Annotated in this window: 106 protein-coding genes, 1 other RNA gene and 1 pseudogene (1 of these 108 only partly in view); 60 read left to right on the forward strand and 48 right to left on the reverse strand. The window is 74.3% G+C overall.

What is annotated here, in order from left to right:
* The 3 genes from ACLQ22_RS12955 to ACLQ22_RS12965 all read left to right on the forward strand — a co-directional run.
* Positions 1-1,406 (forward strand): ferredoxin reductase family protein (locus ACLQ22_RS12955; protein ID WP_425692483.1); only part of this gene is annotated, 1,406 nt, incomplete at its 5' end.
* Between the two features lie 10 nt (positions 1,407-1,416).
* Positions 1,417-2,007, forward strand: coding sequence for an FMN-binding protein (locus tag ACLQ22_RS12960; RefSeq protein WP_121400374.1), 591 nt, complete (start codon positions 1,417-1,419; stop codon positions 2,005-2,007).
* Between the two features lie 85 nt (positions 2,008-2,092).
* Positions 2,093-2,815: an FAD:protein FMN transferase gene (locus ACLQ22_RS12965; RefSeq protein WP_425692484.1), complete on the forward strand. Its 723-nt coding sequence runs from the start codon at positions 2,093-2,095 to the stop codon at positions 2,813-2,815.
* A 246-nt stretch (positions 2,816-3,061) separates the two neighbouring features.
* On the opposite strand, the gene ACLQ22_RS12970 is transcribed toward ACLQ22_RS12965, so the two are convergent.
* A complete protein-coding gene (locus ACLQ22_RS12970) occupies positions 3,062-3,733 on the reverse strand; it encodes a bifunctional DNA primase/polymerase (RefSeq protein WP_425692485.1) in 672 nt (223 codons plus the stop codon).
* A gap of 251 nt (positions 3,734-3,984) precedes the next feature.
* Between ACLQ22_RS12970 and ACLQ22_RS12975 the strand changes: the two genes are divergently transcribed.
* From ACLQ22_RS12975 to ACLQ22_RS13010, 8 genes are all read left to right on the forward strand, one after another.
* Entirely contained in the window at positions 3,985-5,214 is a 1,230-nt protein-coding gene (locus ACLQ22_RS12975) for a helix-turn-helix domain-containing protein (protein WP_425692486.1), read from the forward strand.
* Positions 5,215-5,230: 16 nt separating this feature from the next.
* A complete protein-coding gene (locus ACLQ22_RS12980; protein WP_425692487.1) occupies positions 5,231-5,803 on the forward strand; it encodes a flavoprotein in 573 nt (190 codons plus the stop codon).
* Positions 5,804-5,975: 172 nt separating this feature from the next.
* Positions 5,976-6,806: a Nif3-like dinuclear metal center hexameric protein gene (locus tag ACLQ22_RS12985; RefSeq protein ID WP_425692766.1), complete on the forward strand. Its 831-nt coding sequence runs from the start codon at positions 5,976-5,978 to the stop codon at positions 6,804-6,806.
* Positions 6,803-7,540, forward strand: a complete 738-nt coding sequence (locus ACLQ22_RS12990; protein ID WP_425692488.1) for a zinc ribbon domain-containing protein — start codon at positions 6,803-6,805, stop codon at positions 7,538-7,540. Before ACLQ22_RS12985 ends, ACLQ22_RS12990 begins: the two co-directional genes overlap by 4 nt.
* 3 nt (positions 7,541-7,543) lie before the next feature.
* On the forward strand, positions 7,544-8,776 hold the full coding sequence (locus tag ACLQ22_RS12995; protein WP_425692489.1) for a bifunctional RNase H/acid phosphatase: 1,233 nt from the start codon (positions 7,544-7,546) through the stop codon (positions 8,774-8,776).
* Positions 8,777-8,936: 160 nt separating this feature from the next.
* On the forward strand, positions 8,937-9,218 hold the full coding sequence (locus ACLQ22_RS13000) for a DUF3311 domain-containing protein (RefSeq protein WP_425692490.1): 282 nt from the start codon (positions 8,937-8,939) through the stop codon (positions 9,216-9,218).
* Positions 9,218-10,873 (forward strand): monocarboxylate uptake permease MctP, encoded by a 1,656-nt coding sequence (mctP, locus tag ACLQ22_RS13005; protein ID WP_121400382.1) that lies wholly within the window; start codon positions 9,218-9,220, stop codon positions 10,871-10,873. The genes ACLQ22_RS13000 and mctP overlap by 1 nt, the downstream gene beginning before the upstream one ends.
* A gap of 84 nt (positions 10,874-10,957) precedes the next feature.
* A complete protein-coding gene (locus ACLQ22_RS13010; protein WP_425692491.1) occupies positions 10,958-11,506 on the forward strand; it encodes a hypothetical protein in 549 nt (182 codons plus the stop codon).
* A 19-nt stretch (positions 11,507-11,525) separates the two neighbouring features.
* On the opposite strand, the gene ACLQ22_RS13015 is transcribed toward ACLQ22_RS13010, so the two are convergent.
* Complete coding sequence (locus tag ACLQ22_RS13015) at positions 11,526-12,020, reverse strand: GyrI-like domain-containing protein (RefSeq protein WP_425692492.1); 495 nt, start codon at positions 12,018-12,020, stop codon at positions 11,526-11,528.
* A gap of 154 nt (positions 12,021-12,174) precedes the next feature.
* On the opposite strand from ACLQ22_RS13015, the gene ACLQ22_RS13020 reads away from it, so the two are divergent.
* From ACLQ22_RS13020 to ACLQ22_RS13030, 3 genes and pseudogenes are all read left to right on the forward strand, one after another.
* Positions 12,175-12,984: a phytanoyl-CoA dioxygenase family protein gene (locus tag ACLQ22_RS13020; protein ID WP_425692493.1), complete on the forward strand. Its 810-nt coding sequence runs from the start codon at positions 12,175-12,177 to the stop codon at positions 12,982-12,984.
* A gap of 2 nt (positions 12,985-12,986) precedes the next feature.
* Complete coding sequence (locus ACLQ22_RS13025) at positions 12,987-13,805, forward strand: TrmH family RNA methyltransferase (RefSeq protein ID WP_425692494.1); 819 nt, start codon at positions 12,987-12,989, stop codon at positions 13,803-13,805.
* Positions 13,806-13,949: 144 nt separating this feature from the next.
* Positions 13,950-14,137 (forward strand): annotated as a pseudogene (locus ACLQ22_RS13030) (IS5 family transposase); the annotation flags it as partial.
* Between the two features lie 81 nt (positions 14,138-14,218).
* Here ACLQ22_RS13030 and ACLQ22_RS13035 read toward each other — a convergent pair.
* A complete protein-coding gene (locus ACLQ22_RS13035; protein ID WP_425692495.1) occupies positions 14,219-14,980 on the reverse strand; it encodes a sulfite exporter TauE/SafE family protein in 762 nt (253 codons plus the stop codon).
* Between the two features lie 102 nt (positions 14,981-15,082).
* On the opposite strand from ACLQ22_RS13035, the gene rnpB reads away from it, so the two are divergent.
* An RNA gene (gene rnpB, locus ACLQ22_RS13040) (RNase P RNA component class A) lies at positions 15,083-15,500 on the forward strand.
* Positions 15,501-16,350: 850 nt separating this feature from the next.
* Positions 16,351-17,136, forward strand: coding sequence for a maleylpyruvate isomerase family mycothiol-dependent enzyme (locus ACLQ22_RS13045; protein ID WP_425692496.1), 786 nt, complete (start codon positions 16,351-16,353; stop codon positions 17,134-17,136).
* Positions 17,137-17,364: 228 nt separating this feature from the next.
* Here ACLQ22_RS13045 and ACLQ22_RS13050 read toward each other — a convergent pair whose 3' ends face one another.
* Complete coding sequence (locus ACLQ22_RS13050) at positions 17,365-17,544, reverse strand: hypothetical protein (protein ID WP_425692497.1); 180 nt, start codon at positions 17,542-17,544, stop codon at positions 17,365-17,367.
* Positions 17,545-18,031: 487 nt separating this feature from the next.
* Between ACLQ22_RS13050 and ACLQ22_RS13055 the strand changes: the two genes are divergently transcribed.
* From ACLQ22_RS13055 to ACLQ22_RS13085, 7 genes are all read left to right on the forward strand, one after another.
* On the forward strand, positions 18,032-18,502 hold the full coding sequence (locus tag ACLQ22_RS13055) for a hypothetical protein (RefSeq protein WP_425692498.1): 471 nt from the start codon (positions 18,032-18,034) through the stop codon (positions 18,500-18,502).
* 65 nt (positions 18,503-18,567) lie between these two features.
* Positions 18,568-18,783 carry a hypothetical protein gene (locus tag ACLQ22_RS13060; RefSeq protein WP_425692499.1) on the forward strand — a complete coding sequence of 72 codons (216 nt, stop codon included), beginning with the start codon at positions 18,568-18,570 and terminating at the stop codon, positions 18,781-18,783.
* 67 nt (positions 18,784-18,850) lie between these two features.
* Complete coding sequence (locus ACLQ22_RS13065; RefSeq protein ID WP_425692500.1) at positions 18,851-19,432, forward strand: phosphotransferase; 582 nt, start codon at positions 18,851-18,853, stop codon at positions 19,430-19,432.
* A gap of 48 nt (positions 19,433-19,480) precedes the next feature.
* The gene (locus tag ACLQ22_RS13070; protein WP_425692501.1) at positions 19,481-19,942 is read left to right on the forward strand and encodes a hypothetical protein; all 462 of its coding nucleotides are present in this window, start codon (positions 19,481-19,483) and stop codon (positions 19,940-19,942) included.
* Positions 19,943-20,185: 243 nt separating this feature from the next.
* Positions 20,186-20,548, forward strand: a complete 363-nt coding sequence (locus ACLQ22_RS13075; RefSeq protein WP_425692502.1) for an SCP2 sterol-binding domain-containing protein — start codon at positions 20,186-20,188, stop codon at positions 20,546-20,548.
* Between the two features lie 13 nt (positions 20,549-20,561).
* On the forward strand, positions 20,562-22,640 hold the full coding sequence (locus ACLQ22_RS13080; RefSeq protein WP_425692767.1) for a glycogen debranching N-terminal domain-containing protein: 2,079 nt from the start codon (positions 20,562-20,564) through the stop codon (positions 22,638-22,640).
* 109 nt (positions 22,641-22,749) lie between these two features.
* Entirely contained in the window at positions 22,750-23,616 is an 867-nt protein-coding gene (locus tag ACLQ22_RS13085; RefSeq protein ID WP_425692503.1) for an AraC family transcriptional regulator, read from the forward strand.
* Here the strand turns inward: ACLQ22_RS13085 and ACLQ22_RS13090 are convergent.
* From ACLQ22_RS13090 to ACLQ22_RS13100, 3 genes are all read right to left on the reverse strand, one after another.
* Positions 23,606-24,433, reverse strand: coding sequence for a nucleotidyltransferase domain-containing protein (locus ACLQ22_RS13090; protein WP_425692504.1), 828 nt, complete (start codon positions 24,431-24,433; stop codon positions 23,606-23,608). The genes ACLQ22_RS13085 and ACLQ22_RS13090 overlap by 11 nt on opposite strands.
* The gene (locus tag ACLQ22_RS13095) at positions 24,426-24,923 is read right to left on the reverse strand and encodes an NUDIX hydrolase (protein ID WP_425692505.1); all 498 of its coding nucleotides are present in this window, start codon (positions 24,921-24,923) and stop codon (positions 24,426-24,428) included. Before ACLQ22_RS13095 ends, ACLQ22_RS13090 begins: the two co-directional genes overlap by 8 nt.
* Positions 24,924-25,115: 192 nt before the next feature.
* Positions 25,116-25,559: a hypothetical protein gene (locus ACLQ22_RS13100; RefSeq protein ID WP_425692506.1), complete on the reverse strand. Its 444-nt coding sequence runs from the start codon at positions 25,557-25,559 to the stop codon at positions 25,116-25,118.
* 192 nt (positions 25,560-25,751) lie between these two features.
* On the opposite strand from ACLQ22_RS13100, the gene ACLQ22_RS13105 reads away from it, so the two are divergent.
* The 4 genes from ACLQ22_RS13105 (at position 25,752) to npdG (ending at position 29,268) form a co-directional block, all read left to right on the forward strand.
* On the forward strand, positions 25,752-25,955 hold the full coding sequence (locus tag ACLQ22_RS13105) for a hypothetical protein (RefSeq protein ID WP_121400897.1): 204 nt from the start codon (positions 25,752-25,754) through the stop codon (positions 25,953-25,955).
* Between the two features lie 76 nt (positions 25,956-26,031).
* The gene (locus tag ACLQ22_RS13110; protein WP_425692507.1) at positions 26,032-26,928 is read left to right on the forward strand and encodes a histone; all 897 of its coding nucleotides are present in this window, start codon (positions 26,032-26,034) and stop codon (positions 26,926-26,928) included.
* Positions 26,929-26,993: 65 nt separating this feature from the next.
* Positions 26,994-28,427 (forward strand): RNB domain-containing ribonuclease, encoded by a 1,434-nt coding sequence (locus tag ACLQ22_RS13115; protein WP_425692508.1) that lies wholly within the window; start codon positions 26,994-26,996, stop codon positions 28,425-28,427.
* A 142-nt stretch (positions 28,428-28,569) separates the two neighbouring features.
* Positions 28,570-29,268 (forward strand): NADPH-dependent F420 reductase, encoded by a 699-nt coding sequence (gene npdG, locus ACLQ22_RS13120; protein ID WP_425692509.1) that lies wholly within the window; start codon positions 28,570-28,572, stop codon positions 29,266-29,268.
* 21 nt (positions 29,269-29,289) lie between these two features.
* On the opposite strand, the gene ACLQ22_RS13125 is transcribed toward npdG, so the two are convergent.
* The 3 genes from ACLQ22_RS13125 to ACLQ22_RS13135 form a co-directional block, all read right to left on the reverse strand.
* Complete coding sequence (locus ACLQ22_RS13125) at positions 29,290-29,946, reverse strand: hypothetical protein (RefSeq protein ID WP_425692510.1); 657 nt, start codon at positions 29,944-29,946, stop codon at positions 29,290-29,292.
* A gap of 119 nt (positions 29,947-30,065) precedes the next feature.
* Positions 30,066-30,911, reverse strand: coding sequence for a 3-methyl-2-oxobutanoate hydroxymethyltransferase (gene panB, locus ACLQ22_RS13130; RefSeq protein ID WP_366641929.1), 846 nt, complete (start codon positions 30,909-30,911; stop codon positions 30,066-30,068).
* A 131-nt stretch (positions 30,912-31,042) separates the two neighbouring features.
* Positions 31,043-32,803 (reverse strand): NAD+ synthase, encoded by a 1,761-nt coding sequence (locus ACLQ22_RS13135; protein WP_425692511.1) that lies wholly within the window; start codon positions 32,801-32,803, stop codon positions 31,043-31,045.
* A 188-nt stretch (positions 32,804-32,991) separates the two neighbouring features.
* On the opposite strand from ACLQ22_RS13135, the gene glnA (ACLQ22_RS13140) reads away from it, so the two are divergent.
* From glnA (ACLQ22_RS13140) to ACLQ22_RS13160, 5 genes are all read left to right on the forward strand, one after another.
* Positions 32,992-34,341 carry a type I glutamate--ammonia ligase gene (glnA, locus tag ACLQ22_RS13140; protein ID WP_121400411.1) on the forward strand — a complete coding sequence of 450 codons (1,350 nt, stop codon included), beginning with the start codon at positions 32,992-32,994 and terminating at the stop codon, positions 34,339-34,341.
* 108 nt (positions 34,342-34,449) lie between these two features.
* Positions 34,450-34,875, forward strand: a complete 426-nt coding sequence (locus ACLQ22_RS13145; RefSeq protein WP_132237322.1) for a DUF350 domain-containing protein — start codon at positions 34,450-34,452, stop codon at positions 34,873-34,875.
* A gap of 35 nt (positions 34,876-34,910) precedes the next feature.
* Positions 34,911-35,606, forward strand: coding sequence for a helix-turn-helix transcriptional regulator (locus ACLQ22_RS13150; RefSeq protein ID WP_425692512.1), 696 nt, complete (start codon positions 34,911-34,913; stop codon positions 35,604-35,606).
* Between the two features lie 69 nt (positions 35,607-35,675).
* Positions 35,676-39,005: an NACHT domain-containing protein gene (locus ACLQ22_RS13155; protein WP_425692513.1), complete on the forward strand. Its 3,330-nt coding sequence runs from the start codon at positions 35,676-35,678 to the stop codon at positions 39,003-39,005.
* Positions 39,006-39,111: 106 nt separating this feature from the next.
* Entirely contained in the window at positions 39,112-39,489 is a 378-nt protein-coding gene (locus ACLQ22_RS13160; protein ID WP_425692514.1) for a VOC family protein, read from the forward strand.
* 230 nt (positions 39,490-39,719) lie between these two features.
* On the opposite strand, the gene ACLQ22_RS13165 is transcribed toward ACLQ22_RS13160, so the two are convergent.
* Positions 39,720-40,196 carry a hypothetical protein gene (locus tag ACLQ22_RS13165; RefSeq protein ID WP_425692515.1) on the reverse strand — a complete coding sequence of 159 codons (477 nt, stop codon included), beginning with the start codon at positions 40,194-40,196 and terminating at the stop codon, positions 39,720-39,722.
* Between the two features lie 208 nt (positions 40,197-40,404).
* Here ACLQ22_RS13165 and ACLQ22_RS13170 point away from each other — a divergent pair, with 208 nt between their 5' ends.
* Complete coding sequence (locus tag ACLQ22_RS13170; RefSeq protein WP_425692516.1) at positions 40,405-41,295, forward strand: virginiamycin B lyase family protein; 891 nt, start codon at positions 40,405-40,407, stop codon at positions 41,293-41,295.
* A gap of 162 nt (positions 41,296-41,457) precedes the next feature.
* On the opposite strand, the gene ACLQ22_RS13175 is transcribed toward ACLQ22_RS13170, so the two are convergent.
* Positions 41,458-42,333, reverse strand: a complete 876-nt coding sequence (locus ACLQ22_RS13175; RefSeq protein ID WP_121400899.1) for a S66 peptidase family protein — start codon at positions 42,331-42,333, stop codon at positions 41,458-41,460.
* A gap of 188 nt (positions 42,334-42,521) precedes the next feature.
* On the opposite strand from ACLQ22_RS13175, the gene ACLQ22_RS13180 reads away from it, so the two are divergent.
* Positions 42,522-43,289 carry a type 1 glutamine amidotransferase gene (locus ACLQ22_RS13180; protein WP_425692517.1) on the forward strand — a complete coding sequence of 256 codons (768 nt, stop codon included), beginning with the start codon at positions 42,522-42,524 and terminating at the stop codon, positions 43,287-43,289.
* Positions 43,289-46,396 carry a bifunctional [glutamine synthetase] adenylyltransferase/[glutamine synthetase]-adenylyl-L-tyrosine phosphorylase gene (locus ACLQ22_RS13185; RefSeq protein ID WP_425692518.1) on the forward strand — a complete coding sequence of 1,036 codons (3,108 nt, stop codon included), beginning with the start codon at positions 43,289-43,291 and terminating at the stop codon, positions 46,394-46,396. The genes ACLQ22_RS13180 and ACLQ22_RS13185 overlap by 1 nt, the downstream gene beginning before the upstream one ends.
* A gap of 99 nt (positions 46,397-46,495) precedes the next feature.
* Here the strand turns inward: ACLQ22_RS13185 and ACLQ22_RS13190 are convergent, their stop codons facing one another.
* Both ACLQ22_RS13190 and ACLQ22_RS13195 read right to left on the reverse strand, forming a co-directional pair.
* Positions 46,496-47,200 carry an SAM-dependent methyltransferase gene (locus tag ACLQ22_RS13190; RefSeq protein WP_425692519.1) on the reverse strand — a complete coding sequence of 235 codons (705 nt, stop codon included), beginning with the start codon at positions 47,198-47,200 and terminating at the stop codon, positions 46,496-46,498.
* A 133-nt stretch (positions 47,201-47,333) separates the two neighbouring features.
* Complete coding sequence (locus ACLQ22_RS13195) at positions 47,334-49,043, reverse strand: hypothetical protein (protein ID WP_425692520.1); 1,710 nt, start codon at positions 49,041-49,043, stop codon at positions 47,334-47,336.
* 44 nt (positions 49,044-49,087) lie between these two features.
* Between ACLQ22_RS13195 and mptB (ACLQ22_RS13200) the strand changes: the two genes are divergently transcribed.
* The 3 genes from mptB (ACLQ22_RS13200) to ACLQ22_RS13210 all read left to right on the forward strand — a co-directional run bounded on the left by mptB (ACLQ22_RS13200) (position 49,088) and on the right by ACLQ22_RS13210 (position 53,040).
* Complete coding sequence (mptB, locus tag ACLQ22_RS13200) at positions 49,088-50,488, forward strand: polyprenol phosphomannose-dependent alpha 1,6 mannosyltransferase MptB (protein WP_425692521.1); 1,401 nt, start codon at positions 49,088-49,090, stop codon at positions 50,486-50,488.
* A 149-nt stretch (positions 50,489-50,637) separates the two neighbouring features.
* Complete coding sequence (gene mptB, locus ACLQ22_RS13205) at positions 50,638-52,074, forward strand: polyprenol phosphomannose-dependent alpha 1,6 mannosyltransferase MptB (protein ID WP_425692768.1); 1,437 nt, start codon at positions 50,638-50,640, stop codon at positions 52,072-52,074.
* Positions 52,075-52,290: 216 nt separating this feature from the next.
* Entirely contained in the window at positions 52,291-53,040 is a 750-nt protein-coding gene (locus tag ACLQ22_RS13210) for a phosphotransferase (RefSeq protein ID WP_425692522.1), read from the forward strand.
* Positions 53,041-53,142: 102 nt separating this feature from the next.
* Here the strand turns inward: ACLQ22_RS13210 and ACLQ22_RS13215 are convergent, their stop codons facing one another.
* The 3 genes from ACLQ22_RS13215 to glnA (ACLQ22_RS13225) all read right to left on the reverse strand — a co-directional run bounded on the left by ACLQ22_RS13215 (position 53,143) and on the right by glnA (ACLQ22_RS13225) (position 56,124).
* Positions 53,143-54,165: a hypothetical protein gene (locus ACLQ22_RS13215; RefSeq protein ID WP_425692523.1), complete on the reverse strand. Its 1,023-nt coding sequence runs from the start codon at positions 54,163-54,165 to the stop codon at positions 53,143-53,145.
* Positions 54,162-54,521: a PadR family transcriptional regulator gene (locus ACLQ22_RS13220; RefSeq protein ID WP_425692524.1), complete on the reverse strand. Its 360-nt coding sequence runs from the start codon at positions 54,519-54,521 to the stop codon at positions 54,162-54,164. Before ACLQ22_RS13220 ends, ACLQ22_RS13215 begins: the two co-directional genes overlap by 4 nt.
* Before the next feature lie 178 nt (positions 54,522-54,699).
* Complete coding sequence (glnA, locus tag ACLQ22_RS13225) at positions 54,700-56,124, reverse strand: type I glutamate--ammonia ligase (protein WP_121400424.1); 1,425 nt, start codon at positions 56,122-56,124, stop codon at positions 54,700-54,702.
* 263 nt (positions 56,125-56,387) lie between these two features.
* On the opposite strand from glnA (ACLQ22_RS13225), the gene ACLQ22_RS13230 reads away from it, so the two are divergent.
* Complete coding sequence (locus ACLQ22_RS13230; RefSeq protein WP_425692525.1) at positions 56,388-56,789, forward strand: RDD family protein; 402 nt, start codon at positions 56,388-56,390, stop codon at positions 56,787-56,789.
* Positions 56,790-56,847: 58 nt separating this feature from the next.
* On the opposite strand, the gene ACLQ22_RS13235 is transcribed toward ACLQ22_RS13230, so the two are convergent.
* Positions 56,848-57,537, reverse strand: a complete 690-nt coding sequence (locus ACLQ22_RS13235; RefSeq protein ID WP_425692526.1) for a DUF4191 domain-containing protein — start codon at positions 57,535-57,537, stop codon at positions 56,848-56,850.
* Between the two features lie 196 nt (positions 57,538-57,733).
* On the opposite strand from ACLQ22_RS13235, the gene ACLQ22_RS13240 reads away from it, so the two are divergent.
* Both ACLQ22_RS13240 and ACLQ22_RS13245 read left to right on the forward strand, forming a co-directional pair.
* A complete protein-coding gene (locus ACLQ22_RS13240) occupies positions 57,734-57,904 on the forward strand; it encodes a hypothetical protein (protein ID WP_199729562.1) in 171 nt (56 codons plus the stop codon).
* A 266-nt stretch (positions 57,905-58,170) separates the two neighbouring features.
* Positions 58,171-61,068: a helix-turn-helix transcriptional regulator gene (locus ACLQ22_RS13245; protein ID WP_425692527.1), complete on the forward strand. Its 2,898-nt coding sequence runs from the start codon at positions 58,171-58,173 to the stop codon at positions 61,066-61,068.
* A gap of 84 nt (positions 61,069-61,152) precedes the next feature.
* On the opposite strand, the gene ACLQ22_RS13250 is transcribed toward ACLQ22_RS13245, so the two are convergent.
* Both ACLQ22_RS13250 and lipA read right to left on the reverse strand, forming a co-directional pair.
* Positions 61,153-63,063: a hypothetical protein gene (locus tag ACLQ22_RS13250; RefSeq protein WP_425692528.1), complete on the reverse strand. Its 1,911-nt coding sequence runs from the start codon at positions 63,061-63,063 to the stop codon at positions 61,153-61,155.
* Between the two features lie 65 nt (positions 63,064-63,128).
* Positions 63,129-64,178 carry a lipoyl synthase gene (gene lipA, locus ACLQ22_RS13255; protein ID WP_121400428.1) on the reverse strand — a complete coding sequence of 350 codons (1,050 nt, stop codon included), beginning with the start codon at positions 64,176-64,178 and terminating at the stop codon, positions 63,129-63,131.
* A 389-nt stretch (positions 64,179-64,567) separates the two neighbouring features.
* Here lipA and aspS point away from each other — a divergent pair, with 389 nt between their 5' ends.
* On the forward strand, positions 64,568-65,854 hold the full coding sequence (gene aspS, locus ACLQ22_RS13260; protein WP_425692529.1) for an aspartate--tRNA(Asn) ligase: 1,287 nt from the start codon (positions 64,568-64,570) through the stop codon (positions 65,852-65,854).
* Positions 65,855-65,992: 138 nt separating this feature from the next.
* On the opposite strand, the gene ACLQ22_RS13265 is transcribed toward aspS, so the two are convergent.
* From ACLQ22_RS13265 to ACLQ22_RS13275, 3 genes are all read right to left on the reverse strand, one after another.
* Positions 65,993-66,385, reverse strand: coding sequence for a VOC family protein (locus tag ACLQ22_RS13265; protein WP_425692530.1), 393 nt, complete (start codon positions 66,383-66,385; stop codon positions 65,993-65,995).
* 3 nt (positions 66,386-66,388) lie between these two features.
* A complete protein-coding gene (gene lipB, locus ACLQ22_RS13270) occupies positions 66,389-67,030 on the reverse strand; it encodes a lipoyl(octanoyl) transferase LipB (RefSeq protein ID WP_121400431.1) in 642 nt (213 codons plus the stop codon).
* 91 nt (positions 67,031-67,121) lie between these two features.
* Positions 67,122-68,942, reverse strand: coding sequence for a DUF3488 domain-containing protein (locus ACLQ22_RS13275; RefSeq protein ID WP_425692531.1), 1,821 nt, complete (start codon positions 68,940-68,942; stop codon positions 67,122-67,124).
* A gap of 161 nt (positions 68,943-69,103) precedes the next feature.
* Here ACLQ22_RS13275 and ACLQ22_RS13280 point away from each other — a divergent pair, with 161 nt between their 5' ends.
* A complete protein-coding gene (locus tag ACLQ22_RS13280) occupies positions 69,104-70,339 on the forward strand; it encodes an extracellular catalytic domain type 1 short-chain-length polyhydroxyalkanoate depolymerase (protein WP_425692532.1) in 1,236 nt (411 codons plus the stop codon).
* 18 nt (positions 70,340-70,357) lie between these two features.
* Here ACLQ22_RS13280 and ACLQ22_RS13285 read toward each other — a convergent pair whose 3' ends face one another.
* Positions 70,358-71,257, reverse strand: coding sequence for a TIGR01777 family oxidoreductase (locus ACLQ22_RS13285; protein ID WP_425692533.1), 900 nt, complete (start codon positions 71,255-71,257; stop codon positions 70,358-70,360).
* Between the two features lie 45 nt (positions 71,258-71,302).
* Positions 71,303-72,310, reverse strand: coding sequence for an aldo/keto reductase (locus ACLQ22_RS13290; RefSeq protein ID WP_425692534.1), 1,008 nt, complete (start codon positions 72,308-72,310; stop codon positions 71,303-71,305).
* 51 nt (positions 72,311-72,361) lie between these two features.
* On the opposite strand from ACLQ22_RS13290, the gene ACLQ22_RS13295 reads away from it, so the two are divergent.
* Positions 72,362-72,730 carry a MerR family transcriptional regulator gene (locus ACLQ22_RS13295; protein WP_425692535.1) on the forward strand — a complete coding sequence of 123 codons (369 nt, stop codon included), beginning with the start codon at positions 72,362-72,364 and terminating at the stop codon, positions 72,728-72,730.
* Here ACLQ22_RS13295 and ACLQ22_RS13300 read toward each other — a convergent pair.
* The 7 genes from ACLQ22_RS13300 to lpdA form a co-directional block, all read right to left on the reverse strand.
* On the reverse strand, positions 72,727-73,650 hold the full coding sequence (locus ACLQ22_RS13300) for an LLM class flavin-dependent oxidoreductase (protein ID WP_425692536.1): 924 nt from the start codon (positions 73,648-73,650) through the stop codon (positions 72,727-72,729). The genes ACLQ22_RS13295 and ACLQ22_RS13300 overlap by 4 nt on opposite strands.
* 67 nt (positions 73,651-73,717) lie before the next feature.
* A complete protein-coding gene (locus ACLQ22_RS13305; RefSeq protein WP_425692537.1) occupies positions 73,718-74,200 on the reverse strand; it encodes a hemerythrin domain-containing protein in 483 nt (160 codons plus the stop codon).
* A 108-nt stretch (positions 74,201-74,308) separates the two neighbouring features.
* Positions 74,309-74,725: a type II toxin-antitoxin system VapC family toxin gene (locus ACLQ22_RS13310; protein WP_425692538.1), complete on the reverse strand. Its 417-nt coding sequence runs from the start codon at positions 74,723-74,725 to the stop codon at positions 74,309-74,311.
* Entirely contained in the window at positions 74,715-74,984 is a 270-nt protein-coding gene (locus ACLQ22_RS13315; protein WP_425692539.1) for a type II toxin-antitoxin system Phd/YefM family antitoxin, read from the reverse strand. The genes ACLQ22_RS13310 and ACLQ22_RS13315 overlap by 11 nt, the downstream gene beginning before the upstream one ends.
* 82 nt (positions 74,985-75,066) lie before the next feature.
* The gene (locus ACLQ22_RS13320; protein WP_425692540.1) at positions 75,067-76,398 is read right to left on the reverse strand and encodes a low temperature requirement protein A; all 1,332 of its coding nucleotides are present in this window, start codon (positions 76,396-76,398) and stop codon (positions 75,067-75,069) included.
* Positions 76,399-76,606: 208 nt separating this feature from the next.
* Positions 76,607-78,439, reverse strand: coding sequence for a 2-oxoglutarate dehydrogenase, E2 component, dihydrolipoamide succinyltransferase (gene sucB / locus ACLQ22_RS13325; RefSeq protein ID WP_425692541.1), 1,833 nt, complete (start codon positions 78,437-78,439; stop codon positions 76,607-76,609).
* Between the two features lie 66 nt (positions 78,440-78,505).
* The gene (gene lpdA / locus ACLQ22_RS13330; protein ID WP_357880187.1) at positions 78,506-79,897 is read right to left on the reverse strand and encodes a dihydrolipoyl dehydrogenase; all 1,392 of its coding nucleotides are present in this window, start codon (positions 79,895-79,897) and stop codon (positions 78,506-78,508) included.
* Between the two features lie 179 nt (positions 79,898-80,076).
* Here lpdA and ACLQ22_RS13335 point away from each other — a divergent pair, with 179 nt between their 5' ends.
* Entirely contained in the window at positions 80,077-80,406 is a 330-nt protein-coding gene (locus ACLQ22_RS13335; RefSeq protein ID WP_358092132.1) for a hypothetical protein, read from the forward strand.
* Positions 80,407-80,475: 69 nt separating this feature from the next.
* Here ACLQ22_RS13335 and ACLQ22_RS13340 read toward each other — a convergent pair whose 3' ends face one another.
* On the reverse strand, positions 80,476-82,047 hold the full coding sequence (locus ACLQ22_RS13340) for a leucyl aminopeptidase (RefSeq protein ID WP_425692542.1): 1,572 nt from the start codon (positions 82,045-82,047) through the stop codon (positions 80,476-80,478).
* A 161-nt stretch (positions 82,048-82,208) separates the two neighbouring features.
* On the opposite strand from ACLQ22_RS13340, the gene gcvT reads away from it, so the two are divergent.
* Positions 82,209-83,333, forward strand: coding sequence for a glycine cleavage system aminomethyltransferase GcvT (gene gcvT / locus ACLQ22_RS13345; RefSeq protein ID WP_425692543.1), 1,125 nt, complete (start codon positions 82,209-82,211; stop codon positions 83,331-83,333).
* Between the two features lie 20 nt (positions 83,334-83,353).
* On the opposite strand, the gene ACLQ22_RS13350 is transcribed toward gcvT, so the two are convergent.
* The 4 genes from ACLQ22_RS13350 to ACLQ22_RS13365 all read right to left on the reverse strand — a co-directional run bounded on the left by ACLQ22_RS13350 (position 83,354) and on the right by ACLQ22_RS13365 (position 87,839).
* Entirely contained in the window at positions 83,354-84,649 is a 1,296-nt protein-coding gene (locus ACLQ22_RS13350; protein WP_425692544.1) for a DUF2314 domain-containing protein, read from the reverse strand.
* A 66-nt stretch (positions 84,650-84,715) separates the two neighbouring features.
* Positions 84,716-85,489: an adenosylcobinamide-GDP ribazoletransferase gene (gene cobS / locus ACLQ22_RS13355; protein WP_121400904.1), complete on the reverse strand. Its 774-nt coding sequence runs from the start codon at positions 85,487-85,489 to the stop codon at positions 84,716-84,718.
* Complete coding sequence (locus ACLQ22_RS13360; RefSeq protein WP_425692545.1) at positions 85,479-87,458, reverse strand: bifunctional adenosylcobinamide kinase/adenosylcobinamide-phosphate guanylyltransferase; 1,980 nt, start codon at positions 87,456-87,458, stop codon at positions 85,479-85,481. The genes cobS and ACLQ22_RS13360 overlap by 11 nt, the downstream gene beginning before the upstream one ends.
* 180 nt (positions 87,459-87,638) lie before the next feature.
* Positions 87,639-87,839, reverse strand: coding sequence for a hypothetical protein (locus ACLQ22_RS13365; protein ID WP_121400450.1), 201 nt, complete (start codon positions 87,837-87,839; stop codon positions 87,639-87,641).
* A 212-nt stretch (positions 87,840-88,051) separates the two neighbouring features.
* Here ACLQ22_RS13365 and ACLQ22_RS13370 point away from each other — a divergent pair, with 212 nt between their 5' ends.
* Both ACLQ22_RS13370 and ACLQ22_RS13375 read left to right on the forward strand, forming a co-directional pair.
* Positions 88,052-88,252, forward strand: a complete 201-nt coding sequence (locus tag ACLQ22_RS13370) for a hypothetical protein (protein ID WP_121400451.1) — start codon at positions 88,052-88,054, stop codon at positions 88,250-88,252.
* Positions 88,252-89,049, forward strand: coding sequence for a site-2 protease family protein (locus ACLQ22_RS13375; RefSeq protein WP_366641969.1), 798 nt, complete (start codon positions 88,252-88,254; stop codon positions 89,047-89,049). Before ACLQ22_RS13370 ends, ACLQ22_RS13375 begins: the two co-directional genes overlap by 1 nt.
* A gap of 125 nt (positions 89,050-89,174) precedes the next feature.
* Here ACLQ22_RS13375 and ACLQ22_RS13380 read toward each other — a convergent pair whose 3' ends face one another.
* Both ACLQ22_RS13380 and ACLQ22_RS13385 read right to left on the reverse strand, forming a co-directional pair.
* Positions 89,175-90,173, reverse strand: a complete 999-nt coding sequence (locus tag ACLQ22_RS13380; protein WP_425692546.1) for an aldo/keto reductase family protein — start codon at positions 90,171-90,173, stop codon at positions 89,175-89,177.
* A 57-nt stretch (positions 90,174-90,230) separates the two neighbouring features.
* Positions 90,231-91,568: a WG repeat-containing protein gene (locus ACLQ22_RS13385; protein ID WP_425692547.1), complete on the reverse strand. Its 1,338-nt coding sequence runs from the start codon at positions 91,566-91,568 to the stop codon at positions 90,231-90,233.
* A 139-nt stretch (positions 91,569-91,707) separates the two neighbouring features.
* Between ACLQ22_RS13385 and ACLQ22_RS13390 the strand changes: the two genes are divergently transcribed.
* The 5 genes from ACLQ22_RS13390 (at position 91,708) to ACLQ22_RS13410 (ending at position 99,710) form a co-directional block, all read left to right on the forward strand.
* A complete protein-coding gene (locus tag ACLQ22_RS13390) occupies positions 91,708-91,890 on the forward strand; it encodes a hypothetical protein (RefSeq protein ID WP_425692548.1) in 183 nt (60 codons plus the stop codon).
* Between the two features lie 2,019 nt (positions 91,891-93,909).
* On the forward strand, positions 93,910-94,209 hold the full coding sequence (locus ACLQ22_RS13395; protein ID WP_425692549.1) for a hypothetical protein: 300 nt from the start codon (positions 93,910-93,912) through the stop codon (positions 94,207-94,209).
* Between the two features lie 2,882 nt (positions 94,210-97,091).
* Positions 97,092-97,943 (forward strand): ABC transporter permease, encoded by an 852-nt coding sequence (locus ACLQ22_RS13400; RefSeq protein WP_425692550.1) that lies wholly within the window; start codon positions 97,092-97,094, stop codon positions 97,941-97,943.
* The gene (locus ACLQ22_RS13405) at positions 97,936-98,751 is read left to right on the forward strand and encodes an ABC transporter permease (protein WP_425692551.1); all 816 of its coding nucleotides are present in this window, start codon (positions 97,936-97,938) and stop codon (positions 98,749-98,751) included. The genes ACLQ22_RS13400 and ACLQ22_RS13405 overlap by 8 nt, the downstream gene beginning before the upstream one ends.
* Positions 98,748-99,710 carry an ABC transporter ATP-binding protein gene (locus tag ACLQ22_RS13410; RefSeq protein ID WP_425692552.1) on the forward strand — a complete coding sequence of 321 codons (963 nt, stop codon included), beginning with the start codon at positions 98,748-98,750 and terminating at the stop codon, positions 99,708-99,710. Before ACLQ22_RS13405 ends, ACLQ22_RS13410 begins: the two co-directional genes overlap by 4 nt.
* A 58-nt stretch (positions 99,711-99,768) precedes the next feature.
* Here the strand turns inward: ACLQ22_RS13410 and ACLQ22_RS13415 are convergent, their stop codons facing one another.
* From ACLQ22_RS13415 to nadA, 3 genes are all read right to left on the reverse strand, one after another.
* Positions 99,769-100,377, reverse strand: coding sequence for a DUF3043 domain-containing protein (locus tag ACLQ22_RS13415; RefSeq protein WP_425692553.1), 609 nt, complete (start codon positions 100,375-100,377; stop codon positions 99,769-99,771).
* Between the two features lie 73 nt (positions 100,378-100,450).
* Positions 100,451-101,806, reverse strand: a complete 1,356-nt coding sequence (gene murA, locus ACLQ22_RS13420; protein WP_121400460.1) for a UDP-N-acetylglucosamine 1-carboxyvinyltransferase — start codon at positions 101,804-101,806, stop codon at positions 100,451-100,453.
* A 212-nt stretch (positions 101,807-102,018) separates the two neighbouring features.
* The gene (gene nadA, locus ACLQ22_RS13425) at positions 102,019-103,218 is read right to left on the reverse strand and encodes a quinolinate synthase NadA (protein ID WP_425692554.1); all 1,200 of its coding nucleotides are present in this window, start codon (positions 103,216-103,218) and stop codon (positions 102,019-102,021) included.
* A 68-nt stretch (positions 103,219-103,286) separates the two neighbouring features.
* Between nadA and ACLQ22_RS13430 the strand changes: the two genes are divergently transcribed.
* From ACLQ22_RS13430 to ACLQ22_RS13440, 3 genes are all read left to right on the forward strand, one after another.
* Positions 103,287-104,426 (forward strand): glycerate kinase, encoded by a 1,140-nt coding sequence (locus ACLQ22_RS13430; protein WP_425692769.1) that lies wholly within the window; start codon positions 103,287-103,289, stop codon positions 104,424-104,426.
* A gap of 163 nt (positions 104,427-104,589) precedes the next feature.
* Positions 104,590-104,958, forward strand: a complete 369-nt coding sequence (gene erpA / locus ACLQ22_RS13435; RefSeq protein WP_007072244.1) for an iron-sulfur cluster insertion protein ErpA — start codon at positions 104,590-104,592, stop codon at positions 104,956-104,958.
* 169 nt (positions 104,959-105,127) lie between these two features.
* Positions 105,128-106,105: a carbohydrate kinase family protein gene (locus ACLQ22_RS13440; protein WP_425692555.1), complete on the forward strand. Its 978-nt coding sequence runs from the start codon at positions 105,128-105,130 to the stop codon at positions 106,103-106,105.
* Positions 106,106-106,215: 110 nt separating this feature from the next.
* On the opposite strand, the gene ACLQ22_RS13445 is transcribed toward ACLQ22_RS13440, so the two are convergent.
* Together ACLQ22_RS13445 and ACLQ22_RS13450 are read right to left on the reverse strand one after the other, a co-directional pair.
* The gene (locus tag ACLQ22_RS13445) at positions 106,216-106,449 is read right to left on the reverse strand and encodes a sulfurtransferase TusA family protein (protein WP_425692556.1); all 234 of its coding nucleotides are present in this window, start codon (positions 106,447-106,449) and stop codon (positions 106,216-106,218) included.
* Positions 106,446-107,597 carry a cysteine desulfurase family protein gene (locus tag ACLQ22_RS13450; RefSeq protein ID WP_425692557.1) on the reverse strand — a complete coding sequence of 384 codons (1,152 nt, stop codon included), beginning with the start codon at positions 107,595-107,597 and terminating at the stop codon, positions 106,446-106,448. The genes ACLQ22_RS13445 and ACLQ22_RS13450 overlap by 4 nt, the downstream gene beginning before the upstream one ends.
* Positions 107,598-107,786: 189 nt before the next feature.
* Here ACLQ22_RS13450 and coxB point away from each other — a divergent pair, with 189 nt between their 5' ends.
* Together coxB and ACLQ22_RS13460 are read left to right on the forward strand one after the other, a co-directional pair.
* Positions 107,787-108,758: an aa3-type cytochrome oxidase subunit II gene (gene coxB, locus ACLQ22_RS13455; protein ID WP_121400465.1), complete on the forward strand. Its 972-nt coding sequence runs from the start codon at positions 107,787-107,789 to the stop codon at positions 108,756-108,758.
* A 10-nt stretch (positions 108,759-108,768) separates the two neighbouring features.
* On the forward strand, positions 108,769-109,197 hold the full coding sequence (locus ACLQ22_RS13460) for a cytochrome c oxidase subunit 4 (protein WP_425692558.1): 429 nt from the start codon (positions 108,769-108,771) through the stop codon (positions 109,195-109,197).
* Between the two features lie 227 nt (positions 109,198-109,424).
* Here ACLQ22_RS13460 and ACLQ22_RS13465 read toward each other — a convergent pair whose 3' ends face one another.
* The 4 genes from ACLQ22_RS13465 to ACLQ22_RS13480 all read right to left on the reverse strand — a co-directional run bounded on the left by ACLQ22_RS13465 (position 109,425) and on the right by ACLQ22_RS13480 (position 112,439).
* Complete coding sequence (locus tag ACLQ22_RS13465; protein WP_425692559.1) at positions 109,425-109,628, reverse strand: hypothetical protein; 204 nt, start codon at positions 109,626-109,628, stop codon at positions 109,425-109,427.
* Between the two features lie 153 nt (positions 109,629-109,781).
* Positions 109,782-110,828 carry an anthranilate phosphoribosyltransferase gene (trpD, locus tag ACLQ22_RS13470; protein WP_425692560.1) on the reverse strand — a complete coding sequence of 349 codons (1,047 nt, stop codon included), beginning with the start codon at positions 110,826-110,828 and terminating at the stop codon, positions 109,782-109,784.
* Between the two features lie 86 nt (positions 110,829-110,914).
* Positions 110,915-111,310, reverse strand: a complete 396-nt coding sequence (locus tag ACLQ22_RS13475; RefSeq protein ID WP_121400469.1) for a hypothetical protein — start codon at positions 111,308-111,310, stop codon at positions 110,915-110,917.
* Positions 111,311-111,494: 184 nt separating this feature from the next.
* Positions 111,495-112,439, reverse strand: a complete 945-nt coding sequence (locus tag ACLQ22_RS13480; protein WP_425692561.1) for a cytochrome c oxidase assembly protein — start codon at positions 112,437-112,439, stop codon at positions 111,495-111,497.
* 108 nt (positions 112,440-112,547) lie between these two features.
* On the opposite strand from ACLQ22_RS13480, the gene ACLQ22_RS13485 reads away from it, so the two are divergent.
* The gene (locus ACLQ22_RS13485) at positions 112,548-113,147 is read left to right on the forward strand and encodes an aa3-type cytochrome oxidase subunit III (protein WP_357873110.1); all 600 of its coding nucleotides are present in this window, start codon (positions 112,548-112,550) and stop codon (positions 113,145-113,147) included.
* Positions 113,148-113,219: 72 nt separating this feature from the next.
* A protein-coding gene (locus ACLQ22_RS13490) for a cytochrome c (protein ID WP_425692562.1) crosses the window boundary here: on the forward strand, positions 113,220-113,499 show its 5' end (the start). It continues 554 nt past the right edge of the window; only the first 280 of its 834 coding nucleotides appear in the window; it begins with the start codon at positions 113,220-113,222; its stop codon lies beyond the right edge, outside the window.

Raw genomic sequence — 113,499 nt, forward strand, 5'->3', positions numbered from 1 at the left:
CCGCCGGGGGGGGCCGGGGGGCGCGGCGCCCCGGGCGGCGGCGCGGCGGCCGGCCGGCTGCGGACGTACGTCCCCTGGTGCCGCCGCGACGCGGACCCGGCGGCCGGCGGCTGCTGGCCGCGCTGCTCGTCGTCGGCCTGCTCGCCAGCGTGCTGCCCTGGTGGCTGGACACCCCGGCCGGATCGCTGCGGTCGACGGCCGCCACGCTCACCGCCGCCGGCCGGATCACCGGGCTGGTCGCCGGCTACCTGCTGCTCGTGCAGGTGCTGATGATGAGCCGCCTGCCGATCCTGGAGCGGTGGGCCGGCGGCGAGCGGATCGCCCGCTGGCACCGCGACGTCGGGGCCACCCTGCTGGTCGCCGTGCTCGCGCACGCGTCGCTGATCCTGGTCGGCTACGCCGACCTGGAGGACAACCCGGTGCTCACCGAGGCCGGCGTGCTGCTGCGCGACTACGAGGACATGGTCTCCGCGTTCGCCGCCGCCGGCATCCTGGTGCTGGTCGGCCTCACCAGCATCCGGGCGATCCGCACCGCGCTGCCCTACGAGCTGTGGCACGCCCTGCACCTGTCGAGCTACGCGGTGCTGCTGCTCGGCTTCGCCCACCAGTTCAGCAACGGCGCGCAGCTGTTCCGGCCCGGCCCGGTGCGCACCGGTTGGATCGCGATGTACGCGTTGGTGCTCGCCGCCCTGCTCTGGGGCCGGGTGGTCGCGCCGCTGGCGTTCAACCTGCGGCACCGGCTGCGGGTCGCCGACGTGGTGGCGGAGAGTCCGGACACGATCTCGATCTACCTGACCGGGGAGCGGCTGGAGCGGCTGGAACTGCTGGGCGGGCAGTTCTTCCGCTGGCGCTTCCTCGCCCGGGGCTGCTGGTGGCAGGCGCACCCGTTCTCGGTCTCCGCCGCCGCCAACGGCCGCTGGCTGCGGCTCACCGTCAAGGTGGTCGGCGCGCACACCGCCGACCTGCGCGACCTCGAACCGGGCACCAAAGTCTGGGCGGAGGGGCCGTCGGGCACCTTCACCGCCGCCCACCGGACCCGCGAACGGGCCCTGCTGATCGCCGGCGGCAGCGGGATCACCCCGATCCGGGCGATGCTGGAGGAACTGCCGCCCGGCGCCGCGCTGATCTACCGCGCCCGCACCCCGGGCGACGTGCTGCTGCACCGCGAGCTGGACTGGCTCGCCGAGGCCCGGGACACCGCGATCTGGTACGTCGTCGGCTCCCGCCACGATCCCGGCCCGCGCCAGGTGATGAGCCCGGACGGGCTGCGCCGGCTGGTGCCCGACCTCGCCCGGCGCGACGTCTATCTCTGCGGGCCGCCCGGCCTGGTCGAGCAGTCGCTGCGGGTGCTCCGCGAGGCCGGCGTGCCCCGCCGGCAGATCCACCTGGCCACGTTCGAGCTGTAGGAAGGCTTCCATGCGTCGCGCCCTGCTCGCGATCACCGGCCTGGCGGCCGGCACCACCGCGATGGTGGTGCTGAAGGGCTCGCCGGGCACCAGCCCGGTCGCCCAGGACCTGCCGGCGGCGCCCCCGCCGGTGGTGCCCGCGCCGGCCGGCCCGACCCCGGGCGGCGGGAAGGTCTCCGCCCCGCCGTCGCCGGCCCGCACCAGCGCGTCCCCCCGGCCCGGTCGCACCGCCACCCGGGCGCCGGCGAGCCGGCCCAGCGCCACCACCCGGGCGCCGTCCGCGCCGCGCACCACCACCAAGCCGCCGCCCGCGCCGACCACCCGCACCGTCACGGGGCCGGTGGTGGAGAACGAGTACGGCAACGTGCAGGTGCAGATCACCCTCTCCGGGACGCGGATCGTCGACGTGGTGGCCCTGGAGCTGCCCGAGGAGACCGCCCAGTCCGACCAGCGCAGCGAGCAGGTCGACGGCCGCTACAGCGGCAGTTCCGGGCTGGTGGTGCAGCGGCAGAGCGCCGACGTGGACACCGTCTCCGGGGCGACCGCCACCAGCACCTCGTACAAGAGGTCGTTGCAGGCCGCGATCGACCGGGCGAACTGACGTGCCGGTGTTGGCGGCGGGGCGGCGCGGGCCGGCCGGGGGCCCGCCGGCGAGCAGGCCGGGGCTGCGCCGCGTGGAGCAGGTCATGGGCACCGCGATCAGCCTCGACCTCGCCGACGACCTGCCCGCCGCCGAGCTGGACGCGCTGGCCGGGGAGGTGTTCGCCTGGCTGCGCGAGGTGGACGCCCGGTTCAGCACGTACCGGCCCGACAGCGAGGTGTGCCGCGTCGACCGGGGCGAGCTGCCGCTCTCCGGGGCCGGCGCCGACCTGCGGGCCGTGCTGGCGTGCTGCGCCGACCTGTGGAAGGCCACCGACGGCTTCTTCGACGCGTACGCCACCGGGCGGCTCGACCCGTCCGGCTACGTCAAGGGCTGGGCGGTGCAGGTCGCCTCGGACCGGCTGCTCGCGGCCGGGGCGGCGAACCACTGCCTGAACGCCGGCGGCGACGTGCGGGTACGCGGCCACTCCCCGACCGGGCAACCGTGGCGGATCGGCGTCCGCCACCCGTGGGACGCGATGTCCACCTGCCTCGTGCTCACCGGCACCGACCTGGCCGTGGCCACGTCCGGCGTCTACGAGCGCGGCCACCACGTGCTCGATCCGCGCCGGGGCGTGCCGGCCCGGGGGCTGCGCTCGGTCACCGTGGTCGGGCCGGACCTGGGGCTGGCCGACGCGTACGCCACCGCGGCCGTCGCGATGGGCCCGGCCGGCGTCGGCTGGCTGGACGGCCTGCCCGGGCACCAGCACGCGGTCGTCACCGACGACGCCCGCCTCCTGCACTCCACCGCCCTGCCCCTGGCCGGCTGAGCGTCAGCGGAACGGGCGGGTGGTGGCGGGGCGGGAGCCGAGGGGGCGGGGGCGGCCCGGGCGGGAGCCGACGGGACGGGTGACCGGCCAGCGGCGGCGCGGCCGGTGGCGCCGTGGTGGCGGCTCCGTGCCGTCCGGCTGGCGCGCGGTGTCGTCGCTGGACATGTAACCCCCCGCTCCCGGCGCGGGTGCGCCGTCGCCGTGCTCAACGAGCGCCGGCCCTCCGGCGTCGCTGTCGAGCCGGCGTCACATGCCCCGGCGCGGCAGCGGCAGGTGACCGGGGAGCAGGTCGGAGGTGACCGTGACCCCGGTGGCCCGCAGGGCCTCGATCAGCGCGTTCTGCACCAGATAGGAGTCGGGCAGTTGCCAGCGGGCCTGCTCGGGCGCGACCGCCCACCGGACGGTGCCCTCCGGCAGCCGGGTCGGCGGGGCCGGGATCCAGGAGCCGGGGCCGTGCCGGACCACGTGGAAGCAGTGGTCCAGCTCGGGGCGGAGCGGGTCGCCGGGGCGGACCAGGAACATCCAGCGGCCGGTCGGGGTCACCAGCACCGGCCCGCGTACGCCGACGCCGGCCGGGTGCGTCCGCACCGCGTCCAGCACGTGCCGGCCGAGGTGCGTGGGGACCTCCAGCACGTCGAACGCCCGCCCGGTGGGCAGCAGCACCCCGTGCGGCCGGGTGCGCCACCAGGTCGCGACCCGGGCCGGGTCGGCGCTCGCCGCGTGCTCCCAGTTCTCCAGCGCGGGGTGGCAGCCGACCGTCGGGCAGCCGGCCCGCCCGCAGACGAAGCGGCTGCGGGCGAGGCAGGCGCCGGGGGTGACGTCCCAGCCGTGCACGGCGTACCGCACGGCCACCCGGCGCAGCCGCACCCGTTCCAACGGGGACAGTTGAACGACGCGCGGCGCGACATTCCCCCACATGTGCCATCTCCCCTCGCCGGACCCCGGCCGGTGCCCAGGTCGCATGTCGAGCACCGTCACTGCCGTAACCCGCGATCGTTGAGCTGACGAACGGCTGATGCAACTTGCACGAAAACTACGAGAACTGGCTGTACGGCTGACGCACACGCTGTGCGACCAGCGAAAACCTGAAGACGTACGGATCGATCGCCGTATCCGGCAGGACCGGCCGGCACGCCCGCTCGAGCAGGCACAGGGGAAGGAACGGGTGGATGGACGAGTTACCCATCGGGCGGCGGGTGGCCTACTGGCGGGGGCGGCGCAAGATGTCGCAGCAGGTCTTCGCGGACCGGCTGGGCAAGTCGAAGAGCTGGGTCGACAAGGTCGAGCGCGGAGTGCGCCGGCTGGACAAGTTCTCCGTCCTCTACGAGATCGCCGACATCCTCCAGGTCGACGTGCAGCTGCTGCTCGGCAAGGACCCGGAGCGGCGTACGGACGCGTTGAACTGCATCGACCAGGTGGAGGTGCAGGAGATCCGGGCGGCCCTGGAGCGGTACGACTCGATGAGCGCGTACTTCGACGCCGCGCCGTGCCCGCCGCCCCTGACCGACATGCGCAAGGCCGTCAACCACGCCTGGCTCACCTACCAGTACGGCCGCTACGGGATGCTCACCCGGGCGCTGCCGAAGCTGCTGCGCGACGCCCAGGCCGCCGACGCCGGCCACGGCGGCGACCAGGCGGTCGAGGCGGCCCACCTGCTCGGGCAGGTCTACCAGATCGCCTCGTCGGTGCTGCGCAAACTGGGCGAGTGCGACCTGGCCTGGCTGGCCGCCGACCGCTCGATGGCGGTGGCCCAGCGCGCCAACGACCCGCTGCTGGCCGGCATCGCCACCACCCGGGTCTGCAACGCGCTGGTGGCGATGGGCCGGCCCCGGCCCGCGCTCGAACTCAACGTCACCATCGCCAACCGGCTCGCCCCCGGCTGCGGCAACGCCGCCGATCCGGCCCTGCTGTCGGTCTACGGGATGCTGCTGCTCCAGGGGGCGATGGCCGCCTCCCGGATCGGCGACTCCGCCACGGTCGGCGACCTGATCAACGGCGCGCAGGAGGCGGCGAACCTGCTCGGCGGCGACCACAACCACTACTGGACCTCGTTCGGGCCGACCAACGTGGAGCTGCACCGGGCGGCGGCGGCGGTCGAGCTGGGCGACGGGGGCCGGGCGGTCGAGGTGCACCAGCAGCGCATCCAGGAGCCGGCCTTCGGCGCCCTGCTGCCGGAACGCCGGGCCCACCACCTGCTCGACATCGCCCGGGGCTTCGCCCAGATCGGCGACGTGGCCAACGCCGGCGAGATGCTGCTGCGCGGCGACCGCCTCGCCCCGTCGGAGATCCGCTGCCGGCCGATCGCCCACGAGGTGATGTCGGATATCCTGCGTCGCACACGTGGTGCGCCGCCTTCTCCGATTGCGGAGTTGGCTGAGCACATGGGAGTTGGGGTATGAGCGCGGAGTCGGCCTGATGACCGGCCCGCGCCCGAGCAGCGAGCGCCGCGAGGTGCTCTACGTCATCGCCTGCGGTTCACCGCTGGCCCGCCACGTCGGCCGGCTCGTCGAGCTGGCCCAGCAGGACGGCTGGGACGTCTGCGTGGTCACCACGCCGGACGGCGCCAAGTTCGTCGACCGGGCCGCGCTGGCCCGGCAGACCGGCCATCCGGTCCGCACCCACTACAAGAATCCGGGCGACCTCGACGTGCTGCCGCAGGCCGACGCGATGATCGTCTGTCCGGCGACGGTCAACACCGTCAACAAGTGGGCGGCCGGGATCACCGACACACTGGCCCTCGGGCTGCTGGTGGAGGCGCAGGGGCTGGGGGTGCCGGTGGTGGCGGTGCCGTACACGAACGCGGCGATGGCGGCCCACCCGGCCTTCCGGGCCGGCATCGCCCGGCTCGCGGAGTGGGGGGTCACGGTGCTCTTCGGCGACCACGTCTTCCCGTTGCACCCGCCCGGTACCGGCGAGCGGCACGTGCACGCCTTCCCGTGGGCCCTGGGCCTGGACGCCGTACGGGACCGGCTCTGCCCCGTCGCCTGACGCGCGCCGGAGGGTCCCCGGCCGACGTACGACGTCAGCCCGGGACCCTCCGGCGCACCGGGACCACGGCGGGACACGCCGTCGTCCCGGTGGGCGACACCCCCGGCCACGGCCCGCGCCGGTAAGCTGGCCCGCCGTGAGCACCAACGCAGTCCCGCCGACCGTCGCCGACGTGGTCGCCGAGCTGGAGCGGCGCTATCCGCCGGCCTGGGCCGAGGACTGGGACCGCGTCGGGCTGGTGCTCGGCGAGCCGTGCGCCCCGGTGCGCCGGGTCCTCTGCGTGGTCGACGTGGTGCCGGAGACGGTGGCCGAGGCGCTCGACGCCGGCGTCGACATGATCGTCGCCCACCATCCGCTGCTGCTGCGCGGCGTCTCCTCGGTGGCCCCCACGACCTTCAAGGGCCGGATCGTGCACCGACTCATCAGATCCGACGTGGCGCTGTACGTCGCGCACACCAACGCCGACGTGGCCGCCCCGGGGGTCTCCGACGCCCTCGCCGCCCGATTCGGGCTGACCGGGCTGCGCCCGCTGCACCGGCCCGCACCCGGAACGCCCGCGCACGGCGACGGCCGGGGGATCGGCCGGATCGGCGAGCTGCCGGAGCCGATGACGCTGGCGGAGCTGACCCGGCACGCCGCCGCCGTGCTGCCCCCCACCGCCTGGGGAGTTCGCGCCGCCGGGGATCCCGGGCGTATGGTTCGTACCCTCGCGGTCAGCGGCGGCGCGGGGGACGGCTTCCTCGCCGACGCGACCGCGGCCGGGGTGGACGCGTTCCTCACCGCCGACCTGCGCCACCACCCGGCCGGCGAGCACCTGGCCGCCGACGGTCCGGCACTGCTCGACGCCGCCCACTGGGCGACGGAACGACCGTGGCTGGACGACCTGGCCGTCCTCCTGCGGGAGGCGACGGGTGTCGAGACGCTGGTGTCCGACCTGGCCACCGACCCGTGGACCGTACACGCCGCCCCACCCGCGGTGGACGACAAGGAGCCCCGACTGTGAAGGCTGACCCCCAGGTCCAGCGCCGCCTGCTCGATCTCCAGGCGATCGACACCACCCTCGCCCAGCTCGCCCACCGGCGCCGTTCGCTGCCCGAGCGGGCCGAGCTGGACGCGCTGGCCCGGGAGCTGTCCGCGCTGGAGGACGAGCGGGTCCGCGCCCAGGTGGCGGTCGACGACCTGGACCGGGACATCGCCCGCATGGAGAAGGACGTCGACCAGGTGCGGGCCCGCAAGTCCAAGAACGAGGCCCGGCTCGCCGCCGGCACCGGCCCGGCCCGGGAGCTGGAGGCCCTCCAGCACGAGCTGGTCTCGCTCAACCGCCGCCAGGGCGACCTGGAGGACGCCGAGTTGGAGCTGATGGAGCAGCGGGAGACGGCCCAGGGCGTGCTGGACGGAGTCGAGAAGCGGCTCGCGGAGGTGCGGGAGAAGCGCGACGCCGCCGAGCGGCGCCGCGATGAGAGCCTGGCCGAGATCGCCAAGGAGGAGGAGTTCAAGCGCGGCGCCCGCCAGCCGCTGGCGGGCGACCTCCCGGCCGACCTGGTGCAGCTGTACGACAAGATCCGCGAGGACACCGGGCTCGGCGCGGCGCTGCTGACCGCCGGCCGGTGCGGCGGTTGCCGCCTGGAGCTCTCCGGCGCCGACGTGGCCCGCATCCGCAAGGCGGCCCCGGACGAGGTCGTCCGCTGCGAGGACTGCCGGCGGATCATGGTCCGCACCAACGAGTCCGGGCTGTAGCCCGTGGCGCCGCGCGTGGTCGTCGTCGAGGCCGACGGCGGATCCCGGGGCAACCCCGGCCCGGCCGGCTTCGGCGCGGTGGTCCGCGACGCGGACACCGGCGAGGTGCTGTCCGAGCGGAGCGAGTCGATCGGCGTCGCCACCAACAACGTCGCCGAGTACCGGGGGCTGATCGCCGGGCTGGAGGCCGCCGCCGAGCTGGGCGCCGCCGAGGTCGAGGCCAGGATGGACTCGAAGCTCGTGGTCGAGCAGATGTGCGGCCGCTGGCAGATCAAGCACCCAGGGCTGCGCCCGCTCGCCGCGCAGGCCGCCGGGCTGGTGAACCGCTTCGCAGCCGTACGGTTCCACTGGATTCCCCGGGAACGCAACCGGCACGCCGACGCCCTCGCCAACGCCGCCATGGACGCCGCCGCCGGCAAGGCGCCGGCCCGGGCCGCCGTCGCGCCGCCGCGCGTCGTGGAGCCGCCGCGCGAGGTCGCCGGCCCCGACTCGCCGGCCCGCGCGAGGGCCCGCGAGGTGGCCGCCCGCGCCGCGTCGGCGACCACCACCGGCACCGACCCGGCCACCGCCCCCGCCTCCTGGGAACCGCGGCCGAGCTTCACCGCCACCCGGCTCATCCTGGTCCGGCACGGCGAGACGGCCTTCACCGAGCAGCGCCGCTACTCCGGCCGCGGCGACGTGCCGCTGTCCGAGCGCGGCCGGGCCCAGGTCCGGGCCACGGCCGCCCGGGTGGCCGGGCTGGCCCCGACGGTCGCGGCCGTGGTCAGCTCGCCCCTGTCCCGGTGTACGGCGACCGCCGAGGCGATCGCCGAGGCGATCGCCGGGGCGCTCGGCGGCGTGCCGGTGCGCCGCGAGGACGACCTGATCGAGTGCGACTTCGGGGCCTGGGAGGGGCGCACCTTCGCCGAGGTACGCCAGGAGTGGCCGGGCGAGATGGACGCGTGGCTCGCCTCGACCCGGGTGGCTCCGCCGGGCGGCGAGTCGTTCGTCGACGTCGCCGAGCGCTGCCGCCGCGCGGTCGACGGGCTGTGCCGGGCGTATCCGGGGGAGACCGTGGTGGTGGTCTCGCACGTCTCGCCGATCAAGCTGGTGCTGCGCGACGCCCTCGCGGCCAATGACGGCTTCCTGCACCGGCTGTTCCTGGACGCGGCCGGCATCTCGGTGCTCGACACGTGGCCCGACGGTGGCGTCGCCGTCCGTACGGTCAACGACACCGCGCACCTCGCCGCGATCTGAGCCGGGCGGCCGGCCGTCCGGCCGCCCGGGGTCGCCGTTCGGCGCACGCCGTCCGCCGTTCGGCGCAGCAACTTCCTCCCGTCGAACGTGACCCGGCTCACAGGGTCGTAGCCTCCGGCCGTCATCAGTGCCGATCTACGACACGCGGAGGTTTGTCGCAATGGCCGCACCCGAACCGGAGGCGCCGACAGCGGCGCGCTCCAGGGCGAAGGACCACAGCCCCTGGAACTGGTTGCTCTTCATCCCCATCGTGGTGCCCCTGATCCCGGTCTTCTTCAACGCCGACTCGCCCCGGTTCCTCGGCTTCCCGCGCTTCTACTGGCTCCAGCTCGTCTACATCCTGCTCGGCGTGGCCACCACCACGCTGGTGTACCAGATGACGAAGAAGCGGGCCGGCACGCCGTCGGGCGGGCCGGGCGACACGGCGGCGGGTGATCGCTGATGTGGCGCGACCACCTCACCGAGATCATCGTCTTCTCGGCGCTCTTCCTGCTGGTCAGCGGGATGGGATTCGTGGCGGCCCGGTGGCGGGCCCCGAAGGACATGGCCCACCTCGACGAGTGGGGGCTGGGCGGGCGCAACTTCGGCGGCTGGATCACCTGGTTCCTGGTCGGCGGTGACCTGTACACCGCGTACACCTTCGTGGCGGTGCCGGCGCTGATGTTCGGTGCCGGCGCGGCCGGCTTCTTCGCCGTCCCGTACACCATCGTCATCTATCCGCTGGTGTTCCTGGTGCTGTGCCGGCTCTGGTCGGTCTCGCACCGGCACGGCTTCGTCACCCCCGCGGACTTCGTCCGCAAGCGGTTCGACTCGCCGGTGCTGGCGCTGCTGATCGCGATCACCGGCATCGTGGCGACGATGCCGTACATCGCGCTGCAACTGGTCGGAATCGAGGCGGTGCTGAAGACCATGGGGGTCACCGGCGAGAGCACGCTGGCCCGGCACCTGCCGATCATCGTCGCCTTCGCCATCCTGGCCGCGTACACGTACCAGTCGGGGCTGCGCGCGCCGGCGCTGATCGCGTTCGTCAAGGACACGCTGATCTACATCGTGATCCTGGTGGCGGTGCTGTACCTGCCGTACAAGCTCGGTGGCTGGGGCGAGATCTTCGACGCCGCGGACGCGAAGTTCGACGCGTCGCCGAACCCCAACGACGGGGTGCTGCTCAACGCCAACAACCAGCTCCAGTACGTCACGCTGGCGTTCGGCTCGGCGCTGGCGCTGTTCCTCTACCCGCACAGCATCACCGGCGTGCTGGCCAGCCGGAACCGCGACGTGATCAAGCGGAACATGTCGGCGCTGCCCGCGTACAGCCTGCTGCTCGGCCTGATCGCGCTGCTCGGCTTCATGGCCATCGCGGCCGGGGTGAAGCCGCTGCCCGGGTCGAAGGAGGGCACCGTGGACAGCAACACGGTGGTGCCGGTCCTGTTCGACCAGCAGTTCCCCGACTGGTTCGCCGGCGTCGCGTACGCGGCCATCGGCATCGGCGCGCTGGTGCCGGCGGCGATCATGTCGATCGCGGCGGCGAACCTGTTCACCCGCAACATCTACAAGGAGTACCTGAAGCGGGACGCCAGCCCCGCGCAGGAGGCGAACGTCTCCAAGATCACCTCGCTGGTGGTGAAGGTCGGCGCGGTGGCGTGCATCGTCTTCCTCGACCCGCAGTTCTCCATCGACCTCCAGCTCATCGGCGGCGTGATCATCCTCCAGACGCTGCCGGCGGTGGCGCTGGGCCTCTACACCCGCTGGTTCCACCGGGGGGCGCTGATCGGCGGCTGGATCGCGGGCATGGGGCTGGGCATGTGGATGCTCTACCAGATCCCGAACGCCGCGACCGGCCGCAAGCACTTCGGCGGCTCGGCGTTCCCGCTGGCCGACTTCGGCTTCGACACCCCGAAGACGATCTACGTCGGGATCGTGGCCGTGCTGGTCAACCTCGCGGTCGCGGCGCTGCTCACGGTGGTGCTGCGGGCGGCGAAGGTGCGCGACGGCGGCGACGGCACCACGTCGGACGACTACTTCGCCGACGAGGGCGACCCGCGCGTCGTGCCCGGCCCGCACCGGGACGCCGACGCGGCCCCGGAACCGGTCGCCTGAGCGTCTCCCGGACCGCGTCGCCCCCGGCCCGTACCGGCCGGGGGCGACGCGGCGGGAGTGGACGCCCTTCGTACGCTGACGACCATGACGAGACGCGCGCTGGTGGCCGTCCTCGGCGGCTCCGCCGCGCTGCTGCTGCTGGTGGTCGTCGGGTGTGTGGGGGCCGTGATCCGGGTCGTCAGCAACGACCCGGGCGACACTCCCGAGTGCCGGGAGTCCGTGCGCGCCGAGGAGGCGAAGGTGCGCACCAACCGGTGGGACCCGCCCCAGGAGCTGCCGGACCTCGGCGATTACCTGGAGATCCACTGGCAGGTCCATTCCCTCTCGGGCGAGCCGTGCGGCCGCGCGCCGGGTCCGGTGGACTGGGCCTACCAGGGCGTGGTCCGGCTGCGTCCGGAGGACGCGCGGACGCTGGCGCAGCGGTACGACTTCGTGCCGTACGCGCCCGCCGCCCCGGCTCCCCACTCCGGCAGCCCGGCGGACGCCTGGCCCGCTCTCGCGCCGTTCCTGCCGACCGCGCCCCGCTGGCTGTACAGCCGGGCGTACGACGAGGCGACCCCGTCCACGCGGTGGCGGACCGCCTTCCTGGACGTCGCGCACCGGACGTTCTTCTTCACGCTCCACGACCACTAGGCCGTATTCCAGAGGCGGGCTACGCCGGCTCGACGGGCAGCCAGAGCTCGCGGGTCGCGGTGCTGAGGTCGTCCGTCGGCTCGGGCACCGCGACGATCTCCGGGCCCGGCCGCAGCCGCCACGGGTTGAAGGGAAACCACTCGGCTGCGGCCGCGGCCCAGATCTTCTGCAGGGTCTGCGGCTGCGGCCCCACGGCCCGGATGACCACCCAGCGGCCCGCCGGGACCTCGATGACCTCGAGATCGCCCCGGACCGGCGTGCTCGGGGACACGGCGACCCCGTGCAGGTAGGTCAGCTCGCTGCCTTCGTCGTAGTCCGCGTCGAGGTCATCGAAGACCGCGAGCAGGCCGCCCGGCTCAGTGTCGCCGAGTGCCTTCAAGCGCAGGTGCTCCTCTGCCGGCAGCGCGGCGATGTGCTGCTGGATGTGCGGGTTGATGCCTCGGTGGATCAGTGGAACCCGGACAGCGTGCCCCACGAGCCAAAACGCGGGATGGTCGACGATGCGGGTTTCCATGCGTTCGCTCCCTTCGGCAGTTGGGCGGAACCTCAAGCTGTAGTGCTGTGCGACAGTGCCTCCGTATCGTGACCGGCTCTGTTGCGGCACACCCGACAGAGGCGGAGCGGAAAGTGTCGGGTGATCGGGATCGGTGCCGCCACACGATGGGGGCATGGACGACACGACACTGGTATCCCGGTTCCTTCGCGACGGCTTCGTGAAGTTGGCGGGCGCCGTCGCACCGCGCGTGGCCGCGGACTGCGCGCGGCTGCTGTGGCGGGAGACGGGCTGCGACCCGGACGACCCAGCCACCTGGACGCAGCCCGTGCACTGGGTGCCCGGCATGGCGCAGGGGCCGTTCGCCGCCGCACCCAATTCACCGTTCCTCCATCACGCGTACGACCTGCTCGTCGGCGCGGGACGCTGGGAGCCGCGTTACTCGCTGGGCACGTTCCCGTTGCGCTTCCCGCACAAGGACGAGCCGAACGACGCGGGCTGGCACATCGAGGGCAGCTATCTGCCTGAGGGTGCGAGCTGGTACTTCACGAACGTTCGCTCCCGGGGCCGGGCGCTGCTGATGCTGTTCCTGTTCAGCGAGATCGGTGCGGAGGACGCCCCGACACGGATCCGGGTCGGCTCACACCTCGACGTGCCGAAGGTGCTGGAGAAGTACGGGGAGGACGGGGCGAGCGGGCTGGACCTCGCGCCCGAGCTGGTGGCGGCGTCCGACCACCGGCCACTCGCCCTGGCCACCGGGTCTCCTGGCGATGTCTTCCTGTGCCATCCTTTCCTGGTGCACGCGGCGCAACCGCACCACGGGACGCGGCCGCGCTTCATTGCCCAGCCGCCGCTGGTGCCGGCCGCGCCGTTCGAACTGGAACGGGCCGACGGTGCGTACTCGCCCGTGGAGATCGCGATTCGCCGAGGACTCGGGCAGGACACCCCCGTTCCTGAGGTACGGGGGAGGCGGGGACAACGGTGAGGGTGCGGGTGAGTGGCCGCAATGCACGATTCCAGCAGTGGGAGGCACTGCTCCGCAATCGGACCAAGCGGCAGCGTCGCGGCGAGTTCCTCGTGCAGGGCGTGCGCCCGATCACCATGGCCATCGAACACGGCTGGCAGGTTCGAGAGCTGCTCTACGACGCCGACGTCCAGCTCTCCGGCTGGGCACGCAAGGCCCTGGACACCGTCCGGGCCGAGAGGTTCGCCGTCTCCCGTGAACTGATGCACATGCTGGGCGGCAAGGCGGACACGGTTCCGGAGCTGCTGGCCGTGGTCGCGCTGCCGCAGGACGACCTGTGCCGCATCCCGGCCGGGCCGACCATGCTCACCGTCGTGTTCGACCGGCCCACCAGCCCTGGCAACATCGGGACGCTCATCCGGTCCGCAGACGCCTTCGGCGCGTCCGGCGTCATCGTCACCGGCCATGCCGCCGATGTGTACGACCCGAAGGCGGTGCGGGCGAGCACCGGCTCGCTGTTCGCGCTGCCCGTGGTCCGGGCACCCTCACACCAGGCCGTGCTGTCCTGGGTCGCCGACGTGCGCGCCGACGGCGTCGACATCGGCATCGTGGGTGCCGATGAGCACGGCGCACTGGATGCCGCCGAGTACGACTTCACGCAACCCGCGCTGACCCTGATCGGCAACGAGACCACCGGTCTCAGCGTCGGCTGGCGTGAGGCCTGCGACCAGCTCGTCCGGGTCCCGATGTCCGGGGCCGCCAGCTCCCTGAACGCGGCGGTCGCCGCGACCGTCGTGCTCTACGAATCGGCACGCCAGCGCAGCGCTGCCGCCCGCCGGTAGCGCGCTGATCACACTGGTGGGCTGATCACCCTGGGCCGCGTTTCGGAAGTGGGTGCGCTGGTGGGCGTGGCTGTGGGCGTGTCGGTGACCGGTAAGCGAAGAGGTCTCCGGTAGATAGTGCATCGACCAAGTACCGGTCTCGGGGGTGGGTTGACCGCCAAGCTGCACCTGGCTTGTGAGCATGGGCAGAAGCCGTTGTCGATCGTGCTGACCGCTGGGCAGCGCGGTGACAGCCCGCAGTTCATCGGGTCCTGGCGGGCCTGGCCTACAGCTCGCGGGCCAACCGCGAGTACCTGCGCCGCCGAGGGATCAAGGCGACCATCCCCGATCAAGGCCGGTCAGGCGGCCCCCGCTTCACGCTCCACGACCACTAGCCGCTCGGGCGTCCCAGGCCGGCCACGTGTCGCCGAGGCTCAGCGCAGCGCGCGCCAGAGCAGGTAGAGCCCGATCGCCGTGCCGAAGACCACGATCAGCACCTTGAGCACCACCGGCGGCAGCCGGCGCACCAGCCGCGCGCCGGCGTACCCGCCGACCAGCGTCGCCGGCGCGACCACCGCGACGGCCGCCCAGTTCACCGGCCCGAACAGCGCGAACACCACGAGCGTGGTCAACCCGACCAGCGCGGAGAGCAGGTTCTTGATCGCGCTCACCCGGGCCAGCGTTGCGTCCAGCACCAGGGCCAGGCCCGCGACCAGCATCACCCCGAGCGCCGCGCCGAAGTAGCCGCCGTACACCGCGCCGACCGCGACCATGGCCTGCACGGTGACCGTACGGCGGCGCGGCGCCAGGTCGCGCGGATGCCCGACCAGCCGGCGCAGCGGATCCTGGAACGCCAGCACCGCCGTCGCTCCGAGCACCAGGAAGGGCACCACCAGCTCGAACGCCCGGGCCGGGGTGGCCAGCAGCAGCAGGGCGCCGGCGATCGTGCCGACGATCGTGGTGGGCACCAGCGCGGCCAGCATCCGCCGGGGCGGCAGATCCTGCCGGCTGCCCGCCACGCTCGCCACGTACCCGGGAAAGACCGCGACCGAATTGCTCACGTTCGCCGGCACCGGCGGCAGGCCCACCGCGATCATCGCCGGGAAGGTGATGAGCGAGCCCCCGCCGGCCACCGCGTTGACCGTGCCCGCAGCGAGACCGGCGGCGAGCAGCAGCGCGGCGTCGGAGACATCCATGGTCACCAGAGGCTAGTACCCGGCCCCGGCAGGACGGGTGCCGGTCGTCCCGGGGCGGCAATAGACACGGCCGTGGCGTCGTTAGAATGGGTGCGCGACGGACGAGTCGACCGGGCGGTCGCGTCGGCGGGCTTCGGCCCGCCGCCGAGGAACGTCCGGACTCCACAGGGCAGGGTGGTTGCTAACGGCAACCCGGGGTGACCCGCGGGACAGTGCCACAGAAAACAGACCGCCGACCCCATCGGGGACGGTAAGGGTGAAACGGTGGGGTAAGAGCCCACCAGCACCCCGGGTGACCGGGGTGGCTCGGTAAACCCCACCCGGAGCAAGGCCAAGCAAGGGCCGTCACCAGACATGATGACGACCCGGCGCAGACGCTTGAGGGCTGCCCGCCCGATGTCTGCGGGTAGGCCGCTCGAGCCTGCCGGCGACGGCAGGCCTAGATGGATGGCCGCCGCCGGCGCGAGCCCCTCGGGGCAAGTGCCGGTCACAGAATCCGGCGTACAGGTCGACTCGTCCGTCGCCCACCAGCTCAGAGCCCCGATCAAGGCTCTGAGCTGGTCTTTTATCTGGTGCCGTTGGTTGACCTTGGTCATCGTTGGGTGGCGTTTGACGGCCTGGCCACGGCCTGAGGCGGCCTGGAGACGGCCTGAGCGGGGGATCGGTGGTCCGTCCTCGTCCTGGCGTGTGCTGTCCCGTCGTGAAGCTTCCGGGGCGGTATGGCAGGGCATCCTGTACGTTGCCGGCAGCCGACCTTTCGTGTCGGCGCTATTCGGCAATGCTTCTTTTTTGCAAGAATGCAGTTAGTCCAACTGCGCTAAGCGTGCCCCGTAATGGATAGTCCGGCAATGGTAAACTCAGTCCACAATTCGATCACTCCACACTCGACGTCCTCGCGCACGTAGGCCCTGATCTTCACCACCACCCGGCGGGGTGCGATCAAGCGGGACACCTTCGACGGCAAGAGTTGACGTCCTGCGGTCGAAGCGGCCGGCATCGTCCCGACGCGGGCTACCGGGATGCACGCGCTGCGTCACTTCTACCCCTCGGCATTGCTCGACGCGGGGGAGAGCATCAAGGCCCTCGCCTCGTATCGGGCACTCCGATCCCGGCTTCACGCTGCGGGTCTACACCCACCTGATGCCGGCCAGCGAGGAGCGCACCCGCCGGGAAATCGATGATCTTTTCCAAGAACCCTCGTCCACAGACCGACCTACGACCTAGTCGAGTAGCGCCGTGCAAGTGGTTTTCACGTCGCGGATGTCGCTTTCCGCGCGTCAACCAAGGGCACGTATCAGTGCCGGGGCGGCCGGCGCGATCGGTTGCGAAATTCGCTGGCCGGTCGTCGGAGCGCAGTGGTAGAAAGCCGGGTGCATAAAGTTCTCACTTTCTCTGATCATCTGCGGCTGATCAACGAACGGTCGACCGCCTTCCGCGCCGCGGTCGCCGCGGCGCCCCGCCTTGACATGCAGGTTCCGACCCATCCCGAGCGGACGCTGTTCGATCTTGTGCAACACGTGGGCATGGCCCGCCGCAAATCAGCCGCCATCGTCGCCGCAGGGCTGGCAGACGCGCCCCCAGAGAAGTCGGCTTGGGACGACGGCATAGGTGCGCCTCGGGAACGCGAGGCACTGCTGGCCTGGTGGACCGAGTCCATCGAGCAACTGACGAGTGCGCTGCTTGAGGCCGGCCCGGATCGCAGTTGTTGGACGTGGTGGGATGACTCGCCGTCACCGCAAACCTCTGGTGCCTGGGCGCGGCGACAGGTCCCCGAGATCGCGGTGTACACCTACGACGCTCAGCTCACCCTGGGTTCCCCGCAGCCGCTACCAGACGAGGTCGCCCTCGACGGTTTCGACGACTGCCAGTTCACCGTCTGCGCAACCACGGTCGCCTGGCCACACGACCCCGCCATCGTCGATTACCACGCCACCGAGGGCCACTCCTGGCGCCTTCGCCTCTCCCGCGACGGGGCACAGGTCGCCCGCTTCACGCCCGCTGCCGGCGAGGATCCCGAAACGGCCGACGCCTCCGCCCGGGGCACGGCAAGCGACCTGGTCCTGTTCTTCTACGGCCGCATACCGCTGGAGTCGCTGAAGTTCGAAGGCGACCGTCGTATCTTCGATCAGCTCGCCGCCTGGGACCCGTCCGTGTGACAACCGACGACATGCGATCTTCGCACCTGCGACGCCTGGCGGCCTGGCGGCGGCCTGCAGCGGTTGTCGCCAAGCTCCGCCCCTGGTCAGCGGGGGTGTCGGAGCCATAATCCGGCGTGCAGGTCGACTCGTCCGTCGCCCACCAGGGCGTGGCCGTCGTGGCCGTGGCCGCCGTCGGCCCAGCGTCCTGGGCCGCCTACGCCACCCTGGCCGCCACCGCCCTGACGATCATCGCCCGTCCTCACCGCCGACACCATCGACACCGCCGTCACCCTGCTGGCCGGCACAGCGTTCATCGGCTTCGGGGTGGTGCTCATCGGGCTTCGGCGTCGCGTTCCTGACCGACAGTCGCATCTTGGCCGGCACAGCCGGCACCGGCGGCGGGATGGCGACCATCGGCGCCGGCATCGCGATCCTGGTTCGGGAAACCAGCCTCACGACACGGCTGCGGGAATGGGCCGCAGCCCTGACGCGGGATCCGACGGGCGAGGAATCAGCAGCAGCAAAAGACCCGGGCCGGGTAGGGGAGTCGTCCGGCACCTAGCCCCCGTGGGCGTGCCGTCCCGGCCAGGTCTGGCTGCCTCAGCCCGAACGCGCGACGGCGCAATTCAGGGAGATATCTGATTACGGTGCGCCGTGAAAGCCGCACTCCGGGCGTGAGATCGCTCGGCAATCGGGGCCTACGGCGGCGAGCGATCGCGGTCGATCATTCACGTCATACTGATGGGGGTGACCACCAACAGTGAAGCGGGCCGGCGACGGACCGGTTGGACTGGCGCGGCCGGCGGGCATGGGCACCAGCGTCCTGAGTGGCGACGTCGGCTACCGGCCGTGCCGCCGTGACCGTGACCGGCGTCGGTCCAAACCTGTGGTCGTGAGGATGGAGGCTGTGCCCATGTTCGAACCGACCGACGACCAGCTTGTAAATGTCATTCTCTTCCTTTTCGACGTGTTGCTAAGTTATTGGTTTTTATGGGCGCCTTGGGTAGTAATCTGGCTGATATCTGAAGGTAAAAAGTACTATTCCGGTGGTTCCAGCGACCGTCACGACGGGGCCGGTGGCGACGGTGGTGGCTTCGGTGCCACGACCAGGAAAGGACGACTGGAGCTGGTTCTGGGAGATAGCGGCACCGGGTGCTGGTACGTCATCGACACCGAAAGCCGCGACCTGGTCGGCGAGGCAATCCCCAGCGATGTCTACCCCGGAAAGTGGCGGGCCGCCGTGCGCCACCCCACGTCGGGCTACCAGTTCGTATGCTTGGCCAGTGGCCGGGAGACGCTCGTCGAGGTGACACAGGTTGGAACCGAGACGTTCACCAGCCCACAGGACGCGATGCGGGCCATCGCCCGTAACCGGATCTACTGACCTACAACGACAGCAAGGGCTTTGCCTGACCTGCCAGGTCCGGGCACCGCCGAGAACCGCCGGTCTTGCACCAGACCTGGCCCGCCGGGCCCACCAAGGTGCCGATCGAGCCGCACGGGTCGTACATCGTGGTGGCGCGGCATCCGCCGGACATGGCGCTGTCCCTGCACCACCAGGGCGAGAACATCAACTGGGAGCGACTGCGTCAGATCACCGGCGAACCGCGGTCCGGTGACGCGCCGCCGGCACGGCTTCCCCTACGTTCCTGGTTGGTGCGGTGAACTGAGCGTGACAGGGATCCGCAGGAGGCGCTGGACTCGATGCCCGGTGTGCTCTGGCATCTGATGCGTGACACGAGGCCGGCCGGGGTGGCTGACCGTTGCGAACATCCGACCCCTCTGGCGTCGGGCCGGGACGCCGACGTCTTCGTCATCGACGACCGGCGCGTCCTTCGCCGCTACCGAGAAGGCGGAGACGTGGCGGCTGAGGCCGCAGTCATGGCCCACGTGGCGAGTCGCCACGGAAACGGCCACCTGCCTGGCGGATCTGCACCATCGGCTCCACGCGTTGCCGCCCCGGCTCGGCGAAGGCGAGGACGACCGGATCCTGCACCTGGATCTGCACCCGGAGAACGTCATGCTGACGTCACGGGGGCCGGTCGTCATCGACTGGCGCAACGCCACCGAGGGACCGGCGGACCTCGATGTCGCGCTCTCCGCGATCATCATCGCCCAGGTGGCCGTCGAGGAGGCGCATCCGCTGGCGTCGTCGGCCGCAACGCTGTTGGCCGCCTTCGTCGACCGCGTCGGCGGCCGTGTGCTGACCACGCTGGACCAGGCCGTGGCGATGCGGCGCAGCGACCCGGCGCTCACCAGCGGCGAACGGGAGCGGCTCGACGCCGCTGCCGCCCTCATCACCGGTCGCCGCTGAAGCCGGCAGCGGAGAGGCGCTGCCCGTCCGGGCGCATAGGATCCGGCGATGACCGATGAGGCGTTGGAGCCCGGCCTGCCGCCCGCCGGTCGGGAGCCGATGCGGCGGCCGCCCAGCATCGTCATCAGCATGGTGCTGCTCGCGCTCTGGTGGGCGTACACCATCGTCGTGGCCGTCGCGTTGCTCGGCGCGGTCGGCGGCGCGGGAAACTGGCTCGCCCTGGCCTGTTGTACGGCGGCGGCCGCAGCCGTGCTCCGGGGGCTCTGGCACGGCGGCCCGACGGCGTGGCGGGTGGTGCACGGGTTCGCCGCGCCGGTCGCCGTCGCGTTCCTGGTCGGGGCCGGCATCATGCTGCTGTTCGGGCCGCGCCTCGGGTCCCTGATCACGCCCCCGGTCGACCCGGCCTTCGTCGCGACGACGGCGGGCGGGCTGCTGGCAGTGCTGGCGTTGTTGGTCAGCGGACTCCTGGTCCGTACCGCGCCGGCCCGCGCCTGGTGCGGCCGCCGCTGACTCCTCACCCGCGCAGTGCCTCCTCACGGCGGTCGGCTCGCCCCGCGGCGACGCCACCCGAGCGGCCGATCCGGCCGTGCCGGCATCGGCCGGGCGCCGGCTGGCCCGGGCCCGCCGCCGCCCCGGTCGGTGCGAACCACACGTAAGTCGTGCAGCCGGCCGGCCGGGGCGCCGGCGGGAGCGTTAGTGCCACCGTGCGACGGGTAGTCGGCGAGCGCTCCTGACAAGTGGCGGGGAGGTCGTATGACGGCGACCAGTGCCTTCTTCGAGCAGTTGGCGGATGTGGGTCACGATCCACGGTTGTGCAAGGTCCGTGGCACCGTCCGGTTCGACATCCGGGAGGGGGACCGGGTGGAGCGGTGGCTGCTGGACATCGATCATGGACGTCTGCGGGTGACTCGGAGCGACGCCCCGGCGGAAACGGTCATCACGGTCACCGCCGACGTCGCGGAGGCGATGTCGCGGGGTGAGATGAACGGCCTGGCCGGGATCACCCGGGGCGAGATCATGGTCGACGGGAACCTCGCCCTGGCGTTGCGGATCGGGCGGCTGTTCCCGGTGCCCCCCGCCGCACGGCAGCAGGCCGTCTCCGGTCGCGGGGAGTGACCCGGTGAAGGACATCCCGGGCACCGTGTCGTGCATCGACGGCAGCACCTTCATCGTCTCGGATTCCAGCGGTGACGTGGAGTCGTCGCCCGCGACCCCGGTCGGCTTGTTCGCCGCCGATTCGCGTTTCCTGTCCCGATGGGTGCTCACCGTCAACGGCGAGCGGCTGACCGCGCTGTCGGTGGACGACAGCCAGTACTACGAGGCGGCGTTCTTCGTGGTGCCGGGCGGGCAGACCGACTACGTGGAGGCCGACGTGTCGGCGATCCGGCGGCGGCGGATCGGACCGGACCTCACCGAGTCGCTGACGCTGTTCAACTACGGCGAGAAGGAGATGGACCTCGACGTACGACTGGAGGTGGCGGCCGACTTCGCCGACATCTTCGACATCAAGTTCGACGTCCGCCAGAAGGCCGGCAGCCACTACCTCCACGTCGGTCCGGACGAGTTGCGGCTGGGCTACCGGCGCGGCACGTTCCAGCGCGAGGTGTCCGTCTCGGCCAGCGAGCCCGCCGACTTCGACGAGGGCGGTCTCCGCTTCACGCTCCGGCTGCCGCCCGGCGCCCGCTGGTCGACGGAGCTGCGGGTGGTCATGCGGGCGCTGCGTCCGGACGGTGTCGACCTCCGTGCCGCGGTGCGGGCGCTGCGCCCGGACGCCGACACCCTGCCGACGAGCGTGCGGGAGTGGCTCGCGGAGGCCCCGAAGCTGGACACCGACAGCAGCGCACTGAAACAGGTGTACCACCGCAGCCTGGTGGACCTGGCGGCGCTGCGCTTCGCCCCGCTCTCGCTCGGCGGCGCGGCCGTACCGGCGGCGGGGCTGCCCTGGTTCATGACCCTGTTCGGCCGGGACAGCCTGCTGACCTGCCTGCAGACCCTGCCCTTCACCCCGTCGCTGACCCCGCCGACGCTGCGGATCCTCGCCTCGTTGCAGGGCGCCCGGACCGACAACGTCCTGGAAGAGGACCCCGGCCGGATCCTGCACGAACTGCGTTACGGCGAGTCGGCCGCGTTCGAGGAGCAGCCCCACTCGCCGTACTACGGCACCGTCGACGCCTCGCCGCTGTTCGTGGTGCTGCTCGACGAGTACGAACGGTGGAGCGGCGACACGGCGCTGGTGATGGAGCTGGAGCAGGAGGCCCGGGCGGCCCTGGCGTGGATCGACCAGTACGCCGACCTGACGTCCACCGGCTACCTCTGGTACGAGCGACGCTACCGGCTCACGGGCCTGGAGAACCAGTGCTGGAAGGACTCCTGGGACAGCATCTCCTACGCCGACGGCAGGCTGCCGGGCTTCCCCAGGGCCACCTGCGAGGCCCAGGGCTACGCCTACGACGCCAAGATGCGGGCGGCGCGGCTGGCCCGTACGTTCTGGAACGACCCGGCCTTCGCGGACCGGCTGGAGAGCGAGGCGGCGGCGCTGTACGACCGCTTCAACCGGGACTTCTGGCTCGACGACCGGGGTTACTACGCGCTCGCCCTCGACGGCGACGGCACTCCCGTCGACAGCCTCTCCTCCAACATCGGGCACCTGCTGTGGAGCGGCATCGTGCCGCCGGAGCGGGCGGCGCGGGTCGCCGAGCACCTGATGGGGCCGGCGCTCTACTCCGGCTGGGGAGTGCGGACCCTCGCCGAGGGGCAGGGCCGCTACAACCCGCTCGGATACCACCGCGGCACCGTCTGGCCCTTCGACAACTCGTTCATCGCCTGGGGTCTGCGCCGTTATGGATTCGCCCACGAGGCGGGACGCATCGCCGAGGGCGTCATCGACGCCGCCACCTACTTCCAGGGCCGGCTTCCCGAAGCGTTCGGCGGATTCGACCGCCACACCACGCGGTACCCGGTCCGGTATCCCACCGCCGGCAGCCCGCAGGCGTGGTCCAGCGGAGCGTCCCTGCTGCTCATCCGGGTCATGCTCGGCATCGAACCGCACGAGGACCACCTCGCCGTGGACCCGGCGCTGCCGCCCGGCCTCGACCGGCTCGCACTGCTGGACATCCCGGGCCGCTGGGGCAGGGTGGACGCGTTCGCCCGGCACCGCTTCGACCAGCCACGAACCAACGGCGGCGGGCCCGATCCGGGTCTTTCCTGAGCCATAATGCCCGTGCCGCGACCGGGGCGACCGATCCGGGCACAGCATGTCGGGTGCGCCAACCTCCCGCGCGCCTAGCGTTGCTGTTCGGAACGGGAAGGAGAACCGGGTGCTGGAGCGGCTCAACCAGGCCATGGAGCACATCGAGCGGCACCTCGACCAACAGATCGAGGTGGCCGAGCTGGCGCGGATCGCGGTGACGTCGGAGTACCACTTCCGTCGGATCTTCTCCGCGCTGGCGGGCGTCGGCCTGTCCGAGTACATCCGGCGGCGGCGGCTCACGGTCGCGGGCGCGGAGGTGCTCGCGGGGGAGCGGACGCTGCTCGACGTCGCGGTCCGCTACGGCTACGGCTCCACCGAGGCGTTCGCCCGGGCGTTCCACGCCGTGCACGGCGTGGGCCCCGGCGAGGCCCGGCGTACGGGGGCGGCTTTGCAGTCCCAGCCCCGGATGTCCTTCCGACTCGTCGTCGAAGGGAGCAGCAGCATGCGATACCGGATCGTGCACAAGGACGGGTTCCAGCTGGTGGGCCGCAAGGCCCGGGTGCCGCTGGTGCACGAGGGGATGAACCCGGCGATCGTCGCCTTCGTCAAGGGCATCCCGCCCGAGACGGTACGCCGGATCGAGGCCCTGTCCGACCAGGAGCCGCAGGGCGTCGTCAACGTCAGCGCCGACGTGGCCGACAGCCGCGCGGAGGGCACCGAGCTGGACTACTGGTACGGCGTGGTGACGGGCGCGGACGCGCCGGAGGACATGGACGCGCTGCCCGTGCCGGCGGGCGCCTGGGCGGTCTTCGAGACCTCGGGGGCGTTCCCGCAGGCAATGCAGTACCTGTGGCGGGACGTGTTCACCCAGTGGTTCCCGTCCAACCCGTACCGCAGCCGGCCGGGACCGGAGATCTCGCGTACCCGGCTGTCGGCGGACGGCACGCAGGCGGACGCCGAACTCTGGATCCCGGTGGAGCCCGTCACCGACTGATCTCGTCCAGCACGCCGCGTTGGAAGGCGCGGGCCTCGGGACCGCTCGGTGGCGGCCCGCCGGCCCGCGCCGCGATCGACCGTTCGATCAGGTCGGCGGTCGCGCCGCCGGTCGGGTCGGCGGTCGCGCCGCCGTCGGTCGCGTCGACCGGCCGGCCGTCGGCGAGCAGCCGGCGGCCGGCGTCGACCTTCGACAGCCAGACGCCGTGGCGGACCCTGACCAGGGAGCGGCAGGCGCCGAGCACCGCGTCCTCGGCCCCCGGGGCGGGACCGTCGCCGGGCGGGGTCGGCAGGGCCAGCCACCAGCGCAGCGCGTCGGTCAGCAGGCGGCGCAGGTCGGCGGGGGAGAGGTCGGCGAAGGCCTCGGCGGCCGGCGGCCCGAGCAGGGCGTACCCGCACTGGTGCAGGATGCTGCGGTCCAGGCCGTACCAGAACAGGCCGTCCTCGGCGGGCCGGTCGGCGGCGGCCCACGTCGCCCGGAACGGCATCCGCGCCCCGGTGTTCAGCTCGACCTCGAACCCCGGTTCCGGCGTGCCGGAGTGGGCGACCTCCCGGCGGTACACGACCAGCTCCAGCCCGCGCGCGGGGCACGGCAGCGCCTCGTGCCGCAGCCGCGCCACCAGCTCCTGCCTGCGCCCGAGGTCGAGGGCGTCGGCGCAGACCAGCGCCACGTCGACGTCGCTGCGCCCCGGCTGGTACGCGCCCAGCCCGACCGAGCCGGCCGCGTACGCCCCGACGAGGTCGTCGCCGAGGACGTCGCGGGCGGCGGCGACCAGGTCGGCGAGGTAGCGGCGCAGGGGCGGGTCGAGGTCAGTCATCGGACTCGGTCCAGGCCGTCCCGGCGGGCAGGAACCACGCGCTCGCCCCGGTGTCGAGGGCGTGCGCGACGGTCAACCGGGCGTGCCGGTCGAGCGCGGGCAGCCGGTCCGGCGGGAACCACTCCACGGCCACCGACTCGTCGTCGTTGACCCGGGCGGTGCCGGCGACCAGCCGGCAGTGGAAGCCGAGGTTGAAGAACTCGCAGCGGTCGCCGTTGGGGTAGGTGTGCGGGTGCGACACGACGCTGCTCAGGCGCACCGGCTCGACCTCCAGGCCCGTCTCCTCCCGCACCTCGCGGACCACCGCCGTGGCCGGCTGCTCGCCCGGCTCGACGATGCCGCTGACCACCGACCAACGCCCGTCGTCGGCGCGCCTGCCGAGCAGCAGCTCGCCGGCGTCGTTGCGCACCACCGCGCTCACGCTCGGCAGCAGGAGCAGGTCGTGGCCGACGCGCTCGCGCAGCCGCAGGATGTGGTCCGGAACGCCCATCCGGCGACCCTAACCGCCCTCGTCCGGCGGATCGCCCCGCGTCACCCCGACAGGCTGATCTCCCGGGCCACCCGGGCGTACTTGCTCGCGCCGGAGCCGGCTGTTCAGCCGATGCCCACCGGACGCGGGCGCGACCGTCGGCGGCTGCCGTGCGGGGCTGTGCGTCGGGCGGCCCGGCCCGGTCGCACCGGGTCAGTCGGGGCACGACAGCCGTTCGAGGGCGACCGGGCCGGCGTCGGCGGGCACGGCCAGCGCGAAGCACGCCGCCGAGTCGGCCCGCTGCCAGCCGAAGACGGACGCCGCCGTCTTGGCGACCCGGACGCGGAAGAAGAGCCGTACGGTCGTCTCCGCGCGGGGCCCGTCGCTGCGCACGGTCAGCACCTCGACCCCGTCCACCGCGTCGGCGGCCTGCCGCAGCGTCGACTCCCCGGCCGTCGGTTCGGCGAGCAACCGCGCGCGGGCGAGTTGCGCGGTGGCGGTCACCTCCCGCTCGGCCCGTTGCTCCAGCCGCTGCTGCGACCGGTCCCGCAGCAGCGGCAGCCCGGTGGCCGCCCCGACCACCGCCAGTACGGTCGCCGGCACCGCCACCGCCAGTACGCGCCGCAGCCACACCGATGTCCCACCCCCGTGTCGCACGGGGCGATTGTGCGGCACGGGCCCGCCCCGCGGCTGCCCCGTCGCGGGCCGGCGGGGTGGGCACCGCGCACCCGACCAGTCCTGTTTTCGCAGTTCCAGCCCCTGCCGACGGGAGCACGTCTACTGTGGAGAACATCGGCGACTTGTGGTGTTCCGGTGGCGGCCGGGTGGTTCGCGGTGCACAGTGATCCCATGAGCGACAGCGGAAGCGGTGGGCACTTCTACTGGTGCACCCGGCACCACCGGGTCGAGACCGACGCCGACGTGTGCCCCGCCAGGCACGTTCTGGGGCCGTACGCCTCAGCCGCCGACGCGGAGAACGCCCTGCAGACGGTGCGGGAGCGCAACGACGCGTGGGAGGCCGAGGACGCCCGCTGGGCCGGGGAGGACAGATAGGCGGCGCGGGATGGCCCGCGCCGAGGTACTTGGTGCTCCGCGAGGGCGAGAGCACGTCCCCAGGAAGGGAACCGAGATGGCCGAAGCACAGCAGGCCACCACCCGCCCGGCCGCCAGACGTACGACCGCCAGGAAGACCGCCGCGGCGGAGCGGACCGCGGGTGGGACGCGGACCGCGCGCCCGTCCGCCACGACCACGGCGGCGAAGAAGGCACCGGCCAAGAAGGCGACGGGCGGTGCGGGACGGGCTCCGGCGAAGAAGACCCCCGCCGCCAAGGCGCCCGCGAAGAAGGCCCCCGCCGCCAAGGCCCCGGCGAAGAAGGCCCCCGCGAAGAAGGCGACGACCGGGGTCGCCGCCGCGGCGAAGAAGACGACGGCCGCGGCGAAGAAGACGGCCTCCACCGCCGCGAAGAAGGCTCCCGCCGCGGCGAAGCGGACGACGGCGGCGGCCAAGAGCACGGCGGCGAAGAAGACGACCTCGGCGAAGACACCCGCCCGGCAGGCGGCGACGAAGGCCGCCACGACGGCGAGGAAGGCGACCGCGCCGGCGAAGAAGGCCCCCGCCGGCGGCACCGCCCCCACCCGCAAGGTGACCTCGGCGGCGAAGAAGACCACGACGGCGGCGAGGAAGACCACCACCTCGGCGGCGAAGAAGACCACGACGGCGGCGAAGGCCCCGGCGAAGAAGGCGACCGCCAAGAAGACGGCGCCGGCCAGGAAGACGGCCGCGACCCGGCCCACCGGCGGCGCCCGCAAGGCCGCGGCGACGAAGGCCCCCGCCAGGAAGGCCACCGCGACCTCCTCGGCCACCACCCGCAAGGCGGCGGCGAAGCAGGTCCCGGCGAAGAAGACGACCGTCGCCAAGGCGCCGGCCAAGAAGGTCACCGCCCGCAAGGCGCCCGCCCCGACGAGCGCCGCCCGGGCCACCGCTCCCCGTGGCGTACGGGCGAACGCGCGCAGGGCGACCGGCTGACCGCGACGCGGTGAACGGCGCTCGCCGGGAAGCGGATCATCCGCCACACTGTCAGGATTGACCCCGTGGTGATCCGACGCGTACTCGCACCCCGCATCGACTTCGGCGCGCTGCGCCGCGAACTGGGACTGCCCGAGGGGTTCCCGGCCGCGGCGCAGCGCGAGGCCGACGCCGCGGCGGCCGCGCCGCCCCGGCCCGCCGCCGACCGCACCGACATCCCGTTCGTCACCGTCGACCCCGCCACCTCGCGCGACCTCGACCAGGCGATGCACCTCGCCCACCGCCCCGGCGGCGGCTACCGGGTGTCGTACGCGATCGCCGACGTCGCCGCGCACGTCCGCCCCGGCGGCGCGCTGGAGGAGGAGACCTGGCGACGCGGGCAGACCGTCTACCTGCCCGACGGCACCGTGCCGTTGCACCCCGAGACCCTCAGCGAGGGCGCGGCCAGCCTCCTGCCGGACGTCGACCGGGCCGCCGTGGTGTGGACGATCGACCTGGACGCCGACGGCGACACCGTCGGGGTCACGCTGGAGCGCGCGCTGGTGCGCAGCCGGGCCAAGCTGGACTACGTCGGGGTCCAGGCGGCCGCCGACGCCGGCCGGCTGCCCGACCCGATCGCCCTGCTGCCCGAGATCGGGGCCCTGCTCACCGCGCGCGGCCTGCGCCGGGGAGCGATCAACCTGCCGCTGCCCGAGCAGGACGTGGAGGCCGAGGGCGACGGCTGGCGGCTGGTGCTGCGCGGGCCGGTGCCGATGGAGGAGCACAACGCCCAGATCTCGCTGCTCACCGGGATGGCCGCCGCCGACCTCATGCTCGCCGGGGGGATCGGCCTGCTGCGTACGATGCCGGCGCCGAAACCCGAGGCGGTGACGCGGCTGCGGGCCGCCGCCGCCCCGCTGGGCGTGCACTGGCCGGACGGGGCCGGCCCCGGCGAGGTGATCGCCGGACTGGACCCGTCGCAGCCCCGGGCCGCCGCCTTCGTCGACCAGGCCGCCGAGCTGATGCGGGGCGCCGCGTACACCGCCTTCGACGGCGCGCCGCCCGAGCAGCGGGAGCACGGCGGGGTCGCGGCCGCGTACGCCCACGTCACCGCGCCGCTGCGGCGACTGGCCGACCGCTACGCCACGGAGGTCTGCCTGGCGCTGCACGAGGGCCGGGCGGTGCCCGACTGGGCCCGCGCGGCGCTGCCCCGGCTGCCCGAGGTGATGGCCACGACCGACCGGACCGCCTCGGCGGCCACCCGGGGCGCGATCGAGCTGGCCGAGGCGGTGCTGCTCCAGCACCGGGTGGGGGAGACCTTCGACGCGGCGGTGCTGGACGTCGACGCGGCCCCGGACGGCAAGGCCCGCCCGGGCCGCCGGCCCGGCGGCACCGTGGCGCTGGACGACCCGCCGGTGCGCGCCCGCTGCCTCGGCGAACTGCCGCTGGGCGAGCGGGTGCGGGTCCGGCTGGTCACCGCCGACCCGGTCGCCCGCACGGTGGCCTTCGAGCTGGCCTGACGCTCCCGGGCCCGCCACGCCGCGTTCCCGCCCTGCGGCCGGTGCCACCGTGTCATGTTGGGTCGGGCGGTGGCGTGTGCAGCGGGGATTGTCACAGCGCCTACCGGTGCTGGCGGGCCGCACGGTTTGCGAGGATGGCGGCATGGCTTACGACGCGAGCACGCTGCCCGACGTGTCCGGGCTGACCGTCGGCATCATCGGCGGCACCGGCGACCAGGGGCGGGGACTCGCCTACCGGTTCGCCCGGGCCGGCCAGACCGTGCTGATCGGGTCCCGATCCGCCGAGCGGGCCGCGCAGTCCGCCGAGGAGATCTCGGCCCTGCCCGGCGTGCCCGCCGAAGCTCGGGTGACCGGTGCCGGCAACGAGGAGGTGGCCCGGAGCAGCGACGTGGTGATCATCGCGGTGCCGTGGGACGGGCACGCCGCCACCGTCGCCGCGCTCGCCGAGCCGCTCGCCGGCAAGATCGTCGTCGACTGCGTCAACCCGCTGGGCTTCGACAAGCAGGGCCCGTACGCGCTCACGGTCGCCGAGGGCAGCGCCGTGCAGCAGGCCGCCGCGCTGCTGCCCGACTCCCGGGTCTGCGCCGCGTTCAACCACGTCAGCGCGCCGCTGCTGGCCGACCCGGAGATTGACCGGATCGACCTCGACGTGCTGATCTGCACCGAGGACCGCGAGCTGGTGGGCGTGGTCGCCGCGCTCGCCGCGCGGATCCCCGGCATGCGCGGCATCTACGCCGGCCGGCTGCGCAACGCCCACCAGATCGAGGCGTTCACCGCCAACCTGATCGCCATCAACAAGCGCTACAAGGCGCACGCGGGCATCCGCGTCACCGACCTCTGACGGCGGGCCGCGTCCGTCGCTTCAGATCTTGGTGGGAAACGGCCCCTCCAGGGGCCTGTTCCTACCAAGATCGGCAGCCCCGCCTGGTGGGACAGGAGCCAACGGCCTGTTCGCGCGTCCGAGCGGGTGGCGGCGGTAACGGGGGTCCGGAGGGCCGACGGTGAGGGCGTTCTCGTCGAGGCCGTTGTAGACGACCAGATCGGTGTCGGCGAACGCGAAGCCGAGTGCGAGGCTGCCGTTGGCCAGGTCGCCCGTTGCGCCCCGCCACTCCAACAGCGCGACCTCGCGCAACCGGCGGCCCGGCAGGGCGGCCAACCCGGGCAGCGGCTCAGCGACGACACCATCCTCGTCGTGGCCCGCGAGGCCTTCGGCGGAACGCCAGGCCAGCCGGAAGTCGTCGGAGGTGGGCCAGGCGACCGGGCCGCCCGGGGAGACCGAGTTCCAGGTGATCGAGAGATCGTCGAACTTCTGGTGGTTGACCTCCACCTGCTCGCCGGCGAAGTCCAGCAGCACCGGACAGTCCGCGAACCACTCGTCCTCGTCCAGGTCCCAGACCAGCCAGACGCGGGTGAGCGTACGGCCGGCCAGCGCGGCGAGCCGTGCGCCGTGCGCCGTCTCGATATCGGGCCGCGCGTGCGACCAGGTCGGCTGGTAGCCGGGGATGCCGAAGTCGAACACCGGACGATTGTCGGCCACGAGGCAGGCGGGCGGGAGGGTCCTGCGGCGCCGGTGCCGCGTACCGCCTCCCGCCCGGACGCCGGTCCCGCGGCGTCCGGGCGGAAGGCGGCCGGCCGGTGTCAGAAGGTGTGCTCGGCGGCGGGGAAGTCGCCGCCCCGGACCTCGTCGGCGAACCGCCGGGTCGCGTCGGTCAGGGCACCCGCCAGGTCGGCGTAGCGCTTCACGAAGCGCGGCGCCCTGCCGGTACGCAGACCGGCCATGTCCTGCCAGACGAGCACCTGGGCGTCGGTGTCCGCGCCGGCGCCGATGCCCACGGTCGGGATCGGCAGCTCCGCCGTGATCCGCTTGGCCACCTGCCCCGGCACCATCTCCAGCACCACGGCGAACGCGCCCGCCTCGGCCACCGCCCGGGCGTCGGCGATCACGTCGTCGGCCGCGTCGCCGCGCCCCTGCACCCGGTAGCCGCCGATGGCGTGCTCGCTCTGCGGGGTGAAGCCGATGTGCGCCATCACCGGGATGCCGGCGCCGGTGATCGCGGCGATCTGTGCCGCGCAGCGCCGGCCGCCCTCCAGCTTCACCGCGTGGCAGCCACCCTCCTTCATGAACCGCACGGCGGTACGCAGCGCCTGCGTCGGGCCCTCCTCGTAGGAGCCGAACGGCAGGTCGCCGACGACCAGCGCGTGCCGGGTCGCCCGCACCACCGCGCGGACCAGCGGGAGCAGCTCCTCGGCGGTCACCGGCACCGTCGTCTCGTAGCCGAAGACGTTGTTCGCGGCCGAGTCGCCGACCAGCAGCACCGGGATGCCGGCCTGGTCGAAGATCGAGGCCGTGTACTGGTCGTACGAGGTGAGCATCGGCCACCGCTCGCCGCGCTCCTTGGCGGCGACCAGGTCGCGGGTGCGTACCCGCCGGGTGGCCGGGCCGCCGTAGAGGGCGGTCACCTCGGACGGGGTGGACTCCACCATGACTCTCTCCTTCCTCGAGGCCGCGTGCGCGGTCCCCGGGTTCCGCCGCGATCGTCGCACCCGACGACCGGCCCGCGGCAGAGCGCAGTGGAGGATGTCACTCCCGGGCCGCCGGCCCGGGAGCGACCGGCTCAGCCGTCCTCGCGCCACCGGTTCGTGATCGGCAGCCGTCGGTCCCGCCCGAAGGCCTTCATCGAGATCTTCGCCCCCGGCGCGGACTGGCGGCGCTTGTACTCGGCGGTATCCACCATCCGCAGCACCCGGTCGACGACGGCCGGGTCGTGGCCGGACGCGACCAGCCCGTCGCGGCCCAGGTCGCCGTCGACGTAGCCGATCAGGATCGGGTCCAGCACGTCGTAGTCGGGCAGCGTGTCGCTGTCCAGCTGGCCCGGGCTCAGTTCGGCGCTCGGCGGCTTGCCGATGGAGTTCTCCGGGATCGGCGGGGTCTCGCCCCGGCGGGCGGCGTCGGCGTTGCGCCACTTCGCCAGCCGCCAGACCAGCGTCTTCCAGACGTCCTTGACCGGGTTGAAGCCGCCGACCGAGTCGCCGTAGAGGGTGGAGTAGCCGACCGCCAGCTCGCTCTTGTTGCCGGTGGTCAGCACCAGGTGCCCCTCCTGGTTCGACAGCGCCATCAGGATCACCCCGCGTACCCGCGCCTGGAGGTTCTCCACGGAGACCCCGGAGAGCGACATGTTCGCCAGGAAGGTGTCCACCATCGGCTGGATCGGCTCGACCCGGTAGTCCAGCCCGGTCCGCTTCGCCAGCTCGGCCGCGTCCTCCCGGCTGTGCTCGGAGGAGTGCTGGCTGGGCAGCGACACGCCGACCACCCGGTCGGGCCCGAGGGCGTCGACGGCCAGCGCGGCCACGACCGCCGAGTCGATGCCGCCGGAGAGGCCCAGCACCACCGAGGGGAACCGGTTCTTGTTGACGTAGTCGCGCAGGCCCAGCACGAGCGCCTGCCACACCTCGGCCTCGTCGGCCACCGGGGCGATCGTGCCGCCGGTGGCGGCCGGCCCGTCGGGCGTCGGCGGGATGTCCCCGGCCTCGGCCCGCACCACGCGCATCCCGTCCGCCAGCACCTGCTCCGGTCCGGCCGGCCCGCCGGCGGCGGGCAGCTCCACGTCGTGCACCAGCAGGTGCTCGACGAACTGCGGGGCCCGGGCGAGCAGCGCGCCGTCGGCGCCCACGATCATCGAGTCGCCCTCGAAGACCAGCTCGTCCTGCCCGCCGACCATGTTGACGTACGCGATCATCGCCCCGGCCTCGGCGGCGCGGCGCTGGACCAGCGGCAGCCGGACGTCGTCCTTGTTCAGCTCGTACGGCGAGCCGTTGACGCAGAGGACCAGGCCGACCCCGGCCTGGCGGGCGGCGGCGAACGGACCGCCGGCCTGCCACAGGTCCTCGCAGATGGTCAGCGCCACGTCCACCCCGCCGACGCGGACGACGGTCAGCGCGTCGCCGGAGACGAAATAGCGGTCCTCGTCGAAGACGCCGTAGTTGGGCAGGTGGTGCTTGAAGTAGGTGGCGACGATGCGACCGTGGTGCAGCAGGGCCGCCGCGTTGCGGGCGCCGCGACCGGGCTCCGCGTCGCCGCTCACCTGCGGCGGGCCGTCGGCGTCCAGGTAACCGACCAGCACCGGCAGCGCGCCCAACCCGTCGGCGTCGAGATCGGCGGCGAGGCGTTCCAGCGCGGCCTTCGACGCGGCGACGAAGGACCGGCGGAAGACCAGGTCCTCGACCGGATAGCCGGTCAGCATCATCTCCGGGAACGCGACGATCTGGGCGCCGCTGTCGGCGGCCCGGCGGGTCCAGTCACGGACCAGGCCGGAGTTGCCAGCGAGGTCGCCGACGGTCGGGTTGACCTGGCACAGGGCGAGACGCAGGGTGGGCATGTCCTCATCTTGCCCCAGCCGTGCGGGCCCGACACGCGGGGCGGGGCGAGATCACGGGAGGCACGGGACAGGGCGGGACGCCCGCCGGCCGGTCGCGTAACGTCGGCGTAACGAGGCCGGTGGAGACTGGTCGGTCAGGCCGGGTCGACCCCCGGTCGCAGGTGCGCAAGGTGTCGCGAGGGGTGGAAGTGGACCGTCAGCAGGAGTTCGTCCTCCGTACGCTGGAAGAGCGGGACATCCGGTTCGTCCGGCTGTGGTTCACCGACGTGCTGGGCACGCTCAAGAGCGTGTCGGTGGCCCCCGCCGAGCTGGAGGCGGCCTTCGAGGAGGGCATCGGGTTCGACGGCTCGGCGATCGAGGGCTTCGCCCGGGTCTTCGAGTCCGACATGGTGGCCATGCCCGACCCGACGACCTTCCAGGTCTTCCCGTTCGAGGGCGGGGTCAGCGGCGAGAGCGCCCGGATGTTCTGCGACATCCTGCTCCCCGACGGCGGTCCGTCCTGGGCCGACCCGCGGCACGTGCTGCGCCGGGCGCTGTCGAAGGCCGCCGAGAAGGGCTTCACCTTCTACACCCACCCCGAGATCGAGTTCTTCCTGCTGGAGAACGGCCCGCTGGACGGCTCGGTGCCGATCCCGGTCGACACCGGCGGCTACTTCGAGCACACCACGCACGCCGTGGCCCGCGACTTCCGCCGGCAGGCCGTGCTGGCGCTGGAGCGGATCGGCATCTCCGTGGAGTTCAGCCACCACGAGGTGGCCCCCGGCCAGCAGGAGATCGACCTGCGCTACGCCGACGCGCTCACCACGGCCGACAACATCATGACCTTCCGGCACGTGGTCAAGGAGGTGGCGCTCTCCACCGGCGTGCAGGCCACCTTCATGCCCAAGCCGTTCACCGACCAGCCGGGCAGCGGCATGCACACCCACCTGTCGCTGTTCGAGGGGGAGCGCAACGCGTTCCACGACGCCGGCGACCCGATGAAGCTGTCCAAGGTGGCCCGGGCGTTCATCGCCGGGCTGCTGGTGCACGCCCGGGAGTACACGGCCGTCACCAACCAGTGGGTCAACTCCTACAAGCGGCTGTTCCCGCAGGCGTTGCCGGACCGGGTCACCGAGAGTCCCGCGTACGTCTGCTGGGGTCACCTGAACCGGTCCGCGCTGGTCCGGGTCCCCGCCTACGGCAAGCCGAACTCGGCCCGGGTGGAGGTCCGCTCGCCGGACTCGGCGGCCAACCCCTACCTCGCCTTCGCGGTGCTGCTCGGCGCCGGGATGAAGGGCATCGAGGAGGGCTACGAGCTGCCGCCGGGCGCCGAGGACGACGTGTGGTCGCTGACCAGCGCCGAGCGGCGGGCGATGGGCTACGAGCCGCTGCCGGAGAACCTGTCCGAGGCGATCGACGTGATGGCCGGCTCCGAACTGGTCGCCGAGGTGCTCGGCGAGCACGTCTTCGACTTCTTCCTGCGCAACAAGCGGGCCGAGTGGGAGCAGTACCGCCGCGAGGTCACCCCCTACGAGCGGCAGCGCTACCTGTCGCTGTAGGTCCGTCCTCCCGCCGCCGGAGCGGGCTCCCGCCGCTGGCGCGATGCCGCTATCGTCTCGGTCACCGCGCCGGCATCCCCGCCGGGCGCAGAGTTCGGGAGGCAGTCGGTGCTGGAAGACCTGCTCAGCGGAGCCTGGCAGAGCGTGGTGTTCGGGGTCGTCGGGGTGGCCCTGATGGCGGCCGGGTTCGGGCTGGTCGACATGCTCACCCCGGGCAGGTTGCGGGAGCTGATCTGGGTGCGGCGCAACGGCAACGCCGCGCTGCTGCTCGCCGCCAACCAGCTCGGCATCGCCGGGATCGTGTTCACCGCGATCCTGACCAGCTACAGCGACTTCGCCAAGGGCCTCGCCTCGACCCTCGTCTTCGGCCTGGTCGGGCTGGTCATCATGGCGCTGGCGTTCTTCGTGCTGGACCTGCTCACCCCCGGCAAGCTCGGCGAGATCATCTGCTCGGACGAGCCGCACCCGGCGGCGCGGGTCAGCGCCGCCACGCACTTCGGCGCCGCGCTGATCGTCTGCGCCTGCATCGCCTGAGCCGCTCCGTCACACCCCCGTCGTAGGTTGCGGGGGTGAACCGGACGGACCGTCTCTACGCCCTGGTCGAGGAGCTGCGCGCCGTGTCGCCACGGCCGCGCAGCGCCCGCTGGCTCGCCGACCGCTTCGAGGTGAGCACCCGCACCATCGAGCGGGACATCGGCGCCCTCCAGGAGTCGGGTGTGCCGATCTGGGCCGAGCCGGGCCGCACCGGCGGCTACGCGCTCGACCGGGCACGCACCCTGCCGCCGGTCAACCTCACCCCCGTCGAGGCGGTCGCCATGGCGGTGGCCCTGCACCGGATGCGCGGCACCCCGTTCGCCGCCGCGGCCGGCACCGCCCTGCGCAAGCTGATGTCCGTGATGCCCGCCGCCGACGCCGCCGAGGCGCACCGGCTCGCCGCCCGGGTGCACCTGATCGGCGACGGGCCGGTGACGCCCGTCCCGGCCGCCGTCGCCGACGCGGTGCGCGCGCGGCGCGTGCTGCGCATCCGCTACGCCGACCGCGCGGGCGCCGGCTCGCTGCGTGACGTGGAGCCGCTGGGCTACCTCGGCAACCCCCGGCACTGGTATCTGCTGGGCTGGTGCCGGCTGCGCGACGGCATCCGGGCCTTCCGCGTCGACCGGATCACCTCGGTCACCGCCCTGGCCGAGCGGGTGCCGGAGCGCGAGCTGGCCGCCGACGACATCGACATCCCCACGGAGCGGGTCCGCCGGCTCAGCCTGGTCTGACACGGGACAGCGCGGCCCTCCCGTGCACGGCATGCTGTCTCTTCCGTATGTTCCGCAGGAGGTCACCACGTGCCCGACGCGCTCAGCTACGCCGACGCCGTACGCCTGTTGGGCGGGGAGAAGAGCAAGCTCGTCGACTGGTTCGACAAGCTGACCGGCTGGTCGCTGCTCGGTGCCTCCGCAGCCGGCGCGCCGGACGCGTTGGGCATCTTCGACGCGAAGGCGGAGTTCGTCCGGCTCGGCCACGAACTGGTGCGCGGCGTGTCCGAGAAGCGCTCCGGGCTGTCCCGGTACGGCCGCACGCAGCGCCTGGAGGCGGCGCACGCCGTCGTCGCGGTGACCGCCTTCTTCGAGGTGCTGGGCGAGATCGACCTGCCCTTCGACGTGGCGAGCGCCCGGATCAGCAAGGCCGAGCAGTTGTCGTTGGCCGGCTCAGGAGCGGTGCACGAGGCGGCCCTCACCGACGCGTTCTTTGCCACCGCGGCGCCGCTGCCCGGTCCGCAACTGCCCTATCCCGCGTTCCGTCATGCCCTGGTCGCCTACTACGACGGTCTCGTCGGCCGGCTGCTGCACCTCCTGCGCGGCCTGGCGGTGTGGGAGGCCGCCGACGGGTGGCGGCGGCAGGCGACGGAGGAGGGACTGCTCGGGCTGCCCCGCGCCGCCGTCGACCGGCACCGCGATCTGCTGACCCAGCTTGCGGTGGACTTCGTCGAGGTGTCGTTCTGGATCGGTCTGTACGAGCACGAGGCGACCCGGACGCAGGTCCGTGCCCTCTCGGTGGGGCTGGACGAGATGCGGCGGACCCTTCTCGCCCTCTCCACGGGACGCCCGCCCGACGACCGCCGGGCGGCGCTCGCCGCGGCGTACACGGGCGAGTTGGGACGGCCCATCATCTCGTCCGGGGACGTGCCGACCGGGCTCACGGTGCCGACGCTCGGCCAGGCGTACGTGCCACCGCTGTGTCGGATCGAGGAGTTGCCCGCCCACGCGCGACCGAGTGACGAGGCGTGGTGGGACGGGCGGAGGCTGCGTGACGACCTGTGGCAGTCCCTGGTCGTGCACCTCACCTCGCCGAACGCCACCCGCGCCCCGCTGCTGGTGCTCGGCCAGCCGGGCTCCGGCAAGTCGGTGCTGACCCGGGTCCTCGCCGCGCAGCTGCCGGCCGCCGACTTCATGGTGGTGCGGGTGGTGCTGCGGGACGTCTACGCCGCCGGGGAGCTCCAGGACCAGATCGAGCAGGCGGTCCGCAACGACACCGGCGAGCGGGTGGACTGGCCCGGCCTGTCCAGGTCGGCCCGTGACGCGCTGCCGGTCGTGCTGCTCGACGGCTTCGACGAGCTGCTCCAGGCCACCGGGGTCAACCAGACCGACTACCTGCGCCGGGTGGCGGCCTTCCAGCGGCGCGAGGCCGACCAGGGGCGGCCGGTGGCGGTGCTGGTGACCAGCCGCACCAGCGTCGCGGACCGGGCGCAGCCGCCGCCCGGCACGGTGGCGGTCCGGCTGGAGCCGTTCGACGGCGAGCGGGTACGGGCCTGGACTGCCACCTGGAACCGGGTCAACGACGGGGCGTTCCGCGCGCTCGGCGTGCAGCCGCTGGAGCCGGCGACGGTGCTGGCCCACCGTGAGCTGGCCGAACAGCCGCTGTTGCTGCTGATGCTGGCGCTCTACGACGCCGAGGGCAACGACCTGCGATCGGCCGGCGAGCTGCGCCGGGGCGAGCTCTACGAGCGCCTGCTGCGCAGCTTCGCCCGCCGGGAGGTCATGAAGCACCGGCCCGGCCTGTCCGAGCGGGACCTGGACCGGGCGACGGAGGACGAGCTGCGCAGGTTGTCGATCGTGGCGTTCGGCATGTTCAACCGGGGCGTCCAGTGGGTCACCGAGAACGACTTCGAGTCGGATCTCGCCGCGCTGCCGTTCCTGGGCAGCCGTCCGGCGGCCGTCGCGACCGACGGACACCTGCGTACCCCGCTGCGACCTGCCGAGATCGTCCTGGGCCGCTTCTTCTTCGTGCACCGCTCACAGGCGATGCGAGACGAGACCCGGGCCAGCACCTACGAGTTCCTGCACGCCACCTTCGGTGAGTTCCTGATCGCCCGGACGACCGCGCTGGTGCTGGACGACCTGGCGGCCCGGGAGGCGAGCGCCCTGCTGGGAGCCACGCCGCCGGACGACGACCCGCTCCACGCCCTGCTGTCCTTCGCGACACTGACCGGACGCACCCCGATCGTCGCCTTCCTTGTCGAGATCCTGACGTCGTGGGGGGAAAGCCGGCGGGACGCCCTGGTCGACATGCTGCTGCGGCTGTTCCGGGCGGCGCCTGGTCGGCGACCGGCTCGGCACTTCGAGTCGTATGAGCCTCGGCAGTTGTCGGTTCCGGCACGCCACGCGGTGTACGGCGTGAACCTGCTCGTGCTGCTGCTCGCCGCGAGCGGGCAGCTGCGGGGGGCCCAACTCCATCCGGACAGCGGCGACGGGGTGTCCGGGTGGAACCGACAGGCTCTCTTCTGGCGTTCCCAGCTCAACCACGGCGAGTACGACAGCCTCCTGAGCGTCGTGCGGGTCAGCCGGACGTGGACCGGGACCCGACGGGATCTCGTCCTCTCTCTCGGGGAAGGCCGGGACGAGTCACCGCCGCCGGCGGACGATCCTTGCTGGTTCATCGTTGGCTCCAAGGACGACAGCCCCGCGGAGGACGCGGCGAGCTACTACCTGACGACCGAAACCGACTTTGCCCGGCTCGCCCGGACCGCGCACTTCGAGTGCGACCCGGACCTCGACACGGCGCTGCACGCGCTGGGACCGCTGGGCGATCCGCTCGATACGCTCGACGGCTTCTGGACGTTCGCGGACGGCGACCGCTCGGAAGCCCGGCTCCTGCTCGAGGTGTCGGTCCTTCCGATCCTCGGCGCGAAGGTTCCGCAGCGGGAACGGGCCTACGAACGCCTGCTGGCCACGGTGGACGAGGAGGACGAAGTACCGCAGCCGCCGGTGGCGAGGTTCGTACTGGATCGGATCTCGACCGACCACGAGTTGTCCGGCGAGTTCGTCGTCGATGTGCTGCGTCGTCTCCAACGGGACGCGACGATCGTCGGCTCCCTGCTGACGTCGGCGGCCCGCTGCGTCCTTGCCTTCCTCGGCCGCGACCCGCAGACCGACCTCGGGCTCGGTGAGCAGGTCGACGGCCTGATCGCCGGCGCGCAGTGGTTCGCCGCCGCCGGCGGCCGTCGGCTCGACTGGCTGAGCATCGACACCGCAGAGCTGGTGGCCCGCACCTACGAGGCGGGCGTGCGGCGGTATCCCGTGTCGGTGGCCGAGGTGGAGAGCTTCCACACCCGGCACGGTTCCCGCCGCCCCGACCTGGTCGACCGGTTGCGTCCGCTCACCGAACCGACCGGGTAACGGTCGGTTCCGTCGGAAACACCGACAGGACGGTGTCGCGGACGGGGCGGAGGCTGACTCCTGACGGCGCCGGCCGGACGGCCGGCGTGCGAACGGGAGGCGACACATGTCCACGATCAGCAGCGGGGTCAACTGGTTCGAGGTCGGCACCGACCGGCCGGAGGAGACCGGGCGCTTTTACACCGACCTGTTCGGCTGGGCGTTCAGCGAGCAGGGGACGCCGGAGGCGTCGTACCGGGTGGCGGAGCCGGGACCGGAGGGATCCATTCAGGGGGCGGTCCGGGACACCGGCGGGGCGAGCCCGAACTACGCGATCTTCTACGTGCAGGTGGCCGACGTGGCCGACGCCGTCCGGCGGGCGGAGGCGGCGGGCGGCAAGGTGCTGGTGCCGCCGAAGTCCAACGACAACGGGCTCACCTTCGCCCACCTGGCCGACCCGGCCGGCAACCACTTCGGCGTCTACGCCCCGCCGCCGGGGGCCTGAGCCTCGCCGGCCGCGCCGCCTGACCGGCCGCGCCGCCTGACCGGCCGCGCCGCCTGACCGGCCGCGCCGCCTGACCGGCCGCGCCGTCCGCCGGTGGTGCCGTCGACGTACGCCTGACGGTCGACGTCCCAGCCCGACGCGGACGACGGCACGGCCAGGAAGGGCCCGGCCGCCACCGCGGGCGGTGGCGCCGTCCGCCCCGGCCGGGTCGCCGGGGCGGACGGCGTACGTCACTTGCCGGCCGGTCCCCCGTGGCCGCCCCGGCCGCCCGGGCCGGGCAGGACGCCTGCCTCGGCGGCGGCGGTGACGGCGTCGGCCTGCTCCTGGGTGAGCTTGCCGTCCTCGACGGCCTGCGCCAGGCGCTCCTTCATCGCGGCCTGCCGGTCGGCGGGGTCGCCCTTGCCGGGCCGGTCGCCCTTCTCGGGCCGGTCGGCCGGCTTGTGCTCCGCGCGCAGCTTCTCCAGCGCGGCCGTCACCTTGTCGGTGTCGACGCCCAGCTCCGCGGCCAGCTTCTCGGCGAACTCCGCCTGCCGGTCGGCCCGCTGCTGCTGGCGGTCGCCGTCCTCGGCGGCGCCGGTGCTGGCGCCCGGCGTCGGGGTGTCGCCGTCCGCGGCGAACGCGACCGTCGGGGCGGCGAGGCCCACGCCGAGTACGCCGGCCGCGGCCAGCCCGGCCAGCAGGTGCTTCTTCCTCGTGGTGCGGGGCATGTCGTCCTCCAGCTCGTCGATGGGTGGTGCGATGACCTCACCGACAGTGACCGGCAGGACTGAGGGGATGCCGTGGCGACCCTGTCAGCGAGCTGGCAATCCGGGCCGCCCGACCGGACAAACGGGTTGCATCGGCGTGCGCGGGCGGCGAGGGTATGCGGTCGGCAGGGCCCCGCCGGGGCGGAGCAGGTGACGGAAGGTGACCCTCGTGACGACGTCCGTGAAGATCAGGGAAGTCCCGCTGACCGGGGCGGGCGGCGGCCCGTACGGCATAACGGTCGGCCCCGACGGCGCGCTCTGGCTGACGCTGGTTCACGCCGGCGGCATCGCCCGGGTGGACGCGGGCGGCGAGCTGCGCACCTGGTCGGTGGCGGCCGACAGCCGACCGCTGATCATCACGCCGGGCCCCGACGGCGCCCTCTGGTTCACCCGCTCCGGCGACGACCGGATCGGCCGGATCACCACCGACGGCGAGCTGAGCGCCGTCGAGCTTCCGGCCGGGACCGGCCCCTGCGGCATCGCCGCCGGTCCCGACGGCGCCCTCTGGTACGCGGCCATGAGCGCCGACGCGATCGGCCGGGTGACCGTCGACGGGGAGCAGACGCGGTTCCCGCTGCCGGTGAGCGGCGGCTTCGCCTCGATGGTCGCCGCCGGGCCGGACGAGGCCGTCTGGTTCACGCTCAACCAGGCGAACGCGGTGGGCCGGATCGGCATGGACGGCGCGGTGACCCTGCACGCGCTGCCGACCGAGGGGGCCGCGCCGGTCGGCATCACCGCCGGCGTCGACGGGGCGCTCTGGTTCGTCGAGATCGGCGCCGGTCAGCTCGGCCGGATCACCCCGGACGGGCGGATCACCGAGTACCCGCTGCCGGACCGGTCCGCCCGGCCGCACGCGATCGTCGCCGACCCGGCCGGCGGCTGCTGGTACACCGAGTGGGGCGGCAACCGCATCGGCCACGTCGCCCCGGGCGGCGCGATCACCACCCACGACCTGCCGACCCCGGCCTCCGAACCCCACGGCCTCACGGTCGCCCCGGACGCCACGGTCTGGGCCGCCCTGGAAACGGGCGCCCTCGCCCACCTGACCCCCGGCCCCTGACCCCGGCCCGGGGGGGCCTTGACCCCGGTGATCATGAGGTTGGCGGTGCGGAATGTCGGTATCGCTGCCGCCAACCCCATGATCGCCCGGGGCACGCGGGCACGCGGGCACGCGGGGCGCGGGGCGCGGGGGGCACGGGGGGCGCGGGACGGAGTGCAGGGGTCAGCGGACGGCGGGGGTGACCGTTAGGGTGCCGGTTTCCGTGTCGAGGGTGGCCTCGGTGCCCACGGGGACGGTGAGCTGGCCGGGGCCGTGACCGATCGGGAGGCCGCCGAGGACGGGCACCCCGAGGTCGCCGAGGCGCTCGGAGAGCACGTCGGCGACGCCGACCGACCAGCCGTCCGCGCAGTCGGTGAACTGGCCCACCGCGACCCCCGCCAGCCCGTCGAGGGCACCGGCGCGGCGGAGCTGGGTGAGCATCCGGTCGACCTTGTAGGGCGGCTCCTGGACGTCCTCGACGAGCAGGATCGCGCCGGTCAGGTCCGGCATGTCCGGGGTGCCCAGCGACGCCACGACCAGGCAGAGGTTGCCGCCCAGCAGCGGGCCGGTGGCCCGGCCGGGCACGCGTACCGCGAAGGTCTCCTCCTCGGCGACGGCGCTCACCGCGACCGGCTCGGTGGTCATCAGGGCGGCGTGCAGCGACTCGGCCGAGCGCAGCGGCGTGCGCTCGTCCAGCCAGGCCGCCCCCGGGCCGTGCACGCCGGCCAGCCGGGCGCCCCGCCAGAGGGCGAACTGCAATGCCGTGATGTCGGAGAACCCGGCGACCACCTTCGGGTCGCGGCGTACGGCGGCCATGTCGATCGCGTCGACGATCCGCTGCGCGCCGTAGCCGCCCCGGGTGCAGATCACCCCGCGCACCTCGGGATCGGCGAACGCGGCGTTCAGGTCGGCGGCGCGCAGTTCGTCCGCGCCGGCGAGGTAGCCCTGCCGGGCGTACGCGTTCGGCGCCAGCACCGGCCGCAGTCCCCAGCCGGTGAGCAGCTCGACGCCCCGGGCCACCCGTTCCGGCCGGGTCGGCCCGGACGGCGACACCAGCATCACCGTGTCGCCGGGGCGCAGCGCCGGCGGTCGTACGGCGGTGGCGGGAGTCGTGCGGGCGGGGTCGGACACAGCGGCAGAGCCTAGTCGCGTACGTGCGGCGGCGGGCACGCACCGGGTCACCCGTCGCCGCCGCGCCGGTGGAGGCGTTCCGGGGTCGGTCCGGGCCACCGGCTAGCCTCGACGTCGTGGCTACCGCGTTGGTGATCGAAAATGACCCGACCGACGACGTCCGCCGGCTGGGTGAGTGGCTGACCGAGGCGGGCCTCGACCTGTGGGTGGTCCGCGCCCACGCCGGTGACGAGATCCCCGCCGACCTGGAGGGGTACGCCGCGCTGGTGGTGCTCGGCGGCGGGCTGCCGCCGTACCCGCTGCCGGACGGGTCGCCGGCCGCGCCCTGGCTCCCGGCGGTGGAGGGGCTGCTGCGCAAGGCCGTCCGGCACCGGGTGCCGACCCTGGGCATCTGCCTCGGCGCGCAGTTGCTGGCCACCGCGCACGCCGGCGAGGTCGTGCGCAGCCCGAGCGGCCCGGAGGTCGGCCCCTGCGTGGTCGGCAAGCGGGACGCCGCCGACACCGACCCGCTGTTCCGTTACGTCCCGCTGATCCCCGACGTGTTCCAGTGGCACTCCGACGAGATCACCGAGCTGCCCCGCGGCGCCACCCTGCTGGCGGCCTCCACCCGCTACCCCCACCAGGCGTTCCGCCTCGGCGACCGGGCCTGGGGGTTGCAGTTCCACATCGAGTGCGACACCGCAATGATCGCCGACTGGGCCGCCGACTCGAGGCTGCTGGCCGAGCTGGGTTACGACCCCGACCTGGTGGTGGCGGCCTGCCACGACGTGATGGTCGACGTCGAGGAGGTCTGGCAGCCGTTCGCGGCCCGGTTCGCCGCGCTGGCCCTAGGCGAGCTGGACGACGCCGCGTCCCGTCGCAGCCTGCCCCTGCTCGGGCAGTGATGAGCCGGCCGGTCAGGGCCGCGGGACGGCTCGCCCGCTACGGCTTCGGCACCGACGGCGGTGCCGGCGCCACCCGTGCCGCCGACCTGCTCGGCCCGGACGGGCTGGGGCTGTGGCGGCCGGACGTGCAGGAACCCACCGACGACCGCGCGGCGGAGCTGCTCGCCGCGCTCTCCCGGGCCGCCGATCCGGACCTGGCGCTGCGCCAGCTGCACCGCATCGTCGAGGCCGAGCGCCGCACCGCGGCGAGCGGCACCGGCCCCGCCACGGGCCGCCGCACGGCCGCCAGGGGAGAGGCCCGCCCCGGGAGGCCGGTCGAGGCCGAGCGCCGCACCGCCCCGGAGCAGGCCGCGTCGGCGCTGCTGGCGGCGCTCGCCGACGATCCCGGCCTGCGCCGGCGGCTGGTCGCCGTCCTCGGCGCCTCCTCCGCGCTCGGCGACCACCTGGTCGCCAACTCCGATCAGTGGCCGGCCCTGCGCACCGCCCCGGACGGGCTGGCGCCGACCGCCGAGGGACGGCTCGACCTGTCCGGCGACGGGCAGCCGGTGGCGGTGCTGCGCAGGGCGTACCGGCTGGCGCTGTTGCGGATCGCGGCGGCCGACCTGACCGGCGGCCGGGGCCTGGAGCAGACCATGGCCGCGCTCTCCGCGCTGGCCGACGCGACCCTGGCGGCGGCGTACGAGATCGCGGTCGGCGAGCTGCCGGAGGGCACCCCCCGGCCCCGGCTCGCCGTCGTGGCGATGGGCAAGTGCGGCGGCGACGAGCTGAACTACGTCTCCGACGTCGACGTGATCTTCGTGGCCGCCGAGGACGACGACCTGGCCGCGGCCACCACGGTCGCCACCCGGCTGATCCACGTCTGCGGGCTGGTCGCCTGGCCGGTCGACGCGGCCCTGCGTCCGGAGGGCAACCGGGGGCCGCTGGTGCGGACGCTGGCCAGCCACCTCGCCTACTACCGGCGCTGGGCGCGCACCTGGGAGTTCCAGGCGCTGCTCAAGGCGCGGCCGGCGGCCGGCGACCTGACGCTGGGCCGGGAGTGGATCGACCAGCTCGCCCCGCTGGTGTGGCGGGCCGCCGAGCGGCCCGAGGCGGTCGAGGACGTGCGCGCCATGCGGCGCAAGATCATCGACAACATCCCGCCGAAGGAGCTGGAGCGCGAGATCAAGCGCGGCCCTGGTGGATTGCGCGACATCGAGTTCGCCGTGCAGCTGCTGCAACTGGTGCACGGCCGGGGCGACGAGTCGCTGCGGGTGCCCGGCACCATCCCGGCGCTGCGCGCGCTGGTCGCCGGCGGCTACGTCGGCCGGGCCGACGGCGAGGCGCTGCTGCGCGGCTACCGCTTCCTGCGCGGCGTCGAGCACCGCCTCCAGCTCCAGGGCCTGCGCCGCACCCACACCGTGCCGACCGAGCCGGCCGCGCTGCGCTGGCTGGCCGCCGCGCTGGGCCACACCGCCACGCCGGGCCGCAGCGCCGTCGAGGAGTTCCGCGCCGAGTGGGTCACCCACGCCGCCGAGGTACGCCGCCTGCACGCCAAGCTGCTCTACCGGCCGCTGCTGGAGTCGGTGGCCCGGGTGCCGGCCGACGGGCTGCGGCTGACCCCCGAGGCGGCCCGGCACCGGCTGGAGATCCTCGGCTTCGCCGACCCGGCCGGGGCGCTGCGTCACCTCCAGGCCCTCACCGGCGGGGTGAGCCGCACCGCCGCCATCCAGCGCACCCTGCTGCCGGTGCTGCTCAGCGAGTTCGCCGACGCCCCCGAGCCGGACCGCGGCCTGCTCAACTACCGGCAGGTCTCCGACAAGCTCGGTAGCACCCCCTGGTACCTGCGCCTGCTGCGCGACTCCGGGCCGGTGGCCCGCCGGCTGGCCCGGGTGCTCTCCTCCTCCCGGTACGCCGCCGACCTGCTGGCCCGCGAGCCGGAGGCGCTGCGGCTGCTGGCCGAGGAGAGCGAACTGACCCCCCGGCCCAGCGCGGTCCTCTGCGAGGGCTTCGCCGCCGCCGCGGCCCGGCACGCCGACCCGGTCGAGGCCACCCGGGCCATCCGCGCGCTGCGCCGCCGGGAACTGGTCCGGATCGCCTGCGCCGACCTGCTGAGCCGGGCCGGCTCGCTGGCCCCGTCGCCGCCCCGACCCGACGGCGGGCGCGCGGCGCTGGGCCTGGCCGACGTGACCGCCGTCGGCACCGCCCTGGCGGACGTCACGGACGCCACCCTGGCCGCCGCGCTGCGGGCCGCCCGCGCGGCCCAGCCGCCCGTGCCGGGGCTGCGCTTCGCCGTCATCGGCATGGGCCGGCTCGGCGGGTACGAGTCGAACTACCTCTCCGACGCCGACGTGCTCTTCGTCTACGACGCGCCGGCCGGTGCGGGCGACGGCGCGGCCGGCGCCGCCCGTGCGATCGCCGAGGAGCTGCGCCGGCTGCTCGGCATGCCCGCGCCCGACCCGCCGCTCGGCGTCGACGCCGACCTGCGTCCGGAGGGCCGGCAGGGTCCGCTGGTGCGCAGCCTCGCCGCCTACGCGCAGTACTACGCCCGCTGGTCGAAGGTGTGGGAGGCGCAGGCGCTGCTGCGCGCCCGGTTCGTCTGCGGCGACGCCGACCTCGGCGCCGAGTTCGCGGCGATGGTCGACCCGGTGCGCTACCCGGCGGAGGGGCTGACCCGCGAGCAGGTGGTGGAGATCCGCCGGATCAAGGCGCGGGTGGAGCACGAGCGGCTGCCCCGGGGCGCCGACCCGACCACCCACACCAAGCTCGGCCGGGGTGGCCTCGCCGACGTCGAGTGGGCCGTGCAGTTGCTCCAGCTCCGACACGCGGGGGCGATCCCGGCGCTGCGCGGCACGCGTACGCTCGACGCCCTCGCGGCGGCCCGGGACGCGGGCCTGGTCGATCCGACGGACGCCGTCGAGATGGCGGCCGGCTGGACGCTGGCCGCGCAGGTCCGCAACGCGCTGATGCTGGTCCGCGGCCGGGAGGGCGACCAGCTGCCCCGGCACGGCGTCGAGCTTGCCGGGGTGGTCCGGCTGCTCGGCCGGGACGACCCCGGCGAGTTCCTCGACGAGTACCTGCGCACCGGCCGCCGCTCCCGGGCAGCGATGGAACGGGTGCTCGACTCCTGAGCCCGCCGCCCGGCCGAGCGGGCCCGACCGGGTCGGGGCGCTCGCCCCGCCGGTCGGCTCCGGGGCGGGGTGGGCCGGGTCCCGCCGCCGGCGCGGAGCTCAGACGCGGCGGTGCACCAGCACCACGTGGTCGACCAGCTCGCCGGTCTCGCCGTTCGGGCCGGTGGCCTGCCGGCGCGGGGCGTCGAGCCGCTCGGTGTCCCACCGGTCGGGGTCGAGGTCGAGCGCGGCCAGGGTCTCCTGCGGGGTGGAGAAGCGGGCGTGCGCGTGGTCGTGCCGCCCCCACGGCGGGGCCTCGCCGTGCTCGACGACGAGCAGCCGGCCGCCGGGGGCCACGGCCCGGGCCGCCGACCGCAGCAGCTCCGCCCGGGGGAACTCCAGCGGCGACTGGAGGAACTGCGCGGAGACCAGGTCGTACCCGCCGGGCGGGAAGGTCCGGGTGAGGTCGTGCCGGCGGAACTCGATGCGGGAGGCGACCCCGGCGGCGGTCGCCTCCTCGGCCGCCCGGGCGAGGGCGGTCTCGGAGACGTCGACGGCGGTCACCCGCCAGCCCCGCCCGGCCAGCCAGACCGCGTCGCCGCCCTCACCGCAGCCGAGGTCCAGCGCGGTGCCGGCCGGCAGCGAGCCGGCGACGTCGACCAGGATCGGGTTCGCCCGGCCGCTCCAGACCCGCTCGTGCCGCCCGTAGTGCTCCTCCCAGAACCGCGCGGTCTCCTCGTCCACGTCCGGGTGCCGCCCGTCGTGTCCGGTGGCCGCCCTGGTGTCGTCGTGCCGATGCCCGCCGGTCGTCGCGTCGTGGTGCACGTCTCGTCCTCCTGCTGCGCTGCCTGCGTACCTGCCACGTCGATCGTGACGCGGCGGCGGCGTGGGAGCAAAGAATGTTGCCGGATCGGCAAAAGGTGGGCCGCCGTCCCCGGTGGTGCAGGTGGGTGACTGGTCAGCTGCCGAGCCGGTACTGCCCGGCGCGCGGCACGGTCACCGCCGTCCAGTCGCCGGCGGCGGCGACCGTGGCCCCGCCCGAGGCGGTCAGCCAGCGGCTGTGCCGCACCCGGACCGGCACCGTGCCGGCGGCCGGCGCCCGGAACGTCACCGAGGCGCCGTCGTGCGCGACCAGCTCGGCCGGCGCCCCGACGATCGGGGCCGGGTCCGTCACCGCCCAGACCCGCCAGTGCGGGCCGGACCAGACGGGCGTCAGGTAGGGCAGCCCGCCCGCGACCAGCTCGGCCTCGGCCCGCCCCACCCAGGACAGCGGGGCGTCCGGCACCGCGACGAACTGCACCGCGTTGTCGGTGAGCCAGTCCCGGTAGCTCGCGGCGGTCAGTGGCACCCCGGTGCCCGCGGCCCCCGGCACGGTGGTGAAGAAGAGCGGGTTGCGGTCGATGTCGGCCTGCCGCAGCCAGCCCCGGGCCAGGGGCACCTCGCCCAACCTCGCCGCCTCCCAGTAGTTGCGGGTCGGCGGCACCTCCACCCGGCCGGTGAGCCGCTGCCCGTCGAGGAACGCCCGCAGCGGCGCGAAGTAGGCCGCCCGGCTGGTCGGGTCGTCGACGCTGCGCAGGTCGGCGGGGGGCACCGGCGGCTGCCACCAGCACACCGCCGCCAGCAGCGCGGCCAGCGCGACGCCACCCCGGACCCGCATGCCGCCCGCGACTCCGGTCCGCATGGTCCCGGCGGGCCGCGCGGCGGACGACGCGCCGGTCCGGCCGAGCCACGCCGTCAACCGGCCGAGCCACGCGGTCGGCCGGGCCGGGGGGCGGGCGGCGGCGGCCAGCAGGGGCAGCGCGAACATGACGGCCAGCCGGGTGGCGTTCAGCCCGACCGGGGTGTGCACCAGCGCCGCCGCCAGCACCCCGGCCGCCGAGAGCAACGCCCCGACCCGCACCGGCCGGTAGCCCACGAGCGCGGCCACGAGCAGGCTGGTCAGCACGGCGCGGACCGTGTCGGTGCGGCTGATGTTCATCCAGCCGCCGTCACCGAAGAGCAGGGCGGTCAGCCCGAGCGGCAGCGCGGCGGCGACACCGAGCACCAGCCCGTCGGCGTACCGGCGGGTCAGCAGGAGCGCCGCCCCGGCCAGGCCGACGAAGAGGCCCGCGACCGGGCTCGTCGCCGAGGCCAGCAGCGCACCGGCCGCCGCCAACCCGAGCCGAACGAGCCGCCGGCGCCCCGCCCGCCCGTGCGGGCCCGCGCCGGGCGGTCCAGCCGGCCGGGCCTCCGTGGGGGCCGCCGGGCCGAGGGTGAGGGCGAGCAGCGCGCCGAGGCCGAAGGCCACCCCGAGGCCGTACGTCACCCGGCCCGAGACCAGGTTGCCGGCGATGGTGAGCACCCCGACGAGGCTGCCGAGCAGCGGGCGGGGCACCCCGGTACGCACCAGCAGCGCCGCGAACGCGGTCGCCGCCGCCACCAGGGCCAGCGCGCCGGTGACCCGCACCCCGAGCAGCGCCATCACCGGCTGCGAGAGCAGGCTGTAGCCGAACTGCTGCACGCCGCCGTACCAGCGCAGGTCCACTGGGGCGAGGCCGTGCGCGGCGAAGAAGTCGGCGCGCGCGACCTGCGCGGCGAGGTCGGAGCCGGTCGGCGGGAGGGCGACGTGGGCCACGCCGAGGAGCACGGCGGAGACGGCGGCCACCGCCACCACCCGACTGCGCCGCATGCCCACCTCCGTACCGCGACCACCGTACTGGCAGCATGTCGGGCGTGCCTCACCACCTCGCGCGCTGGCTCGGCCTCGCCGGCTCGACGCTGCTCGCCGTGGCCGCATTTCTCGGCGGCGCGTTCCCCGACGGCGATCTGCGCCCCACCCCGGTCAGCATCTGGCAGGGTCCGTACGGCCCGCTGATCATCGCCACCTGGGCGGTCGGCACGGGCGCGATGGCGTACGCCTGGTGGGCGCTGCGCGACCGCGTGCCGTCGACCCGCTGGGCGCTGGTCACCGTCGGGCTCTGGCTGCTGCCGCTGCTCCTCACGCCGCCGCTGGGCAGCCGGGACGTGTACGCGTACGCCTGCCAGGGGGCCAGCTACTCCGCCGGTCTCAACCCGTACGAGCAGGGTGTCTCGGCGCTGCCGTGCCCGTGGCTGGACACCATCTCCTACATCTGGCGGGACACCTCGGCGCCGTACGGTCCCCTGTTCGTGCTGCTCGCCGGGGCGGTGGTGAAGGCGACCGGGTCGCTGGTCGGCAGCATCGTGCTGTTCCGGCTGCTCGCCCTGGCCGGAGTGGGGCTGACCGCGGCCTGCCTGCCGGTGCTGGCCCGCCGCTGCGGCGTACCGGCCGGCCGGGCGGTCTGGCTGGCGCTGGGCTCGCCGCTGATCGGGGTGCACCTGGTCTCGGGGGCGCACAACGACGCGCTGATGGTGGGGCTGCTCGTCGCCGGGCTGGCCGTGGTGGTGTCCCGGCCGGGCCGCCCCGGGCCGCTGCTCGGCGGGGGAGTGCTGCTCGGCCTCGCCGTCGCGATCAAGGTGACCGCGCTGGTCGTGGTGCCGTTCGCGGCGCTGGCCGCGATCGTCGGGGCGTACTCGATCAGGGCGCTGATGCGCGACGGCGGGTGGGTGGTCGGCGGGGCGGTCGCCGCCGTGGTCGGCGCGACCCTCGCCACCGGCCTCGGCTTCGGCTGGGTGACCGGGCTGGAGCAGGGCGGCCTGGTGATCGCCTGGACCTCGCCGCCGACGGCGGTGGGGCAGACCGTCGCCTACCTCGCCGCGCCGTTCGGCTGGCACGGCGACCCGCTGCCGGCCACCCGGGGGATCGGCATGGCGGCGCTGGCGCTGGTGCTGCTCTGGCTGTGGTGGCGGGCCCGCACCCGGGAGCCGATCTGGCACGCCGGCCTGGCACTGGCCGCCACCGTCGCGCTCGCCCCGCTCTTCCACCCCTGGTACTGGACGTGGCCGCTGGCGGTGCTCGCGGCCACGGCCCGGCGCACCGGGTGGTTCGCGGTCGTCGCGATCGTCTCGTCGTTCCTGGTGCTCGCCGACGGCACGGGGCTGCCCCGGTACACCAAGACCGTCGGGGCGCCGCTGATGACGCTGTTCGTGATCGTGGTGGTGGTCCGCTTGGTACGGTCGGCCCGGGCGGCCCGTCGGCCGGCCGCCGTGGACTGAGGAGAGGGACGCCGGTGACCGCTCCCGGCGCTTCGCCGGTCCCGCCCGGCACCCCGCCGCCGCCCGGACTCCCGCCGCCGCCCGAGGGCCCGCCACTCCGGCCTCCGCCGTCGTCGCCCGGTGCCGCCCGGTCCGCCCGCCACGCCGGTCTGGCCGGGGCGGTGCTGCTGACCGTCGCCGGCTGGCTCGGCGGCGCGCTGCCCCGGGCCACCGGTGTTCCGGGCCCCGGCGGGGGGACGTGGGCCGCCCCGGTCCCGGTCCCGGCCACCGCGACCGTCGCGCTGTGGCTCGTCGGCACCGCCCTGCTGGTCGGCGCCTGGTGGGCGCTGCGCCGGGGCGCGCCGTCGACGCGCTGGGCGTACCTGACCGCCGGGCTGTGGGCGCTGCCGCTGCTGGCCGCCCCGCCGCTGGGCAGCCGGGACGTCTACTCCTACGCCTGCCAGGGCTGGGCGTACGCGCACGGCGTCGACCCGTACGCCACCGGCGTCGCCGAGGCCGGCTGTCCCTGGGTGGAGTCGGTCGCGCCGATCTGGCGGGACACGCCCGCGCCGTACGGGCCGTTCTTCGTGCTGCTCGCCGCGCTCGCGGTGACCCTCGGCGGCGGCCTGGTGGGCGCGATCGTGGCGTTCCGGCTGTTCGCGGTCGCCGGGGTGCTGCTGGCCGCCCTCTGCCTGCTCGGGCTGGCCCGGGCCGCCGGCGTGCCCACCCGCCGGGCGGCCTGGCTCGCGCTGGCCAGCCCGCTGGTCGGGGTGCACCTGATCGCCGGCGCGCACAACGACGCGGTGATGCTCGGCCTGCTGATGCTGGGCCTGCTGGTGCTCCTCCGCCGCCCCGGCCGTCCGGGGCCGCTGCTGCTGGCCGGGGCGCTGCTCGGGCTGGCGGTGACCGTGAAGGCGACCGCCGTGGTGGTGCTCCCGTTCGCGGCGCTCGCGGCGGTGCGCGGCCGCCACACCGTCCGGGCGCTGCTGCGCGACGCCGGCTGGCTGGCCGGCGGGGTGCTCGGCGCGGTGGCGGTCACCTCGCTGCTGTCCGGCCTCGGGCTGGGCTGGGTGGGCGGGCTGACCCGCAGCGGGGACTCCGAGCAGTGGACGTCCCCGCCCACGGCGGTGGGCTTCGTCGTCGACTACGCGGGCGGGCTCGCCGGCCGGGAGCCGGGCGCCGTGCCGGTGACCCGCGCGGCGGCGCTGCTGCTGCTCGCGGTGCTGGTGGCGGCGCTGTGGTGGCGGGCCTGGTCGGGGCTGCGCCGCCTCAACGACGTCCGGCAGCGGGTGGCCCGCCTGGACGCCGCCCGCCCCCGGGCCGCCCTGCTCGGCGCCGGCCTGGCGCTGGCCGCCACGGTCGTGCTGGCCCCGGTCTTCCATCCCTGGTACGCCACCTGGCCGCTGGCGCTGCTCGCGGTCGCCGCGAGGCGGACCACCTGGTTCGTGGCGCCCTGTGCGGCGGCGGCCTTCCTCGCCCTGCCCGACGGCACCAACCTGGCCCGGTTCACCAAGGCCCCGGGCGCGCTGGCGATGACCGCGCTGGCGCTCGGGCTGGCGGTGTGGGGCCTGCTCCGGCTGCGCCGCACCGGTGCGCGTCCGGGCTGAGGAGCCCGTTCCGGCCGGCGGGGCCGCAGTAGGCGGTGGCGGGGCCGTGCGGCGCCGCCCCTGCCGGGCGGGTTCGTGCGCGCGTTCCGGCCGGTGGGGCCGCGCGGCGTGCTTCGGCCGGCGGGGCCGGTGTGCTTCGGCCTGCGGGTCCGTGCCGCGTGCTTCGGCCGGCGGGGCCGTGCGGTGTGCTTCGGCCGGTGGGCCCATGATCGTGGGATGAGCGCAGCCGAGGAACCGTTGCCGGGCAACGCCACCGCCGGCGTGGTGCGCGTCGGCGACACCGTGCGCCGCCCGGTCGGCCCCTGGAGCGACGCGGTGGACGCCCTGCTGGAGCACCTGCACGCGGTGGGGTTCTCCGGGGCTCCCCGACCGCTGGGCCGGGACGCGCGGGGCCGGCAGGTGCTGGAGTACGTCCCCGGCGAGGTCGGCGCGGCGTCGGGCACGTACCCGGCGGAGGACCTTTTCACGATCGGCCGGATGCTGGCCGAGCTGCACGAGGCGCTGGCCGGGTTCGTCCCGCCGCCCGGGGCGGCGTGGCAGCGGCTCATTCCGCCGGACCGGGAGGAACTCGTGTGCCACAACGACGTGGCGCCCTGGAACCTGATTAGGGCGGACCGGGGCTGGGTGCTGATCGACTGGGACGCCGCCGCGCCGGGCTCCCGGCTCTGGGACGTCGCGTACGCCGCGCAGAGCATGGCCGGCCTGCGCCCGGACCGGCCGGTGGCCGAGTCGGCGGCCCGGCTGCGCGCCTTCGCCGACGGCTACCGCCTGGACGAGGCGTCCCGCCCGACCCTGGCCGCTCTGCTGGGTCGTCGCGCCCGGGCCATGTACGACCTGCTGCGCGAGGGCGCGGAGCAGCGGCGCGAGCCGTGGGCCCGGATCTGGGCGGAGGACGGCCCGTACTGGCTGGCGACCGCCGACCACCTCGACGCCCACGTTGAGGCATGGGAGGCGGCCCTCCGCTGATCGACCGCCGAGGCGGTGGCGGGTGGAACGCCATGGTTGTCAAAACCCTCCGATGACAGCCGTGGCGTTCCACTCGCCACCGCAGGTGCCGTTGCCGCTCGGCTAAGGGGTCCGCTCGGCGGTGCGCCCGCAGGTCGGGCAGCGGTCGCCGGTCGCGACCGGGCTGGGTCCGCGCCGGCGCTTGCGCAGGGCGATCGTCAGCGGCAGCAGCGCGGGGCCGGCCAGGCCGACCACGACAGCCGTCGCGGTGAGCGCGGACCAGCCCGGCCGGGGCGCACCATTCAGCAGGCCGTCCGCCGCTCCGGCCAGGATGTGCAGCGACAGCAGGCCCACCGGGGTCAGCAGCACCAGCAGCGCCCAGCCGCCCCGCTGGTCGGCCCGCAGGGCGAGCCCCGTGCCGAGCAGCAGCACCACCACGAGCAGCACCACGGCGGTGCCGGGCAGAATCTGTTCCGCGGTCCAGCCGTAGTAGTAGCTGCCGTAGTGGCCGACGATGTCGTTGCGGGGCAGCAGGTTGACACCCGCGAGGCCGGCGGCGCCGACGGCGAGCAGGGGCGCCGCCCGGAGCCGCGCCGGCAGCCGTGCGGGCAGGCCCAGCGCCACCAGCCCCAGCCCGATCTGCGGCAGCAGCACCAACAGCGGCGGTCGGGGCAGGCCGGCGAGGGCGGCGACAGGCACGACCGCGAGGGTGAACAGCAGGGCGAGAGCCACGGCACGGCGGGTCCAGCGACCCGGCGCCACCGCGTGCACCACCGCGGCGAGCAGCCAGGCGGCCCACACGCCGATCCCCAGCGAGACGAACGGCCCGGCGCTCGGCACGCCCCACTCCGCTCGCGGCGGATGCAGTTCCAGCACCGACCAGACCGCCGCCAGGGCGGTCGCGGTGAAGAAGGCGAGGACGGCGGCGAGGCGTACGCCCGGGATCAGGTCGGCGGCCCCGGCGGCCCGCAGCCGCTGGCGGAGGCCGCCGCGCAGCAGGTCCGCGGCGTCCGCGGGCGAGGGCCAGCGCCGCTCCGGGCCGGCCAGGTCGAGGTACGTGCCGACGATCTCCGCGCCGCGCGCCCGGCGGTAGTCGGCCGGGTAGGCGCGCAGCAGGCGGTGGTAGCGCCGCTCCAGCCCGCTCATGCCAACCCCCCAGCGGTACGCGGGGCGAGCGGCCGGGTCGCGCGGGCGCGCAGACGGGCGGTGGCCGCCTCGACGTTGCGGCGCATGCGCTCGGTCTCGGCGGTCAGCGTGGCGTCGCCGGTGGGGGAGAGGCGGTAGTAGCGGCGCAGCCGGCCGTCCACCACCTCCTCGCGGTCGACCTCCACCAGGCCGGCGTCGACCAGCCGGTCGAGCGCGCCGTAGAGGGTGCCCGGCCGCAGCGACACGCGCCCGTCGGAGAGGGCGGTGACCTCGCGGATCAGGCCGTAGCCGTGCATCGGCTGGCCGGCCAACGCGGTGAGGATCAGGAAGGTGGGTTCGCGCAGCGGTGTGTCCACGTCCCGCAATATAACGGACACGAAGGTATGCCGGTGTCCGTTACACGCCGCGCGGAGAAACGGTCCCGGCCGCGCCGCCCGGCGGTGGGTCGGTTGCGGTAGGCGGACAGACGGAAAGGCCCCGGGCGGACCCGGGGCCTTCCTGTGGTTCTTCTGCCGCGTCAGCAGTCGAGGTGCGTCAGCAGTCGAAGTACATGGCGAACTCGTGCGGGGTCGGGCGCAGGCGCACCGGGTCGACCTCGTTGGCCCGCTTCCACTCGATCCAGGTCGAGATCAGGTCGGGCGTGAAGACGCCACCGTCGAGCAGGTAGTCGTGGTCGGCCTCCAGCGAGTCGAGCACCGCCGACAGCGAGCCCGGCACCTGCTTGACGTCGCCCCACTCCTCCGGCGGCAGGTCGTAGAGGTCCTTGTCGATCGGCGCCGGCGGCTCGATCTTGCTCTTGATGCCGTCCAGGCCGGCCATCATCATCGCCGAGAAGGCCAGGTAGACGTTGGCCGACGGGTCCGGCACGCGGAACTCGACGCGCTTGGCCTTCGGGTTGCTGCCGGTCACCGGGATGCGGGTGCAGGCGGAGCGGTTGCGCTGCGAGTAGACCAGGTTGACCGGCGCCTCGAAGCCCGGCACCAGCCGGCGGTACGAGTTGACCGTCGGGTTGGTGAAGGCCAGCAGCGACGGGGCGTGGTGCAGCAGGCCGCCGATGTACCAGCGGGCCATGTCCGACAGGCCGGCGTAGCCGGTCTCGTCGTAGAACAGCGGCTCGCCGTTCAGCCACAGGCTCTGGTGCGTGTGCATGCCGGAACCGTTGTCGCCGAAGAGCGGCTTCGGCATGAACGTCGCGGTCTTGCCGTTGGCCCAGGTCTCGTTCTTCACGATGTACTTGAAGAGCTGGAGCTGGTCGGCGGCGTGCAGCAGCGTCGAGAACCGGTAGTTGATCTCGGACTGGCCGGCGGTGCCCACCTCGTGGTGCGAGCGCTCCACGGTGAACCCGCTGTCGACCAGCCGGCGCACGATGCTGTCACGCAGGTCGGCGAGGTGGTCGACCGGCGGCACCGGGAAGTAGCCGCCCTTGTAGGCGGTCTTGTAGCCGCGGTTGCCGCCCGGCTCCTCGCGGCCGGTGTTCCAGGCGCCCTCGATCGAGTCGATGTAGTAGAACGACTGGTGCGCCGAGGTCTCGTGGCGGATGGAGTCGAAGATGTAGAACTCCGCCTCCGCGCCGAAGTACGCGGTGTCGGCGATGCCGCTGGCGGCCAGGTAGGCCTCGGCCTTCTTCGCCACGTTGCGCGGGTCCCGGCTGTAGGCCTCGCGGGTGAACGGGTCGTGGATGAAGAAGTTGAGCGCGAGGGTCTTCTGCGCCCGGAAGGGGTCGATGAAGGCGGTGGCGACGTCCGGGAGCAGGAGCATGTCCGACTCGTGGATCGCCTGGAAACCGCGGATCGACGAACCGTCGAAGGCCAGGCCCTCGGTGAAGAAGGCATCGTCGACAGACTCGACCGGCAGGTTGAAGTGCTGCATCACGCCGGGCAGGTCACAGAAACGTACGTCGACGAACTTCACGTCCTCGTTCTTGAGGTATCGCAGGAGTTCCTCGGGATTGGCGAACACACGTCCTCCTGGCACGTCCACGGGTGGCTAGGCTCTTGGCGACGCTATGGCCGCGCGGTTGCCCGGCCATGTCTTGAGTGTTTCTGCCGTGTTACGTCCCTCGCGGAGCGTCATCCGCGCCGCTCGGGCGGGCCGGACCGCGCGACGGGACACCCCCGGCTGTGCCATTCTATTGACACTTGATCGCTTTCGCCCCTTTTTGCTGCCCGGGTGCGGGCGACCGTCCCCGATCCGTCCGTACGCCCTGGATACCCTTGACCGTTGTGACCAAGCCGCATGATCGCCCCGTACCGCCCGCGACGGACCCCGCCTTCACCCCGCCCAGCCTGGGGCGCCGGTTCGGCGCGCTGGTGATCGACTGGGTGCTCTGCCTGCTCGTCGCCGGTGGTTTCGCCGACCCGGTCCACGACGGGTGGGCGCCCGTGCTGGTGCTGATCGTCGAGTACGGCTTCTTCCTCGGGCTCTTCGCGCAGACGCCGGGCATGTTCATCACGAAGATCCGCTGCGTCGCCTGGGCCGACGGCGGTCGCATCGGGGTGGCCCGGGCCCTGCTGCGCGGCCTGCTGCTCGCCCTGGTCGTCCCGGCCCTGCTGATGGACGGCCACCGTCGCGGCCTGCACGACCGCCTGGCGGGCTCCGTCGTCACCGACGCCCCCCGCCCCTGACAGACGGCAAGAGCCGGGCCCTGCGCACGGGCCCGGCTCTTCGCGTACGCGTCGGAGGTCAGCGACCGCGCGTCTGGCGGAACGCGCCCCGCGCGGGTCGCATGTTCTTCGGGATCGCGCCCTTGGGCATCTGCGGGCGGGCGGTGAGCGCCTTGAGCCGCTTGTCCAGCGAGTTGACGTCCTTGCCGCTGAGGCTGCGCGGCAGCCGCATCAGCGTCATCCGCAGCTTGCGGATCGGCAGCTCGCCCTCCTCCTGGCCGATCACGTAGTCGAAGAGCGGGGCGGAGCCGATCACCTTCGCCAGCCGCCGCTTCTCCTGGCCGAGCAGCCCGCGCACCCGCTGCGGGTTGCCCTCCGCCAGCAGGATCACCCCGGGCCGGCCGATGACCAGGTGGACCATGTCCATCTGCGTGGTGGAGCTGACCGCCGGGGTGACCCGCCAGTCGCCCCGCATGCTCTCCATGATCTGGGCCGCCGCGCCGGGCTGCCCCTCGGCGGCGTTCATCATCGCCTTGTTGGACCGCAGGTTGAGCACGATCAGCAGGCAGAGCAGGGCGAACAGGATGCCCAGCGGCAGCCAGAACCAGCCCCAGATCAGGACCGCGACCACGGTGAGCGCGAGCGGGATCAGCACCGCGGCGGCGGCCAACGGCGCGAACCACCGGTCCTGCTTGGCGGTGAACTTGAACACCATCCCGATCTGCTTCAGCCGCTGGCCGAACGAGACCTTCTCCTGGGGCTTTGCCATGTCGCAGAGTCTAGTGGTCGCCGCACGTCGCGTTGTCCGCGGCCGGGCTGAGTACCTTACGCCGCCGTACCGCCGCCGAAGGGCGGGAGTAAGGAGGGCAGGCGGGCGAAGATCGGGCGGCGCACCCATGCCCCCGGGGGACCTTCGCGCGCAGAGTCGGAGTCGACAGCCGAAGACGACCGCAGGGAGCCCCCAGATGTTCGGCAACGACGCAGACTTCATCCTCTCGATCCACCGTACGCACGCCGCCGAGCTGCACGCCGAGGCCGCGGTCGACCGGCTCGCCCGGGCCCTGCCGCGCCGCACCACGCGCGACTGGCTCAGTCGCCGGCATCACCCGGGACGCGCCGGCGACGCGCGTCGGTGAGCGGCCCCGCGCCCCCGGCGGTCGCCACGGACCCGCCGGGGGCCGACGCCGTGCGGGCCGACCGCCGACAGGACGACGCCGTGCGCGCCGACGGTCGACGGGCCGACGCCGTGCGGGCCGGCCGCGAACAGGACGACGGCGCGGGGGCCGGCCAGCGGCGGGCCGGGCGTGCCGATCGGCCGGCCCGCGACCCGCGCCGGGTGCCTTACGCTGACCGGCCGGTCAGCGGAGCCGGCGGCGGCGAGGGCCGTGGCATGCTCGGAGCCGTGACCGTACGCGCCGCCAGCACCGTCCTCGTGGGCCGTCAGCGGGAGATCGTGGCCCTGCGCGACGCCCTGGGCCGGGCCCGCGCCGGGGAACCGACCACGGTCCTGGTCGGCGGCGAGGCCGGGGTGGGCAAGACCCGGCTGCTGGAGGAGTTCGGCAAGTCGGCCACCGAGGCCGGCGCGCGGCTGCTGGTCGGCCAGTGCCTCGAACTCGGGGAGGCCGGGCTGCCCTTCGCGCCGTTCGCCGCCGCGCTGCGGGCGGTGCTGCGCCGCGACGGCCCCGGCGTCTTCGACGGGTACGAGGCCGAGTTCGCCCGCCTCCTGCCGGAGCTCGCCCGGGGGCCGGCCGGCGTCGCCGCGCCCGCTGTCGCACTCGTCCCGGACGCCCCGCGCGGTTACCTGTTCGACCTGGTCGCCGAGCTGTTCCAGCGGCTCGCCGCCGGGCAGCCCCTGGTGCTGGTGATCGAGGACCTGCACTGGGCCGACCGGTCCACCCGCGACCTGATCGCCTTCCTCGTGCGCGCCGCCCGCACCGCCCGGCTGCTGCTGGTCTGCACCTACCGCACCGACGAGCTGCACCGTGGTCACCCGCTGCGGCCCTTCCTCGCCGAGCTGGACCGGGCCCGTGGTGTCGAGCGGATCGAGCTGGGCCGCCTCGACCGGGACGGCACCGGGGCGATCCTGGCGGACCTGCTCGGCGCCGAGCCGCTCGCCCGCGCGGTCGACGACATCCACCAGCGCACCCAGGGCAACCCGTTCTTCATCGAGGAGCTGGCCGCGGCCGGCGGCCCGGTCGGCTGCGGCACGCTGCCCGAGACGCTGCGCGACCTGCTGCTGGCCCGGGTGGACCGGCTGCCCGACGCCGCCCAGCGGGTGCTGCGGATGGCCGCCGCCGGCGGCACCCGGTTCGCCCACCAACTGCTCGCCGAGGTCGCCGGGCTGCCCGAGCCGGAGCTGGAGGACGCGCTGCGCGCCGCCGTCGCCGCCCAGCTCGTGGTGGCCGACCCGGAGGGCGACTACGAGTTCCGGCACGCGCTGGTCCGCGAGGCCGTCCACGACGAGCTGCTGCCCGGCGAGCACGCCCGGCTGCACGCCCGCTGGGCGGCGGCCATCGAGGCCCAGCCACACCTGGTCGCCGCCGGCCGTGCTCCCGCCGAGACGGCCCACCACTGGTACGCCGCGCACGACCACCCCCGGGCCCTGGTGACCGCCCGCACCGCGGCGCGCGCCGCCGCCGACCGGTACGCGTACGCGGAGCAGAGCCGGCTGCTGGAACGGGTGCTGGAGCTGTGGGAGCTGGTGCCCGACGCGGCCGACCGGCTCGACATGGACCACCTCGCGGTGCTGGAGGAGACCATCGCCGCCGCCACCACCGCCGGTGACTACCAGCGTGCGCTCACCCTCACCCGGGCCGCCCTGGCCGAGGTGGACGTCGAGGCGGAGCCGCTGCGCGCCGCGCGGCTGCTGGACCGGCGCGGCCGGATGCTCGCCATGCTCGGCAAGAGCGACGGCGCGGCCGAGCTGCGGGAGGCGTACCGGCTGTCCAGCGGGGCGCCGGACGGGCCGGAACGGGTCCGGCTGCTCGCCGACATCGCGGCGCAGCTGTTCCGGCTCGACCCCGAGCAGGCCGGGACGCTCGCGGCCGAGGCGGCGCAGGCGGTGGAGGCGCTCGGCGACGACCTGGAGCTGCTGCCGACCCGGATCGCCATCCTCTGCCGTACCGAGCCGTCACCCGAGCGCCGCCTGGCCGGGCTGCGCCTGGCCGAGGACCGGGCCCGCGCCGCCGGCTCGGCGCCGGCGCTGGTGAGCGCGCTTGTCCACCTCTCCGACGTGCTGTTCGAGCTGGGCCGGTACGCCGAGTCGGCCGACGCGGCCGCCGCCGGGGCGACCGAGGCGCGCCGGGTCGGCGTCAGCCGCTCCACCGGCGCGTACCTGCTGTCGAACCAGGCCGAGGCGCTGATCGCCCTGGGCCGCTGGGACGAGGCCGACGCCGCCTGCGCGGAGGCGGCCCGGATCGACCTGCCGGGCGTGTCCGGCCTGCACTGGCTCCAGCTCCGCGCCGGGCTGCGGCTGGCCCGGGCCCACCCCACCGCCGAGGAACTGGTGGACCGCGCCCTGGCCTTCCTGGCCCGGCCCTACCTGTGGCCGAACCACCGGCTGCCGCTGCGGGAGCTGCGGATCGAGGCGGCGCTGGCGGCCGACGACCCGGCCGGCGCGGTGCGCGCGGCACACGCCGCGCTGGCCGACGAGCGCCTGCCGCAGCTTCCCCGGGAGGGCTGGCCGGTGCTCAGCGCCGTCGCCCGGACCGCCGAGCGGACCGGGGACGCCGAACTGGCCGGCGCGGTGTCCGCACTCGCCGCCGGCCTGCCGGCCCGCCACCCGGCCGAGCGGGCGCATGCCGCCCAGGTGGCGGCCCTCCTGGCCGTCGGCGGCGAGACTCTTGCGGCGTGGCGTACGGCGGTCGCCGCGTGGCGCACCGACGGGCAGCCGTACCCCCTCGGGCGGGCGCTGCTGTCGCTCGCCGAGTCGGCGGCCGCGGCGGGGGAGCGGGACGAGGTGGCGGCGGCGGTCGCCGAGGCCGCCGCGATCGCCGACGGGCTGGGCGCGGCACCGCTCGCGGCGCAGGCCGCCACCCTGGCCCGCCGGGTCGGCCTGCGCGGGGCGACCCGGGGGCGTCCCGGCGCGGACCTGCTCACCCTGCGCGAGCGGGAGGTGCTGCGGCTGGTCGCCGAGGGCCACAGCAACAGCCGCATCGCCGAGCGGCTCTTCATCTCGCCGAAGACGGCCAGCGTGCACGTCTCCCGGATCATCGCCAAGCTCGACGTGAGCAACCGGGTCGAGGCCGCCGCATTGGCCCACCGCCTCGGCCTGCTCGGCGCTCCCACCACGCCCCGCTGACCGGTCGCCCGGCGGGCGACAGTCGGGGGCGACCGGTCGGGTGACCGGCCGGGTGGGGCGTGGGACCAGGAGCGAAGGAGCCGGTCAGGGGCGGGGCAGGTAGATCCGCCAGCCGGGGACGGTGACCAGGTCGAGCGCCGCCGGGTCGGCGTGCCGGCGCTCGTCCAGGCGGGCCGCCAGCGGTGAGCCGGCCGGCGCGACCCAGCCCGGCGCCGCCGCCTGCCGCACCGCCCGGCGGTACGGCAGGTACCGGTCGTGTCCCGGGCGCAGGTCGTCGTCGACGACCGCGCAGAGCACGTCCTCGCGGGTGGCGAAGGCGAGCCGGTTGCAGGTCCAGTAGCCGCCGTACACGTGCCGGACTTCCCGCTGGCGCAGCGCGGCGACCAGTTCGGCGTGCCGCGCCTCGGCGGCGCGGGCGGCCGGCGCGGCGTCGACCGCGCCGGCGGTGGCTACGGCGGCGGTGCCCAGCGTGGCCGCGAGCACCATGGCCGCCGCGATACCCGTCATGCCCCGCCACCGCGCCCCCGCTCCGGCGCCACCGCGCGTCCGGACACCGTCCGCCCCGGCAATGCCTGCCCCGGCCGTGACCGTCCCGGCCAGGCCTGGCCGTTCGGCTTTGACCGTGCTGGCCGTGTCCGCCCCTGCCAGGCCTGGCCCGGCCGTGTCCGCCCCTGCCAGGCCTGGCCCGGCCGTGTCCGCCCCTGCCAGGCCTGGCCCCGCCGTGTCCGCCCCTGCCAGGCCTGGCCCCGCCGTGCCCGTGCCGGCCGTGAGCGTTCCGGCCGTGCGGGGTCGGAGCGCGCGGCGGGCGGCCGACCAGAGCGGCCAGAGCAGGACCGGAACGGAGATGAGCAGGCAGGACAGGTACCGGGAGCTTTCTACCGGGGTACGGCCCGCGGCGCTGCTGACGGTGTAGACGGCGAGCGTCGCGACGGCGGCGACCACCAGGGCGAGCCGGACCGCCCCGCCCGTCGCCACGATGGATCTTGGACAGTTGTCGTCGGCCCTGAACGGTAACTGTCCAAGATCCCCGACGGGTGGGCGTAGCGCGCGCCAGGCCGAGAGGGCGGCCGCGAACAGCAGCAGCGGGAGGGCGACCGCCCACCACAACTGGCCGGGCGTGCAGTGGCTCGGGGAGCAGAAGCCCATGCCCAGGGGCGGGCCGAGCACCAGCCCTCCGTACAGTCGGTCCGCCCAGTCGGCGGGCTGCCCGGAGCCTCCGGCGGCGAGCACCGCCGCGATCGGGTTGCGCCCCGCCGCCAGGCTGTGCGCCAGCAACGGCCCGGCCCCGACGAGCGCGGCGGCACCGAGCAGCGCACCGGCCCGGCCGCGCAGCTCCCGCCGGCCGTACGCGAGAAGCACCGCGCCGGTCGCCGCCACGTACGGCAGCACCAGCGGGTCCACCCAGACCATCAGCCCGGCCAGGAAGCCCCACGCCGCCCAGCGCGGCAGTCGGCGCCCCGGCCGGCCGGCCGCCAGGTCGTACGCCAGCACGGCGAGCGCCACCCCGGCCGCGTTCATCTCCGGGTACCCGCCTCCGGCGATGAGCTGGTTCTTCACCACCCGGTCCGAGCCCAGCGCCAGCAGCGCCACGACGAGCAGGGCGAACCAGTGGTCCCCGGTCAGCCGCAGCGTCAGCCGCCAGGCGAGCACGACGAAGACCGCGTACAGGGCGAGGGTGGGCAGGCGCAGCCCGAGCGTCGACGGGCCGACCAGCGCGAACACCGGCGCGGCCAGGTACGCCTCCAGCGTGCCCATGTAGTTCTGGCCGTAGAACCAGACGGGGAACTCCCGCCCCTGGGCGATGTGCAGCGCGGCCAGCCCCATGGTGGCCTCGTCGCTGTTGGTCGGCGGCGCGTCGTGCAGCAGCAGGCCGAGGCGGTAGCCGGTCCCGGCCACGACGGCGAGCACGGCGAGGACCGTCGGCAGTACGGGTCGGCGGTCGGGCGGGAGCGCGGGACGCGGGTCGCGCCACCGCTGGCGTACGCCGACGGTCATCAGCCGATCATGGCAGTTGACCGCCGGCCCGTGGTCGAACGACCCCGGCGCGTCGCCGGGGTGGATCAGCCGGCGGTGACCGGAAGGCCCTCGCGGGCCTCCAGCGCCTGCCGGTAGAGCCGCCCGGCCCGGTACGACGAGCGCACCAGCGGCCCGCTCATCACGCCCGCGAAGCCGATCTCCTCGGCCTCCTCGCGCAGCTCGACGAACTCCTCCGGCTTGACCCAGCGGGTGACGGGGTGGTGCCGGGGGGTGGGGCGCAGGTACTGCGTGATGGTGATCAGCTCACACCCGGCGTCGTGCAGGTCGCGCAGCGCCTGGGAGATCTCGGCGCGCTCCTCGCCCATGCCCAGGATCAGGTTGGACTTGGTGACCAGGCCGTCGGCGCGGGCCTGCCGGATCACGTCCAGGGACCGCTCGTAGCGGAAGGCCGGCCGGATCCGCTTGAAGATCCGCGGCACGGTCTCGACGTTGTGGGCGAGCACCTCCGGCCGGGCGCCGAAGACCTCGGCGAGCTGCTCGGGGACCGCGTTGAAGTCGGGGATCAGCAGTTCGACGCCGCAGCCGGGCTGGAGGGCGTGGATCTGCCGGACGGTCTCGGCGTAGAGCCAGGCGCCACCGTCGGGCAGGTCGTCGCGGGCCACCCCGGTGATGGTCGCGTAGCGCAGGCCCATCGCGACCACCGACTCGGCGACCCGGCGTGGCTCGTCGGCGTCGAACTCGGCCGGCTTGCCGGTGTCGATCTGGCAGAAGTCGCAGCGTCGGGTGCACTGGTCGCCGCCGATGAGGAAGGTGGCCTCCCGGTCCTCCCAGCACTCGTAGATGTTGGGGCAGCCGGCCTCCTGGCAGACGGTGTGCAGCCCTTCGCGCGAGACGAGCCCGCGCAGCTGGGTGTACTCCGGCCCCATCTTGGCCTTGACCTTGATCCACGGCGGTTTGCGCTCGATCGGCGTCTCGGCGTTGCGCGCCTCGATCCGCAGGAGACGCCGCCCCTCGGGGGCGGGCGTCGTCGTGCGCGCTGCCTGGCCGGTCGTCGGCGCGGAGTGCTCGATCGTCACAAAACCGAGCCTACGCCCGACGGCCGCCGTCGATGTAGCGCGGGCGACCGGCGTCACCCCACCAGTCTTGTGACGCCGGACACCGAGACCGGGAAATACCCGTCACAGGAGCCTGGTGGGGGTGCTAGCGTGCCCGGCAGAGCTGTGACGGAGCCGAGTAGCGCCCCGACCCGCCAGTTGAAGAGAGCCGCCGGTTGCTGCGAGGCGGTCTGGCACCGGGCGCGCGAAGACCCTCCTGAGCTGCGGGAAGAACGGCGGGTGGCCGGTGTCGCGCGACTGCGCGGACGGGCCGCTCCCGCCCAGTAGAGCCCGCCCGGCTGGCCCCGGTGAAAAGGCGACGAACGAGGCCCCCGCCAGCGGGGGCGAAGGTGTGGTGGCACCGCGAGGTTTCCCGCTCGCCCACACCTCCCGGGGATCGCGTTGCGATTATCGAGGAGGTACCCGCCGTGCAACGCATCCTTTCCACCCAACTCTCCGCCCATGTCGGCGTGCCCGTCCGGATCGCCGGCTGGGTGCACCGCCGCCGGCTGCTCAAGTCGGTGGCCTTCCTGATCGTGCGGGACGCCGCCGGCCTCGCCCAGGTGGTGGTCACCGACCCGGCCGTGCGCGCCGAGGTGGAGCAACTCACCGAGGAGACCGTCGTCGAGGTCACCGGCACGGTGGTCGCGAACCCGACGGCCCCCGCCGGGGTCGAGCTGACCGCGCCGACGGTACGACCGCTCGGCCCGCCCGCCGTACCGCCGCCGTTCGACCTGTACCGGCCGGCGCTCACCGCGAGCCTGCCCACCCAGCTCGACCACGCGCCCGTCGCGCTGCGCCACCCGACCCGCGCGGCGGCGCTGCGCGTCTCGGCGGCGGCGGTGGCCGGGTTCCGGGCCACGCTCGACGCCCGCGACTTCGTGGAGATCCACACCCCGAAGGTGGTCGGCTCGTCGACCGAGAGCGGGGCGAACGTCTTCGCGCTGGACTGGTTCGGCCGGCCCGCGTACCTGGCCCAGTCGCCGCAGTTCTACAAGCAGCTCATGGTCGGCGTCTTCGAGCGGGTCTACGAGGTGGGGCCGGTGTTCCGGGCCGAGCCGCACGACACCGTCCGGCACCTGGCGCAGTACACCTCGCTCGACGCCGAGCTGGGCTTCGTCACCGACCACCGGGACGTGATGGCCGTGCTGCGGCACACCGTGGCCGGCATGCTCGACGCGGTACGCGAGCGGGCCGGGGCCGCGCTCGCCACCCTCGGGGTGTCGGCCCCGGACGTGCCGGCCGAGATCCCCGCCGTGCACTTCACCGAGGCCCTCAGGATCGCGGGGGCGCCGGCCGACGAGCCGGACCTCGCCCCGGCGCACGAGCGGGCGCTGGGCGAGTGGGCGCGGCGGGAGCACGGCTCGGAGTTCCTCTTCGTCACCGGCTACCCGATGGCGAAGCGGCCCTTCTACACCCACCCGGACCCGGCGCGGCCCGCGTACTCCAACGGGTTCGACCTGCTCTTCCGGGGGCTGGAGCTGGTGACGGGCGGGCAGCGGCTGCACCGGCACGCCGACTACCTGGCGGCGCTCGCCGCCCGGGGCGAGCCGGTCGAGCCGTACGCCGGCTACGTCGACGCGTTCCGGCACGGCATGCCGCCGCACGGCGGTTTCGCCATCGGCCTGGAACGCTTCGTGGCCCGCCTGACCGGCGCGGCCAACGTCCGGGAGGTCACGGCCTTCCCCCGCGACCTCCACCGCCTGACCCCCTGACCCAACCCCCTCACCCCGGGTCCTCTACCTGGCGATCATGAGGTTGGCGGCACTGAAGGAGATCGACTTCGCCGCCAACCTCATGATCGACACCGGAGCCGGGGGTGGGGGGCCGGGGGTGGGTGGGGTGGGGTGGGGTCAGGGTGGGCCGAGGAGGTCCCAGAGGTTGCCGGCGATGTCGCGGAAGACGGCGACCCGGCCGTACGGCTCAGTGCGCGGCGGCTTCACGAACTCGACGCCCGCCTCGACCATCCGCCGGTGGACGGCGTCGAAGTCGTCGACCTGGAGGAAGAAGCCGACCCGGCCGGCGACCTGGTCGCCTACCGATCGAGCCTGCCGGTCGCCGTCGGCGCGGGCCAGCAGCAGCCCCGTCTGCGCGCCCGGCGGGCGGACGACCACCCAGCGCTTCGGCCGGCCGTCGTTGGTCAGCGACGGGGAGTCCTCCACCAGCTCGAAGCCGAGCACCTCGGTGAAGAAGTCGATGGCCGGGTCGTACTCGGCCACGACGATCGTGACCAGGTCGATCCGCACCGGTCAGGCCGTGACGAGGGTGGGCAGGTGGCGCTCGACGACCGGCAGCACGTCGGCCACGGTGACCGGGCGGCCCAGCTCGGCGGTGAGCGAGGTGACCCCGGCGTCGCGGATGCCGCAGGGCACGATCCGGTCGAAGTGGCCCAGGTCGCAGTCGCAGTTGATGGAGAAGCCGTGCAGGGTCACCCCGCGGGCCACCCGGATGCCGATGGCCGCCACCTTGCGGGCCGGGCCCCGGTCGTCCTCCGGCACCCAGACCCCGCTGCGCCCCTCGACCCGGCCGGCGGTCAGCCCGAACTCGGCGCAGACGTCGATCAGCAGCTGCTCGGTGCGGCGGACGTAGGCGACCACGTCGACCGGGTCGGGCAGCCGCACGATGGGGTAGCCGACCAGCTGCCCCGGGCCGTGCCAGGTGATCTTGCCGCCCCGGTCCACGTCGACGACCGGGGTGCCGTCCATGGGGCGGTCCCAGGGCTCCGTGCGCTTGCCGGCGGTGTAGACGCTCGGGTGCTCCAGCAGCAGCACGGTGTCGCCGCGCTCGCCGGCCACCACCGACTCGTGCAGCCGGCGCTGCTCGTCCCAGGCGGCCTGGTAGTCGAGGACACCGGCGCGGACGGCCGTGAGGCCGGAGGTCGTCGTGGTCACGCCGCCAAGCCTAGACCCGTACCGGCCGGTCACCATCGGTGACGCGGCTCACGACGGGACCCGGCGGCGGGCCGGCTGCCGAGGCGACGACTCAGCCCTGCGGGACCCGCCACAGCCACACGTCGTCCACCCGCTCGGGTGGGCCGAGCAGCGCGGTCACGGTGCGCCGGATCGCCTCCTCGTCGACCGGCCACTTCGCCCCGTGCACCTCGTCGGGCAGCACGATCGTCTCGATCCGCCAGTGCCGCAGGTCGTCGCGGACCTCCTGGATGCTGCCCTCGGTGATGATCGGCACGAGCCCGGTCCGGCCGGCCTGGTCCACCAGCGCGCCGAACGGGCGCGGCGGCGGGCCGATCCGCCCCCGGCCGTCCGGGCCGCCGGGACCGAGGAAGAAACCGGAGGGGATGGCGAACTCGCCCTGCCGGTGCGCCAGCGCGTACGCCTGCCAGCGCTGGCCGTCGGGGTAGACGTCGAGGGTCAGCGGCACCGGGGTCAGCACCCCGCCGGGGGAGACGTGCTCCCGCCACGTCCCGGCGGTGATGAAGCGCGGGACCGGCTCGCGTTCGATGGTCAGCAGCGGCGTCGGCACCAGCGGCAGCAGCGCCAGCGCGAACCCCGCCCACCAGGCCAACCGCGCGGGTCGGCGCCGGGGCGGATCGGCGCGGAGCTGGTCCACGGCGTACGCGAGCAGCACCCCGATCACCGGCGCCACGACCAGCGCCAGCCGGGCGGGCAGGGCGGCGTTCACCACCGGCAGGTGCCCGAGCAGGTCGAACGGCATCGGCAGGTCGAAGCGACGCCCGTCGACCTTGGCCACGGGCCCGAACGACAGCACGGTGAAGACGGCGGCGGTCACGCCCAGCGCCCAGAGCGTCGCCCGGCGGGCCGCGTCGGCCCGGCGCCACAGCGTCACGAAGCAGGCGACGGCGAGCAGCAGCAGCGGGATGCCGAAAAACGAGTTCTCCTCGGTCGGGTTCGGCGCGAGCCGGGTGCCCAGCCCCGCCTCCCCGGCGATCGACCGGCGCGGGTACGCCCCGTACGCGACGACGTCCTCGGAGTGGATGACCGCGTCGAAGCCGGTGCCGTGGAAGCGCTGCGGGCCGGCGAAGTGCAGCCACAGCGGGTACGCCAGCAGCACCCCCGCGACGACGGCGGTCACCCCGAGGCCGCGCAGGAAGGTCGGCAGCACGGCGCGGGCCTCGGCGCGGTGCACCGGATGCAGCGCCCAGACGGCGACGAAGACGCCGAGCGCCAGCGCGGTGAAGAAGAGCCCCTCGGCGGCGATGGAGAAGGCGACGGCGACGAGCACGCCGAGGATCGCGCCGTCGCGCAGCGGGTGCCGGGAGCGGCGCAGCGCGAAGGTCCGCCAGATCAGCAGCGGCACCAGCCAGCCCGCCGTCCAGTTCAGGTGGGCGTTGGCGTGCGAGACCATGCCGGGGGAGAAGCCGATGAACAGCCCGCCGACGGCGGCGGCGAACGGGCTGCGGAGCAGGTGCCGCGAGAGCAGCCAGTACCAGGCGAACGCGGTGGCGGCCAGGTTGAGGGTGAGGATCACCAGGAACGTGGCCGGCGGCCCGATCAGGTACGTCAGCGGCGCGAAGACCACCGCGTACACGGTGATCGAGGTGTTGACCGCGAGGTTAACCCCGTCGGGGACGTTGACCAGGTAGGTGAATAGCGGGTTGTCGCCGTGGGTGACCGCGTGGCCGCCGAAGGCCAGCAGCCACTCGAACAGCGCCTGGTCGCTGGAGTTGACCGTGATGGCGCGGGTGTTCGGGCCCTGCCACAGCCCGCTGGTCACCCAGACTGCGAGCGCCAGCGCGACCAGCGCCACGATCAGGTCGGCCCGCCGGTGGCGGACGACGCGGGGCGGCGAGGCCGGCGAAGGCGCCAGGGACGGGGAGGTCGGCACGCAGCGGACGTTACCAACCGCACCGGGGCACGCCGGTCAGGACGCACATCCTCCGGACGTGGAATGTGTGACCGTGCCCCATGTCACAGCATCGACATATCGACGTAACGTCGCGGCAATTCGCGGGTGACCCAGTTCACACCCCGTCCCCAGGAGGCCCCGTGCGCCGCTCCCCGTCCCTGCTCTCCCGGCTGACCGGCGCGGTCGCCGGGATGGTCCTCGCCGCCGCCGCGGTGGCGACCGTCGCCGCCCCCGCCCAGGCCGCCACCCTCACCCAGGTCACCAACTTCGGCTCCAACCCCGGCAACCTGGCCATGTACGCGTACCGGCCGGACAACCTGCCGGCAGGAGCCCCGGCGGTCGTGCTGCTGCACGGCTGCACCCAGAACGCCGCCGGCTACTTCGCCAACTCCGGCTGGCAGAAGTTCGCCGACCAGTGGAAGTTCACCCTGATCGTGCCGCAGCAGTCCAGCGCCAACCAGCCGCTGAGCTGCTTTAACTGGTTCGTCGAGCAGGACATCGCCCGGGGCTCCGGCGAGGCGCTGTCGATCAAGCAGATGGTCGACCACGCCAGGAACAACTACGGCACCGACGCCCGCCGGGTGTTCGTCAGCGGGCTCTCCGCCGGCGGGGGAATGAGCGCGGTCATGCTGGCCACCTACCCGGACGTCTTCGCCGCCGGCTCGGTCGTCGCCGGCCTGCCGTACCGCTGCTCGCCGCCCGCCTCCACCAGCACCTGCCAGTACAGCGGGGTGAACAAGACCCCGCAGGAGTGGGGCAACCTGGTCCGGGCCGCGTACCCCGGGCACACCGGCCCGCGCCCCCGGGTCGCCATCTGGCACGGCACCTCGGACTCCACCGTCGTACCGGCCAACGCCACCGAGCTGCGCGACCAGTGGACGAACGTCCGGGGCGTCTCGCAGACCCCCACCAGCACCGCGTCGCTGCCCGCCAACACCAGCCTGGAGGTGTACGGCAACAACGACGTCCGCCTCTACCGGGTCTCCGGCATGGGCCACGGCACCCCGGTCGACCCGGGCCCGGGGGCCGAGCAGTGCGGCACCGCCGCCGCGTACATGCTCGACACCATCTGCTCGGCGTACCACGACGCGGTCTTCTTCGGCCTGAACGGCGGAACGGGCCCCGGCCCCACCCCGACGGCGAGCCCCACCGTCTCCCCCACGGCGAGCCCCACCGCCTCCCCGACCGCGAGCCCGACCCCGGCGCCGACCTGCGTGACGGCCAGCAACTACGCGCACGTCGCCGCCGGCCGCGCCTACCAGTCCGGCGGCTACGCCTACGCCAACGGCTCGAACCAGCGGATGGGCCTCTACAACACCTTCTACACGAGCACCCTCAAGCAGACCGGCCCCAACCACTGGGTGATCGGCTGCTGATCCCGCACCTGCGCGCCGCTACTCGGTGAGGGCGGCGCGCAGGGCGGTGGCCAGGGTCGGGTGGCGGTAGGTGAAGCCGGCCCCGGTGAGCAGGCCCGGGAGGACGCGGGTGCTGGTCAGCGCCTCGTGCGCGAAGCCGCCCAGCGCCACCTTCAACGCCAGCGCCGGGATCGGGACGACCGCCGGCCGGCGCAGCTGCCGGGCCAGCTCCCGGGTGAAGTCGGCGTTGGTCACCGGGGCCGGCCCGACCAGGTTGACCGGCCCCACGAGGTCGTCGCGGTCCAGCACGAACCGCGCGGCGTCCAGCCAGTCCGCCATGGAGATCCACGGCAGCCACTGCCGGCCGCTGCCGAGCCGGCCGGCGATGCCCAGCCGGAACGGCAGCAGTTGCGGCTTGAGCAGCCCGCCGTCGCGGTGCAGCGGCAGCCCGATGCGCAGCCGCACGACGCGTACGCCCGCGTCCTCGGCCGGCCGGGTCGCCGCCTCCCACACCCGGCAGACGTCGGCCAGGAAGCCCTCGCCCGCCGGGGCGTCCTCCTCGACCGCCCGGTCGCCGGTGTTGCCGTACCAGCCGACCGCCGAGGAGTTCAGCAGCGCCCTCGGCCGGTCGGCCTGGGGCAGCCCGGCGATGGTGATCGCCAGCGTGGTGGTGGTGTCGACCCGGCTGGACCGGATCAGCTGGCGGTACGCGTCGTTCCACCGCTTGTCGCCCACGCCCGCGCCGGCCAGGTTGACCACCGTGTCCGCCTCCGCCACCACCGCCGGGTCGAGCTGCGCGGCGGACGGGTTCCACTGCCGCTCGTCGCGGCCGCGCGGCGGCCGGCGGACCAGCCGGGTGACCTGGTGCCCGTCCGCCGTGAACCGGTCGACCAGCCGGGTGCCGAGGAAGCCGGACGCGCCGGCCATGAGGATCCGCATGCCCCCATCTTCGGGTACGCGGCCCGGCGCGGATGCGCCGAGCGGTCATCCCCCGGCCGGGACCGGGGCCGGGCGGAGGTCGGCCATGAGTCGTTCGACCTCCGCAAAGGCGTCCCCGGGCAGCGGGCCGAGGGCGAGGGTGGCGAAGTTCTCCTCGGCCTGGGCCACCGTCCGGCAGCCAGGGATCGGCACCGTCCGGGGACTGCGGGCGAGCAGCCAGCCGAGCGCGCCCTGGGCGAGCGTACGGCCGTCGGCGGTGAGCGCCGCCCGGATCCCCTCCACCCGGGCCGTCCACTGCGGGGTCGGCCGGCCGTCGGTGAACCAGACCAGCCACTCCGGTGCCATCCCGCGCACGTCGTCCCGGCCGACGGCCCGCGTCGCGCCGGTGAGCAGCCCCATCGCCAGCGGCCCCCGGTTGAGGGCGGCCACGTCGGCCGCATCGCACACCGCCAGCATCCGGGCGTTGTCCCGCAGCACCGACTGGTCGTGCTGGATCGCGGCGCAGTGCGGCCCGGCCGCCGCGAACGCCTCGGCCGACGCCGGGTCGTCGGTGCTCCAGCCGTACGCCCGGATCTTGCCCTGGGCGACCAGGTCCTCCAGCGTGCCGACGAGGTCGAGCGCGGCGGGCACCGGCAGGTCGTTGATGTGCAGCTGGTAGAGGTCGACGTGGTCGGTGCCGAGCCGGCGCAGCGACTCCTCCAGGCTGGACACCGCGTAGTCGGGGCTGGGGTCGGTGCCGGTCCACCGCCTGGTCGCCTCGTCGGTGCGGTTGCCGAACTTGGTGGCGATCACCGCGCGGTCGCGGCGCCCGGCGAGGGCCCGGCCGAGGATCCGCTCGCTGTGCCCGGCACCGTAGTTGCTGGCCGTGTCGAAGAGGGTCACCCCGAGATCCAGCGCGGCGTGGACGGTGCGGACCGACTCGTCGTCGTCGACCTCGCCCCAGCCGAACGGCTGCCCTCCGTCGCCCCACAGTGGCCCGCCGATCGCCCAGCAGCCCATGCCGAGCGCGCCGACCTCGATCCCGCTGCGACCCAGAGTTCGTGTCGTCGTCATGCCCCACAGCGTTCAACCTGGAGTGCGCTCCAGGTCAAGTACGCTGCCGCAATGAGCGGGTACGCACCCTCCGAGGCGGCGCGGCGCAGCGGCTTCAGCCTCGACACCCTCCGGTACTACGAGAAGATCGGCCTGCTCAGCGGGGTCGGGCGCACCTCGGGCGGGCGGCGGATCTTCACCGACGACGATCTCAGCTGGCTGGTGCTGTTCCGCTGCCTGCGCGACACCGGCATGCCGATCGCCGAGATGTCCCGCTACGCCGAGCTGGCCCGCGAGGGCGACCACACCGCCGGCGAGCGGAAGGCGCTGCTGGAACGGCACGCGGAGCGGGTCGAGGAGCAGATGCGCCTGCTCCAACGCCAGTACGACCACCTCCGCGAGAAGATCCGCTTCTACGAGCGGCTGCCGGGAGCCTCCTAGCCGGTGGCGGCCACGCGGGCCAGCACCGGCGTGAGCGCATCCAGCGCGTCCTCGCGTACGACGAAGCGGGTGACGCCCCAGCGGCGTCGGTGCGCGGCGACCGCCGCGACGATCTCGTCCTCGGTGCCGATCAGCACGAACGGCGTCGCGAGCAGCTCGGCGACGCTCAGCCCGATCCGCTCGGCGGTCGGCGCGGCGGCGGCCTCGGCGTCGTCGGTGACGACGACGTGCTGCACGAGCGCCTCCAGCACCGGCGCTTTCGCCCGCCCGGCCGCCCCGGCGGCGACGCAGGCCAGTTGCGCCTCGATGTCCGCCTCGCGCCAGCGCACGTCGTGCCGGTGGCCGTCGGGCAGCGTGCGCCCCAGGCCGGACAGCCCGACCACGTCGGCGTGCGCGCCGGCCCAGCGCAGCATCGCCGAGTTCGCCGTGCCGAGGGTGAACGGGATCCGCCGCTGCACCGGGCGCGGGGCCTCCAGCCGCGCGCCCCGCACGACCAGGTCGGGGGAGTCGACGGTGACCTCCTCGCCGTCGAGCAGGGCGCGGACGGCCTCGGCCACGGCCAGGCAGCGGCGCACCCGTCCGGCGACGTCGGGGCGCTCCCGGCCGATCGCCAGCCACTCGGCCGGGGTGTGGCCGGCGCCGAGGCCGAACCGGGCCCGCCCGCCGGAGAGCAGGTCGAGGCTGGCCACGTCCGAGGCGAGCAGCATCGGCTCGCGGACGCCGGCGTTGGAGACGTACGAGCCCAGGCCGATCCGCTCGGTCACCGCCGCCGCGGCGGCCAGCGAGACGAAGGGGGACGCCGCCGAACCCGGATGGTCGGCGGTGAACAGGGCGTCGAAGCCGGCCGCCTCGGCCCGCCGGGCCAGGTCCAGCCAGCCCGGGCCGTCGGACGGGACCGCCTGGAGGGAGAAGATCGCCATGCGCCCACCCTGCCGGGTCCGGACCCGCCGACAAAGCCCGACGGCGGCGATTCTGCTACCGGCAGACCTACCCGTCCTGCGGCGGCGGGAGGGGCACCCCGAGCAGCCCCTCGGTGCTGCCCTCGGTCAGCGCGTTGAGCGCGCGCACGAGCTTCTTCTCCTCGTAGACGAAGTGCGTCTCGAGCAGCGCGGCGAGGGTGTCCAGCTCCGCCCGCACCTCGTCGGGTGGCGCGGCACCGCCGGACAGTTCCTCGACGCGGCGCAGGGCCTCGGCCACGATGTGGTGGTCGGCCTCAAGCTCGCGCAGCACCGGGACCAGTTCGGGCACCTGCTCGGCCAGCACCCGGAACGCCCCGGCGTCCTCGCCGGTGTGGTGCCGGGTCAGCGCCGCGCAGAAGGCCAGGCAGTGGGTCCGCAGGTCCCTCGGCCGTACGCCGGGGTCGCCCACGCCGTCGCGCAGGCGGGCGAGCTCCTCGCGGAGCCAGAGGTGGATCTCGATCAGTTGGTTGCCGAAGGCCCGCAGGCGCTCGTCGGGTGTGAACGCAGGCATGTGTTTCCCATGCGGTCCCGCGCCTCCATGCCCTCGGCGGTCTCCTTGCCGGGTGCACCGCGACGCTGTGGCCAGCCTACGACAGCAGGCGCGAGGACACGTGCCCCGTCAGGGCCGACGGACGGGCCGGATGGTGACCAACTCCTCCAGCCCGACGAAGTCGCTCGGATTCGTGGTGTAGAGCGACAGGCCGTTCGCGTGTGCGATGGAGGCGATCATCAGGTCCGCCAGCCGGCGGCGGGTGGTGCGCCCCGTGGCCAGGACCGCACTGGTGACCAGGCCGAAGGCCCGCGCGGCCTCGGCGTTGAAGGGCAACGGCTCGAACACGGCCTCGGCGTGCTGGAGGACGCTGGTCCGCCGGGCCCGTTCGGCGCGGTCGTCGGTGTGGTGCGGGCCCGCGGAGAGCTCCGCGAGCGTCACGGCGCTGATCACCATCTCGTCCGGCAGGTCCCCGGGACCGAGGGCGCCGAGATGGATCACGACGTTCGTGTCGATCAGGCCACGGACCGGTGCCTCACCACTCACGGCTGAACGGGTCCTGCTCGACCGACGAGTCGATGTCGGCGCGGAACCTCTCGCCGTCGAGCACGGGGGCCGTCGCGAAGGCGGCGAGCACCTCCGCCCGCGGGACGAACGTGCGCCGGCGGAGCGGGACGAGCTTTCCGACGGGGGTGCCGTTGCGCGTGATGACGAAGGACTCGCCGGACTCGACGTGCCGCATGATCGCGCCCGAGTCGTTGCGCAGCTCGCGCTGCGTTATCTCTCGATGAGCGTGCTCTGCCACGGCGTAATCCTAGTCGAGCGTGCTACGAGGTGCTACGCGACGCTGCGGGCCGAGGGGCGTGACGTCCGGGTGGGCCGGCAGGTCATGTCGACGGCTCGTCCGGGGTGGGCTCGCGCCAGCGGGCGCGCCAGGCGGCCTCGTGCGCCTCGTGGCTGGTCTTCTCCTCGAAGACCGCCTCGCGCAGGGCGCGCCGGGAGTCCGCCATGACCACCGCCTCGACCGCCACCAGCCCGATGCAGATCGCGGTGAGCAGGGCGAGGGCGGCCAACCCCGGCAGCCGCTGGCCGACGGGAACGGTGGCGGCCAACAGGAGCACAGCGCCGACCCTGGTCCACGAGACGGTGCGCAGGGTGCGCCACTGGAACAGCATGTTCGCGCACAGGTAGCAGGCGACTCCGCCGAACAGCAGCAGGACGCCGGGGCCGTGCGTCGGGTCCCCGACCGGCACCTCGGGATCGGCGACCTGGTGCACGATCTCCTCGGCGCCGAGGGCGAACAGGATGATCCCGGCGATCATCGGCAGGTGGAAGTAGGCGTACGCGTCCCGGGCCATCGAGACCCGGGCCCGCCCCTCGGCCGCGTGCAGGGCGATCCGGGCGGCCGGTGCGATCACGTCGTAGTGCGCCCACCAGAGCGCGGCCGTGAAGAAGATGCCGAGCACCGCCGCGGCGACCGCCGGCCACGTGGGCGGCTGACCGAGCAGGTTGCTGCCGACGCCGACGGAGATGACCGACTCGCCCAGGGCGATGATCAGGATGAGGTCGTACCGCTCGGTCCAGTGCTCGGCGGAGGTCACCATCCAGCCCCAGGCACCGGCGACCAGGCCCATGCCGTACTGGAGCAGGACGACGCTGACCCAGAGCCCGTCGCGCAGCATCGCCGCCCGGTCCGGGTCGTCGATCTGCGGCGGGATCAGCGCGGCGGCCGTGAGCAGCATGGTGCTGATCGTGACCTCCGGGGAGTACTTCAGCAGCAGCCGGCGCTCCCCGGGCTTCTCCTGCGCGACGTGCCAGTACAGCGCCAGGTGCACACCCCTGATCACCACGTAGCTGAGCGCGACCACCATCGGACCGGCGGCCACGTCGGTCGCGTCGCTGAACGCCTGCGGGAGGGAGAGCGCGAAGCAGAACAGCGCGGCCATGCCGACGACCATCAGCACCGGGACGAAACCCTCGCCGAGCCGGACCCGGGTGGCGACCACGCAGTGCACCACCCAGCACCACCAGAGCACGGCGAGCACGAGCATGGCGTGCACCAGCTGGCCACCGGAGATGTTGGCGGCGGTGGCGCGGGTGATGATGAAGAACGAGAAGACGAAGACCAGGTCGAAGAAGACCTCGAACCGGTCGACCCGGGCGCCGGGGGCGATCGAGACGGCCGGTCCCAGCCGCTCGCGCCACCGGATGACACCCACCCAACCACTCTGGCAGCGCCCTGTCCCCGCCGGGCCGGAATCGCGCCAGCCCGGCGGGCGGGCGGGCCGGGCGGCGGGCGAGCCAGGCGGCGGGCGGGCCGGACGGGCGGCGGGGAACCAGAACGGCGTGCAGGCCGGTCTGGCGGCCGGACGGCGAAGGGCGCCCCGGTCGGTGACCGGGGCGCCCTTCGTGCCGTCGGGGCGGGGACTACAGGCCGAGCTCGGCCTCGAAGTTGCCCGACTCCAGCCGCTCCTTGACCGCGACCAGGAAGCGGGCGGCGTCCGCGCCGTCGATCAGCCGGTGGTCGTACGACAGGGCCAGGTAGACCATCGACCGGACGGCGACGACCTCACCCAGCTCCGGGTCGTTGACCACGACCGGACGCTTGACCACGGCACCCGTGCCGAGCATCGCCGACTGCGGCGACGGCACGATCGGGGTGTCGAAGAGGGCGCCGCGGCTGCCGGTGTTGGTCAGCGTGAAGGTCGCCCCGGCGATCTCGTCCGGGCTGATCTTGTTGGTCCGGGTGCGCTCGGCCAGGTCGGCGATCCGCTTGGCGATACCGCCCAGGTTCAGGTCGCCGGCGCCGTGGATGACCGGCACCATCAGACCCCGCTCGGTGTCCACGGCGATGCCGAGGTGCTCCGAGCCCGGGTAGGTGATCGTGCCGGCGTCGAGGTCCATGCTGGCGTTGACGATCGGGTACGCCTGCAGCGCCTCGACCGCCGCGAGGGCGAAGAACGGCAGGAACGACAGCTTGACGCCGTGCCGCTGCTGGAACGACTCCTTGGCCCGCGCCCGCAGCTTGGCGACCTTGGTGACGTCCACCTCGACCACGGTGGTCAGCTGCGCCATCTCGTGCAGCGACTGCTGCATCCGCTTGGCGATCGTCGCGCGGATCCGGGGGAGCTTCTCGGTCGTGCCGCGCTTGGCGCTCGGCTGCGGCTTGGTGGCCGGCTTGGCCGGGGCCGCCGCCGCGGCGGGCTGCTGCGCCGGGGCCGGCGCGGCCTTGGCGGCCTTCGCCTTCTCCGCCGCCTCCAGCACGTCCTGCTTGCGGATCCGGCCGCCGACGCCGGTGCCGTTGACCGAGGAGAGGTCGACGCCGTGCTCGCTGGCCAGCTTGCGCACCAGCGGGGTCACGTAGCCGGCGGCCTCCTCGCCGCCCTGGGCGGGCGCCGACGGGCGCTGCGGGGCCGCAGCCGACGGCACGGCCTTCTGCTCGGCCTGCGCGGGCTGCGCCGAGGTCTCGGCCTCCGCCGACGGCTCGTTGTACGACATGCCCGGGGTCGGCTCCTCGACCTTGGGCTCCGGCTTGGCCTCGGCCTTCGGCTCGGGCTTCGGTTCCGGCTTGGCCTCGGGCTTGGCCTCCGCCTTCGGCTCGGGCTTCGGCTCCGGCTTGGCCTCGGCCGGGGCGGCGCCGGCGGCACCGATCACGGCCAGGTCGGCGCCGACCGCGGCGGTCTCGTCCTCGGGAACCTTGATCTCCAGGACCGTGCCGGCCACCGGCGACGGGATCTCGGTGTCGACCTTGTCGGTGGAGACCTCCAGCAGCGGCTCGTCCACCTCGACGGTGTCGCCGACCTGCTTGAGCCAGCGGGTGACCGTACCCTCGGTGACGCTCTCGCCGAGGGCCGGCATCTTGACCGGGGTGCCCTCGCCCGACGGCGCCGGCGCGGCCTTCTCCTGCGGCTCCTCGACGGCCGGCTGCTCCGCCTCGGCCTGCGGCTCCTCGGCGGCCTCGGCGGCCTCCTCGGCCGGCTCCTCCTGCTGCGGGGCGGTCTCGCCGCCGCCGGTGGACTCGCCCTCGCCCGCGATCACGGCCAGCTCGCTGCCGACCTCGGCGGTCTCGTCCTCGCCGACCACGATCCGGCTCAGCACGCCCGCCGCCGGGGACGGGATCTCGGTGTCGACCTTGTCGGTCGACACCTCGAGCAGGGGCTCGTCGACCTCGACGGTGTCGCCCTCCTGCTTGAGCCAGCGCGTGACGGTGCCCTCGGTGACGCTCTCACCGAGCCGGGGCATGGTGACCGATACCGGCATCTTCAAAGACTCCTTCATTCCCCTGGTGGGATCATCGCCCGTCGCCGGACGCCGCGGTTGTCGTGATCAGGCGTGTGCGTGCAGCGGCTTGCCGGCGAGCGCCAGGTGCGCCTCGCCCAGGGCCTCGTTCTGCGTCGGGTGGGCGTGCACGAGCTGCGCCACCTCGGCCGGGTACGCCTCCCAGTTGTAGATGAGCTGCGCCTCGCCGACCATCTCGCCGACCCGGGCGCCGACCATGTGCACGCCGACGACGGGGCCGTCCTCCACCCGGACGAGCTTGACGAAGCCGGCCGTCTTGAGGATCTGGCTCTTGCCGTTGCCGCCCAGGTTGTAGTTGTAGGTCTTGACCTTGTCGGCGCCGTACTGCTCCTTGGCCTTCGCCTCGGTCAGGCCGACCGACGCCAGCTCCGGGTCGGAGTAGGTGACCCGCGGGATGCCGACCTCGTCGATGACGGCCGGGTTCTGGCCGGCGATCTCCTCGGCCACGAAGATGCCCTGCTGGAAGCCCCGGTGGGCGAGCTGGAGGCCGGGCACGATGTCGCCGACCGCGTAGACGTTGGGCACGCTGGTGCGCAGCCGCTCGTCGGTCAGCACGTAGCCGCGGTCCATCTTGACGCCCTGCTCCTCGTAACCGAGGTCGGCGGTGTTCGGGCCGCGGCCGACGGCGACCAGCAGCAGCTCCGCCTCGACGGTGTCACCGCCGGCGATGGTGACCTTGACGCCCTTGTCGGTCTTCTCGACCTTCTCGAACGGCTTGCCGACCTTGAAGTTGATCTTCCGCTTGCGGAACGCCCGCTCCAGCGCCTTCGAGGACTCCTCGTCCTCGGCCGCGACCAGCCGGGGGAGCGCCTCGATGATCGTGACGTCCACCCCGAAGGACTTCCACACGCTGGCGAACTCGACGCCGATCACGCCGCCGCCGAGCACGATCGCCGAGGCCGGGACCCGGTCGAGGGTGAGCGCGTGGTCGCTGGTGATGACCCGCTCGCCGTCGACCTCCAGGCCGGGCAGGCTCTTGGCGTACGAACCGGAGGCCAGCACGACGTTGCGGCCGGTGTAGCGCTTGCCGTCGACCTCGACGACGTTCTTGCCGACCAGCTTGCCGTGGCCCTCGACGATGGTGATCGACTTGTTGCCCTTGAGCATGCCCTGCAGGCCCTTGTAGAGCCGCGAGATCACGCCGTCCTTGTAGGCGTTGACCCCCGCCATGTCGATGCCGACCAGCTCGGCCTTCACGCCGAACTGCTCCGACTCGCGGGTCTGGTCGGCGATCTCGGCCGCGTGCAGCAGCGCCTTGGTCGGGATGCAACCGTTGTGCAGGCAGGTGCCGCCGAGCTTGCCCTTCTCGACCAGCGCGACCTTCAGGCCCAGCTGGACGGCGCGCAGGGCGGTCGCGTAGCCGCCGCTGCCACCTCCGAGGATGACGATGTCGAAGGTTGCGTCGTTCGGCTCGCTCACGTCCAACTCCCAGGTCGCGTCACTGCTTCGGGGGTCACGGCGGGGCAACACGGGCACACCCCACCTCGGTCATCTTGTCACCACCGCCCGCCGCCCGCGTAGTGAGGTGCCCAACGACACGTCCGTGGCACGTACGCTTGGCACTGGCTTCGATGACGTACCTGAGGGGGAGACGCTCGGTGGGACTGTTCCGGCGACGCAGGAAGACCCGGGCGGTCAGCCTCGACCGGGCCGCCGACCGCGCCGACCTGGAGCACCTCGAGGGCTTCGTCCGCAGCCGGCGCGGGGTCGAGGCGTACATCGAGCCGCGGACGACCGTCACCGAGACCACGGTCATGCTGATCGCCGACGACGGGGAGTGGACCCGCCGCCGCATCGACGGCCCCGACGGCGCCCGCCGCTTCGCGTACCGGATGGGGATTCCGGTCTACGACGTGCGTTTGATGGGCTACCCGCAGCGGATGCGCGACTACAACGAGCGCCGCAAGCGCCGCCCCGAGCTGTTCTGACCCCGGCGTCGCGCGCCGGGAACGGAAGAGGGCCCCTCGTCGACGAGGGGCCCTCTTCTTCCGCGTACGTCAGCCGTTGGCGGCGACGTCCTCCACGAGGTGCAGCAGCGTGCGCACCGGCACGCCCGTGCCGCCCTTGGTCCAGTAGCCGGTCGGCTCGCCCGAGTGGTAGCTCGGGCCGGCGATGTCGATGTGTGCCCAGTCGACGTCGGAGCTGACGAACTCGCGCAGGAACACCCCGCCCTGGAGCATGTGCCCGGCCCGGTCCATGCCGGCGTTGACCTGGGAGATGTCGGCCACGTCGGAGTCCATGCCCTTGCGCACGTCGTCCGGCAGCGGCATCGGCCAGGCCGGCTCGCCGACCGCGTCGCCGGCGGTGCGGACCCGCTCGCACAGCTCGGGGCTGCCCATCACACCGGCGATCCGCTTGCCCAGCGCGACGACCTGCCCGCCCGTGAGGGTGGAGGTCTCGAAGAGGTAGTCGCAGCCGTCCTCGCAGGCCCGCGCCATCGCGTCGGCCAGGATCATCCGGCCCTCGGCGTCGGTGTTGAGCACCTCCACCTTCTTGCCGTTGTACATGCTGATCACGTCACCCGGCCGGTACGACCGCCCGGACGGCATGTTCTCCGCCATCGGCAGGTACGCCGTCACGGCCACCGACGGCTTGAGCGCGGCGACCGCCAGCATGGTCGCGGCCACCGCGGCGGCGCCGCCCATGTCGGACTTCATCTCCCACATGCCCTGCGCGGGCTTGATCGAGATGCCGCCGGTGTCGAAGGTGATGCCCTTGCCGACCAGCGCGACCCGCTTGCCGTTGCCGCCGCCGGCCGGGGTGTAGCTCAGCTTGACCAGCCGCGGCGGGGCCTCCGAGCCCTGCCCGACGGCGATGATGCCGCCGTACCCACCGGCGGCCAGGGCCGCCTCGTCGAGGACCTCGACCGTCAGGCCGGCCTCCCGAGCGGAGTCCGCCACCGAGTCGGCGAAGGACGGCGGGCGCAGCTCGTTCGGGGCGGTGTTGACCCAGTCCCGGCTGCGCCGGACCGCGTCGCACACCACCTGGGCGCGGGCGATCTCGGCCCGGGCGCCGGCGTCACCGGCGTCCGGCACGGCGACGAGCACCTCGGCCACCGGCTCACGCCGCGACGGCTGCGGCCGGGTCTTGTAGCCGGCGAAGCGGTAGCCGCCGAGCAGCGCGCCCTCCGCCACCGCGCGCAGCGCCGCAGGCGCGTCGGCGTCGTCGGGCAGCGGCAGCGCGAGCGCCACCCGCGGCGCGCCCGCGAGGGCCCGTACGGCCCCGCCGGCGGCCCGGCGCAGGGTCTCCGGGGCCGGGGCGGCGCCGGTCGGCTCCGGCCCGAGCCCGACGGCGGCGACCACCGGGGCGGTCACGGTGCCCAGCGTGGCCAGCTTGATCACCTCGCCGGGGGCGCCGGTCGCGCCGAGCAGGGCCAGCGTCTCGGTCAGCTTTCCGTCGAAGGCGGCGGCGATGCTCTCCGCGCCGCTGGCGAGCAGCAGGGTTCCGGCCAGGCCGGTGGTGGCGTCCTGCTCGCCGGTCTGGCTGTGCAGGCCGATCACGATCGCGTCGACGGCGAGTTCGGCGGGGTCGGTGTCGACCAGGCTCAGGGTGGTGCTGGGCGATGTCACTGAAGCTACTCCGGGCGGGCCGGGCCGGTCGCGTCGTCGCGTACCGGCGATGGAGGTCTCCGGCGGAACGTACCCGCCGGAGGTCGGGGCTGTCCCGCCGACGGCTCCGACGGGTCCCGCCGATGCTAACCAGCCGCCCAGCTCCCGGTAAGTTCCCACCCATGACCGACGTGACCTCCGACGCCGCCGCGACCCGGCTGCGCCGTTCTCCGCTGCACGAGCGGCACACCGCTCGCGGCGCCAAGTTCGCCCCGTTCGGTGGCTGGGAGATGCCGCTGGAGTACGCCGGGGGCGGGGTGCTGAAGGAGCACACCTCGGTGCGGACCGGGGTGGGCGTGTTCGACGTCTCCCACCTGGGCAAGGCGCGGGTGACCGGGCCGGGCGCGGCGGAGTTCGTCAACGCCTGCCTCAGCAACGACCTGGGCCGGATCGGGCCGGGCCGGGCGCAGTACACCCTCTGCTGCGACGACGCCACCGGCGGCGTGGTGGACGACATCATCGCCTACCTGCACGCCGACGACCACGTCTTCCTCATCCCGAACGCCGCGAACACCACCGAGGTGGTGCGCCGGCTCCGCGCCGCCGCCCCGGCGTCGGTCACGGTCACCGACGAGCACGAGGCGTACGCCGTCCTCGCCGTGCAGGGCCCGCGCTCGGCCGAGCTGCTCGGCGCGCTGGGCCTGCCGACCGGGCACGACTACATGAGCTTCTCCACCGCGACGCTCGACGGGGTGGAGCTGACCGTGTGCCGCACCGGCTACACCGGGGAGCTGGGCTACGAGCTGGTGGTGCCGGCGGCCGACGCGGTCGCGGTCTGGGACGCGCTCTTCGCGGCGGGCTCCGACCTGCGCGCCTGCGGGCTGGCCGCCCGGGACACCCTGCGCACCGAGATGGGGTACCCGCTGCACGGTCAGGACCTGTCGCTGGAGATCACCCCGGTGCAGGCCCGCTCCGGCTGGGCGGTCGGCTGGGACAAGCCGGCCTTCTGGGGCCGCGACGCGCTGCTCGCGGAGAAGGCCGCCGGTGCGAGGCGTACGCTGCGCGGCCTGGAGGCGGTCGACCGGGCGATCCCGCGCCCCGGCATGACGGTGCACGTCGGCGACGCGCAGGTCGGCACGATCACCAGCGGCACGTTCTCGCCCACCCGCAAGCAGGGCGTCGCCCTGGCGCTGCTGGACACCGCCGCGAAGCTCGCCGACGGCGACCTGGTGGAGGTCGACATCCGTGGGCGCCGCGCCCGGATGCGCCTCACCCGTCCCCCGTTCGTGACCCCCTCGGTCAGGTGACCCCTGCCCCGGCTCCCCGGTCAGACCGGGGGGCGGGGGCGTTCGCCGGCGTCGAGGACGGCCTGGGTCCAGCCGCCCTCGATGACGCCGGTGCCGTCGAGCACGGCCCAGTCCACGACGTCGGTGGCCTCCACGACGACCGGTGAGCCGATGCGCACTGTCGGGTCGGTGTTGGCGTCGGAGGCGCTGGCGGCCACGATCCGCTCCGGGGTGTCCCACGAGGTCACCCCGGCCCAGACCAGCTCCGGGCCGTCGTCGCCGGGCAGGCCGTACTTCACCACGAGCTGTGTCTCCGGCGGGAGCTGGCCGGCGAGGAACCGGGCTCGGATGTCACCCAGCCCGGCCCGGGCGGTGGCGACCGCCTTGCTCATCGCGTCGCCCGCCCGGGCGTAGCGCACGTCCGGCTGGATGCCGGCGAAGAGGGTGGCGCAGGCGGCGGCGTAGTAGCGGCCGTCCGGCCCCGGATGTCCGGCGGGCGGGCGCAGGCTGAGGAACGAGTCGGCGTCGGGGTCGGTGGCCGGGTCCAGCTCCAGGCGCAGCAGCACCGGCGCCGTCGCGCCGTGCTGTTCCGGATTGCCGTACGCCACGGCGATGTCGTGCCCGGTCACGGTGGCCAGCACCGGCAGCTGCACGAACGCCGGCACCTCCTCGCCGGAGAGCCCGTCGGTCCAGTCCCGCAGCAGCCGCCGGGCGGCCCCGGTCATCACCGCGCCCCAGGCCCGGGTCAGGTGGTCCGGCACGCCCTGGGTCTGCAATTCCAGCAGCCCGAAGCGGCGCAGCCCCTTCGTGGTGAACCAGAGCCCCTCGGCGTCGGAGGAGTAGGGCACCAGCACCCAGTCGACCAGCCGGATCCGCCCCTGGGCGTCGGGCAGCGAGCGCAGGGCCGTCGCCGGGTCGAGGAACTGCAGGCCGAACACGTCCACGACGTCGCCGTCGACGGACTCGGCGACGGCGGCGGCCACCGCCCGGGCCGCCCACTCGTGGGCCGGCGGCCAGCCGGGCCGGTACTCGGCCTGCACCACGACCAGGTGGCTCGCGGCGGCCAGCCGGGCCAGCTGCGCCTCGGTGGCGCCGAACGCGGTGAGCAGGTCCGGCGGCAGCTCGGGGAACTCGGCGATCGGCCGGGTGTCCACGCTCATCAGCGGGCTGTCGAGCATGTGCCGCGCCAGCCCGTGTACCGGCTCCGCCAGCCGGCCGGTGAGCCGCGCCACCGCCGTCTTCGCGCTCACCTTCGGCAGCCCCGTCATGGGCACCAAATAGGTCGCGCTCAGCGACTCCGGAACCGGTACGGGCAGGAAGTCGTCCGTGATGAGCATGTCGTCCCCCGGTTGGCCGCGCCGGTGCTGTCGTGGGAGAACGCTACCCGTCGCGGTGTGCCCCGTTCAGCCGGACAGCACCACTCCCAGGTAGACCAGCGTGGTGACCACCTCCACGGTCGCGCCGAGCACGTCGCCGGTGACGCCGCCGAGCCGGCGTACCACGTGTCGCAGCAGCCCCACCGCGACGGCGAGGGCGACGGCGACGGCGAGCGGCCCCTGCCACGGGCGGCCCGGCACGGCCGCGAGCGCCGGCAGCGCGACGGCGACCGCCCCGGCGGCCAGGGCGACCGGCCCGACGGTGCCCGCGACCAGCGCGCCGAGGCCCTCGGGACGGGCGGCCGGCACCCCGCGCCGGCAGGCCACCGCCACCCCGAGCCGGCCGGCGGCGGTCGCCGCGACCACCGCCGCGAGCGCCGCCGGCCACGACCGTCCCGCCAGCTCCGCGAGGGCGGCCGTCTGCACCAGGAGTACGACCACCAGCGCGACCACCCCGAACGGGCCCACGTCCGGCTTCTTCATGATCTCCAGCGCGGCCGTTCCCCGCCGGTACGACCCCAGCGCGTCCACGGTGTCGGCCAGCCCGTCGAGGTGCAGCCCCCGGGTGAGCAGCGCCCCGGCGCCGACGGTCACCGCCGCCGCGACCAGCGGGGGCGCGAGCGCACCCGGGAGCAGCAGGACGCCGGCGAGGACGACGCCGAGCAGTACGCCGACCGCCGGGGCGAGCGCCATCGCCGTGCCCGCCACCGACCGGTCGATGCGGCCGGCGCGCACCGGCAGGGTGGTGAAGGTGGTCAGCGCCAGCCGCGCCCCGTCGGCGAGCCGCGACTCAGCCGGCACGCCGGCCGGACGGGTCCACCGGCTCCGTGTCCGGCCCGGTGCCGTCCGGCGCGCGGAAGTCGGGTTCGGTGCTGGTCGGTCCGGGGCCGGCGGGCTCCGGCTCGCGGAAGTCGGGTTCCGTGCTGGTCGGTCCGGGGCCGGCGGGCTCCGGCTCGCGGAAGTCGGGCTCGTCGGTGTCCGGCCCGGCCTCTTCCGGCTCGTCGTCCTCCTCGCCGCCGCCGAGCGACGGGTGGGCCGGCAGCGCGGCGGCCAGCGCCAGCACCGAGCGCAGCAGCGGCAGCGCGGCCAGCGCGTTCGCGCCCTCGCCCAGGTCGAGCCGCAGGTCGAGCAGGGGCGTCAGGCCGAGCACGTCGGCACCGAGCCGCACGGCGGGGTGCCCACCGTGGTCGGCCAGCAGGCACCAGTGCCGGGCCTGCCCGGCCAGGTCGCGGGTGACCATGGCGGCGGCCACCCCGACCGGCCCGTCGAGCATGACCGGCAGCCGGCGGGCGGTGGCGCCGAGCAGGACGCCCGTGGCCACGGCGACGTCCCCGCCGCCCAGCTCGGCCAGCACGTCCTTGGCGCTGCGCGGCGAGTTCCGGGTGCGGTGCAGGGCGTCGCGTACCGCCGCGCACCGCCGCATCCAGGCCGCGTCGTCGATCTCGCCCGAGTCGGTGACCACCCGCCTGAGCACCGCCGGCGCCTCGGCGCCCGCCGTCGCCACCAGCACCGCCGCCGCGGCGGCCTCGGTGCCGGCGCCGCACGCCCCGAGCACCAGCAGTCGTACGCCCGCGTCGGCGGCCTCCTCGGCGAGCCGCCAGCCGTACCGCAGGGCGGCCTCGACCTGCTCTCCGGTCAGCGTCGGCTCGGTCTCCATGGGCGCGGACGTCGGGGCCTGGACCACCTGGAGCTCGGCGCCGCTCTCGGCCGCCAGCCGGGCCAGCGCCCCCCGGCCGGCGCGGGCCTGCCGGGCCCGCCGCGCCGATTCGCCCGCCACGGTGCCGGCGGCGGCGTCGCCGAGGTGGTCGCCGTGCAGCAGCAGCACCCGCACCTGGCCCCACGGGGCCGGCGTGGCGGTGCCCTGGGTGGCGGCGGCGAACCCGACCGCCCGCTCCAGCACGCCCAGCCCCGATCCGGGCACGTCCAGGGTGGCGAGCCGCTCGATCGCCTGCGGGCCCGTGTACTCGTCGGGCATGGGCAGTTCCATGCCGGGCTGGATGACCAGGCCCGTGGCGACCATCGGCAGCGCCATGGTCGGGGCGGCCCAGGCGGTGCCGTCCGGCTCGGCGCCGCCGGCGGCACCCGGGGTGCCCGGCGGCGGCGTGCCGGGGGTGAACACGGCGGGGGAGGGCTCCGGCTCGGCCCGGCCGACGACGGGGGCGACCGTCGCCGGATCGGCCTGCGCGGGACCGGCCTGCGCGGGCACGGTGGCCGGCTGCGGAGCGCCCGGCTTCAGCCAGGCCGCCTGGCCGGCGACCACGAGGACCACGGCGTCGCAGGCGTCGGCGACCGCCCGGTTGGCCGCCCCGAGCGCGTCGGTGAAGGCCCGGCCGAGCGGGGTGGTGGGCACCAGGGAGAGCCCGACCTCGGGGCTGACCAGCACCAGCCGGGCCGCGCAGGAACGCACCGCCGCCGCCAGCTCGGCGATGGTGGCGGTGTCGTCCGCCGGCTGGTGGGCCGGGTCGAGCAGCACGGTCGCCCAGCCGCCGAGGTCGTCGACGAGCAGCGTCTCGTTCGGCCCGGCGGAGGCGATCACGTCCGCGAGGCGGCGCGGGTCGTCCGCGGTCTCCTCGGTGGTCCAGGTCTCCGGCCGACGGGCGCGGTGCGCCGCCAGCCGGGCCGCCCACTCCGCGTCGTCGACGGGCGCGTCGGCGGCGGTGGCCACGTAGCGGACCGTCGGCGCGTCGGCGACCAGGGACTCGGCGAACTCGGACTTTCCGGACCGGATACCGCCGAGCACCAGGACCGTGTTCCACCCGTCAACGGACATGCCCGTACTTTAGAGCCAGCACCCGGGCGCGGCCCCCCGGAGGTGCGTGGTGCGGCCGGCTCTCACCGGGTGAGCGGTTCCGACCGGCCGGCCAGCAGCCCGACGCCGGCCCAGACCGACCAGCCGGCGAAGGACGGGACCAGCACGAGCAGCGACAGCGCGCCGTCGGCGGGCGCGGCCCTACCGGGGGGTCTGGTACTGGAAGTCGTTGGGGTTGACCGCCGCCGGCTTCGGGTCCTCCTGCCAGGCGCCCTCCCCGGGCCGGGCCACGAGGGCGTCCAGCAGGTCCTCCCGCTCCATGTGTGCGGCCCCCACGATGCCGCCGCGTACCGCCATCGCCCGCAGCGCCTCGGTGTCCTTGTCGTGCAGCGGTTCGTCCATCGTCGCCTCCTCCAGGCCCGTCGGCGGTCGGCGACCGCCCCGTCGCGCGTCCCGCGTGCGTCAAGGAGGCCCATACCCGGACAGGAGCCGGGGAACCCTGCGCCGCCCGGGCGGCGGTGCCCGCCGGACGGATGTCGGGCCGCCCCGCGCGCGGCCGACTACGCTGGCGGGGGTTCGTCCCACGGGACATCAGCGGCGAGGGGAGACGCGGCATGGCGTGGAGCTGGCGGTACGAGGGCGCGAACGGTGAGTCGGTCGAGGGGCCGGCGGAGTCGTTCAGCAGCCAGGCGGACGCCGAGTCCTGGATCGGTCAGGCCTGGCGGGAGCTCGCGGCGTCCGGCGTCACCTCGGTCGCGCTCGTCGAGGACGACCGGGTGGAATACCGCATGAGCCTGCTGCCTCCGGCGGAGTGATGGCCGGCGACCGCCCGGGGGGCGAGCCGTTGGTGCTCGGCGTGCCCCGGGCGGCGTTCCGGCCCAGCCCGGTCTTCCTCGCCCTGGTCGCGCTCTTCGTGACCAGCGGGGTGCTCACCTGGAACGGGTTCGGCAACGTCCGGCTCGACGTGTTCCTCTTCGTCGTGTCCGGCTGGCTGGTCTCGCTCTGCCTGCACGAGTACGCCCACGCCGTCGTCGCGTTCCGGGCCGGCGACCGCAGCGTCGCCCACCGGGGCTACCTGACGCTCAACCCGCTGAAGTACAGCCACCCGTTGCTGTCGATCGCGCTGCCGGTGGCGGTCGTGCTGCTCGGCGGCATCGGCCTGCCCGGCGGGGCGGTCTGGGTGGACCGGCACGCCATCCCGGGGCGGCTGCGGCACACCCTGGTCAGCCTCGCCGGCCCGGCCACCAACGTGCTGTTCACGCTGGTCCTGGTGCTCGCCGTACGCCTCGGGGCGGCCGGCGGCGGGCCCGTCGAGTTCTGGGCGGCCGTGGCGCTGCTGGCGTTCCTCCAGCTCACCGCGAGCGTGCTCAACCTGCTCCCGGTGCCCGGCCTCGACGGCGGCAACATGATCCAGCCGTGGCTGAACCCGCAGTGGCGCAGGATGTACGACCTGTTCGCCCCGTTCGGCTTCATCCTGCTGTTCGCGCTGCTGTGGAACCCGCGGATCGGCGGCTGGTTCTTCGACGCCGTGTTCGCCGTCGGCGACTTCCTCGGCCTGCCCCCGTGGCTCTACGCCCTCGGCCTGGACCTGATCCGCTTCTGGCAGGGCTGATCCGCGGCCCCCGCCGGCACGGTCCTGCCTGGCGGTCCGGCCGCTGCCGGCGTGGTCCGGTGGCGTGGGGTGGTGCGGTCGCGGCCCGGCCGGCCGTGTTGCGCGCCCGGCCGGGCCGCCACGCGTCACGGACGCTCGGCGGGAGACTCCGTGCGGGCCGGGTCGCGCTCGACGATCGGGTCGATGACCTCGTCGATCGCCTTGAGCAACTCGGCGTCGAGCTTCACGCCGGCCGCCTTGACGTTGTCGTGCACCTGCTCCGGGCGGGTGGCGCCGACGATCGCCGAGGAGACGTTCGGGTTCTGCAACACCCAGGCGACGGCGAGCTGCGCCATGCTCAGCCCGGCCTGCTCGGCCAGCGGCTTGAGCCGCTGCACCCGGGTGAGGACCTCGTCGTTCATGAACCGGGAGATGAAGCCCGCGCCCGACTTCTCGTCGGTGGCCCGGGAGCCGGCCGGCGGCGGCTGCCCCGGCAGGTACTTGCCCGAGAGCACGCCCTGCGCGATCGGCGACCAGACGATCTGACCGATGCCCAGCTCCTCGCTGGTGGGGACGACCTCGGACTCGATGACCCGCCAGAGCATCGAGTACTGCGGCTGGTTGGAGACCAGCGGGATGCGCAGCTCGCGGGCGAGCCGGTGGGCCTCGCGGATCTCCGACGCCCTCCACTCGGAGACGCCGATGTAGAGCGCCTTGCCGGAACGCACGACGTCGGCGAAGGCCTCCATCGTCTCCTCCAGCGGGGTGCTGTGGTCGTACCGGTGGGCCTGGTAGAGGTCCACGTAGTCGGTGCGCAGCCGGCGCAGCGAGCCGTTGATCGACTCCATGATGTGCTTGCGGGACAGGCCCCGGTCGTTGCGACCCGGCCCCGTGGGCCAGTACACCTTGGTGAAGATCTCCAGGCCCTCGCGCCGCTCGCCCTCCAGCGCGCGGCCCAGCACGTCCTCGGCGCGGGTGCCCGCGTACACGTCGGCCGTGTCGAAGGTGGTGATGCCGACGTCCAGGGCGGCCCGGACGCAGGCGAACGCCGCGTCCTCCTCGACCTGCGAGCCGTGGGTGATCCAGTTGCCGTACGAGATCTCGCTGACCATCAGGCCGGAACGGCCCAGGTGACGGAATTCCATGACTCGACCCTAGCCCGTTCGGATCATGCCCACCCCTCGTGGCGACCTCGGTGTCGCTCAGAGCACGGGGCTGGTGTCCACGAGCAGCCGCTCGATCTCGGCGACGACCTCGTCGCGGTCGCGGTGCACCGGCTCGATCAGCGGCGCGCCCCGGCGGTCGAGCGCGCCCCAGCGGCCGGTGCCGTCGCCGACCAGGAACGCGACCGGGTGGACGACCAGCGCCGGATAGGTCGGCGCCACCAGCACCTTCCCGGCCCGGTTCACCACGCCGCGCCGGCCGGCCACCTCCACCACGGCCAGCCCCTCCTCGGTGAAGCCGTCGACGTACCGGCCGTCGGCCAGGACGGTGGCGAACCCGTGGTGCCGGGTGGGCACCACGATCCGGCCGTTGCGGTCGACCGCACCCCAGCCGTCGCGGCGGACCACGGCCACGCCGCGCTGGAACGGGCGTACGTCCGCGAAGCCGTGCGGCACCACCACCTCGCCGGTGGCGTCGATCGCCACCCAGCCGGCATCGCCGCCGTCGGACACCCAGGCCAGCCCGTCGGAGAACGAGCGGACCACCGGGTACGACGGTTCGAGCACCATGGCGCCGGTGCGGTCGACCAGCGACCACCGCTCGGTCTCGGGGCGCCGCACCCAGGCCAGCCCGTCGCGGAACGGCTGCGCCTCCGCGTACTCGGCCGCGATGACCATCTCGCCGTCCGGGTCGGAGAAACCCCACAGGTCGCCGTCGCGGGCCGGCGCCGGGGGCCGGTCACGCTCCAGCACCTCCTCCCGGCTGCGGGGGTACGGCCCGAAGCCCGTCTCCGCGACCCGCTCCGCCACCGCGTCCAGGCTCAACCGGATCCGGGCCTGCAACTCGGGGTCCTGGGTGCCGCGCAGGTCCAGGGCCCGCTCGAAGTGGTGACAGGCCTCCATCAGCCGGCCCTGGTCGTAGCAGGACCGTCCGGCGTGCTCGTGCAGCACCGCGCGCAGCCGCTCGGGCAACTCCGTGGAGTTCGCCTCGGCGAAGAGCCGGTCGGCCTCGAGGAACTCGCCGCGCCAGCGCAACACGTGCGCCAGCCGCGCCTGGGCCACCGCCGTACGCCGCAGCTCCCCGGTCGCCTCGGCGTAGGTGAGCGCGAGCCGACCGTCCGCGAGGGCGTCGTCCAGCTCGCCGAGGATCCGGGACGCCACCGCCCGCAGGCTGAGCAGCCGGGCGCGCGACTTGTTGTCCACGGCGGCGCCCAGCTTCTCGGTCAGCCGCCGCCGGATCGTCCGGAACTCGTCCGGCTCCTCCACGATCTCCCGCAGGCTGGCCGGATCGAGCCGCCACCGGTAGCTCGCCAGCACCTGCTCCGGGTCACCCTGCGCCGCACTCTGGCGCCCGGCGTCCCGCGACCCGCCGGGCACCTCGGCGCCCCGCGGCTCACCGGCGCTCGTCCCGGCGGCCCGTGGCGCGGCGGCCCGTGGCCCGGCGGTGCCCGGTTCGGTGGCCCGTGATCCGGCGGTGCTCGTTCGGGCGGTGTGGTGCTCGGCGGTGCTCGCTTCGGTGGCTCGTGATTCGGCGGCGCTCGTCCGGGCGGTGTGGCGTTCGGTGGTGCTCGGTTCGGTGGCTCGTGATTCGGTGGTGCCCGGTTCGGTGGTGTGGTGCTCGGTGGTGCTCGTTCCCGCGGTGTCTGACTCGGCGGTGCTGGGCGCGGAGGTCCGCTCCGCGCTCGTCGACGGCACCTGAACACCGAGCGGCGTGGCGGCGGGCGGTGTGGCGCTGGATGGCGCGGCGTCGGGCGAAGCGGCGTCCGGTGGCGCGGACACCGGCCGTTCTTCCTCGTCCGTGGGTGGTGCCGAGGTGGCCCACGCCGATGGCTGCGGCATGGGCGGCGCGGACACCGGCTGCGCTGGCGCGGTGTCCTTGGAAAGGGCGGAGACCTCGTGTGCCGACGGCGACGGGACAGGAGGTGCCCAGGGCGCGGACGACACCGGCTGCCTCGGTGGCGTCGACATGGGCGGCACGGACACCGATTGCGTCGACGGCTCGGCGGCGGACGGGCCTGGCAAGGCGTCCGTGGGAGGCGCTGAGGTTACCGGCGGCGCGGAAACGGCCTGGGCGGGCACAAGGTCTGAGGCGGGTGCGGAGACAGGCTGCGGTGCCTGCGACAACGCGCCAGGGACGATGGCCGAGGGCGGCGCCGATGCGGCGGGCGGCGCGGAGACCGGCTCGCCCGGCAGGGCGGACACCGGTTCGGCCTGCGGCGCGGCAGCGGCGGACGTGTCCTGCGCAGGCGCGTACGAATCGGCCGCGACGGGCGGCCCGGGAACGGACGGGGCCGGTGGCATGGCAATGGCTTGGGCCGGCGGCGCGGGGACAGGCTCAGCCGGTGGCGTGGCGATGGGCTGGGCTGGTGGCATGGCAATGGCTTGGGCCGGCGGCGCGGGGACAGGCTCAGCCGGTGGCGCGGCGGTGGGCTGGGCTGGTGGCATGGCAATGGCTTGGGCCGGCGGCGCGGGGACAGGCTCAGCCGGTGGCACGGCGGTGGGCTGGGCCGGTGGCGCGGCGACAGGACGCGGCGCCGGTGCGGCCGGGGCCGGCGCGCCCGTCCCGGCCGGCGGCTCGACGGCAGAACCGGTCCGGGGCACCTCCGCCGGTTCCGCCGGAGGGCCGGAGACGGGGGAGACCGGTGGTGCGGACACCGGTGCCGCAGCGCCAACGGGTGGAGCGGACAGGGGACGCGGATCGGCCGTGGCGGGTGGAACACCATGGACGTTAAAAGCCTTCGGTGACAACCATGGTGTTCCACCGGCGGGCTCAGCCCGGTCGTTCGGCACCCGCTCGACCGGTTCGTGCGTGGTGGTCGTGGCGTGTGGGTCCGTGGTGGGTGTGGCCGAGGTGCCCGTGTCGGTCGCGCGCGGGGAGGCCGACGGCGCTGATCCGGGCTGTGCCGCTGCCTTCGGGGCGGTTCCATTCGCCGCCACCGGATCGGGCACGGCCGGCTGCGCCCGGGCTGCTTCCGCCGATACTTCCGACATCGGGCGTACGACCGGCGCCGCAACGTCCGGGACCGACGGTGGTGCCGACACGGGCCGGGCAGGAGGTGCGGAGGCCGGGCGCGGCTCGGGTGACGCGGAGTTGGTCCCCCCGGGAGGTGCGGAGACGGGCGCTGTGGAGTCGGTCTGCACGGGCGCTGCGGGCGCTGCGGGGGCGAGCGTCGCGGGCGGTGCGGGGACGGGTGGCGTGGACGGTGCGGGGACGGGTGGCACGGGCGCGGTGGAGACCGGCTGCTCCGGCGGCGCGGCGATCGGCGGCAGGTCCGCCGGCGTCGGTTCCTGATCGGCCGGTGGGACCGGGACCGAAGGCATAGGGGACGTCGGCGTCGGTTCCTGATCGGTCGGTGGGACCGGGACGGAAGGCGCAGGGGACGTCGGCGCAGGTGCGGGGGCCGGGCCGGCGGGCGGACCGGACACCGGGACGGACACGGAAGGCGCCAGCCCAGCGGGCGAACCGGGTACCGGCTCGGGAAGGGCGGGCGCAGGCGATGCCGACCCAGCGGGTGAGCCGTACACCGGCTCGGAAAGGGGAGATGCGAGCGGTGCCGGCGCTGTGTGCGGGGCCGGTACGACCGGTGGGCCGGACGCTGGTGGCGTGGCCGGCGACACCGGTGCGGGGCCTTCGGGGGCGGCCCCGGTCCGCGGTTCGGGATGGTCGTGAGCGGGCTCGGGCGACGCGGCACCGTCGTCGGCAGGCTTCGGCACCGACGTGTCGCCGTCCCGGGTCGGCACGGCGTCGACGCTCGACCTGCCGCCGGGAGTCGACGCGCCGTTCGGAGCCACCGTGCCACCCGGTGCCGCCGTGCTGCTCGAAGTCGACACGCCACGCTGCGCCGCCGTGTCGCTGGGAGCCGACGCGCCACTCGGCGCCGCCGCGTCGCTGGGACCCGAGGCGCCATTCCGCGCCGCCGTACTGCTGGGAGTCGGCGTGCCGTTCAGCGTCTCCGTGCCGTTCGGGGTCTGCCTGCCGTTCGGGGTCTGCGTGGCGGCCGGGGGAGCGTCAGCCTGACCGGTGGGCCGCGCCTCGTCCGGCGTGACCGGGGGCGGGGTCACGGGCCGGGACGGTCGGAACCACGCGTCCGGCCCACTCGGCGTGGGTGCCTGGGGAGGTGGCGGGACGGCCGGTGTGGGCGGGCCGCTCGGCGGTGGCGGGACGTACCGCCTGGGCCTGTCGGGCGCGATGGGCGCCTGCGCTGCCGGGACGTCCTGCCTGGCCGTGCCTGCGGTTGCCTGGTCCTCCGGCGAGCGGTGCGGCGCGGCCGGAGGGGTGGCGGACGGCCGCCCTGACGGCGTGGGGGTCGCGGGCTGTGTCACGGACCGGGCTTCGTCGTGCCCGCCGCCCGGGTGCGGCGTCGGTGCGTCCGGACGGGCCGGTCCTGGGCCTGCCGGAGCCGGACCGGACACGGAGCTGGCTGTCGCCTGACCGGCCGTGTCGGCGGTCGTTTCCGGGGCCGGACCGGGCACCGTGCTGGCTGTCGACTGCCGGGCCGGGTCGGCGGTCGTCGCCGGGGCCGGGCCGGACACCCTGCTGGCGGTCGCCTCCGGTGCCGGCAGGAACCCCAGGCGCAGTCGGTCGCCGGGAGGCGCCGAGACCGGCGTGGCGTCGTCCTCGGGGGCCGGGCGGGGCGTGCGGCCGGCGGGCGGGAACGGTTCCCCGGGCGCAGGTCGGGCGCCGGCAGCCGGCGGCCCGTGTACCGGCACCGGCGGGGGCACGGGCACGCCGGAAACGGGGGCCGAGGGGATCGGGGCGGGTGAACCAGGCGCCGACGTTCCGGGCTGCCCGGCGGTCGGGCCGGCGGGCGACACCGGGCGGCCGGTGGCCGGAGCCGTCGGGCGGCCGGTGGCCGGAGCGGCGGGCGGCACCGGCCGCCCGACCACCTGGTCCGCCGGACTCGCCGGCGATGGGTGGCGGGCGTCCGGGCCTGCCGGCGATACCGGGTGGCGGCCGTCGGGACCTGCCGGCGACACCGGGCGGCTGACGGCCGGGCCTGCCGGCGACACCGGGGCCGGGGCGGGACCCGCTGGCGGCGTCCGCCCGGCGAGGGGGCCTGCGGGTGACACCGGTCCGGTGACCGGACCGGCAGGCGAGACAGGACCGGCGGGCGACACCGGCCGGCCGCGGACCGGCGCGGTCGGGTCGGGCCTGTCGGAGCGCGGCAGGTCGCGGGCCGGCGCGGGGGAGACGGGGCGGCCCGGGAGCGGAACGTCCCCCGCCGGGGCCCGGAAGCCCGCCGGTCCGGGCGCCGGCGGCCCGGAGGTCGGGGCGCCGTAGGCGGGAGATTGCGGCCGCTGGTCGTACCCGGGCGGGAACGGCGGAGTCGCGGCGTCCTGGGGGCGCTCGGCCGGTCGCCGGTGCTCGGGGCGGGGTTCGGCGCGCCGCGCCGCGTCCCGGTCGTGGCCGGGCCGCAGGGGACCGGGCGGCGGCCAGGGCAGGCCGCCGTCCTGCTGGGGGTGCCCCCGGTACGCCTCGGCCTCCCGATGGGCGTCCGGCCGGGCAACCCCGCGCGGACCCCGCTCCGGGTACGTCTCGGCACGCGCCGCCTCGTGCGCCCGCCGGCGCTCGTCCGGAGGCGGCTGCTGCCGTCGGTCGTCCGGAGGTGGCTGCTGCCGTCGATCGTCCGGAGGTGGCTGCTGCCCGGCGGGAGCCCGGTCGGGGCGCGGCCACCCGTCGGCGGGTACGCCGGCCTCGCGGCCCCGCCCGCTGGAGCCGCGGTCCCACTGCGGGTCGGCGGAGCGCTCCGACTGCGGAGCGGCCGGACGCCCCCACTGGGAGTCGGCCGAACGCTCCCACTGCGGGCCGGAAGGGCGCTCCCACTGCCCGCCGGAGGAGTGCTCCCGTTGGCCGCCGGAAGGGCGCTCCCGTTGGCTGTCGGAGGGGCGGGGCTCCGGGGCCGGGGCCGCCCACTGGTAGCGGGGCCGGCGCCCGTCACCGTCCGCCTGGCGGTCGTCGACGGTCTCCGGGCGACGGTCGTGGCCGGCGGCGGCCGGACGGTCGTGCGCGCGCCCGGTCCGGTGGTCGTGGCCCGGATCCGGCCGGCGCTCGTGGCCGGCGTCCGGGCGCTCGTACGCCGGGGGGCGGCGGGGCGGCGCGTCCTCGTCGGGCTCCGGGAGCCAGCCCGGCTCGGACCGGCCGGCGGGGGAGACGGGACGGTCCCGCCCGGCCGGCTCGTACCGGGGGGTGCGGGTGTCGTAGCGGTCGGGACCGGCGTGGTCGCGCTGCCGGGGGGAGTCGACGGGCCGGCCGGGGGCGTCGAACCCGCCCCGGTCGTTGCGGTGCGGCGGCTCCTGCCGAGGCCACTGCCGGTCGTCCGGCCGGCGCGGCTCGGCGTGCGGGTGGCGGTACGACTCGTCGCCGTGCCGCCGCGCGTCGAGGCCGTCCGGCCGGCCGTTCCACGCGTCCTGCCGACCGGGCCGCCCGTCGGGCAGGTCGTCCCACGACCGGCCGATGTAGGTCCCGTCCGGTTTGGTGGGCGCGAGCGGGGGCACCTCGGCCCGGCCCACGGCGGAGCGGCCCCGGGGCGCGGACGGCGCGTGTTCGACGCCCATGTCGCCCGCGTAGCGCTGGCCGGGGAACTGCGGGTGCCACTCGGTGGTGGGCTCGATCATCCAGGCCGGTTCGGCGGAGTCGTGCCAGTGGTCGGAGTAGCGGCTCATCCGGTTGCCCCGTCGCCACGGAGGGTAGGCGGAACGCCCCGGGGCCGCCGTCGGTGGGCGGGCGCGCCCGGGTGCCCGGCTGGCGTCCGTCCGCTCACGGCGGCGCCCCGGTGGCCGGCCCGCGTCCGCTCGCTCACGGCGATGTCACCTCGTTGCAAAATTGTCGCGCTGGGCGCTCCACGTGCCGGTAGAGTCGCCCCCTCCGGTACGGCGTGGCTGCGGAAGGAGGGTAGCGGCGTGGGCTCGCTCACCGCCACTGTGGCACCGCCCACCGTCCCAAACGTTATCCTATGGTTCCGGACATTTAAGGCTATAACCGGATCAGGCTTTCGACGTTACGCCACGTACCGGCAGGCGTCGGTGGCGGGCGTCGTCACCAACACGGTCTTCGGCTTCCTGCGGTGCTACGTCCTGCTCGCGGCGGTGGGCGCGGCCGGCACGGTGGCCGGGTACGACCGGGGGCAACTCGCCACATTCGTCTGGGTGGGCCAGGGCCTGCTGGCGGTCGTGCTCCTCTGGGGCTGGACCGAGCTGGCCGACCGGATCCGCACCGGCGACATCGCCAGCGACCTGCTCCGGCCCGTGCACCCCGTGACCAGCCATCTCGCCGCCGACCTGGGCCGCGCCGGCCACGCCGCGCTGGTCCGGTTCCTGCCGCCGGTGCTGGTCGGGCCGCTCTTCTTCGAGGTCCACGTGCCCCGCCGCTGGTCCACCCTGCCGATCTTCGCGTTCTCCGCCGTCGTCGCCGTGGTCCTCTGCTTCGGCTGCCGCTTCCTGGTCAACGCGACCGCGTACTGGTTGCAGGACGTCCGGGGACCGGTGATCCTCTGGACCCTCGCCTCGGGGGTGCTCGCGGGGCTCTACTTCCCGCTGCGCTTCCTGCCGGAGTGGCTCCAACTCGTCCTCTGGTGGGGCACCCCCTTCCCGAGCCTGCTCCAGACCCCGCTCGACGTGCTGGTCGAGCGCGACCCGACCGACGACCAGGTCGGGCTGGTCGGCCTCCAGGTCGCCTGGGCGGTGCTGATCCTGGCCGCCTGCCGGCTGGTGCAGCGCCGCGCGGAACGCCGCCTGGTGGTCCAGGGTGGCTGACACGTCGGGCGGGACGCTGGCCGCGTACCGGGCGCTGCTCGGCGCGCAGGCGCGTGCACAGACGGCGTACCGGACCTCGTTCGCGATCGACCTGGTCGGCAACGTCGGGTCCACCGTCTTCGACGTGCTCACCGTGCTGGTGATCTTCGGGGTGACGCGGGAACTGGGCGGCTTCACGCTGCGCGAGACGATGGTGATGGTCGGCCTCTCGACCTGCGCCTTCGCCGTCGCCGACCTGCTGGTGGGCAACATCGAGCGGCTGCCCCGCTACGTGCGCACCGGGCTCTTCGACGCCGTGCTGGTCCGCCCGCTGGGCGCCCTGCCCCAGCTGCTGCTGATGGACCTGCCGCTGCGCAAGGTGTCGCGCGCGGTCTTCGGCCTCGCCGTGCTGGTCGTCGCCGTCGGCTCGGCCGGTGTCGGGTGGACCCCGGCGCGGGCCCTGCTGGTGGTCCTCGCCCCGCTGGCCGGCGTGGTCTTCTTCGGGTCGGTCTTCGTGGCCACCGCCACCGTCTCGTTCTGGTGGGTCGACTCGGGGGAGCTGGCCAACTCGGTGACCTACGGCGGCCGGGACTTCACCTCGTACCCGGTCACCGTCTTCGAGGGCTGGTTCCGCGCGGTGTTCGCGTACGGCCTGGGCTTCGCCTTCGTCAGCTACCACCCGGCGCTGACGCTGCTCGGCCGCGCCGACCCGCTCGGCCTGCCGGCGTGGGTGGGCTGGGCCGCGCCGGCCGTCGCGCTGGTCGCGGCCGCCGGGGCGGCGGCGGCCTGGCGCACCGGGGTCCGCCACTACCGGAGTACGGGGTCATGAGCGACGACGTGATCGTGGCCGAGGGGCTGCGCAAGGAGTTCACCGTCCGGGTGCGGGCCGGCCGGCTGCGGCGGGAGAAGCGGCGGGTCACCGCCGTCGACGGGATCGACCTGCGGGTGCCCCGCGGCGAGATGCTGGGCTACATCGGGCCCAACGGCGCCGGCAAGTCGACGACGCTCAAGATGTTCACCGGCGTGCTGACGCCCTCCGCCGGCGAGGTACGCGTGTGCGGGCTGCGTCCGGTGGCCCAGCGGACCCGGCTCGCGCTGCGCGTCGGCGTGGTCTTCGGCCAGCGCTCGCAGCTCTGGTGGGACCTGCCGCTGGGCGACTCGTTCGCGCTGCTGCGGCACGTCTACCGGGTGCCAGCCGCCGCGCACGCCGCCCGGCTGCGCCGCTGCCGGAGCCTGCTCGACCTGGACCCGTTCCTGGACACCCCGGTCCGGCAGCTCTCCCTCGGGCAACGCATGCGCGGCGAGCTGACCGCCGCCCTGCTGCACGGCCCGGAGGTGCTCTTCCTCGACGAGCCCACCATCGGCCTCGACGTGGTCAGCAAGCAGGCGGTGCGCGGCTTCCTCGCCGAGCTGGGCCGGGCCGGAGACACGACGCTGGTGCTCACCACGCACGACCTGGCCGACATCGAGCGACTCTGCCGGCGCCTGGTGGTGGTCGACCACGGGCGGGTGGTGCACGACGGGTCGATCGCCGCGCTGCACGAGCGGTACGGGTCGCGCCGGCTGCTCGTCGCCGACCTCGACGCCCCGCTGCCCGAGCCGCCGGCGCTGCCCGGCGCGCCGCTACAGCGGCAGGAGGCCGACGGGCACCGGCTGGTCTTCGCGCTGGAGTCGGCGGGGGTGGCCGAGGTGGTGGCGGCCCTGGCCGGGCTGGGCGCGCTGCGGGACGTCTCGATCGTCGAGCCGGACATCGAGGACGTGGTGGCCCGGCTCTACCGCAGCCGCTGACGCCGTGACGGCGACGGCCCCGGCCCGCGGTGCGGGAGGGGCCGTCGGCGCGGCAGGCTCAGACCGGGTCGCCGATGTTCACCTGAGGCGCGGGGGCGCGCATCCGGCGGAACGTGATCGACCGCATGATCGCGTAGAGGTAGAGCGAGCCCATCCGCTGCCCGGTGTTCGGGAAACGCTCCCGGACCAGCTTGCGGATCTTGCGCGAGATCAGGATCGAGTCGACCACCACGCCCAGGGCGAGCGCGCCCCAGAGGATGTTGGAGACCAGGCGGACGACCGGCGGCATCGCGGCGTTCGAGCCGATCAGCACGATCAGCGCCCCACCGAAGAACCAGGTGCCGACCGTACGCCGGGAGTCGACCACGTTGCGGGCCAGCAGCCGCTCCGGGCCGCGGTCGCGGGGGCCGCCCTCACGGCGGAACTCCTCCGCCGCCTCGGCGCGCAGTTGGCGCTTGCGCTCCCGCTGCTCCTCCTTGGTCAACGGCTTGGTGGCCGCGGCCGGCCGGCGGCCGGCGGTCGGCCGCTTCGGGGTGGCCTTGCCCAGCTCCTTCTTGCTCGGGGTGTAGCCCCGGGGCTGGGCGGGCGTGGACTCCTCGTCGGGGGTCACCGGGGTGACGGCCTCGTCGACGAGGTCGGAGGACTTGCGGCGAAACAGCGACGGCACGCGGAAAGGGTAGCCAAACGACGGCGCCCGGTGCACATCGCGGTGCACCGGGCGCGTACGGGAGTGGTCGACGTTACGGACGCTCGACGTGCGCGCCCAGGTCCGCCAGCTTCGCCTCGAAGTCCTCGTAGCCCCGGTTGATCAGGTCCACGCCGTAGACCCGGGAGGTGCCCTCGGCGGCCAGCGCGGCGATCAGGTGGCTGAAACCGGCCCGCAGGTCGGGGATGACCAGGTCGGCGGCGTGCAGCTTGCTCGGCCCCGCGATCACCGCCGAGTGCTTGAAGTTGCGCCGACCGAAGCGGCACGGCGTGCCGCCCAGGCAGTCCCGGTAGACCTGGATGTTGGCGCCCATCGAGTTGAGCGCCTCGGTGTAGCCCAGCCGCTGCTCGTAGACCGTCTCGTGGACGATGGACAGGCCCCGGGCCTGGGTGAGCGCCACCACCAGCGGCTGCTGCCAGTCGGTCATGAAGCCCGGGTGCACGTCGGTCTCCAGCGCCACCGACCGCAGCTCGCCGCCCGGGTGCCAGAACCGGATCCCGCCCTCCTGGCCCGGGTCGCCCAGCTTCGGCGGCCGGGCGTCGGTGACCTCGTACTCGCCGCCGACGGAGCGGAAGATGTTCAGGAAGGTCATCATGTCGGCCTGCTGCGCGCCGAGCACCTCGACGTGGCCGCGGGTGGCCAGCGCCGCCGCCGCCCAGCTCGCGGCCTCGATCCGGTCCGGGATCGGCCGGTGCGTGTAGCCGTGCAGCTTCGGCACACCCTGGATCTCGATGACCCGGTCGGTGTGCACCTTGATGATCGCGCCCATCTTCTGCAGGATGCAGATCAGGTCGATGATCTCCGGCTCCACCGCGGCGTTGCGCAGCTCGGTGACGCCCTCGGCCATCACGGCCGTGAGCAGCACCTGCTCGGTCGCGCCGACGCTCGGGTACGGCAGGGCGAACTTGGTGCCGTGCAGCCCGTTCGGCGCCGACAGGTGCAGCCCCTCCGGGGTCTTCTCGACCGTCGCGCCGAACTCCCGCAGCGCCTGCAGGTGGAAGTCGATCGGGCGCGGCCCGATGTGGCAGCCCCCCAGGTCGGGGATGAACGCGTGGCCGAGGCGGTGCAGCAGCGGTCCGCAGAACAGGATCGGGATCCGGCTGGAGCCCGCGTGCACGTTGATCTGGTCCGTGCTGGCGCTCTCCACGTTCGCCGGGTCGAAGACGAGCTCGCCGTCCTCCCCGCCGTCGGTGACCTTGACGCCGTGCAGGCCGAGCAGGCCCCGGACCACCTCGACGTCACGGATCTTCGGCACGTCGAACAGTCGGCTCGGGCTGTCACCCAGCAGCGCGGCGACCATCGCCTTCGAGACCAGGTTCTTCGCGCCGCGCACGCGGATCCGCCCTTCGAGCGGAGTACCTCCGTGTACGACCAGGACGTCGTCGGTCAACGCAACCTCCAGCGCGTCGGTGCTGCCGTGTTGATGGTGGGGCTCGCGATTGTCATCGCTACCCGGAATGCGGCCATGTCGAAACGGCCCGCGTGAGTCGTCGCACCGGCAGCATAGCCCTCGGTGACGATCATGGACCCGGTCACATCGCCCCTGAGGGTACTTATCGGCGATCCGACCCTTTTCCGTGCCAATACCGCTACGGACGGTGATCAGATCGCTGCCGGCGGCGGGGTGTCGGCGCCGGGCAGGGCCAGCATCTTCTCCAGCGCGACCCGGGCGTGGTGCGCGGTGTCCGGGTCGACGGTGATCTGGTTGACCAGCCGGCCGGCCGCCAGCTCCTCCAGCGCCCAGACCAGGTGGGGCAGGTCGATCCGGTTCATGGTCGAGCAGTAGCAGACGGCCTTGTCCAGGAACATGATCTGCTTGTCCGGGTGGGCCAGCGCGAGCCGGCGGACCAGGTTCAGCTCGGTGCCGACCGCCCAGGCCGAGCCGGCCGGGGCCGCCTCGATGGCCTTGATGATGTATTCCGTCGAACCGACGAAGTCGGCGGCGGTGACCACCTCGTGCCGGCACTCCGGGTGGACCAGCACGTTCACCCCCGGCACCCGCTCCCGCACGTCGTCGACGCTGTCCAGCGTGAAGCGGCCGTGCACCGAGCAGTGCCCGCGCCACAGGATCATCCGCGCGTCGCGCAGCTGCTGCGGGGTGAGCCCGCCGTTGGGCTTGTGCGGGTCGTAGAGGACGCAGTCGTCCAGCGAGAAGCCCATCTCCAGCACCGCCGTGTTGCGGCCCAGGTGCTGGTCGGGGAAGAAGAAGACCTTCGACCCCTGCTGGTACGCCCACTCCAGCGCCCGCTTCGCGTTCGACGAGGTGCAGACCACGCCGCCGTTGCGCCCGACGAAGCCCTTGATGTCCGCCGAGGAGTTCATGTACGTCACCGGGACGGTCTCCGCCGCGATGCCCAGTTCGGTGAGCACGTCCCAGGCGGTCTCGACCTGCGAGAGCACCGCCATGTCCGCCATCGAGCAGCCGGCGGCCAGGTCGGGCAGGATGACCTTCTGCGCGTCCGAGGTGAGGATGTCGGCGCTCTCGGCCATGAAGTGCACGCCGCAGAAGACGATGTACTCGGCGTCGGGCCGGGCCGCCGCCTCGCGGGCCAGCTTGAACGAGTCACCGGTCACGTCGGCGAACTGGATCACCTCGTCGCGCTGGTAGTGGTGCCCCAGCACGAAGACCTTGCTGCCCAGCGCCGCCTTCGCCGCCGTCGCCCGGGCCACCAGGTCCGGGTCGCTGGGCGCCGGCAGATCACCCGGACACTCGACGCCGCGCTCCGTGGCGGGGTCGCTGCCCCGGCCGAGCAGCAGCAGTGCCGTCGCGGTGTTGGAGGGTTCCACCCAGGTCGAAGTCACGTGCCCCATGGTCCCACAGTGCGGCCTCGGCGCAGCCTCCAGCGGTGTGTGCTGCCACACTGCTCGACATGCGCGTGCTGCTCTGTCCGGACAAGTTCGCCGGTACCCTGCCGGCCCCGCAGGTCGCCGAGGCCGTGGCCACCGGCTGGCGGGAGGTCGCACCCGCCGACGACCTGCTCGTCCGGCCCCTGTCGGACGGTGGGCCGGGCTTCCTCGACGTGCTCTCCGACGCCCTCGGCGGGCGCCGGGTCCCGGTGCCGACCGTCGACCCGCTGGGCCGCCCCACGGCCGGTGAGATCCTGCTCACCGACGGCGGTGCGACCGCCTGGCTGGAGAGCGCCCAGGCGTGCGGGCTGCACCTGCTCGACGCGGACGAGCGGGACCCGAAGACCACCTCCTCGTACGGGCTGGGGGTGCTGGTGGCCGCCGCCGTGGAGGCCGGCGCCCGGACGGTCGTGATCGGGCTGGGCGGCTCCGGCACCAACGACGGCGGCGCGGGCATGCTCACCGCGCTCGGCGTGACCCCGCTGGACGCCACCGGCCAGGCACTGCCGTACGGCGGGGCCGCGCTCGGCGCGGTGGACGCCCTCGACGGCGCGCCCCGGCTGCGCGACGCCCGCCTGGTGGCCGCCACCGACGTGGACAACCCGCTGCTCGGGCTGCACGGGGCCAGCAACGTGTTCGGCCCGCAGAAGGGCGCCGACCGGGCCGACGTGCTGCTGCTCGACGCCGCGCTGGAGCGCTTCGCCGCCGTGCTGGAGCGGGACCTGCCCGGCTGCCCCGAACGGCTGGGCGCGCTGCCCGGCGGCGGCGCGGCCGGCGGGCTGGGCGCGGCCGTCCTGGCGCTGGGCGGGCACTGCGAGTCGGGCATCGGCCTGGTCACCCGGGCGATCGGGCTGGACGTCACGCTCGACGCGGTCGACCTGGTCATCACCGGGGAGGGCTCGTTCGACCACCAGTCGCTGCGCGGCAAGGTGGTGGCCGGGGTGGCCGGCGCCGCCCGGGACCGGGGCGTGCCCTGCGTGGTGGTCGCGGGCCGGGTGAGTACCGGGCGGCGCGAGGCCGGGGCGGCCGGGGTGACCGACGCGTACAGCCTGGTGGAGCACTTCGGGGGCGAGGAACGCGGCGGGCTGGCCGCCGCGATGGAACGCCCGGCCGAGGGGCTGCGGGCGCTCGGCACCCGGCTCGCCCGGCAGTGGAGCCGCTGACCACGCCCGGTGCCCGGGCGCGTCGGGCGGCGGCCCTGGTCACGCCGAACGGGTGTGGTCGGCCGTAGCGGCGTACCATCGGATCTGGACCACACCGGGAATGGCTGGGCGACAGGAGATGTTGGCCAGTGCGTCCGGACCCAACCGCGCAGGGAGATTTCACGTGACCACGCCAGCGCAGACCGAGTCGACCGAGGCCAAGGCCCCCACGTCCGTCGTCCTCACCGACGTCGCGGCGCAGAAGGTCAAGGCCCTGATCGAGCAGGAAGGCCGCGACGACCTGCGGCTCCGGGTCGCCGTGCAGCCGGGTGGCTGCTCCGGCCTGCGGTACCAGCTCTTCTTCGACGAGCGGTCGCTCGACGGTGACGTCGTGACCGACTACGACGGGGTCGAGGTCGTCGTCGACCGGATGAGCGCCCCCTACCTGACCGGCGCCACCATCGACTTCGCCGACCGGATCGACGCCCAGGGCTTCACCATCGACAACCCCAACGCGGGCAACTCCTGCGCCTGCGGTGACTCGTTCAGCTGAGCCAGACCTCCGCTGACCACGGCGGGGCCGTCCCACGGGGCGGCCCCGCCGTCGTCTTCCGGTCGGGAATGGGCCGTCGGGAAGGTGACCCGGGGCCGACCGACAGGTCATCCTGAGGGGGCCGGGCCGGTAGGCTGACCGGCGCCCTGCTCCCGACCCCGAGGTTGACATGAAGATCGCCGTGACCGGCTCGATCGCCACCGACCATCTGATGAGCTTCCCCGGTCGCTTCGCCGACCAGTTCCTCGCCGACCAGCTGCACAAGGTCTCGCTCTCCTTCCTGGTGGACGACCTGGTGCTGCGGCGCGGCGGGGTGGCGGCCAACATCGCCTTCGGCATGGGGCAGCTCGGCCTGCGCCCGGTGCTGGTCGGCGCGGTCGGCGCGGACTTCGCCGACTACCGCTCCTGGCTGGAGCGGCACGGCGTCGACTGCGACTCGGTGCACGTCAGCGAGGTGGCGCACACCGCCCGGTTCGTCTGCACCACGGACACCGACATGTGCCAGATCGCCTCGTTCTACGCCGGGGCGATGAGCGAGGCCCGCAACATCGAGCTGGAGCCGGTGGCCCGCCGCCTCGACGGGCTGGACCTGGTCCTGGTCGGCGCGAACGACCCGGAGGCGATGCTGCGGCACTCCGCCGAGTGCCGGGAGCGCGGCTACCGGTTCGCCGCCGACCCGTCGCAGCAGCTCGCCCGCATGGACGGCGAGGACGTCGTCGCGCTGATCGAGGGCGCCGAGTACCTGATGACCAACGACTACGAGAAGTCGCTGCTGCAGAGCAAGGCCGGGCTGACCGACGCGCAGCTGCTCGACCGGGTCAAGGTGCGGGTCACCACGCTGGGCAAGCACGGGGTGGAGATCGCCGGGCGGGACTTCGACCCGATCCACGTGCCGATCGCGCGGGAGACCGAGGCGGTCGACCCGACCGGCGTCGGCGACGGGTTCCGGGCCGGCTTCTTCACCGCGCTCTCCTGGGGCCTCGGGCTGGAGCGCGCCGCCCAGGTCGGCTCGCTGCTCGCCACGCTGGTGCTGGAGACCGTCGGCACGCAGGAGTACGAGGTCCGCCGCGACCTGTTCGTCAAGCGCCTGGCCGAGTCGTACGGCGACGTCGCCGCCGAGGACGTCCGCCCGCACCTCGTGCCGTAACACCGGCGCCGGTCGTGTCCGCCGGGCCGCCGGGAGTGGGCAGGAACACCCCTGGCGGCCCGGGCGGCGCGGCCCGTCCGCCCCGGGCCCGCCGGCCCCGCGCACCGTGGTCAGTGGCGGCGGCGGACGTCGAAGGCGGGGCCGTCGGGGCCGGTGACCGTGCCGAGGAACTCGTGGCCGCGCATCCGGCACCAGGCCGGGATGTCCACCGCCGCGGCCGGGTCGTCGGCGAGCACCCGCAGCACCGTGCCGACGGGCAGCTCGGGCAGCCGCCGGGCCGCCGCGATCACCGGCAGCGGGCAGCGCTGACCGCGGCAGTCGACTATCTCCGCCGGCGCCGTCACAGCCCCACCACCCCGGCCTCGGCGCGCAGTTCCGCCACGACGCCGGGCAGTTCGGCGAGGAACCTCTCGACGTCGGCCTCCGACGTCTCCCGGTGCAGCGAGACCCGTACGTTGCCGTGCGAGAGCACCCCCATCGCCTCCAGCACGTGCGACGGCCGCAGCGTCGACGACGTGCACGAGGAGCCCGAGGAGACGGCGAACCCGCGCCGGTCGAGCGCGTGCAGCAGGGCCTCGCCGTCGACGTAGAGGCAGGAGAAGGTCACCAGGTGCGGCAGGCGGTGGTCGGGATCACCCACCACCTCCACGTCGGGCACCTCGGCCGCCACCCGGGCCCGGATCCGGGCCACCAGCGGCGCCAGCCGGGCCGCCTCGGCTCCGGCGTCGGCCGCCGCCGCGCGCAGGCTCGCCGCCGCCGCCACCACCGCCGGCAGGTTGAGCGTTCCCGGCGTACGCCCCGCCTCCCGCTCGTCGGCCGGCCAGGGCGACTCCCAGCGGGTGCCCTTGCGGACGACCAGCAGCCCCACCCCGGGCGGCCCGCCCCACTTGTGCGCGCTGGCGGTCAGCACCGACCAGCCCGCCGGCACCGGGGCCCGGCCCACCACCTGGGCGGCGTCCACGTACAGCGGCACCCCGGCCTCGGCGCACTCCCGCGCCGCCCCGGCCACCGGCTGGAGCGTGCCGACCTCGTGGCTGGCGGCGATCAGCGCGGCCAGCGCCACCCCCGGCGCCCGGACCGCCGCCGCCCAGCGGTCCAGGTCGAGCCGGCCGAGCCGGTCCACCGGTACGGACGTTGCCGCGCCGCCCGCCGCGACGTGCTTCTCAGCGGCGTGCAGCACCGCCGAGTGCTCGATCGCGGAGTGCACCAGGGCCGGACCGACCCGACGCCGGCCGGTCAGGCCCCCCAGCACGGCGGCGTGCGCGGCCGCCGTACCGCTGGGGGTGAAGGACAGCTCGTCGGCGCGGACGCCGAGCGTCTGCGCGCAGGCCTCGCGGGCGGCGTCGAGGAGTTGACGGGCGCGGCGGGCCTGCGTGTAGAGCCGGCCGGGGTCGGCCCAGCCGTCGTCGAGGGCGGCCAGCAGCGCCTGTCGGGCGACCGGATGCAGCGGCGCGGCGGTGGCCGCGTCCAGGTAGACCGGGGATGCGCTCACGCCAGCCAACGTATCGCGCCGGTATGCCCAAGATCCCCCCGATGGGGGCCGACAGCGACCCCAACACGGTCCAGCCCGTCATGGTCGAGTAATCTGCGACCGTCGGTGACGCCTTTGCCGCTGGTGCTGTCGCTCCGCAGGCGGAGGGCAGGGACAAGACACCGCGGCGCGCTAGGGAGGCAGGACCAGGTGGTCGCAAGGAGTTCGGAGGTACGGCCGTCGGCCGTACGGCACAGCGCTTCCCCAGGAGCCGGTGGGCGCCGGGGACGTGGTGCCGGTCGGATCGCCGGGCTCGGTCTCGGCGGAGCGGCGCTGCTGGTCCTGCTCACGGGCTGCGACGTCGGCGCGGCGTTCGGCGGCTTCGGCTGGCCGCAGGGCGGCATCACGCCCGAGTCGCACCGGATGTACGACCTGTGGATCGCCTCGTGCATCGCGGCGCTCGCGGTCGGCGTCTTCGTGTGGGGCCTGATCTTCTGGTGCGTCGTGCGCTACCGCAAGCGGGGCAACGAGCTGCCGGTGCAGACCCGTTACAACATGCCGATGGAGTTCCTCTACACCATCGCGCCGATCCTGATCGTCTCCGTGCTCTTCTACTACACGGCGATCGTGCAGACCGACGTGGTGCGGACGACCAAGAACCCCGACGTCACGGTCGAGGTGGTCGCGTTCAAGTGGAACTGGCAGTTCAACTACCGCGACGGTCAGGGCCAGGACGCCAACACGGTCGCCTCCGTGCTCGGCACCAGCGAGGTCATCCCGATCCTGGTGCTGCCGACCGACCGGTCCATCCGGTTCGAGGAGACCAGCCGCGACGTCATCCACTCGTTCTGGGTGCCGGAGCTGCTGTTCAAGCGCGACGTCATGCCGGGCAAGATCCGCAACGTCTTCGAGGTCTCGAAGCTGGAGTCCGAGGGCGCCTACGTCGGCCGCTGCGCGGAGCTCTGCGGCAGCTACCACGCCTTCATGAACTTCGAGCTGCGGGTCGTCTCCCCGGAGAAGTACGAGCAGTTCCTGGCGGCCAAGCGGGACGGCAGGTCCACGCAGGAGGCGCTGACGGCCATCGGCGAGGACCCGTACGCGAAGACGACGAAGCCGTTCGAGACCCGTCGCACCGAGGCCAACTTCAACCCGGACGACGCGCCGGCCGGCGCGGGAAGCTGAGGGATCGGGCATGAAGACCGAGTGGCGCATCTTCCTGGTCATCGCCGGGTTCCTGCTCTTCGCCACCGTCCTCTACGGCGGGTGGACCGCCGCCGACTCCGGCGGCCAGGTCGAGTGGGTCGGTACGGTCGCCCTGCTGCTGAGCTTCCTGCTCTGCTCGATGTGCGGCGGCTTCTTCTGGTTCGTCTCCCGCCGGATCGACCTCCGGCCGGAGGACCGGCCGGACGGCGAGATCGCCGACGGCGCGGGCGAGATCGGCTTCTTCAGCCCCGGCAGCTACTGGCCGCTCGGCCTGGCCATCGCCGTCGGGATCGCCGGGTTCGGCCTCGCGTTCTGGCAGTTCTGGCTGCTCGGCCTCGGCATGGTGGCGGTCACGTTCTCCGTCTGCGGCCTGCTGTTCGAGTACTACAGCGGCACCCGGCGCACCGCCGAGCACTGATCGGCCGGTCACCCGCGAACGTCCCGAAGGCCCGCCTCCCCGGGGAGGCGGGCCTTCGGCGTGGGACGGGCTGTGCGGGCGCGGGAGACGTGCCCGGCAGGGGCGCTGCTCGGACGCCGCGTGCCCCGCCGACGCGGTGGTGTCAGGCGGCGCGGTGGCGGGCGGCGCGACGGCGGCGGTGTCAGGCGGCGCGGCGGCGGTGCTGTCAGGCGGTGGTGGCGGCGCTGTCAGGCGGCGCGGCGGCGGGCCGGCGGGCGGCGCCGGTCGTTCGCGCGCGCCAGGTGGAACGCGAAGGTGGTGACGAGCACGGCCGCGCCGCAACCCGTGCAGACCAGTTCGGGGCAGTCGGCGCCGTGGCCGTCGGCGCACGGCGGCGCCTCGAACGGCTCGACGCCCTCACAGGTGTCGCAGTAGAGCTCGCGCTCCGACACGGGCGTCTCCTCTCGCTCCGGTCCCGCGGGGTGTCGCACACGCCCGACGGGATCGCCGCGCTCGACGGCGCAGGACGGATGTGGGAACTACTCAGCTGTAGTTTCCCACGGGGGTCCGACAACCTTCGGGCGGCACCCGGCGGCGACCGGTGCTCACTGGGAGCGCGCGACCTCGATCCAGCGGTCGAGGACGCGGGCGGCGGCCCCGGAGTCGACGGACTCGGCGGCCCGGTCGATCCCGGCCCGCAGGGCCTCGGTGAGGTCGCCGTCGAGCGGACCCTGCGTGGCCAGCGCCGCCGCCGCGTTGACCAGGACCGCGTCGCGCACCGGGCCGGTCTCGCCGGCCAGCAGCCGACGGACCACGTCGGCGTTGAAGGCGGCGTCACCGCCGCGCAGGTCGGCCAGGGTGGCCCGGGGTACGCCGAGGTCGGCCGCGTCCAGCAGCGACTCCCTGACGACGCCGCCCTGGGCCGCCCAGACGCGGGTCGGCGCGGCGGTGGTGAACTCGTCCAGCCCGTCCTCGCCGCGCATCACCAGCACCGAGTCGCCGCGGGCGGCGAAGACGCCGGCCATCACCGGAGCCATCCGGGCGTCGAAGCAGCCGACCGCTCCGGCGCGGGGCCGCGCCGGGTTGGTCAGCGGGCCGAGGAAGTTGAACACCGTGGGCACGCCCAGCTCCCGGCGTACCGGGCCGGTGTGCCGCATCCCGGGGTGGAACCGGGCCGCGAAGCAGAAGCCCATGCCGGCCTCGGCGACGCACCGGGCCACCCCCTCGGGGCCCAGGTCGAGCGGCACGCCGAGGAACTCCAGCACGTCGGCGGTGCCGCACGAGGAGGAGGCCGCCCGGTTGCCGTGCTTGACCACCCGGACACCGGCGCCGGCCACCACCAGCGAGGCCATGGTCGAGATGTTGACCGTGTGCGCGAGGTCACCACCGGTGCCGACCACGTCGAGGGCGGTGGCGCGCAGCTCGTCGGGCAGCTCGACCGGGACCGCCCGGCCGAGCATCGCCTCCACCAGCCCGGCCAGCTCGGCCGAGGTCTCGCCCTTGGCGCGCAGCGCGACGACGAAGCCCGCCATCTGCGCCGGGGCGGCCGAGCCGGCCATGATCTCGCCCATCGCCCAGGCCGTGTCGGCGGTGGCGAGTTCCTCGCCGCGCAGCAGCGCGTTGAGCAGGTGCGGCCAGGTCCGATCGCCCATGGCGGGCCTCCCGAGCGTGCGAGATGCGGGTGGGATGGAACCGGCACCGGTCGGCCCGGCGCCGCGGCGGGCCGGAACGGGGGACGTCAGGCGGGTGCGTGCGTCCGCAGCAGCTCGGCCACCGTGGTGCCGGTGGTCACCGGGTCGAGCGGGTGCACCAGGGTGGCGTCGACCTCGGCGTACGCCGCGAGCCACCGGTCGGCGGCGCGGGCGATCACCACGCAGGTCGGGGGGGCGTCGGCCCGGTCGTCCTTGATCTGCCGGGCGATGCCGATGCCGCCGCCCGGGCTCGCCTCGCCGTCGAGCACCAGCAGGTCGATCTCGTAGTCGTCGACGAGCCGGACGCACTCGGCGTAGTCGGACGCCTCGACGAACTCGATCCGCAGGCCGGGCGCGGGGCGCGGCCCGACGGCGAGCCGCATCCGGTCGCGGACCTGTGGGTCGTCGCTGTAGAGCAGGACGGTGCAAAGACGATCGCTCATGCCGGCACTCCGCTTCGCTCCGTGCCGTCGCGCGGCACCATCACACTGAGCTTGATGATTCGTTCGCTGCGCGCTCGTCGGTCGGACTGGCTCCCACCTCGTAGCCGCCCGCTGATCGTACCGGTCGGTGTGAGGTGTGCGACGTCCGGCCGGTGGCGGTGCGCAGGGCGTACCGCCGGACGGCTCAGGCAGTGGACTCCGCGGCGCGCTGACGGGCCTCCTGGCGGTCCAGGTCGCGGTCGACGCGGCGGGCCTCCCGCTCGGCGTGGCGCATCCACTGCACGACCAGCACGGCCAGCATGGTCACGCTGACGAACTCGCCGCCGGCCCAGAGGATGCCGCCCGCGACCACCTGGTCCTGCCACGGGTCCGACCAGGTGAGGCCCAGCGACGGGTACCAGTCGCCGCCGAACAGCGTGCTGCTCTGCATGATGGTGAGCCCGAGCACGGTGTGGAACGGCACGGAGAGCAGCATCAGCAGCGCCCGCGCCGGGTACGGCCAGCGGCCCGGCAGCGGGTCGAGGCCGAGCAGCGGCCAGAAGAACACGCAGCCGGTCATGATGAAGTGCGCGTGCACGACCTCGTGCGCCCACACGTGCTCCAGCGTGTAGCGGTACAGGTCGGTGAAGTAGAGCGCGAACGGGTTCACCACGAAGATGGCGAACGCCACCAGGGGGAAGCTGTAGATCCGGGCGATCCGGCTGTGCACGACGGCCAGCAGCCGCTTGCGCGGTCGCGGCGGCAGGGTGCGCAGGGCCAGCGTCACCGGCGCGCCCAGCGCGAGGAAGATCGGCGAGATCATGGAGAGCACCATGTGCTGGACCATGTGCACCGACAGCAGCGCCGTGTCGTACGCGTGCAGGCCGCTGACGGTGACCGCCGCGATGCCGCCGAGGCCGGGGCCGAGGAAGAAGATCGTCCTGGCGACCGGCCACCGGTCGCCCCGGACCCGCAGCCGGTGCACGCCGTAGAGGTAGACGCCGGCGGCCAGCACCAGGCCGACGGCGAGCCAGCTGTCCAGCTTCGTCTCGGTGAACACCGAGGTCACGGTGAACGGCGGCGGGGTGGCCGCGGTCGCCGCCGGCGCGGCGACGGCGGCTGCGGCGGAGATCGGATCGGCGTGCAGCACGCTTTTCAGCCTAGGTCAGGCGAACCGGACTGCCCCGATCGGGCTGTGGATGCCACGGGTTTGGCCCCCCGCTGATCGGCGGCCCCGGTCAAGGGCAATAATGACCGCGTGACTGCGGCCCCAGCCATTGACAAGAGCCGGATCCACTCCCTGACCCGACCCAACATGGTCAGCGTCGGGACGATCGTGTGGCTCTCCAGCGAACTCATGTTCTTCGCGGCGCTGTTCGCGATGTACTTCTCCATCCGCGCGGCGGCGCCGGAGCAGTGGGCGAAGCACACCGAGCACCTCAACATCCCCTACGCGACCACCTTCACGGTGATCCTGGTGTTGTCCTCGGTGACCTGCCAGCTCGGTGTGTTCGCCGCCGAGAAGGGTGACGTGCACGCGCTGCGGCGCTGGTTCACGATCACCTTCGTGATGGGCCTGATCTTCGTCCTCGGCCAGCTCAACGAGTACCGCGAGCTGGTGCACGAGGGCATCAAGATCAACGAAGACGGTTACGGGTCGATGTTCTACCTGACCACCGGCTTCCACGGCCTGCACGTGGCCGGCGGTCTGGTCGCCTTCGTCATCTTCATGATCCGCACCACCATGGGCCGGTTCACACCGGCGCAGGCCACGTCGGCGATCGTCGTGTCCTACTACTGGCACTTCGTCGACGTCGTGTGGATCGGGCTCTACGCCATGATCTACTGGCTTCAGTGATCTTGGCGCGTCACGAACCGCGCCGCTGCTCCGTCCCCTGAGACAAGGTCCAACCGGTTAAGGACACAGGTCATGACTTCTGACAACGACCGCCGACGCGGTCTGCTCGCGCGGCTGCGCGAGCGGCCCGCGGCGCGCAGCAGGGGCCGCCGCCGGCTGGGTGCCGCGGTCCGGCTGTTCGCCGCGCTGATGCTGGCCGGCGGCGCCTACACCGTCTTCGCCCCCGGCGCGCAGGCGCAGGACACCCCGCTCACCGGTGCCGCCGCGGAGGGCAAGGCGCTGTTCGACGTGAGCTGTGTGACCTGTCACGGTCGCAACGCGCAGGGCGTCGAGGGGCGCGGGCCGAGCCTGA

Source organism: Micromonospora sp. DT178 (assembly GCF_049841695.1).
GTDB lineage: Bacteria > Actinomycetota > Actinomycetes > Mycobacteriales > Micromonosporaceae > Micromonospora.

Bases quoted from the DNA above. Each gene is read 5' to 3' on its own strand.
- ACLQ22_RS12960 (WP_121400374.1), top strand. From the start codon at position 1,417: ATGCGTCGCGCCCTGCTCGCGATCACCGGCCTGGCGGCCGGCACCACC.
- ACLQ22_RS12965 (WP_425692484.1), top strand. From the start codon at position 2,093: ATGGGCACCGCGATCAGCCTCGACCTCGCCGACGACCTGCCCGCCGCC.
- ACLQ22_RS12970 (WP_425692485.1), bottom strand. From the start codon at position 3,733: ATGTGGGGGAATGTCGCGCCGCGCGTCGTTCAACTGTCCCCGTTGGAA.
- ACLQ22_RS12975 (WP_425692486.1), top strand. From the start codon at position 3,985: ATGGACGAGTTACCCATCGGGCGGCGGGTGGCCTACTGGCGGGGGCGG.
- ACLQ22_RS12980 (WP_425692487.1), top strand. From the start codon at position 5,231: ATGACCGGCCCGCGCCCGAGCAGCGAGCGCCGCGAGGTGCTCTACGTC.
- ACLQ22_RS13000 (WP_425692490.1), top strand. From the start codon at position 8,937: ATGGCCGCACCCGAACCGGAGGCGCCGACAGCGGCGCGCTCCAGGGCG.
- mctP (WP_121400382.1), top strand. From the start codon at position 9,218: ATGTGGCGCGACCACCTCACCGAGATCATCGTCTTCTCGGCGCTCTTC.
- ACLQ22_RS13010 (WP_425692491.1), top strand. From the start codon at position 10,958: ATGACGAGACGCGCGCTGGTGGCCGTCCTCGGCGGCTCCGCCGCGCTG.
- ACLQ22_RS13015 (WP_425692492.1), bottom strand. From the start codon at position 12,020: ATGGAAACCCGCATCGTCGACCATCCCGCGTTTTGGCTCGTGGGGCAC.
- ACLQ22_RS13020 (WP_425692493.1), top strand. From the start codon at position 12,175: ATGGACGACACGACACTGGTATCCCGGTTCCTTCGCGACGGCTTCGTG.
- ACLQ22_RS13035 (WP_425692495.1), bottom strand. From the start codon at position 14,980: ATGGATGTCTCCGACGCCGCGCTGCTGCTCGCCGCCGGTCTCGCTGCG.
- ACLQ22_RS13050 (WP_425692497.1), bottom strand. From the start codon at position 17,544: ATGCCGGCGCCGATGGTCGCCATCCCGCCGCCGGTGCCGGCTGTGCCG.
- ACLQ22_RS13055 (WP_425692498.1), top strand. From the start codon at position 18,032: ATGTTCGAACCGACCGACGACCAGCTTGTAAATGTCATTCTCTTCCTT.
- ACLQ22_RS13070 (WP_425692501.1), top strand. From the start codon at position 19,481: ATGACCGATGAGGCGTTGGAGCCCGGCCTGCCGCCCGCCGGTCGGGAG.
- ACLQ22_RS13075 (WP_425692502.1), top strand. From the start codon at position 20,186: ATGACGGCGACCAGTGCCTTCTTCGAGCAGTTGGCGGATGTGGGTCAC.
- ACLQ22_RS13090 (WP_425692504.1), bottom strand. From the start codon at position 24,433: ATGACTGACCTCGACCCGCCCCTGCGCCGCTACCTCGCCGACCTGGTC.
- ACLQ22_RS13095 (WP_425692505.1), bottom strand. From the start codon at position 24,923: ATGGGCGTTCCGGACCACATCCTGCGGCTGCGCGAGCGCGTCGGCCAC.
- ACLQ22_RS13105 (WP_121400897.1), top strand. From the start codon at position 25,752: ATGAGCGACAGCGGAAGCGGTGGGCACTTCTACTGGTGCACCCGGCAC.
- ACLQ22_RS13110 (WP_425692507.1), top strand. From the start codon at position 26,032: ATGGCCGAAGCACAGCAGGCCACCACCCGCCCGGCCGCCAGACGTACG.
- npdG (WP_425692509.1), top strand. From the start codon at position 28,570: ATGGCTTACGACGCGAGCACGCTGCCCGACGTGTCCGGGCTGACCGTC.
- panB (WP_366641929.1), bottom strand. From the start codon at position 30,911: ATGGTGGAGTCCACCCCGTCCGAGGTGACCGCCCTCTACGGCGGCCCG.
- ACLQ22_RS13135 (WP_425692511.1), bottom strand. From the start codon at position 32,803: ATGCCCACCCTGCGTCTCGCCCTGTGCCAGGTCAACCCGACCGTCGGC.
- ACLQ22_RS13160 (WP_425692514.1), top strand. From the start codon at position 39,112: ATGTCCACGATCAGCAGCGGGGTCAACTGGTTCGAGGTCGGCACCGAC.
- ACLQ22_RS13165 (WP_425692515.1), bottom strand. From the start codon at position 40,196: ATGCCCCGCACCACGAGGAAGAAGCACCTGCTGGCCGGGCTGGCCGCG.
- ACLQ22_RS13175 (WP_121400899.1), bottom strand. From the start codon at position 42,333: ATGCTGGTGTCGCCGTCCGGGCCGACCCGGCCGGAACGGGTGGCCCGG.
- ACLQ22_RS13185 (WP_425692518.1), top strand. From the start codon at position 43,289: ATGAGCCGGCCGGTCAGGGCCGCGGGACGGCTCGCCCGCTACGGCTTC.
- ACLQ22_RS13195 (WP_425692520.1), bottom strand. From the start codon at position 49,043: ATGCGGCGCAGTCGGGTGGTGGCGGTGGCCGCCGTCTCCGCCGTGCTC.
- ACLQ22_RS13210 (WP_425692522.1), top strand. From the start codon at position 52,291: ATGAGCGCAGCCGAGGAACCGTTGCCGGGCAACGCCACCGCCGGCGTG.
- ACLQ22_RS13215 (WP_425692523.1), bottom strand. From the start codon at position 54,165: ATGAGCGGGCTGGAGCGGCGCTACCACCGCCTGCTGCGCGCCTACCCG.
- ACLQ22_RS13235 (WP_425692526.1), bottom strand. From the start codon at position 57,537: ATGGCAAAGCCCCAGGAGAAGGTCTCGTTCGGCCAGCGGCTGAAGCAG.
- ACLQ22_RS13240 (WP_199729562.1), top strand. From the start codon at position 57,734: ATGTTCGGCAACGACGCAGACTTCATCCTCTCGATCCACCGTACGCAC.
- ACLQ22_RS13250 (WP_425692528.1), bottom strand. From the start codon at position 63,063: ATGACCGTCGGCGTACGCCAGCGGTGGCGCGACCCGCGTCCCGCGCTC.
- ACLQ22_RS13285 (WP_425692533.1), bottom strand. From the start codon at position 71,257: ATGCGGATCCTCATGGCCGGCGCGTCCGGCTTCCTCGGCACCCGGCTG.
- ACLQ22_RS13290 (WP_425692534.1), bottom strand. From the start codon at position 72,310: ATGACGACGACACGAACTCTGGGTCGCAGCGGGATCGAGGTCGGCGCG.
- ACLQ22_RS13295 (WP_425692535.1), top strand. From the start codon at position 72,362: ATGAGCGGGTACGCACCCTCCGAGGCGGCGCGGCGCAGCGGCTTCAGC.
- ACLQ22_RS13300 (WP_425692536.1), bottom strand. From the start codon at position 73,650: ATGGCGATCTTCTCCCTCCAGGCGGTCCCGTCCGACGGCCCGGGCTGG.
- ACLQ22_RS13305 (WP_425692537.1), bottom strand. From the start codon at position 74,200: ATGCCTGCGTTCACACCCGACGAGCGCCTGCGGGCCTTCGGCAACCAA.
- sucB (WP_425692541.1), bottom strand. From the start codon at position 78,439: ATGCCGGTATCGGTCACCATGCCCCGGCTCGGTGAGAGCGTCACCGAG.
- gcvT (WP_425692543.1), top strand. From the start codon at position 82,209: ATGACCGACGTGACCTCCGACGCCGCCGCGACCCGGCTGCGCCGTTCT.
- ACLQ22_RS13350 (WP_425692544.1), bottom strand. From the start codon at position 84,649: ATGCTCATCACGGACGACTTCCTGCCCGTACCGGTTCCGGAGTCGCTG.
- ACLQ22_RS13360 (WP_425692545.1), bottom strand. From the start codon at position 87,458: ATGTCCGTTGACGGGTGGAACACGGTCCTGGTGCTCGGCGGTATCCGG.
- ACLQ22_RS13365 (WP_121400450.1), bottom strand. From the start codon at position 87,839: ATGGACGAACCGCTGCACGACAAGGACACCGAGGCGCTGCGGGCGATG.
- ACLQ22_RS13370 (WP_121400451.1), top strand. From the start codon at position 88,052: ATGGCGTGGAGCTGGCGGTACGAGGGCGCGAACGGTGAGTCGGTCGAG.
- ACLQ22_RS13375 (WP_366641969.1), top strand. From the start codon at position 88,252: ATGGCCGGCGACCGCCCGGGGGGCGAGCCGTTGGTGCTCGGCGTGCCC.
- ACLQ22_RS13380 (WP_425692546.1), bottom strand. From the start codon at position 90,173: ATGGAATTCCGTCACCTGGGCCGTTCCGGCCTGATGGTCAGCGAGATC.
- ACLQ22_RS13410 (WP_425692552.1), top strand. From the start codon at position 98,748: ATGAGCGACGACGTGATCGTGGCCGAGGGGCTGCGCAAGGAGTTCACC.
- ACLQ22_RS13430 (WP_425692769.1), top strand. From the start codon at position 103,287: ATGCGCGTGCTGCTCTGTCCGGACAAGTTCGCCGGTACCCTGCCGGCC.
- ACLQ22_RS13440 (WP_425692555.1), top strand. From the start codon at position 105,128: ATGAAGATCGCCGTGACCGGCTCGATCGCCACCGACCATCTGATGAGC.
- ACLQ22_RS13460 (WP_425692558.1), top strand. From the start codon at position 108,769: ATGAAGACCGAGTGGCGCATCTTCCTGGTCATCGCCGGGTTCCTGCTC.
- trpD (WP_425692560.1), bottom strand. From the start codon at position 110,828: ATGGGCGATCGGACCTGGCCGCACCTGCTCAACGCGCTGCTGCGCGGC.
- ACLQ22_RS13475 (WP_121400469.1), bottom strand. From the start codon at position 111,310: ATGAGCGATCGTCTTTGCACCGTCCTGCTCTACAGCGACGACCCACAG.